Raw genomic sequence first — 81449 nt, forward strand, 5'->3', positions numbered from 1 at the left:
AGAGCTGCGCACGAACCTATCAGAGAAATGTATGGGCCGAATTATAGCGGGTTCGCTTTTCACCCGAATGCCGTCCGAATGGTAGGGTCTGTGCATTTCGTCGTTTTTTGGGCTGTGAACCCGGGAATCCAGGGTGCAGAGCCTGCTCCAGCAATGCTTGCGGACGGTTTGCCGCACATCGCGGTGTCTGTGCAAAAACTTGGCGACGAGGAACACACGACCCGATCGATGCCTGTGATCTACGAGGCAGAACGGACGCGACACGCTGTGCCCAGCCCCCTCTTCACAGCATTTCTGTCGGTTGCCCCAGCACTTGTCCACCGACGTTCCACACATCATCGGCCTATGCCACGCCCCGCCGCACAGACTTTCCGGCTATTCCCTCGCCACTTATCCCCATGCCTCGCACCATCGAAACCTCACCCACAAACAAAAACGGCGTGTTTCACGTGAAACACGCCGCCCGTTTCCCGCCAACTTGCCACAACCATCAAGCCGTCTTCTTCGCCAGCCCAAGGTACGTTTCGATCACACGCGGATTCTGCGCGAGTTCGGCAGCCGGCCCTTCCAGTGCAAACTCACCGGTCTCCAGCACATAGCCGTAGTCCGAGATCTGCAACGCAGCCCGTGCGTTCTGCTCGATCAGCAACGTCGCCACGCCCGTACCGCGCAACGCGCTGATGATATGAAAGATCTCCTTCACGATCAGCGGCGCGAGCCCGAGGCTTGGCTCGTCGAGCATCAGCAGGTCGGGCTTGCCCATCAGCGCGCGGCCGACCGCGAGCATCTGCCGCTCGCCGCCTGACAGCGTGCCGGCCGCCTGCTTGCGGCGCTCCTTCAGCCGCGGAAACAGTGCAAACACGTGATCGAGCTGGTCGAGGAAGTTCGATTCGCCCGCCAGCTTGCGCCGATACGCCCCCAACACGAGGTTGTCTTCAACCGTCATCGTGCTGAACAGCTCGCGCTTTTCCGGTACGAGGCACATCCCGCGCGCGACACGCTGCTCGACCGGCAACGCGCCGACATCGTTGCCGCGATACACGACCGCACCCGACGCATGCCCCGTCACCGGCAACGCACCCATGATCGCGTTCAGCAGCGTCGACTTGCCGGCGCCGTTCGGGCCGATCACGCTGACGATCTGCCCGGCGCCGACCTTGATCGCCGCGCCGTGCAGTGCTTCCACCTTCCCGTACCGGACCGCCAGCCCGCGCACTTCGAGAATCGGCATTGTCGTGCCCGTCATCACTCCACCCCGCCCAGATACGCTTCGAGCACGGCCGGGTCCTGCTGCACATCTTGAGGCAGCCCTTCCGCGATCCGCGTGCCGAACTCCATCACCACCAGCCGGTCGGTGAGATTCATCACGAAATCCATGTCATGTTCCACGAGCAACACGCTCATGCCTTCGGCCTTCAGCCGTCGCAGCAGGTCGGCGAGTTGCTGCTTCTCCTGGTAACGCAGCCCCGCCGCCGGCTCGTCGAGCAGCAGCAGCGTCGGATCGCAGCACAGCGCGCGTGCGATTTCGAGAATCCGCTGCTGGCCGAGCGCGAGGCTGCCCGCTTCGTCGTACATGTGCTTTTCAAGCCCTACGCGGCGGATCTGGCGTGCGGCCTCGGCCAGCAGCTGCGCCTCCTCGTGCGCGTTGAGCCGCGCGATGCTGCGCCAGACGCCCGTATGGCCACGCAGATGCGCACCGATCGCGACGTTCTCGAGCACCGTCATCGCCGGCAGCAGCTTCACGTGCTGGAACGTGCGGCCGATGCCGCGGCGGACGATCTGGCGCGACGTGAGCCCGTCGATGCGCTCGCCACGGAACGTAATCGTGCCGCCCGTCGGCTTCAGCACGCCCGTCACGAGGTTGAACGTAGTCGACTTGCCGGCGCCATTCGGGCCGATCAGCCCGATGATCTGCCCCGCTTTCACATCGAAGCTGACGTCGTTGACGGCCACGAGCCCGCCGAACTGCTTGCGCGCGTTGTCGACGACGAGCAGCGGCTCGCCGGCCACCGGCTTCGCACGCTGCGGCAGCGGATCGGCCTGCTCGGGCACGTGCGCGCGCGGCCCGCGCGGGAACAGCCTCGCAACGAACGGCCAGACGCCCTGGCGCGCGTACTGCAGCAGCAGCACCATCAGCACGCCGAACACAATGATCTCGAAGTTGCCTTCCGACCCGAGCAGCTTCGGCAGCAGCGTCTGCAGGTAGTCCTGCAGCACGGTGAGGATCGCCGCGCCGAGCACCGCGCCCCACACGTGCGACACACCGCCGACCACGGCCATGAACAGGAATTCGATCCCGTGGTTCAGGCCGAACGGGGTCGGGTTCACCGCACGCTGCAGATGCGCGTACAGGAAGCCCGACACGGCTGCCAGCACCGCTGCGTAGACGAAGATCACCACGCGCATCCACGCGGTGTTCACGCCCATCGCCTCGGCCATCACGCCGCCGCCGCGCAGCGCGCGGATCGCGCGTCCCGGGCGGCTGTTCAGCAGGTTCTGCACCGACACGATCGCGGCCAGCACGACGGCCCAGATCAGGAAGTACAGACTACGGCCGCTTTCGAGCGTGATGCCGAACAGGTTCAGCGCCGGAATCCCGTTGATCCCGTCGTACTTGCCGAGCAGTTCGAGGTTGCCGAACAGGTAGAACAGCGCGAGGCCCCACGCGATCGTGCCGAGCGGCAGGAAGTGGCCGGACAGCCGCATCGTGACCGCGCCCAGCACGAGCGCGACAATCGCCGTCAATACGACGCCGACGATCAACGCGAGCCACGGCGACACGCCGTAGCGCGTCGTCAGGAACGCGGTCGCATATGCACCGATGCCGACGAACGCGGCCTGGCCGAAGCTCGTCATCCCGCCGACGCCCGTCAGCAGCACAAGCCCGATCGCGACGATCGCATAGAGGCCGATATAGTTCAGCAGCGTGATCCAGTACTCGGGCACCTGCAGCGCGCCGGGCAGCACCGGCAACGCGAACAGCACCACGAGAAACACCCAGAAGGTCTTGTTGCGTACCATCGTCTTCATCGCGTCACTCCTCTTCCTCTTCCGCATGCGGCGTCACGAAGCTCCGCCACAGCAGCACCGGAATGATCAGCGTGAACACGATGACCTCCTTGTACGCGCTCGCCCAGAACGACGAATAGGATTCGAGTACGCCGACGAGCAGCGAACCGGCGGCCGCGAGCGGATAGCTGACGAGCCCGCCGATGATCGCGCCGACGAAACCCTTCAGGCCGATCAGGAAGCCCGAGTCGTAGTAGATCGTCGTCAGCGGGCCGACGAGGATCCCGGACAGCACGCCGAGCCCCGCCGCGAACGTGAACGCGAGCCGCCCCGCTTCGGTCGTGCCGATGCCGACCAGCCGCGCGCCGAGCCGGTTCACCGACGTCGCGCGCAGCGCCTTGCCGGCGATCGTGCGGCCGAAGTACACGTAGAGCGCACCGATCAGCACGAGCGCCGTGACGACGACCAGGACACTCTGCACCGACACCGTCATGCTGCCGATCGCGAGCGACGCATCCGAGAAACCGTTGGTGCGCGAGCCTTCCGCGCCGAACATCACGAGCCCGAGGCCGACCATCGCGAAGTGGACGGCAACCGACACGATCAGCAGCAGCAGCGTCGTGCCTTCGGCGATCGGCTGGTAGACGAGCCGGTAGACGAACGGCCCCATCGGCACGACGATCGCGAGCGTCAGTGCGATCTGCGCAAGCATCGGCATCGGCTGAGCGGCAAAGCTGCGCGTGATCGCGAACACCGCGAGCGGCAGCAGGATGTAGCGGCTACCGAGCGTCGCGAGCGTGCGGCCGAGTTGATGGCGGCGTTCGCGATGCCGGATCAGGCCGCCGACTTCGAGCAGGAAGCACGCGATGCCCATCACGAACAGCAGCCAGCAGGTGGCGGGAAATTTTTGCGCCTGTAACGCGGCAAGCGTCAGCGCACCGTAGGCGACGAATTCGCCCTGGGGAATGAAGATCACCCGCGTGACGGAAAACACCAGCACGAGCGCCAGAGACAGCAATGCATAAATGGCGCCGGTCGTGATGCCGTCTTGCGCGAGGATCGCCGCAATCGAGAGATCCATACGTTTCGTGTATCGAGAATGCTGCGGAGAAACGAAAGACGGATACGGCCGGGGCGCGGACGACACGCCAGGCGCGTCACGCGCCATGTGTCGGGCCCCGGACGTTCCAGGCGGCATGGGTGCGGGCCCGTCAGGCCCGGCGCCCTGCCGACGGCATGCGCAGCGCCGTTCGCGCCGCGCACGCCGGTTTCACGTGATGCTTACTCGGCCTGCAGCTTCCACTTGCCGTCGACGATCTGCACCATCACGCGCGCACGCGTGTCGAAGCCGTTGTGATCGGTCGCCGTCATGTTGATCACGCCGTGCGACACGGGCAGGTCCTTCACGTTTTCGAGCGACGCTCGCAGCGCTTCGCGGAATGCCTCGGTGCCCGGCTGGCCCTTCTTCAGCGCGTCCGGAATCGCCCGCTGCAGCAGCAGCCCCGCATCCCACGCATGGCCGCCGAACGTCGCCAGCGAGCCCGCGCCGTAGGCCTTCTCATACGCGGCCTTGTAGCCGAGCGCCGGCTTCTTCACCGGATTCGAATCGGGCAGCTGGTCGGTCACGAGCACCGGGCCGGCCGGCAGGATCTCGCCTTCGCAATCCTTGCCGCACACACGCAGGAAGTCGTTGTTCGCGACGCCGTGCGTCTGGTACACCTTGCCCTTGTAGCCGCGCTCCTTCAGCGTCTTCGCCGGCAGCGCCGCCGGCGTGCCCGAGCCGGCGATCAGCACTGCATCCGGGTTCGAGCCCATCAGCTTCAGCACCTGCCCCATCACCGACGCGTCGGTGCGGTTGAAGCGCTCGTTCGACACGACCTTCAGGCCGTTCTTCGCGGCCGCCGCGTTGAACGTGTTGTACCAGCTGTCGCCGTACGCATCGGCGAAGCCGATGAAGCCGACCGTCTTCACGCCGTGCTTCGCCATGTAGCCGGCGATCGCGTCGGCCATCAACTGGTCGTTCTGCGGCACCTTGAACATCCACGCGCGCTTCGCGTCCATCGGCGCAATGATCTGCGCGCTCGCCGCGAGCGAGATCGTCGGCGTCTTGCCCTGCGACACGGGATCGAGCATCGCGAGCGAGTTCGGCGTGACGGACGAGCCGATGATCGCGTCGACATGATCCTCGTCGATCAGCTTGCGCACGTTCTGCACCGCGCGGCTCGTATCGGAGGCGTCATCCAGCACGATGTACTGCACGCTCTTGCCCGCGATTTCCTTCGGCAGCAGCGCGATCGTGTTCTTTTCCGGAATCCCGAGCGATGCGGCCGGCCCGGTGGCCGACAGCGTCACGCCGATCTTCACCTGCGCCGACGCCGTTGCCGCCGCGCACACGAGGCCCGCGGCAAGCACGGCCTCCATCCATCGATTCATCTTCATTTACGTTGTCTCCAAACGCTGCTCGAAAAAGCCACGGGTCGCTCGGCGGCTCCCGGTCCCCAAACAAGTTAATATCTTAATTATCTCGCTCAGCCGCGCCCATGCTCGTTTTCCCGTGAAACGCCGCACCCATGCGCCCCACGCCGGCCGAAACGGTCGTTCGACCGTCACGATGCGCAGCAGCAGTGTCGTCAGGATGAAGACGGCGAAGAAATGCAGGATCGTGCGGGAGATCGATGCGGGCGCAACGATAGCGGGAAGGCATGCCGATCCGGCCGGATATGGCCGAGTACATGCGCGGTGAAACGTCGGAAAACCGGCGGGTCATGAGGATGCGGATACGGATGCGAGCGCAACGACCCGGGATGGCGTCGCAACGCGCATACAGGCCGCAGAACGGCTCGGGATAGCCGCGAAGACCTGTCCCCCACCCCGCGACGAACGAGCGGCGCCAGCCGCCCCTCCTGCCCCGAACCATCGTCCTGCGCTGCTCATCCAACCGTACTCCCTCTTCTGCATTCTGCTTGTAGGAGAACTGCCGACCGTTTTCCCGACCGCTCGGTCGGCGAAAGCTGAGTGTAACGGACGCGTTTCGCGCACGCCAACCGGGTAAGCCCGGACAGCGTGTGCGCAATGGCGCGCTGTCTGCGAACGAATCACGGAAACGGGAAAAACGAAGGGACGACGCGAAGCGCGGAAGAGAGGCGGTGCGAATGCAGGCGCGCGACAGGATGATCGCGCAGGCCGATGCACCATCGGGGGAAATCCGTGCACGCAAATGAAAAAGCGCTGTTGGATTCCGTCCAACAGCGCTTTGGGGTCCGGGCACTTTGTGCCTCGATTGTCTCCTCGTTCTCCACCTGCAAATTCGTTTCGCGGTGCATCAGAACTAGGGTGAATCTTAAAGAGGCTTAAGCACCGCGGCAACTTAGCATTTACCCCTATGGTGCATCGCCGCACGAAAATGGGGCATCAGCGTGCCGCGCGGCGCCGGCCCGAGCCCGCTGCAACGCCCTTCCGGAGCATGCCGGATGGTGCTTCGCATCAACGCCCCGGTGACGCGCGCCGCACGCACTCACGACGCCCTGAGCGGCTTGATCCGCGCGACCATCTCGCCGACGATGCCGCGCCGGAACGCAAGCACGCACGCGATGAAGATCAGCCCCGTGACGATCGTCGCCGATTCGCCGAGCGAGTGGAACCACGCGACGCCCGTCGTCGACGCGAGCCATTCGCCGATATCGCCGAGCCGGTCTTCCAGCGCGACGATCAGCGCCGCGCCCAGCAGCGGCCCGAACAGCGTGCCCATCCCGCCGACCAGCGTCATCAGCACGACGAGGCCCGACATCGTCCAGTACGCGTCCGACAGCGTCTCGAAGCCGAGCACGAGCACCTTCAGCGAGCCGGCCAGCCCCGCGAGCCCCGCCGACAGGATGAACGCGAGCAGCTTGAAGCGGTCGGTGTCGTAGCCGAGCGAGATCGCGCGCGCTTCGTTCTCCTTGATGGCGACGAGCACCTGGCCGAACGGCGAATGGACGACCCGCACGATGAACGCGCAAGCGGCGACGACCACCGCGAGCACGACGTAATACAGCGCGACGTCGTTCGACAGGTCGAGCAGCCCGAACAGGTGGCCGCGCGGCACGCCCTGCAGGCCGTCCTCGCCGTGCGTAAACGGCGCCTGCAGGTAGATGAAGTAGACCATCTGCGCGAACGCGAGCGTGATCATCGCGAAGTAGATGCCCTGCCGGCGAATCGCGAACAGCCCGACGACGAGCCCGAGCAGCGTCGCGGCAACGGTGCCGGTCAGCACGCCGAGTTCCGGCGTGAAGCCGAGCGTCTGCATCGAATAGCCGGTCGCGTAGCCGGCCGTCGCGAGAAACATCGCATGGCCGAACGACAGCAGCCCCGTATAGCCGATCAGCAGGTTGAACGCGGCCGCGAACAGCGCGAACGTGAGCACCTTCATCACGAACACCGGATACGCGCCGATGAACGGCGCGGCGAGCAGTGCGGCGAGCAGCAGGCCGTAGAGCACTTTTCTCTGCATCATTTTTCCTTGCCGAAGAGGCCCGCCGGGCGGAACAGCAGCACGATCGCCATGATCACGAACACGACGGTGGCCGACGCTTCGGGATAGAACACGCGCGTGAAGCCCTCGATCACGCCGAGCAGCAGTCCCGTGACGATCGAGCCGAGGATCGAGCCCATCCCGCCGATCACGACCACCGCGAACACGGTGATGATCATCGGCTGCCCCATCAGCGGCGACACCTGGATCACCGGCGCGGCCAGCACGCCCGCGAATGCGGCGAGCGCGACGCCGAAGCCGTAGGTGAGCGTGATCATCATCGGCACGTTCACGCCGAACGCCTCGACGAGCTTCGGGTTCTCGGTACCCGCGCGCAGGTACGCACCGAGACGCGTCTTCTCGATCACGAACCATGTCGCGAGACACACCGCGAGCGACGCGACGACGACCCACGCGCGATAGTTCGGCAGGAACATGAAGCCGAGGTTGGTGGCGCCGGACAGCTGCGACGGCACGTCGTACGGCTGGCCCGACGATCCGTAGATCGACCGGAACACGCCTTCGACGACCAGCGTGAGGCCGAACGTGAGCAACAGCCCGTACAGGTGATCGAGCTTGTACAGCCAGCGCAGCATCGAGCGTTCGATCGCGATCCCGAACGCGCCAACCACCAGCGGCGCCAGCACGAGCATCGCCCAGTACGGCAGCCCGAAGTACGACAGGCCCATCCACGCGAGCATCGCACCCAGCATGAACAGCGCGCCGTGCGCGAAGTTGATCACGTTGAGCAGCCCGAAGATCACCGCGAGCCCGAGGCTCAGGATCGCGTAGAACGAGCCGTTGACGAGCCCGAGCAGCAACTGGCTCAGCATCGCCGGCAACGGAATGCCAAAGATTTCCATCGACTTAGCCGTCAGAATGAGTTTCGTTGCGTGCGCAACCTTTCTGCACCATGCACGCGGGCGGCGCAGCGGGCACGTCGCTGCGGCCGCCGCCGAGCGGCGCGCCCGTGCGCGCCGCTACGCCCTGCTTACTTCCACAACGCGCAGCGCGTTTCCTGCTTGGTCCCGAACGCCTGTTCGCCCGGAATCGTCGCGAGCACCTTGTAGTAGTCCCACGGCTCCTTCGATTCCGACGGCTTCTTCACTTCCATCAGGTACATGTCGTGGATCATGCTGCCGTCCGTGCGGATGTAGCCCTTCGCGTAGAAGTCGTTGATCTTGATCTTCTTCAGCTCGGCCATCACCTTGTCGGAGTCGGTCGTGCCGGCGGCCTGGACTGCCTTCAGGTAGGTCGTCACCGACGAATAGTCGGCCGCCTGCAGGCTCGACGGCATCTTCTTCATCTTGCCGAAGTAGCGCTGCGCCCATTGGCGCGACGCCGCGTCGCGGTTCCAGTACCAGCTGTCGGTCAGCACGAGGCCCTGCGTCGTCTCGAGGCCGAGGCTGTGCACGTCGTCGATGAACATCAGCAGCGCGGCGAGCTTCATCGTCTTCGTGATGCCGAACTCCTTCGCGGCCTTGATCGAGTTGATCGTGTCGCCACCCGCGTTCGCGAGGCCGAGGATCTGCGCCTTCGACGCCTGCGCCTGCAGCAGGAACGACGAGAAATCCGACGCGGACAGCGGGTGACGCACCGTGCCGAGCACCTGGCCGCCGTTCGCCTTCACGACATCCGAGGTGTTCTTCTCGAGCGCCTTGCCGAACGCGTAGTCGGCCGTCAGGAAGAACCACGACTTGCCGCCCTGCTTCACCACCGCCGAACCGGTGCCCTTCGCGAGCGCCATCGTGTCGTACGCGTAGTGGACCGTGTACGGCGTGCACTGCTCGTTGGTCAGCGTGTCGGCGCCCGCGCCGATGTTGATGTAGACCTTCTTCTTCTCGCCCGCGACCTGGTTCATCGACAGCGCGGTGGCCGAGTTCGTGCCGCCGACCAGCAGGTCGAGCCCGCCGCGGTCCATCCATTCGCGCGCCTTCGACGCGGCGATGTCAGCCTTGTTCTGGTGGTCGGCGTAGACGACCTCGATCGGCTTGCCGAGCACCTTGCCGCCGAAGTCGGCGACCGCCATGCGGATCGCTTCGAGGCCGCCCTGCCCGTCGATATCCGCGTAAAGCCCCGACATGTCGGTGATGAAGCCGATCTTCACGGTATCCGCCGCGTGTGCGGCGCCGGCGGTGAACGCGGCGGTCGCGAGCGCGAGACAGGCCTGTGCGAGGGTCTTCATTTTCATTGACGTCTCCTGTTGTTCTGATGCGTTGTGGTTATTCGAGGGCCGCCACGGCTAGCGGCAAGGGAAACGGGGCGGCGTCACACCCCGAGCAGGTCGTGCAGGGTCGGCATCTTGCTTTCCAGTTCGGCCGCCTGGAAATGCTCGACGATGCTGCCGTGCTCCATCACGTAGAAACGGTCGGCAAGCGGCGCGGCGAAGCGGAAGTTCTGTTCGACCATCACGATCGTGTAGCCGCGCGCCTTCAGCGCGACGATCATCCGTGCGAGCGCTTGCACGATCACCGGTGCGAGGCCTTCGGAAATTTCGTCGAGCAGCAGCAGGTTCGCGCCGGTGCGCAAGATCCGCGCGACCGCGAGCATCTGCTGTTCGCCGCCGGACAGACGCGTGCCCTGGCTCTGCCGGCGCGACGCGAGGTTCGGGAACATCGCGTAGATCTCGTCGAGCGACATCGCGTGCTCGCGCGGCCCGATCAGCGGCGGCAGCATCAGGTTCTCCTCGCACGACAGGCTCGAGAAGATCCCGCGCTCCTCCGGGCAGTAACCGATGCCGAAATGCGCGATGCGGTGCGTCGCGAGGCCGATCGTCTCGTTGCCCGCGACCTTGATCGACCCGCTGCGGCGGCCCGTGAGGCCCATGATCGCGCGCAGCGTCGTCGTGCGGCCCGCGCCGTTGCGGCCGAGCAGCGTGACGACTTCGCCGCGATGCACCGTCAGGTCGACACCGTGCAATATGTGGGATTCCCCGTACCAGGCCTCCAGGCCCGTGATCTCCAGCGCGGGCGTACCGCTCTCGACGCCGCTCAATTCGCGTTCCTCCCGTTCGCTGTGCTTCATGCGTGCGCCCCCGCGAGCGCCGCGTCGGCACTGCCCATGTAAGCCTCGATGACGAGCGGATTCTTCGATACCTCCGCATACGAGCCTTCGGCCAGCACCTCGCCGCGTTGCAGGACGGTGATCGTGTCGGAGATGCCCGCAATCACGTTCATGTTGTGCTCCACCATCAGGATCGTGCGGCCGTTCGCGACCTTCTTGATCAGCGCGGTCACGCGGTCGACGTCCTCGTGGCCCATCCCCTGCGTGGGCTCGTCGAGCAGCATCAGTTCGGGCTCCATCGCGAGCGTCGTCGCGATCTCGAGCGCGCGCTTGCGGCCGTACGCGAGCTCGACGGTCGGCACGTGCGCGAAATCGGTGAGGCCGACCTGCGTGAGCAGATCCATCGCGCGATCGTCGAGCCGTTTCAGCGTGCGTTCGCTGCGCCAGAAATGGAATTCGGTGCCGAGTGCGCGCTGCAGGCCGATGCGCACGTTCTGCAGCGCGGTCAGGTGCGGGAACACGGCCGAGATCTGGAACGAGCGGATGATGCCGCGCCGCGCAACCTGCGCGGGCCGCTCGTTGGTGATGTCGATGCCGTTGAAGACGATCTGGCCGGCCGTCGGCGTCAGGAACTTGGTGAGGAGGTTGAAACAGGTGGTCTTGCCCGCGCCGTTCGGCCCGATCAGTGCGTGGATCGCGCCGCGACGCACACGCAGGTTGACGCCGTTCACGGCGGTGAAGCCCCTGAATTCTTTTGTCAGTCCGCGTGTTTCCAGAATCGTGTCGCCGAGAATCATGTTCCCTTCCGTACGAAGTCAGGCGAAGCACCGGGATGCCTGGCGCAAGCGGCCGCGAACAGGTCAGCGGATCAGCGGGCTGCCCCCGGGCGCCGTGGTACGCCTCGAGGGTTGGTCTCCCGCGCCGACGCGTATGCACATTGCGCAACATTGTCGCGCCGTTGGTGCAGTGCAATCATCGGGATTTGCACTTATAGGGCTGGCCGCCCTGTCGCGCGCGGCTGTGCGTGATTTTTCGCCATGCTTTTTTGACACGGGCATCATCGCGCGTTGACCTTCCGACATGCACGGTACGCATGCGATGAAAAAAGCCGCGCGATTGCGCGGCTTGCATGGCTCGTGCCGTTCGAGCAAACGCAACGGCAGCTTGTTTCGCATAGCGAATCAGCGGGCGCTTTCATGACGGCCCGCTGTCGCGCGTGTCAGCGCGCCGTCACGCGGCTGTCACCGCAGGCTCGGTTCGCACCGGAGTCGCATCGCGCGCCGCGCGGCGATCGGCGCGGATCATGTCGCTCGCGCGCTCGGCAATCATCAGCGTCGGCGAATTGGTGTTGCCCGAGGTAATGAACGGCATCACCGACGCATCGACGATCCGCAGCCCGGCGATGCCGCGCACGCGCAGCCGGCTGTCGACCACCGCGCGCTCATCGTCGGCACGCCCCATCCGGCAGGTTCCGACCGGATGGAAGATCGTCGTGCCGACCGCGCCGGCCGCCTCGATCAGCTCGGCTTCGCTCCGGTATTGCGTGCCCGGCAGGATTTCCGCGGGACGATAGCGCGCGAGCGCCGGCGCGGACGCGATCCGGCGCGTCAGGCGCAGCGCGTTCGCGGCGACATGCCGATCGTGGTCGGTCGACAGATAGTTCGGCGCGATCGCCGGCGCGATGTCCGGATCGGCGCTCGTGACATGCACGCTGCCGCGCGATGTCGGCCGCAGATGGCAGACCGACGCCGTAAATGCATTGAAGCTGTGCAGCGGCTCACCGAAGCGTTCGAGCGACAGCGGTTGAACGTGGTATTCGAGGTCGGGGCGCGTGAGCGCAGGATCATCCGGATCGGATTTCGCGAACGCGCCGAGCTGCGACGGCGCCATCGACATCGGCCCGCGCTGCAGCAACGCATATTCGGCGCCGATCATCAGCTTGCCCCACCAGTGCGCCGACAGCGTATTGAGCGTGCGCACGCCCTCGACGCGAAACGCCATCCGCAACTGCAGGTGATCCTGCAGGTTTTCGCCGACGCCCGGCAAATCCTGCACGACGTCGATGCCGAGCGCCTGCAGCCGACGGCCGTCGCCGATCCCCGACAGTTCGAGCAGTTGCGGCGAATTCACCGCGCCGGACGTCAGCAGCACTTCCGAGCGCGCCCGCGCGACGTAATCGGTGCCGCCGCCGCGATACTCGACGCCGACCGCGCGCCGCCCGTCGAAGATCACGCGCTGCGCCTGTGCGCCGGTGATCACGGTCAGGTTCGGCCGGGCCATCGCGGGACGCAGGAATGCCTTCGACGTATTCCAGCGAACGCCGCGCTTCTGGTTCACCTCGAAATAGCCGACCCCGGTATTGTCGCCGCGGTTGAAATCGTCGGTGGCGGGGATGCCCGTCTGCTGCGCGGCCTGCGCGAACGATTCGAGGATTTCCCAGCGCAGCCGCTGCTTCTCGACGCGCCAGTAGCCGCCCGCGCCATGCGCATCGCTCGCGCCCGCATGGTGGTCCTCGCTGCGCTTGAAGATCGGCAGCACGCTGTCCCACGACCAGCCGGCGTCGCCGGTGGCCTCCGCCCAGCTGTCGTAATCTTCGCGCTGGCCGCGCATGTAGATCATTCCGTTGATCGACGAGCAGCCGCCGAGCACGCGGCCGCGCGGATACGACAGCGCGCGGCCGTTGAGCGCCGCTTCGGGTTGCGTCTTGTACAGCCAGTCGGTGCGCGGGTTGCCGATGCAATACAGATAGCCGACCGGGATATGGATCCAGTGATAGTCGTCCTTGCCGCCTGCCTCGAGCAGCAGCACGTGGATGTCGGGATCCTCGGTCAGGCGGTTCGCGAGCACGCAGCCCGCAGTGCCCGCGCCGACGATCACGTAATCGAATTCGCCTTCGAGCGTGCGTGGAGTACTCACGGCGTGTCCCCTTCTTCCTTGTTGTGCGCCGCGCGGCGCGGTGCCGCGCGCATTTTCAGCATAGTGCGTCGCGGGCCGCGCTGGCGGCCGCGCGCCACGACCCGAGGAAGCGTACTCCCGCCGCCGGCCGCCGATCCAATGAGTTATGCTGAACTGCGTTATAAGCTGCGCTCATATCACGACGATGGATCTCACCTTGCTCCGCGCGTTCGCGACGGTCGCACGCGAAGGCAACCTGACGCGCGCCGCCGCGCAGCTGCACCTGACGCAGCCGGCCGTCAGCCTGCAGATCAAGCATCTGCAGGAACTGCTCGGCGTCACGCTGTTCACGCGCACGTCGCGCGGGCTCGCGCTCACGCGCGACGGCCAGACGCTGCTGCCGCACGCGGAACGCGCGCTCGCCGCGGCCGCGGACGTGCAGCGCGCCGCTGCTGCGCTGCGGCACGAGGTGCGCGGCCGGCTGCGGGTCGGCACGATCCTCGACCCGGGCTTCCTGAGGCTCGGCGGCTTCCTGCGCGCGCTGGTCGAAACCCATCCGCAGATCGAGACGGCGCTGCGGCACGGGATGTCGGGCTGGGTGATCGAACAGGTGCGCGCACGCGCGCTCGACGTCGGCTACTACATCGGCCGGCCCGGCGAGGACGATTCGCTCGACGGCGCACTGTTCCACACCGTCACGCTCACGCATTTCCAGTACCGGGTACTCGCGCCGGCCGGCTGGAAGGAGCGCGTGCAGCGCGCGCACGACTGGCGCGCGCTGGCCACGCTGCCGTGGATCTGGACGCCGCCGGCGTCCGCGCACCACCGGCTGCTGTCGCGGCGCTTCGCGGATGCCGGCGCGCAACCGGTGAAGGTCGCCGAGGTCGACCAGGAGCAGTCGATGCTCGACCTCGTCAAATCGGGGATCGGATTGACGCTCGCGCGCGACTCGACCGCACTGGCCGAAGCGCACGCGCACGCACTGACGATCGTCGAGCGCGTGACGGTGCCGACCGAGCTGACGTTCGTGACGCTCGCCGAGCGGCGCGACGAACCGGCGATCGCGGCCGCGCTGCGGCTGATCGAGGCCCAGTGGGCGATATGAGCGACGCTGATGACGCGGCATCCGCGCGCGGACGCGTCATCGCGCCACACCGGCCGTCACGCCAGCGTCTCCGCGTTTTTGCTAGATTGTGCGTTCGCACACCGCGAGACCCCGATTGAAGGAGACCCGCATGGCCCGCAACATCGAGATCAAAGCCCGCGCCCGCGAATTCGACCGGCTGCGCGAACAGGCTGCCAAGCTCGCGACCGAAGCGCCGCTGTTCTACCGCCAGCAGGATTTCTTCTATGACGTGCCGCGCGGCCGGCTGAAGCTGCGCCGCTTCGAGGACGGCACGCCGGCCGAACTGATCTTCTATCAGCGCGACGACCGCGACGGCCCGAAGGCGTCGTACTACACGCGCAGCCCCGTGACGAACCCCGACGCGATGCATTCGCTGCTTGCGACCGCGCTGACCACGCGCGGAATCGTGACGAAGGAACGGCACGTGTACCTGGCGGGCCGCACGCGCATCCACCTCGACCGCGTCGACGGTCTCGGCGATTTCATCGAACTGGAAGTCGTGCTCGGCCCGGACGACGATGAAGCCGGCGGCGAAGCCGAAGCGCACGACGTGTTCGCGAAGCTCGGCGTGGCGCAGGACGATCTCGTCGCGGTCGCATACGTCGACCTGCTGAACGCCGATACGCAGCACGAACCGGCCTGATCCGGCCCCGCGACGGGTGGTGCAGCACGGCCGCCTTCAGCCCTGCTGCCGCCGCCTCACTGCTTCAAGCGGCGCCGGGCGCCAGGTGCGCGAGCGGCAGCGCGCCGTTGCGCTTGAAGGTCGTCAGCACGATGTTCGAGCGCACGCTGTCGACACCCGGCACGCGCATCAGCTTCTTCATCACGAACTGCGACAGCGCGTTCAGGTCGGGCGCGACGATCCGCAGCAGGTAGTCGGCATCGCCCACCACCGCATGGCATTCGAGCACTTCGGGCAGCACGTCGATCTGCTGCTGGAACTGCTCGATGATCGAATCGCCGTGGTGCTTGAGCTTCAGGCTCGTGAACGCGGTGACGCCGAGCCCGAGCTTTTCGGGCCGCAGCATCACGCGGTAGCCTTCGATCACGCCGGCCGCCTCGAGCCGCTGCAGCCGCCGGCCGATCTGCGACGGCGACAGCGGCACCTCCTCGCCGAGCTGCTGATGCGTCGCGCGACCGAAGCGCTGCAGCACGTCCAGCAGCGCGAGATCGAAGTGATCGAGTTCCAGCATGAGCATTCTCCGCATTGATTCGTGATTTGATGCGCGATTATCGCATCAACAGGCAAATCAACGCCAACTATGCGCCCATTCCGCGCACGGCCCGCTCTACACTTGCATGGTTACCCACCACAGCGTGCAGAGCCTGATCATGTCCACCGTCGTCACCGCCAAACTGCAGGAGCAGTTCGACGCGGGCCTCGAAACCCGCGCAGATTTCACCATCGACCAGCCGTTGCAGCGCTATGGCCAGGTCGACCACGCGGTGTGGAAGCAGCTCTATGCGCGCCAGTCGGCGCTGCTGCGCGGTCGCGCGTGCGACGCATTCGTCGCGGGGCTGGGCAAGATCGACCTGCCGGCCGACCGCGTGCCGTCGTTCGCCGACGTGAACCGCCAGCTGAAGCCCGCGACCGGCTGGGAGATCGTCGCGGTGCCCGGCCTCGTGCCCGATCGCGTGTTCTTCGAGCACCTCGCGAACCGGCGCTTCCCGGTCACCTGGTGGATGCGACGCCCCGACCAGCTCGACTACCTGCAGGAACCCGACTGCTTCCACGACCTGTTCGGCCACGTGCCGCTGCTGATCGACCCGGTGTTCGCCGACTACATGCAGGCGTACGGCCGCACCGCGCTCGCGGTCGCCGACGACGAAGCGGCGCTGGCGCGGCTCGCGCGGCTCTACTGGTATACGGTGGAATTCGGGCTGATCCGCGACCCGCGCGGTACCAACGGGCTGTCGATCTACGGCGCCGGGATCGTGTCGAGCAAGGGCGAAAGCCTGTACAGCCTCGAAAGCGCGGCGCCGAACCGGCTCGGTTTCGACCTCGAGCGCGTGATGCGCACGAAGTACCGGATCGACACGTTCCAGAAGACCTACTTCGTGATCGACGATTTCGCGCAGCTGTTCGCGCTCGCCGACGTCGACGGCCGCGCGCTGGCCGACCGGCTCGCGGCGCTGCCCGAGTTCGCGGCCGGCGCGGTGCTCGATACCGATCGCGTGCTGCACCGCGGCACGGGCGAAGGCTGGCCCGACGACGCCGACGCGTGACGCTTCAGGGCGCCGGGGCCGGCGCCCGTCGCCCTTCCCGCAACTATGAAACAATGAACGGTGCCGGCTTTGCCGCGCGGCGCAGCCGTGCGCGGGCGCCGCTACCGAACGAGAGGTGCAAGATGATCCACAAGCTCACATCAGAAGAACGCAAGACGCGGCTCGAGGGCCTGCCGCTCTGGACGGCCGTGCCGGGCCGCGACGCGATCCAGCGCAGCCTGCGCTTCGCCGATTTCAACGAAGCCTTCGGCTTCATGACGCGCGTCGCGATCAAGGCGCAGGAAATGAACCACCATCCGGAATGGTTCAACGTGTACAACCGCGTCGACGTCACGCTGTCGACCCACGACGCCGACGGCCTGACCGAACGCGATATCGAACTGGCGCTGTTCATCGATCGTGCCGGCGCGCATGCGAAACCGGCCGCCTGAGGCTTTCCTCTACCGCCGCGCGTCTTTCGATGCGCGGCGCGTCAACTTTTCATTTCGATGAACGTTTTCTAGGATGTAGTCAGCGAAAGCCTTCAGCTTTCCAAGCCATCCTTAAGGCGCACGTAAGTCTCGTATGCTTTCCGTGCCTTGGGGTCCAAACCTTCCAGTTGCAGCGCGCTTTCGCGCTGTACAATCAGCAGCGCATACGGCTTGGAGAGCGCGCTGGCCTCTTCGCAGAGTTTGAGTTCGTCGCCGCTCGACGGCGAGCGGGCGCGCCAGAAATTGATCGCGGCTTCAAGGTCGTTGATCGAAATATCGGACATGATTGGATTTAATCGTTCGCTGGCCGCCATGCTTGATGTCACGCGATGCGGCGCCCCTGTGGAAACGGCTTCGTGCTGTCCGCGTGCCTGAACCGCCAACCCATTGTACTTGAGCGAACTTCATGCGACTCCTTCTGATCGAAGACGACCGCCCCATCGCACGCGGTATCCAGAGCAGCCTCGAGCAGGCTGGCTTCACCGTCGACATGGTGCATGACGGCATCTTTGCCGAACAGGCGCTGGCACAAAACCGCCACGAACTCGTGATCCTCGACCTCGGCCTGCCGGGCATCGACGGGATGACGCTGCTCACGCGCTTCCGCCAGACCAACCGCCACACGCCCGTCATCGTGCTGACCGCACGCGACGAGCTGAACGACCGGATCCAGGGCCTGAATTCGGGCGCCGACGACTACATGCTCAAGCCGTTCGAGCCGGCCGAGCTCGAAGCGCGCATCCGCGCGGTGATGCGCCGCAGCGGCCCGCACAGCGACATGCCGCGTCCGGAAGTGTCGCTCGGCGGCGTCCGCCTGTCGGGCGTCGACCGCCGCATCTTCAACGACGACAAGCCGCTCGAACTGTCGCCGCGCGAATTCGCGGTGCTCGAGATGCTGCTGCTGCGTCACGGCCGCGTCGTCAGCAAGGCCCAGCTGCAGGATCACCTCACGCACTTCGGCGGCGATCTCGGCGACACCGCGATCGAAGTCTACGTGCACCGCGTACGCAAGAAACTCGAGCAGTGCCGTGTCGAAATCGTCACGGTGCGCGGCTTCGGCTACCTGCTGCAGGAAATCCGCCAGACGGCGAGCGTCTGAGCGGCGCAGCGCGCCGGCCGGCCGCGTGCCGCCGGCGTGTGTGCGCCCTGCTCCGCGTCGCCGCCCGGCGCACGACCGCGCCGCTCCCCGTGAGCGGCGCTTATCCATTTGCCCGTCGAAATGTCTCCTGATCCGGCTGTGACCACCAGCCTGCGCCGCTCGCTGCTCCGGCGCCTCGCCGCCCCGCTGTCGATGCTCGCGCTGATGAGCGGCCTGATCGCCTACTGGCTCGCGTGGCAATACACGCAGCACGTGATCGACCGCTCGCTCGCCGATCTCGCCACCGCCATCTCCAAACAGATCCAGATCGCCGGCCCCGATGCGCCGTTCACGGTGCCACCGCTCGCGCAGGCGATGTTCTCCGATCCCGCCGAAGCGCTGATCTACCGGATCAGCGATGGCGAGCAGGAACTCGCCGGCGATCCGAAGCTGCCGCTGCAGGGCATCAACGTGCGCCGCATGCATCACGCGTATGTGTTCGAGGCCGAGTACGACAACCGCGCGGTACGCGTCGCGCAGGTGCGCGTCGACGACGTCGAGGGCGGCAAGCCGATGGTCGTCGAAGTCGCGCAGCCGGTGCGGCACCGCTACCGGATCGCGGCCGAATTCCTCGTCGCGATCATGATGCCGCTGCTGCTGCTGCTGCTCGCGGGCTGGGGCATCGTGTGGCGCGTCGTGAACCAGCAGCTCGGCCCGCTCACGCATCTGGCCGATTCGCTGAACCGGCAGACCCACACGTCGCTGGAGCCGGTCGACGAAACCGAGGTGCCGCTGGAAATCCGGCCGCTGACGAGCGCGATGAACGCCCTGCTCGGCCGCCTGAAGACTGCGCTCGACGCGCAGCGCAAGTTCATCGCCGATGCCGCGCACCAGCTGCGCACGCCGCTCACGGCCGTGAAGCTGCATGCCGAGCAGGCCGCCGTCGCGCGCGATCCGCACCAGACCTTCGCCGCGGTGCGCGAGTTGCGCGCGGCCGCCGATCGTGCGGTGCGGCTGTCCAATCAGTTGCTGTCGCTCGCCCGTGCGGAACCCGGCGAACAGGCCGCGCGCTTCGTCGACGTCGACCTCGCGGCGATGGCGTTCGAGACCGGTGCCGAATGGGTACCGCGCGCGCTCGCGTCGCATGTCGATCTCGGCTTCCAGCGCACCGACGGCGCGGACGACGACGAAAAGCTGACCGTGCGCGGCAACCCCGTGCTGCTGCGCGAGGTGATCGCGAACCTGCTCGACAATGCGCTGAAATACGTGCCGCTCGCGCGGCCGGACGGTGCGCGGATCACGGTGAATGTCGCACGCGGCGCGCTCGAGGATGGCCAGCCGGCTGCCGAGATCGTCGTGGAAGACAACGGCCCCGGCGTGCCCGCGAACCAGCAGGCCGACCTGTTCAAGCGCTTCTTCCGCGGCGACGCGCAAAGCGGCAACGGCGTCGAGACGGGGGCCGGGCTTGGCCTGGCGATCGTGCACGACATCATCGCGATGCATGGCGGTACCGTGTCGTACGAGGATGCGTCGGAGGGTGGTTCGCGCTTCGTGGTGCGCGTGCCGCTCGCCGCGCAGACGGAGAAGCCGGCCAGCGAAACGCCCGCTGCGGCGTCGACGCACTGAGCTCGAGCTGAACGATTCGCGGCGGCAACCGCCGGATACGGGAAGCAGGACGGACGATTACGGCGCGGCAGCCGTCCGCCAAAACAACAACGGCGGCGCATGGTGCGCCGCCGCCTGTCTTACTTCTTGCTCTTCTTGTCTTTCGACCTGGACTCGGACTTGCCGTCCTTCTTGTCCTTCTTCTTTTTCTTCTTCCCGCCTTCATCCGACGTCGCGAGCAGCGTGCCGCGGCACGACGGCGCACCGCAATGGCACGCGTATTCGCGCTTGAGCGTCTTCGTCAGCTTCGCGTCGATCACGAGGCCGTAGTCGTAGAACAGCTCCTCTTCCGGCCCGATGTCGCGCAGCGCATGGATGAACACGCGGCCTTTGACTTCCTCGGCTTCACAGTTCGGCGCGCACGAATGGTTGATCCAGCGCGCGCTGTTGCCGTCGATCTTGCCGTCGATCACGCCGCCTTCGTCGAGTGCGAAGTAGAACGTATGGTTCGGTTCGCTCGGGTCGTGCGGATGGCGGCGCAGCGCTTCCTTCCACGAGATTCGCTCGCCCTTGTATTCCACTACGCGCTCGCCGGCCTTGATCGGCGCCACGGCGAACACGCCCTTGCCGTGTACTCCCGAGCGGCGCACCGCGATCCTGCGTGAACTCATCGAACGAATCCTTGTGAAGACGACTTGAATGGAAGCGGCCGCGATCGCGGCCTGGCGTCGCGCCAAACGAAAACGCGGCACCGGTTGGTGCCGCGTCGGGGCATGCGGCGAATCACCCGCATCCTACACGTTCACGATTGCTTCGTTCAACATCGCGCGCAATATTGCCCGCCGGACGCTCAACGCTGGCCGAATGCGATGTCGCCGAACAACGTCTTGTGCTCGCGCGGCTGCGAACGCCAGTATTGCGGCGGCGCCGTCACCTGCGCGCCGAGCTCGGCCGCCGCATGCCACGGCCAGCGCGGGTCGTACAGCATCGCGCGCGCCATCGCGACGAAGTCGGCATCGCCGGCTTCGATCAGCCGGTTCGCATGCTCGGGCTCGTTGATCAGCCCGACCGCCATCGTTGGCATGCCGACCGCGCGTTTCACCGCCTGCGCGAACGGCACCTGGTAGCCGGGCGACAGCGGAATCTTCTGCAGCGGCGACACGCCGCCGGACGACACGTCGATCCAGTCGCAGCCGCGCCGCTTCAGCTCGTGCGCGAACGCGATCGTATCGTCGAGCTCCCAGCCGCCTTCGACCCAGTCGGTCGCGGACACGCGCACACCAACCGGCCGGTCCTCCGGAAACGCCGCGCGCACGATCTCGTAGATTTCGAGCGGGAAACGCATCCGGTTTTCGAGCGAGCCGCCGTATTCGTCGGTACGCCGGTTGGCGAGCGGCGACAGGAACTGGTGCAGCAGATAGCCGTGCGCCGCATGCACTTCGAGCGCGTCGATGCCGAGCCGTGCCGCGCGCTTCGCCGACGCCGCGAACGCTTCGCGAATGCGGTTCAGGCCCGCGGCATCGAGCGCGAGCGGCGGCGTCTCGCCGTCCTTGTGCGGCACGGCCGACGGCCCGTGCGGCAGCCAGCCGCCGTCGGCGACCGATATCAGCTGGCCGCCCTCCCACGGCACGGCGCTCGACGCCTTGCGCCCCGCATGCGACAGCTGCATCGCGACGCGGACCGGCGAATGCTTGCGGATCGCGGCCAGCACGGGCTTCAGCGCGTCTTCGGTCACGTCGTCCCAGAGGCCGAGGTCGCCGTGCGTGATGCGCCCGTCGGGTTCCACGGCCGTCGCCTCGATGCACAGCAGCCCCGCGCCCGACAGCGCGAGATGGCCGAGGTGAATCATGTGCCAGTCGGTCGCTTCACCGCGTTCGGCCGAGTACTGGCACATCGGGGAGATCACGATCCGGTTCGGAAGGGTCACGCCGCGCAGCGTGAATGGAGAAAACAGCGCAGTCATGGAAGCCGCTCGCCTGGAAAGGGAATGAGCGGACGAGCGTAGCACGCAGCCCCAAAGCGTGCAGATGGCGCAACCGGCAGTAAGCGGATGGTCAGGCAGGGCCGGCGAAAGGTGGCCGGCGATGCGTCAAATGCGCGGCGTACAGCGAGGCGCCGGCCTGCAATCGATGCAGGCCGGGCTGAACCTTCGCGGCAAACGGCGCCGCGCGCGGCGTCAGAGCCCGACGCTGTCGAGCCACTCCCCGAACATGCGTCGCGCGGCCGTTTCGAGCACGGGGCCGTGCTGCGCGGTATCGGCACGCAACTGGCGCGCATCGATACCGGGCATCGCCGCGATTTCGCCGGCGTTCGCGATCAGCCAGGGTTCGAAGCGGTCGGTACGGATTTCCGGATGGCATTGCAGCGCCAGCACGTGCTGCCCCCACGCGAATGCCTGGTGGCGGCACGCCGGCGTCGACGCGAGATGGATCGCGCCGCCCGGCAGGTCGAACGTATCGCCGTGCCAGTGGAGCATCGACGTCGCCGCACCATCGAGATGATGCAGCGGCGACGCGCGGCCTGCATCGGTGAGCGCCAGCGGCGCCCAGCCGAGTTCGTGCTGCGCGGCCGGATAGACGCGTGCACCGAGTGCCCGCGCGATGAACTGCGCGCCGAGGCAGATGCCGAGGATCGGCAGCCCCGCGTCGATGCGCTGCCGGACGAGCGCCAGGAGCGGCGCGATCGTCGGATACTGCGCATCGTCGTAGACGCTGATCGGCCCGCCGAGCACGACGAACAGCGACGGCTCGAGCACGTCGAGCACCTCGACCCGCGACGATCCGACGTCGACATAGCGCACCCGCCTCCCCCGTTCTCCGAGCACCTGCTCGAAGCTCCCGAGATCCTCGAAATGCACATGGCGGATCGCCACGACTTCAGCGTTCATCATCGGCCTCCCGGTCGATCGACGGACGTCAGCCGGCGAAAATCTTCCAGGTCTTCTTCTGCGTCGCCGCGTCGGCTTCTTCCTGCACCGAGCAGTCGAGACGCAGATCGCTGTCCGACATCGAGATGTCGAGCGCCGCGCAGTGATGCACGGTCTTCTTCGACAGCTTGCCCGGCTGGAAGTGGGCGCACGTCACGCACATGCGTTGCGGCGGCGTCGCACCGGCCACCTGCAGCTCGCGCAGCGTCTTCAGCAGCGCGCGGTACAGCGCGCCCTGCTCGTCCGCGCCGAGCTTGCCGACCGCCTTCGTCAGGAATTCAGGCCATTGCAGCGCCTTCTTCGCGGCCGTCCGGCCACGCGCCGACAGACGCACGGCCAGTGCACGGCCGTCGTCCAGCGCACGGCGCTTCTCGACGAGCCCCTTCGTCTCGAGCGTGCTGACCGCATCGCTCGTGGTTGCCGCGGTGAGCTGAGTCTCGCGCGCGATCTCGCCGAGCCGCATCGGGCCCTTGCGCTGCAGCAGCAGCACGAGAATCTCGCCCTGCGTCGGCGTGAGGCCGGCGCCTTCCGCCCAATCCCATGCCTGGCTTCGCATGGCCGTACTCAACCGCAGCAGGCTGTGGGTCACACGTCCCGAAGCCTGGTTCCCGTAAACGCCTTCGCTCATAGTCTTTTCGCTTTGCCGCCGCCCGGGTTGCCGAGCGGCCGTAGTGTGGAGATCGAATGTCTATCTCAAAACAGACGCGCTCTCTCGAGTGCGTCAGCACGGCCGTCGCGAGGCACACGCGGCGGTCGCGTTCGCGGCGACCGGATAGACACGCGTCGTTCCGGTGTCCGCAAAGCCGACATTCTAAGCGAGAGCGGAAAATCGCACAGCTAAGTTATCCCCTGCATTCTGTGGAAAATCACTGGATAACTGAAATTTTTCGTTGTGCCTGTTATGCCGCGCGCCCGCGGAACGGGGCGCGCTAGCATTTTCCTGTTCGGATCGGCCATCGATCCGGGGGGGTTGATCCACCGGGTTATCCCGCGCACAGATCGTTGACTTTGCAGCGGAATATCGGGTTATCCACAGATTTTCAGGACGCCTGGCAACGATTTCGGCCTGAAATGGCGCCGACCGTCGTTCAGCGAATCGCGACACGGTCGAGCCTGCAATCTGCAAAACATTTTTTCACTCACGCCAACGTAAGCACTGCTGCCGGACCGTCTCGTTCAGCGATTTTTCCTGTTTGAAAACGGTTCTCAACCACGATGCGTCGTTCACGCGTGCTTTCGCGAGCGCGCCGATCTCGTCGAGCGCCGCGCGCGACCCGAGCGCGGCCGCATGCGGTGCGATCCGGTCGAGCGTGTCGAGGATGTCTTCCGCGATCGTGCGGCGCTCACCCGTCTGAGGATTCACGCAGGTGCCCTCGAGCCCGAAGCGGCACGCTTCGAAACGGTTGAACGTGTAGACGAGATAATCGTCCTCCGACAGCTTCAGGGGCCGGTCGGTCAGCAGGTAGCGTGCGAGCGTCTGGATGTAGCAGGCGATCGCCGCCGCACGGTCGACCGACAGCGGCGTATCCATCACGCGCACCTCGATCGTCCCGTAGCCGGGCTTCGGGCGGATGTCCCAGTAGAAGTCCTTCATCGAATTGACGACACCCGTGTTCACCATCTTCGTGAAGTACTCCTCGAAGCTGTCCCAGGTCAGCACGAACGGCGCGCGGCCCGACAGCGGGAACGCGAACACCGAATTCAGGCGCGCCGAATGGAAGCCCGTGTCGACGTTCTGCACGAACGGCGACGATGCGGACAGCGCGATGAAGTGCGGAATGAAGCGCGACATCGAGTGCAGCAGGAACAGCGCGCTGTCCGGATCGGGACAGCCGATGTGCACGTGCTGGCCGAACACGGTGAACTGCTTCGCGAGATAGCCGTACAGCTCGGAGATGTACTGGAAGCGCGGCGCATCGTAGATCTGCCGGTCGCTCCATTGCTGGAACGCGTGCGTGCCGCCGCCGGCCAGCCCGACGTTGAGCTGGTCGGCCGCCTTCACGAGCACGTCGCGGATCGCATGCAGCTCGCTGACGGCCTGCTCGTGCGAATGGCAGATGCCGGTCGACAGCTCGATCATGCTCTCGGTGATTTCCGGCGTGATGTTGCCCGGAAAGGTTTCGCCCTGGATCAGGCGCATCAGGTCGGATGCAGCCTTGGTCAGGTCGTAATTGTGCGTGTTGACGACCTGGATCTCCAGTTCGACGCCGAACGTGAACGGTTCGGAATTGACGAAGGTTTCGAGTGCCATGGCAGGTTCCGGAATCAGTTGCTGTCGCTGCGTTCACCGACCGCCGACAGGCAGCGGTAGACGACGAACGGGCTGACGAGCTGCAGGATCACGATCGAGCACATCACGATCGCGCGCAGGTGCGGGTCGAAATTCGGGTAGAGCTGGTACGTATCGTCGACGAGCAGGTACGACAGCGCGGACATCGGCGTCAGCGCGATGCCGAGCGCAATGCCCTGCTTCATCCCGAGGCCGCTCGGCTTCGCGAACGCGACGACGCCGGCCAGCTTCGCGGCAAGCCGCGTGACGATCAGCACGATCGCGAGCAGCCCGCCGAGCGCGATGTCGCCCCACGTGAACGACGTGAGCGTCAGCACGAACAGGACCACCGTCAGCAGCCAGCCGGCCGTGCCGAAATGCTCGGGCCACAGCTGCGGCCGCGCTTCGAGGTTCTTCACGATGATGCCGGCGAGCAGCAGCGTGAGCAGCGTCGACAGCTTCAATGCCTGTGCGACCGCGATCGCGAGCATCACGAGCCCGAACAGCGCGACGAACGAATGCTCGTCGCGCATCGTCGCGGTCATGTGGCGGAACAGGTAGTTGCACGAACGCGCGACGAGATACGCGACGATGAACGAACCGGCGATCAGGTAGAGCGGTTGCAGGATCGTCGCGAACACGTTGCCGTACGCTTCCTGGTGAAGCCAGCTCGTCACGAGCTTGGTCAGCACGATCGCGTACACGCTGTTGAGCGCGGTGAGCGTGATGAGACGTTGCGACACCTGCCCTTCCGCGCGCAGTTCGGTCTTGAGCTGGATCACCATCGACGGCGACGTGGCGATCGCGATCGCCGACAGCACGAGCGCGACCATCCCCGACACGCCGAGCGCGAGCATCACGAACAGCACGAGCACGAACGTCAGCGTGGCTTCCGCGAGACTCGACGCGACGAGCCACGGATTACGCCGGATCCAGCGCAGGTCGAGGCGGCTGCCGAGTTCGAACAGCAGCAGGCCGAGCGCCACATCCATCAGCAGACGTGACGTTTCGTCGGTGCTGGCGTCGATCACGCCGAATCCGAACGAACCGGCAATGAGACCGATCACCGCGTAACCGGTGATGCGCGGCAGACGCCATGCGCGGTAGCACAGCTCGCCACACAGGCCGGCCGCAAACAGCGCGAGCCCGGCCCAGAACACGGCATCCGGCGCAAGCGGCCAGTTGGGCAGGAATGAGAACGCCGACTTCATCGTGGTGACTTCTCCTTTGGAAGCAACCGCCAGCGACACGGGGTCAAGCGTCAGAAATGGATGCGCGCCGGCTGGGAATCGCCCCGAATGTGATTGTTGTGGTCGACGACGGCGGTACATGGGATCCGCCTGTTCCGCCATCGGGCGGAACGTCGTACAGGTTGCCGATCTGGATTGTCGGCCTGGTGTGTGAACGGACTGCGCAGTCTCGAAGATTCAGATTCGAAATCGTGCCGACCGTTCCATTGAAGCATGTCCGGCGCCTGGCCGAACGATCGCGAAGGAAACCGATTGTGCCACAGCTTTTTCGCTCTGGAACCGATTGAATCGACTCGCGGCGCTGTGCGGCACCGCAGGTCTTTGGTTTCAAAGGTTTACTTGTATATATACGTAGTAGAAGTTAACAAAGGGCGCACAGTTCTGTGGATAACTTCGGTTTACGCTGACGGATCAATGCCTTGGCGAAACCATAACCGGTTGTACAGGCTGTTCGTGCACAGACATTTGAGTTGAGCAACTTTCGGGCCGCGTCACAGCTGTGCCGAGTTGCCCAGTTTACGTCCACTGTGATTGCACACGAAGTGCGCGCGGATTCCGCGCGGTTATCCACAGCGTGACGTGGATAACCTTGCGCGAAAAAATCGGGAGACTGTGAGCGATTCGCGTGCCGGTCAGCCGGCGGAACCGGCGCGGCGCGCGCGCAGGGCGCGGATCAGGAAGCGTGCGGGGTCGACGGCGTCCGCAAGTTCGCGCTCGAGCGGCCACGGCTCGCCTTCGAGTTGCGACGCGATCAGTTCGGCGCCGAGTGCCGCCCATACGAGGCCGCGCGAGCCAAAGCCGAATGCACCGTAGAGGCCGGGTGTTCGTGGCAAATCGCGCGCCTGCGCACCGCCCAGCGCGCGTGCGTTCGCGAGGGCCTGCGCTTCGTCGGCGAGCGGGCCGAAGAGCGGCAGGCGGTCGCCGACGACCCAGCGGAACGCGACGCGGCCGCCCAGCGTGGCGGGATCCGGCAGGTCGCCGATCAGGCCCGGTAGCAGGTGTCGAACGCGATCGAGGTTTTCGACGTGGCCGGCCGTGCGCATCGCGGGATCGACGTCGTCAGGCTCGAACGTGGCGCCGATCAGCAGCGTGCCGTCGTCGAGCGGCACCGCGTAACCGTCGCCGATCGTCGGGCATGGCAGCGGCGCCGTGGTGCCCGGCGGCAGCAGCGTGAGCTGGCCGCGTACCGGTTGCAGCGCGACATGCTGCAACCCGGCAAGCCGCGCGGCGTCGCCCGCGTTCGCGAGCACGACGACGGGCGCTTCGGCCAGCGTGCCGCCCGCATCGTCGAGCGCGTGCCATGCATCGCCGCGCCGCTCGAGCCGCGCCACACCGGTGGAGGCAAGCAGGCGTACGCGCTCGCCGGCCGCCGCGTATTGCGCGGCACACAGCCCGGCCGGCCAGACGGCGCCACCGTGCGGAAACAGCAGGCCGCCATGCGCGACCGGCAGGTTCAGATGCGCACGCGCGGCGTCGGTATCGAGCAGCGTCACATAGTCGGGCGGTGCGCCGAACGTATCGAATGCGTCGCGCATCCGCGCGAAGTCGTCGGCCGATTCGGCGAGATGCACCATCCCGTGCGTGCTGCGCGCGAACGCATGGCCCGCGCGTTCGAGTGCGCGCCAGCGTGCGATCGCGTGCAGGAAGCCACTGCGCGTGAGCCGGCTCGCGACGTTGTCGTCGCGTGTCATCAACGGATGGAAGACGCCGGCAGGATTGCCGGATGCTTCGCTCGCGATCCGTTCGTGCCGCTCGATCAGCGTGACATCCCAGCCGCGCGCGGCCAGGCGCTCGACGACCGCGCAACCGGCCAGGCCCGCGCCGATCACGATCGCGCGACGCGTCGCAACAGGCAGTGCGCGCGGCGGTTCATGCCGGCGCGAACGCCAGCGCGGCGCATATTCGCCGACGAGACGATCGTCGACTTCGCGACACGTGAAGCCTGTTTCGCCAAATGCGTGCTTTATGTCGTTGGAACGTGCACGCGTGACAAACGTTGCATCGTCGCCGGCCATCTTCGCGAGCGCGCGGATCACGTCGGTCGATGACGTCGCGCCATCGAGATAGAACGCATCGGCGCGCACGACGAGCTTCTTCAGCAGGCCGAGCGCATCATCGCCGAACGCGAGCGTGAGCACCACGCGCCCTTCGTCGAATTCGAGCCGGTGCAGACCCGGCACGAGCATCGGCCATGCGTCGATCAATGCATCGGCATCTGCCGATATGGTTGTATGCGCAACCATATGGGAAACCGCGCGATGCAGGTCGTCGCGTGAGAACGGATGCGGCTCGACCGCGACGAAATGCAGCCGCTCGCAGCGCGCGGGGTCGTCGCGCCAGGCAGCCCAGGTCGCGAGGAAGCTGGCGCCCGCGCCGAATTCCGTCGCGACGATCGTGAACGTGCGACGCTGCTGCCAGCGCGCCGGCAGCCCGTTTTCCGCGACGAACGCGTGATGCGCGAGCGTGCCTGACGCACGGCGATGGAGCTCGCCGAACTCGGGCGAGACGAGCGTGCCGTCGTCGCGAAGCGCGAGCGTGGCGGGTACAAGTCGGTCGGGCATGCGAAACAAAAAACGTGGCAGCCAAGCCTGGCAAGGGATTGCGCGGAGCCGTCCGACCGGCCGTTGGAAAAGGGCAACGGGGCGGCGCATGGGCGGACGGCGCTGCGTATCCTGTCCGGTTGGCGCAGGTCAAAAAACGGGCAATCGACGATTCATTCGGCGAAATACCGATGAAAATCTTTGAAACCCTTGTCGTTATTGGGTTTGCGCTGCGCTATCATAGCAACGCCGTACCGCGGGGTGGCCGCCGGCAAGCCGGACGGCGCGTCGCGCGGGCCAGGATTCGGCGCTGTGCCGTCGGAGTCTGACTCTCGACGGCACGGTTCGCGCACGTATAATCGGCGCGTTCGCGCTGTTCGTGTCAACCTAACCTGATAAAGGAACCTTAATGAACAAACAGGAACTGATCGACGCCGTCGCCGCCCAAACGGGCGCCAGCAAGGCTCAAACCGGCGAAACGCTGGACACGCTGCTCGAAGTCATCAAGAAGGCCGTGTCGAAGGGTGATGCGGTTCAGCTGATCGGCTTCGGCAGCTTCGGTTCGGGCAAGCGCGCAGCACGTACGGGCCGCAACCCGAAGACCGGCGAAACCATCAAGATCCCGGCAGCCAAGACGGTCAAGTTCACGGCTGGCAAGGCGTTCAAGGACGCCGTCAACAAGCGTTAAACTAGCGCCTGTTCCAAGAAAAACCCGCCTTTCGGCGGGTTTTTTGTTGGGCGCGCGCGGCATTTTTGCCACAGTCCGCGCCACTCTTGCAAAAGTTAACGGTTACTTTTACAAGCCGTTACGACGCGCTCAAGCGTGCACGATCTGCGTGTCGCCGTGATCGTCGTCGTCGTGCGAATCGACATCCCACGCCGGGAACGGATCGTCGAACGCGATCCACTGCGCCGCGCCGAGTGCGAATTCCGCATCGGTCAGCAGGCATGCATCGAGCTTTGCGCGCCACGCATCGGCGTCGAGTGCGATGCCGATCAGCACGAGTTCCTGACGGCGATCGCCGACCGTGCGATCGTCGAGATCGCCCAGCCATTCGGCGCGGATTTCACCGAGCAGCTCGTCGTCGTCCGGCCATTCCGCGCGATCCTGCGCGGCCCACCACAGACCCGCCGGGCCATGCCGGCAGACACCGCCCGCCTGCGACAGCGAACCCGCGATGTCGTTGCGCGTCGCGAGCCAGAAGAAGCCCTTGCTGCGCAGCACGCCCGGCCACTCCTGATGCAGCAGCGCCCAGAGTCGTGCCGGGTGAAACGGCCGGCGCGCGCGGTAAACAAAATTGCCGATGCCGAATTCGTCGGCTTCGCCGTGCACGTGCGCATGATGTTCGTCATGGCAGTCGGGATCGTCGCAATGCGTGTGATCGTGATCGAGCGATGCGAGCCAGCCCGGCGCGTTCGCGGCTTCGTCGAAATCGAAGCGGCCGGTGTTCAGCACTTCGTCGAGCGGCACGTTGCCGAACGTCGACACGACCTGGTGCGCGCGCGGATTGAGTCGCGCGAGGATGTGCTGCAGGCGCGCGAGATCGTCGGCGCCGACGAGATCGGCCTTGTTGATCACCAGCACGTCGCAGAACTCGATCTGCTCGATCAGCAGCTCGACGAGCGTGCGGTCGTCGTCTTCCGACGCGGCGATGCCGCGCGTCGCGAGCGCGTCGTCGGAGCCGTAGTCGCGCAGGAAGTTGTACGCGTCGACCACGGTAACGAGCGTGTCGAGTCGCGCGATGGCCGACAGCGACGTGCCGTCGTCGTCGACGAACGTGAACGTTTCGGCGATCGGCATCGGCTCCGCGATACCGGTCGATTCGATCATGATCGCGTCGAAGCGGCCTTCGGATGCGAGGTTGCGGATCTCGACGAGCAGGTCGTCGCGCAGCGTGCAACAGATGCAGCCGTTCGACATTTCGACGAGGCGTTCCTCGACATGCGACAGCGCCTGCGCGTCGCGCACGAGCGACGCGTCGATGTTGACCGCCGCGAGATCGTTGACGATCACGGCGACCTTCAGGCCCGCGCGGTTCGCGAGGACGTGGTTGAGCAGCGTGGTCTTGCCGGCACCGAGGAAGCCGGACAGCACGGTGACGGGCAACGGCTGGTTCATTGCCGGATTCATGATGATATGCACCAACGGAAAAGATGAAAAAGCGGCCGCGGCGCCCTTCCGGGGCGCGATCGGCCCGCGGACGGGCGAAGTTGCGGCGCGAGATCCGCATTGTGCATCAAACGCGCGCCGGCCGGCCGGCGCCGCGTCAGGCCGCAATGCGGCGCAACGTCACTGCACGGGCGGCAGCAGCTTCCACTGCGACAGGATGCCGGCGATCTGCCGCGCATACTTGTCGCGCAACGACGGCGTTTCGGAATGATAGGCGCCGACGGCCTGCCACGTGTTGCCGTAGCGGTTCATCTTCTGCTTGAGATGCCACGCGGCGATGTAGACGTTCTTGCACGGCTCCATCAGCGTGTCGCGGCCGATGCCGTAGCGCGACAGCGCGGGCAGATGAATCGAATTGATCTGCATCAGGCCGTAGTCGACCGAGCCGTTCGTATTCTTGTTCAGCGCACCGGGCCGGTTGCGCGATTCCTGCCACGCGATGGCGCGCAGGATCAGCGGATTGACCTGCTGATATTTAGCGGCTTCGTCGAAACAATCCGCACGAGCGTTTGCGCTGGCGAACCACGCGCCAGCGGCGATCAACGCGATCGAAGCGAACCGTCGTCTGTTCATCGTGCGGAAACGAAAAGGAATTGCGCAAAGGTCGGGAAAACCCGTGCCTGTTATTAGTGCGACGAGAAACGTGCCGCCCGTATCATACCGGCAGACCGTCAGATTGCGACATGCAGGAATACGGCAGCCCGGTTATACCGCATTTCCATGTCGGTTCATCGCGAATCGGGGGCGATGGCCGGCATGCGAAGGGCCGCGCCTATTCTTACATATTGCATACGATTCGCCGGACACATGTCGTATGTGAGACAGTCCTCGGATCAATGTGATATTTCGGACATGAAAAACTGCTAATGTCGCCTCTTTCGGACTTGGATCCCAGCACTACCGCCGGAAGTGGCCTGAGCCGGCATCGACCCATTCATCCATGACAAGAAATCGCTTCGTTATGCGGCGCATTGCCACGACCCTCGTCGTCGCCGGCATCATCGTCTCGCAGGCCGCCTACGCTCAGGTCACGCTCAACTTCGTGAATGCGGATATCGACCAGGTCGCGAAAGCGATCGGCGCCGCAACCGGCAAGACCATCATCGTCGACCCCCGCGTGAAGGGGCAACTCAACCTCGTGGCCGAACGTCCGGTGCCGGAAGACCAGGCGCTGAAGACGCTGCAGTCGGCGCTGCGCATGCAGGGCTTCGCACTCGTGCAGGATCACGGTGTGCTGAAGGTCGTGCCGGAAGCGGACGCGAAGCTGCAGGGCGTGCCGACCTATGTCGGCAATGCGCCGCAGGCTCGCGGCGACCAGGTGATCACGCAGGTGTTCGAGCTGCACAACGAATCGGCGAACAACCTGCTGCCCGTGCTGCGGCCGCTGATCTCGCCGAACAACACGGTGACGGCCTACCCGGCGAACAACACGATCGTCGTGACCGACTATGCGGACAACGTGCGCCGCATCGCGCAGATCATCTCGGGCGTCGACAGCGCCGCCGGCGCGCAGGTGCAGGTCGTGACGCTGCGCAACGCGAACGCGATCGACCTCGCCGCGCAGCTGCAGAAAATGCTCGACCCGGGCGCGATCGGCAACAGCGACGCGACGCTGAAGGTGTCGGTCACGGCCGACCCGCGTACCAACTCGCTGATGCTGCGTGCGTCGAGCGCGTCGCGCCTCGCGGCCGCGAAGCGCCTCGTGCAGCAGCTCGACGCACCGAGCGGCGTGCCCGGCAACATGCACGTCGTGCCGCTGCGCAACGCCGATGCGGTGAAGCTCGCGAAGACCTTGCGCGGCATGCTCGGCAAGGGCGGCAACGACAGCGGCTCGTCGGCGTCGTCCAACGATGCGAACAGCTTCAACCAGAACGGCGGCTCGTCGTCGAGCGGCAACTTCTCGACCGGCTCGTCCGGCACCCCGCCGCTGCCGTCGGGCGGCCTCGGCGGCTCGTCGTCTTCTTCCTCGTACGGCGGCTCGTCCAGTAGCGGCGGCCTCGGCACGGGCGGCCTGCTCGGCGGCGACAAGGACAAGGGCGACGACAACCAGCCGGGCGGGATGATCCAGGCCGACGCGGCCACCAACTCGCTGATCATCACTGCGTCCGATCCGGTTTACCGCAACCTGCGCTCGGTGATCGACCAGCTCGACGCACGGCGTGCGCAGGTCTATATCGAAGCGCTGATCGTCGAACTGAACTCGACGACCTCCGGGAACCTCGGGATTCAATGGCAGGTGGCGAGCGGCCAGTTTCTCGGCGGCACGAACCTGGCGGCCACGGCCGGCACCGTCGCGGGCAACAGCATCATCAACCTGACGACGGGCACGGCGGGCACCACCGGGGCCGGCCTCGCGGCGAATCTCGCGAACCTGAACCAGGGCCTCAACGTCGGCTGGCTGCACAACATGTTCGGCGTGCAGGGCCTCGGCGCGCTGCTGCAGTATTTCGCGGGCGTGAGCGACGCGAACGTGCTGTCGACGCCGAACCTGATCACGCTCGACAACGAGGAAGCGAAGATCGTCGTCGGCCAGAACGTGCCGATCGCGACCGGCTCGTACTCGAACCTGACGAGCGGCACGACGAGCAACGCGTTCAATACCTACGACCGTCGCGACGTCGGCCTGACGCTGCACGTGAAGCCGCAGATCACCGACGGCGGGATCCTGAAGCTGCAGCTCTACACCGAGGATTCGGCAGTCGTCAGCAGCACCACGACCGCACAAACGGGCCCGACCTTCACGAAGCGCTCGATCCAGTCGACGATCCTGGCCGACAACGGCGAGATCATCGTGCTCGGCGGCTTGATGCAGGACAACTACCAGGTGTCGAACAGCAAGGTGCCGCTGCTCGGCGACATTCCGTGGATCGGCCAGCTGTTCCGTTCGGAATCGAAGCAGCGCCAGAAAACCAACCTGATGGTGTTCCTGCGCCCGGTGATCATCTCCGATCGCAGCACCGCGCAGCAGGTCACGGCCAACCGCTACGACTACATCCAGGGCGTGACGGGTGCGTACAAGTCGGACAACAACGTGATCCGCGACAAGGACGATCCGGTCGTTCCGCCGATGCCGCTGGGTCCGAGCCAGGGCGGCACGCCGGCCGGCAACCTGTTCGACCTCGAGAAGATGCGCCGCCAGCAGCTGCAGCGCCAGGTGGCACCCGTGCCCGCGCCGGCGCCGGTCCCCGCACCGGAACCGGTGCAGTCGCAGGGCGTGCCCCAGCAATCGGTACCGCAACAGCCGCTGACCGCCACGCCGGGAGCCTCGCAGTGAGCGACGTGCTCGCGTCTTCCGCCCACGACGGCGCGCCGGGCGAACGCCAGCCGCCGTCGCCGCTTGCCGCGCGGCTGTTGCCGTACGGCTTCGCGAAGAGCGGCCAGGTGCTGATCGCGCACCAGCTCGACGACACGCTCGAGGTGTGGATCAGCGAACGCACGAGCGATGCCGCGCTCGCGGAGATCGCGCGCAACTTCGGCTCGATCGCCGTGCACCACGTGCCGGCCGACGAACTCGCGCAGGCGATCAACCAGGCGTATGCGCGTCAGGACGGCAGCGCCGCGCAGGTGGTCGGCGAGGTCGAAGGCGAAGTCGACCTGTCGCGGCTGATGCAGGACATCCCCGAAGTCGAGGATCTGCTCGAGTCGGAAGACGACGCGCCGATCATCCGGATGATCAACGCGCTGCTCACGCAAGCGGCGCGAGAACACGCGTCGGACATCCACATCGAGCCGTTCGAGAATGCGTCGGTCGTGCGCTTTCGCGTCGACGGCACGCTGCGCGACGTCGTGCGTCCGAAGAAGGCGCTGCATGGCGCGCTGATCTCGCGGATCAAGATCATGGCGCAGCTCGACATCGCGGAGAAACGCCTGCCGCAGGACGGCCGTATCACGCTGCGCGTCGGCGGCCGGCCGGTCGACGTGCGCGTGTCGACGCTGCCGACCGGGCACGGCGAGCGCGCGGTGCTGCGTCTCCTGGAAAAGGATGCGCAGCGCCTGAACCTCGAAGCGCTGGGGATGGGCCGCGACACGCTTGTCCAGTTCGACAAGCTGATCGGCCGCCCGCACGGCATCGTGCTCGTCACCGGTCCGACCGGTTCGGGCAAGACGACGACGCTGTATGCGTCGATGTCGCGGCTCGAAACCGCGACGACCAACATCATGACCGTCGAGGACCCGATCGAATACGACCTCGGCGGCATCGGCCAGACGCAGGTGAACGAACGGATCGGGATGACCTTTGCCCGTGCGTTGCGTTCGATCCTGCGCCAGGATCCGGACGTGATCATGATCGGTGAAATCCGCGACCTCGAAACCGCGCAGATCGCGGTGCAGGCGTCGCTGACGGGCCACCTGGTGCTCGCGACGCTGCACACGAACGATGCGGCTTCCGCCGTCACGCGCCTGACCGACATGGGCGTCGAACCGTACCTGCTCGCGTCGTCGCTGCTCGGCGTGCTCGCGCAGCGCCTCGTGCGCCAGCTCTGCCCCGTCTGCAAGGAAGAGCGGCACGAGGACGGCCGCACCGTGTGGCATCCGGTCGGCTGCGACAAGTGCGGGCATTCGGGTTATTCGGGCCGGCGCGGTGTCTACGAATTGCTGCTGGTCGACGATTCGATCCGCTCGCTGATCCACCGCAACGCGGCCGATGCCGAGATTCTCGCCGCCGGCCGTGCGGAAGGCATGCGCACGCTGCGCGACGACGCCGAGCGCTGGCTCGCGTCCGGCGCGACGTCGCTCGAGGAAGTGCTGCGCGTGACGGGAGGCGCATAGCGCGATGCCGGCATTCCGTTTCGAAGCAATCGATTCGGCGGGACGCGCGCAGAAAGGCGTCATCGACGCCGACAGCGCGCGCGCCGCACGCGGCCAGCTGCGCACGCAGGGGCTCACGCCGCTCGTCGTCGAGCCGGCCGCCAGCGCGACGCGCGGGGCGCGTACGCAGCGGCTCGCGTTCGGCCGCAAGCTGTCGCAGCGCGAACAGGCGATCCTCACGCGCCAGCTCGCGAGCCTGCTGATCGCCGGCCTGCCGCTCGACGAGGCGCTCGGCGTGCTGACCGAGCAGGCCGAGCGCGACTACATCCGTGAACTGATGGCCGCGATCCGCGCGGAAGTGCTCGGCGGCCATTCGCTCGCGAATGCGCTGGGCCAGCATCCGCGCGATTTTCCGGAAATCTACCGCGCGCTCGTTGCGGCCGGCGAACACACCGGCAAGCTCGGCATCGTGCTGTCGCGTCTGGCCGACTACATCGAGCAGAGCAACGCGCTGAAGCAGAAGATCCTGCTGGCGTTCACCTATCCGGGGATCGTCACGCTGATCGCGTTCGGCATCGTCACGTTCCTGCTGAGTTACGTCGTCCCGCAGGTCGTCAACGTGTTCGCGAGTACGAAACAGCAGCTGCCGATCCTCACGGTCGTGATGATGGCGCTGTCGGATTTCGTGCGGCACTGGTGGTGGGCGATCCTGATCGCGTTCGCGCTGGTCGTGTGGTTCGTGAAGGCAACGCTGTCGCGCGACGGGCCGCGGCTCGCGTTCGACCGCTGGGTGCTGACCGCGCCGCTCGCGGGCAAGCTCGTGCGCGGCTACAACACGGTGCGCTTCGCGAGTACGCTCGGCATTCTCACCGCGGCCGGCGTGCCGATCCTGCGCGCGTTGCAGGCGGCCGGCGAAACGCTGTCGAACCGCGCGATGCGCGCGAACATCGACGACGCGATCGTGCGCGTGCGCGAAGGCTCCGCGCTGTCGCGCGCGCTGAACAACGTGAAGACGTTTCCGCCGGTGCTCGTGCACCTGATCCGTTCGGGCGAAGCGACGGGCGACGTGACGACGATGCTGGATCGCGCGGCCGAAGGTGAAGCGCGCGAGCTCGAGCGCCGCACGATGTTCCTGACGAGCCTGCTGGAGCCGCTGCTGATCCTGGCGATGGGCGGCATCGTGCTCGTGATCGTGCTGGCGGTGATGCTGCCGATCATCGAGCTGAACAACATGGTGCAGTGACGTGGCGGCCTGACGGTCAGGCCGCCGCCGCTCAACGCATGTAGATCGCGGGGGACGGCGTGTTCGCCGGGAGCTGGATTTCGGCGCGGGCGCCGTTGCGGTCGACGATGATCGAGCGCGGGCGGACTTCGGCGAGCTTCGCGCCGGGCGTGACGTCCGCGCCGAGCGACACGGCGCGCGGCGGTTCGCCGCCCACGCCGACGATCGCCGCACCGCCGTGGTCGAGCGCGAGAATGCCGAACAGGTGGATGTCCTGGACGGGATTCTTGTCGAGCTGACCGCCGAAGAGCGCGGCCGCGTCCTCGGTGCGGATCGGCAGCCGCGCGGCGGCGGCGGGCAGCGGCGCTTCGCGGGCCGACAGCGTGACGACCCAGTAGGTGGCCGTCGCGCACAAACCCGCGAAGAGGGCTAGGGAAAGGATCCGGATCGAGAGCGCGTTCATGCGCGCTATTGTACGGATGTATATGAAATTTGCGTTGGGTGAAAGCCCTCGACGATGCGCGCCTTACAATGCGTGCTCCGCGCCCGCGGGACCGGAAGCTTGCTGTCAGGCAATCGTCCGGTGCGCGGGGTGCGTCACTCAATCGACGACATTTTTTGGAAGAGGTAGTCAGTCATGCAAACGTGGATCACTCGCCGCAACGCGGCCGTGCGTCGTCAGCGCGGTTTCACGCTGATCGAGATCATGGTGGTGGTCGCGATCCTCGGGATCCTGGCGGCGCTGATCGTGCCGAAGATCATGAGCCGCCCGGACGAGGCGCGCCGCATCGCCGCGAAGCAGGACATCGGCACGATCATGCAGGCGCTCAAGCTGTACCGGCTCGACAACGGCCGTTATCCGACCCAGGAACAGGGCCTGAATTCGCTGATCCAGAAGCCGGCCACCGATCCGATCCCGAACAACTGGAAGGACGGCGGCTATCTTGAACGCCTGCCGAACGACCCGTGGGGCAACGGGTACAAGTACCTGAACCCGGGCGTGCACGGCGAGATCGACGTGTTCAGCTACGGCGCCGACGGCAAGGAAGGCGGCGAAGGCAACGATACCGATATCGGTTCGTGGCAGTAAGCCGGCACTGATCGGCCCGACGTTCCATTCCCGTTCTTCATGCCCGCCATTCGCACGACCTCCCGCTGCGGTCGCGATCGCCGTGTGCGTCGCGGCGCGGTGTCGTCCGTACCGTTGCGTGCCGACGGCGGGCCGATGAAGCACGGCGCGCCGCACCGTCGCGCGCGCGGCTTCACGCTGCTCGAAATGCTGGTCGTGCTGATGATCGCCGGGCTGCTCGTGTCGCTCGCGTCGCTGTCGCTGACGCGCAATCCGCGCACCGACCTGCGTGAAGAAGCGCAGCGCGTCGCGCTGCTGTTCGAGACGGCCGGCGACGAAGCGCAGGTGCGCGCGCGGCCGATCGCATGGCAGCCGACCGCGCACGGTTTCCGGTTCGACGTGAGCTCGCCCGACGGCTGGCGCACGCTGCGCGACGACCTGTTGCGCCCGCGCGACTGGGACGGCGGCGTCACCGGCGCCGATATCGACTATCCGGGTTCCGACACGCATGCGAATCGCGTCGTGTTCGGCACCGAGAGCATCGACACGCCGGTGCGCGTGACGCTGCATTCGGCCGTCGGCAGCGCGACGATCGTCGGCACCGGCAACGGCCGCTACGAGGTGCAATGACGATGCGTCGTCGCCTGCCCTCTTCCATGTCCTCATCGCGCGGTTTCACGATGATCGAGGTGCTCGTCGCACTCGCGATCATCGCGGTCGCGCTCGCCGCGTCGATCCGGGCGGTCGGCACGATGGCGACCAACGCGTCCGACCTGCATCGCCGGTTGCTGGCCGGCTGGAGCGCCGACAACGCGCTCGCGCAGTTGCGGCTCACGCACGCATGGCCGGAGGTCGGCGAGCAGAGCTTCGACTGCTCGCAGGGCAACGTGCAGCTCGTCTGCACGCAGCGCGTGAGCACGACGCCGAACCCGGTGTTCCGGCGCGTCCGGATTTCGGTGAGCACGCCCGGCCATTCCGGCGTGCTCGCACAGATGGTGACGGTGGTCGCGAATGAAACCAGCCGTCCGCTCTGACATGCCGATGCGACGCCCGTCCGCCCGCCGCGCCCGCGGCTTCACGCTGATCGAGCTGATGATCGCGATCGCGATCCTCGCGGTGGTCGCGATCCTCGCGTGGCGCGGGCTCGACCAGATCATGCGCGGCCGCGACAAGGTCGCGTCCGCGATGGAAGACGAGCGCGTGTTCGCGCAGATGTTCGACCAGATGCGCATCGACGCGCGGCTCGCCGCGACCGACGACGAAGCCGGCCAGCCGGCGATCGGCGTCGCCGGCAATACGCTGCAGATCGTGCGCGAACTCGAGGTGCCGGGCGCCGCGCCGCGGCTGCAGGTGGTCCGCTACCGGATCGCCGGCGGGCGCGTCGTGCGCTATGCATCGCCGCCGATCGACGACGCGAACCGGCTGCGCAGCACGCTGAAGGACAGCAGCGTCGAAGGCTGGAGCTGGGTCGCGCTGATGGGCGGCGTCGGCGCGATCGACGCGAAGCTGTACGTGCCGCGCGTGGGCTGGACCACCAACCTGCAGACGGCCGACGACGCGCTCGCGCAAAACAACGATGCGCTCAAGGTGCCGCAGATCGGCAACGCGCCGCCCACCCGCGCGGTGACGGGGCTGCAGGTCAGCATCGGCGCGACGTCGCTGCGCGTGCCGGTCACGCGCATCTTCCTCGTCGGGGAATGACGATGCGCGCGCGCCTTTCCCGTCCCCCCTTCTTCAACCGCGCCGCCGGTCGCGCGCGTGCCCGCCGCCAGCGCGGCGCGGCGATCATCACGGCACTGCTGGTCGTCGCGCTGTCCGCGATCCTCGTCTCGGGGATGCTGTGGCGCCAGCAGGTGCAGATCCGCCGCATCGAAAACCAGCGCGTGATCGCGCAGGCGCAGTGGGTCGCGCGCGGCGCGCTCGACTGGACGCGGATGATCCTGCGCTCCGAAGGCGACACGGCGCCCGGCATCACCTATCTCGGCGGAATCTGGGGCGTGCCGATCGCGAAGACGAAGCTGTCGGATTTCCTCGGCCGGATCGGCGCACCCAACGATGGCGGCGGCGAAGACACCTATATCTCCGGCTCGATCGAGGACGCGCAGGCGAAGTTCAACCTGCGCAACCTCGTGTCGTCGCCGGCGCCCGGCGTGCTGCAGCTGAACGTCACGCAGCTCCAGGCGTTCCAGCGCCTCCTGACGACGCTCGGCTACGACGGCGCGTTCGCGAAGCGCATCGCGCTGCAGGTGCGCGCGGGCCTGCTGCATTCGGCGACGCGCTTCCAGATGCCGAACCTGCCCGGCGGCGGCGGTACCGCGGCGAACGCCGCGACCGCGCCGGTGACGACCGACCAGCAGGGCGGCGGCGACTTCACCGACGACCCCGGCATGTCCGGCGGCGATCGCGGGCCCGCACCGCTGATGATGACGAGCGTCGACAGCCTGCTCGACGTCGATGGCGTGACGCCCGAGATGGTGGCGCGGCTGCGCCCGTTCGTCACCGTGCTGCCGACCACGACGCCGGTGAACATGAACACCGCGCCGGCCGAAGTGATCGCGTCGCTGGTGCCGGGGATGAGCGTGTCGTCCGCGCAGGCGCTCGTGTCGCGCCGCGAGACCGTGTTTTTCCGGAACGTCGGCGACGTGCAGCTTGCGCTGCGCGGCGCCGGTGCGCCGAACGTGACGATCGATTCGAGCCTCGTCGACGTCAATTCGAGTTATTTCATCGTGCATGGCCGGATCCAGCACGATCGCGCGGAGGTCGACCGCACCTCGCTCGTGTATCGTGATCCGACCACGCACTCGACGCGGGTCGTGCGTATCCGCGACCAGCTATAACGACGCCAATCGGGAGAGGAGCTCTTGTGAGCACGTTGATTGTTTCTTTGCCGCCGCGCGAGCCTGCCGTGCCGTTGCAGGAATGGCAGTGGCCCGAGCTGCCGTTCACGCTCGTCGACAAGGCCGGCCAGGTGCAGCGCGCCGGCCGCGCCGCGCTCGCGCTGCTGCCGCGCGCGAACGCGACGGTCCTGATCGTCGCCGCGCGCGACGTGCTGCTGCTGGCCGCGACCGTCCCGCCGCTGAAAGGGCCGAAGCTGCGCCAGGCGTTGCCGAACATCGTCGAGGATCAGCTGATCCAGGACCCGCTCGGCTGCCACATCGCGCTCGATCCGGCCGCGCTGCCCGACGGGCGCCGCGTGCTGGCCGTCGTCGATCGCGCGTGGTTCCGCACGATCTGCGAAGCGTTCACGGCGGCCGGCCACCGGCACCTGAGCGCGGTACCCGCAACGCGCTGCCTGCCGGCGCCGCGCGCGCCGGCGGAAACGGCATTGATTGCGCCGGCCGACGGCGAGCACGCCGACACGGCCGCGCTCGCCACGGATGCCGTCGAGCCGGCTGCCCGTCCGGCGACGGTCGCCGCGGTGCTCGGACTCGCGACGTCGGTCGAACCGGTGCTCGTCGAGGCTGGCGCGCAGCCGGCCGCGGCCGGTGCGCCGCGCCTGGAACTCGCCGTGGCGCGCGGCGCACTCGGCGAAGGCTTCGCGGCGCCCGCAGCGCGCGCGGCCGGCACGCTGACCGCGCTCGCACGCGGCGGCGATGTGGAGCTGTACGAACTCGGCGAACCGGGCGCGGAGCCGCGGCTCGCGTCGGTCGGCCGACCTGACGCGGTGCTGTTGCCGGGCGCCGCCCCGCTGCCGTTCGACACGTTTGCGCGCCGTGCGCTCGCCGAGAAGTTCGATCTGTGCCAGTTCGAATTCGAGTCGCAGCCGTGGCGCTTCGACCGCGCAACGGTGAAGCGCCTGCGCGTGCCGCTCGCGCTCGTCGCGGCGACGCTCGGCGTCGCGGTGATCGGGATGAACCTGCACTGGTGGAAGCTGTCTCGCGAGCGCGATGCGATGTCCGCGCAGATCACCGAGACGCTGCTGTCCGCCTTCCCGAAGACGACGACGGTGCTCGATCCGCCCGCGCAGATGCAGCGCCAGCTCGACCAGCTTCGGCTCGCGGCCGGCGAACTGTCGCCGAACGATTTCCTCTCGCTGTCGAGCGGGCTGTCGCGTTCGATGGGCGCGTTGCCGCTGAACGGCATCGCGTCCCTCGACTATCACGACCGGCGGCTCGACGTCGGCTTCAAGCCGGAAGTCAAGGTCGATCCCGATTTCACGCAGCGCCTCGCGCGTAACGGACTGTCCGGCGAAGTCGACAGCAACACGGGCAAATGGACGATCCGGAGCCGCTCATGAAAACCGAACAACTGAACCAGACGCTGGCCCAGTTCTGGGGTGAGCGCTCGCCGCGCGAGAGGACGCTGCTCGGCTGGGGTGGCGCCGTGCTGGCGGTCGCGATTGCGTATTCGGTGCTGTGGTCGCCCGCGCAGGAAGGCCGCGCCCGGATCCAGCGCGCGCTGCCGGCGATGCGTCAGGAACTCGCGCAGATGACCGCACAGGCTAACGAGGCGAAGTCGCTGGCGGCCGCCGCGCAAGGCGTCGCGCCGACCGGCCTCGCGCTGAAGGACGCGCTGACCGCATCGTTGTCCGATCACGGGCTGCAGGGTGCGCAGGTGCAGATTGTCGGCAACGGCGTGCAGGTGCAGATGAAGAACGTGTCGTTCCCGGCGTGGACGCAGTGGCTCGACGATGCGCGCCGGCAGTTCAAGGTGCAGGTCGGCGAGGCGCACGCGACCGCGCTGAAGGACGACGGCCAGGTCGACCTGACGGCCGTGATGCAACCTTCCGTACAGAAATAAATGACGCAGTGGATGACGCAAGCGGCGGTCGGCCGATGAGGCCGGGGATGAAGCGGCTCACCGCCGTATTGCCGTGGGTACTGGCGGGCGGATTGGCGACGGCGGTGACGCTCGTCGCGCTCGCACCGGCCGCGTGGATCGCGCCGCAGTTTGCGCGCGCGACCGGCGGACACGTGAATCTCGTCGACCCGGACGGGTCGCTGTGGCACGGCTCGGGCACGCTGATGCTCGCGCCGGGTGCCGACCAGAGCGCGGCGACGCTGCTGCCTGGCCGGGTCGAATGGACCACGCGCTTCTGGCCGCTGCTGACCGGGCGCGTGCAGATGCGCATGCGGCAGACCGAGGCGATGCCCGATGCCGTGACGCTCGATGCGACGTGGCGCGGCGCGGTGCTGTCGGCGGGCACGATGGCCGTGCCCGCGTCGTTGCTTGCCGGGCTTGGCACGCCGTTCAACACGCTCGACCTGCAGGGCGACGTGCGGGTCGGCTGGAGCGACTGGCGCCTGTTCGGCAACAACGCGTTCGGCCAGCTGACGGTGACGATCGACTCGATGAGTTCGCGCGTGTCGCGCGTGAAGCCGCTCGGTTCGTACCGCGCGGTGCTGCAGGCGAAGGGCGCGGGCGCCGATCTCGACGTGTCGACGACGCAGGGCCCGCTGTTCCTCGACGGGCACGGCAACTTCGGCGCCGGCCAGGGATCGTTTCGCGGCACCGCGCATGCGGCGCCCGAGCAGCAGGCGAACCTCGCCGGGCTGCTGAACCTGCTCGGCCACCCGATCGGGAACAACGAGGTATCGCTGATCTTCGGCGACGCGCAGCGCTGACGCGCGCGTCGCACGCTTCCCTTACTTCTGCGCGAGCGGCGTCGCGGCCGACGGTGCGGTGGCCGCGGGCGCAGCCGCACCGGACGCCGGCACGGCTGCCGGCGCCGCCATGCCGCCGTTCTCGCGTGCGATGTCCGACACATCCCAGCCGCCGCCGAGCGCCTTCACGAGCCCGACCGACGACGCCATCCGCTGGCCGGCGATCGTCGCGAGCTTCTGCTGCGCGGTGAACGCGGTGGTTTGCGCGGTCAGCACGTTCAGGTACGCGACCGTGCCGGCCTTGTACTGGTTCGTGACGATCGCGAGCGAGTGTTCGGCGCTGTCGACGGCCTGCCGCTGCACGTCGATTTCCTGCGCGAGGATGCGCTGCGACGCGAGGTTGTCCTCGACGTCCTGGAATGCGGTGAGCACCGCGAGGCGATACGCGGCGACGTCCTGGTCGTAGGTTGCGCGTGCGGCGTCGGTCTGCGCGGCGCGCAGCCCCGCATCGAACAGCGTGGCCGCGAGCTGCGGGCCAACCGTCCAGAAACGCGCCGGCAGCGTGAACAGTTGCGACCACACCGAGCTCTGGAAGCCGCCGGTGGCCGACAGCGTGAGTGTGGGAAAGAACGCGGCGATCGCCACGCCGATCTGCTCGTTCGCGGCCGCCGCACGCCGTTCGGCCGCCGCGATGTCGGGCCGGCGCTCGAGGATCGCGGACGGCACGTCGACCGGCGTGATCGGCGGCTCGGCCGCGAGCGGGTTCGGCGGCAGCGAGAAGGTCGACGCCGGTTCGCCGATCAGCGTCGCGATCGCGTGCTCGTACTGCGCGCGCGCGACGCCGTTATCGATCTGCGCGGCCTGCGCGCTCTGCAGCTGCGTCTGCGCCTGGATCACGTCCGCGCGGGCGGCAACACCCTGCGCGTACTGGTTCTGCGTGAGCTTCAGCGACTGTTCGTACGACTTCACGGTGTCGTCGAGCAGCTTTTGCAGCGCATCGGACGTGCGCAGCTGGAAATAGGTCTGCGCGAGCAGCGCCTGCTGCGACAGCCGCGCATTCGCGAGATCGGCCGCCGCCGCCGCTTCGCCGGCGCGCTGCGCGCTGACGGTGCGGCTCACCTTGCCCCACAGGTCGGGTTCCCAGCTTGCATCGAGGCCGACGCTGTAGCTGTTGTTGATCGACCCGGACGACCCGCTGCCGAAACTCGACGACGAGCCCGACGACACCGACGTGCGCGGCGTGCGGGCACGTGAGCCCGACGCGGTCAGCCCGACGGTCGGGAAATACGCGGCGCGCGCCTCGGTGACGAGCGCGCGTGCCTGCCGGTAGGCGGCCGCCGATTGCGCGATGGTCTGGTTCGATGCGTTGAGCTTGCCGATCAGCGCATCGAGCTGCGGATCGTTGTAGACCGTCCACCACGCGCCGCGGTCGGAGCGGTCGGCCGGTTGCGCGACTTTCCAGCCCGCCGGCGCTTCCTTGAAGGCTGCGGGGATCGACGTGTCGGGCCGGTGATAGTCGGGCCCGACGGCGCAGCCGGCGAGCAGCACGGCCGTCGCAACGGCGACGGCGGCGCTCAGCGGGCGAAGGGCGCGCGGGAGGGAGGCGTACGGCATCGTGGTTTTCCTGTCTGGGCGTGACGGCCGGCGAGCGGCGTCGCGCGATGCGGTCGTCATGCCGCTGGCGGACAAATGGTAACTGACGGCGGGGAAGCTGCGCAGCCCTAAGGGTACGGTGCGCGAAGGGCGGAATGTGTTACCGGCGCGGACGGCCGGTTTACCGGCCATTACGGATCGCTTGCGGGAACGCAGGCGTGTGGCGCCGGCCACGCATGGCGCGGCGGGCGCCCGGTCGGATCAGGCGGGAAAGCGGGGGCGGTGCGGCGTCAGTGGCAGCGCACCGGCACCGGGATGGGCTCGGCGGCGGACCGCCATGTCGACGGCTCCGTGGCGGCCGGCTGGCTCGTGCGGCGTGCGCCGCCCTTCGCGTTGCGTTGCCGGCGATGATCGAACCATGCGAACCCCAGCGCCGCGAGCGAGCCGCCCGGCACGACCAGCATCGTCACGTACAACGCGATCTTCCAGCCGCGGTGCGGCCCGGAAAATACATGATGAGCGGTATCGGTCAGGTTGCGGCGCAGCGCGCCGGCGGCATTTTTCAGGGACAGCATCGCGAACATCCTCGGGGTGCCCGGCAGCGCGGGCGAATCGGTCAGAACATCGTCTCCGGCAGTGCAACATGCACGTCGTAACTGGTTGCCTCAAATAATATTGACTAAGCAATCATTTTTCAAGATACTGGGCGCGTTTTAACCTGAAACGCACTATTGCTGCGCGCGCAATCGTATGACCGGCGGCCTTTACGATCCCGAGAACATCGCGCTGGAAACGAGCCTCGGCTATTACCTGTCGAAGGCGAAGCAGGCGCTCGTCGAGCGGATGGACCGTGCGCTCGAACCGCTCGACCTCACCGCGCAGCAGATCGGCGTGATCCTGCTGCTGTCGCGCGGCTATGCGCGCACGCCGTTCGAGTTGTCGCGCAAGATGTCGTACGACAGCGGTTCGATGACGCGGATGCTCGACCGGCTCGAACGCAAGGGGCTGATCGCGCGTTCGCGCAGCGAGCAGGATCGCCGGATGATCGAGCTGTCGCTGACCGAACGCGGTGCCGAAGCCGCCCGCGCGCTGCCGTCGCTCGTCGCGACCGCGCTCAACGCGCAGCTCGACGGCTTCTCGGCCGACGAACTCGCGACGCTCACCGGCCTGCTGCAACGCTTCATCGCCAACGGGCCCGGTTCGACCGGCTGCCCGAAGCCCGACGAAGACGCCTGATGCGCGCGGAGGCCCCATGTCTAGGTTAAGCATTCGCTTATTTCTCTGTCTGGGCAGAAGATGACAGGACACGCGCTCCGCTTTTTCCCTTTTTCGTTCCACCCGGCCGGGCTGCGCTGCGTCGCACGCCCGGCCGTTGTGCCGGCGCGTCGTGCGCGCCGCGTCTAGGAGATTCCGATGTCCGCCACCACGGCATCCGCCGCCTCCCCCGCCGCACCCGCGCCGCTGTCCGGCGGGACGCTCGCGCTGCTCACCATCGGGCTCGCGCTCGGTACCTTCATGGAAGTGCTCGACACGTCGATCGCGAACGTCGCGGTGCCGACCATCTCGGGCAGCCTCGGCGTCGCGACCAGCGAAGGCACGTGGGTGATCTCGTCGTATTCGGTCGCGTCCGCGATCGCGGTGCCGCTCACCGGCTGGCTCGCGCGGCGGGTCGGCGAGGTGCGGTTGTTCACGCTGTCGGTGCTCGCGTTCACGATCGCGTCGGCGCTGTGCGGCTTCGCGACCAATTTCGAGACGCTGATCGCGTTCCGGCTGCTGCAAGGCCTCGTGTCGGGGCCGATGGTGCCGCTGTCGCAGACGATCCTGATGCGCAGCTATCCGCCCGCGAAGCGCGGGCTCGCGCTCGGGCTATGGGCGATGACGGTGATCGTCGCGCCGATCTTCGGCCCGTTGCTGGGCGGCTGGATCAGCGACAACTACACGTGGCCGTGGATCTTCTACATCAATTTGCCGATCGGCGTCTTCTCCGCGGCCTGCGCGTATTTCCTGCTGCGCGGCCGCGAGACGAAGACGTCGAAGCAGCGGATCGACGCGATCGGCCTCGCGCTGCTCGTGATCGGCGTGTCGTGCCTGCAGATGATGCTCGACCTCGGCAAGGACCGCGACTGGTTCAACTCGTCGTTCATCGTCGCGCTCGCGCTGATCGCGGTCGTCTCGCTCGCGTTCATGCTCGTGTGGGAGGCGACCGAGAAGGAGCCCGTGGTCGACCTGTCGCTGTTCAAGGACCGCAACTTCGCGCTCGGCGCGATGATCATCTCGTTCGGCTTCATGGCGTTCTTCGGCTCGGTCGTGATCTTCCCGCTATGGCTGCAGACGGTGATGGGCTACACGGCCGGCAAGGCCGGCCTCGCGACCGCGCCGGTCGGGCTGCTCGCGCTCGTGCTGTCGCCGCTGATCGGCCGCAACATGCACCGGCTCGACCTGCGGATGGTCGCGAGCTTCGCGTTCATCGTGTTCGCGGGCGTGTCGATCTGGAACTCGACGTTTACGCTCGACGTGCCGTTCAACCACGTGATCCTGCCGCGGCTCGTGCAGGGGATCGGCGTCGCGTGCTTCTTCGTGCCGATGACGACGATCACGCTGTCGAGCATCTCCGACGAGCGGCTCGCGAGCGCATCGGGGCTGTCGAACTTCCTGCGCACGCTGTCCGGCGCGATCGGCACCGCGGCCAGCTCGACGTTCTGGGAGAACGACGCGATCTACCACCATGCGCGGCTGTCTGAATCGGTGAGCGTGTATGCGCAGAGCACGACCGACTACCAGGGTGCGCTGTCGCAGCTCGGCATCGTCGGCCAGACGGCCAACGCGCAACTCAACCAGCTCGTCACGCAGCAGGGCTTCATGATGGCGACCAACGACTTCTTCCTGCTGTCGGCGTTCATGTTCGGCGCGCTCGCGGTGCTCGTGTGGATCACGAAGCCGAAGAAGGGGGCGGGGCCCGCGATGGGGCATTGAAATCGGTGGGACGGTGGGCTGGCCCTCTCGGCGGAGGGGCTGGCCTTGATTGCTTTTCTCGATTGAACTAAGCTAGAAAAATATTTGAACTTAGTTCAATTGGAGAATGCGATGCATACCTACAACATGCATGACGCGAAGACGAACCTGTCGCGTTTGATCGATGAGGCCGTGCATGCCGGCGAGCCGTTCGTGATCGCGAAAGCAGGCAAGCCGCTCGTCAAGGTGGTTCCGATCAATACGCCGGATCCCGTCCGGCCGAGCCGGATCGGCTTCATGAAGGGGCAGATCCGCGTTCCGGACGATTTCGACACGATGGGGGGCGACGAAATCGGCAAGCTGTTCGAGGGTGACGCATGAAGTTGCTGCTCGACACACACCTGCTTCTTTGGGCGGCAGCCGGCGCGGCCGAACTGCCCGCTCGCGCCAGTGTGCTCATCGAGGATCCCGCCTGCACCCCGCTTTTCAGCGTTGCGAGCCTCTGGGAGATCGTCATCAAGCGTGGACTGGATCGCGACGATTTCCAGGTGGACCCAAACGTGCTTCGCCGCAATCTCCTCGATGTCGGCTATGTGGAACTGCCGATCACGAGCGCACACGCACTTGCGGTCGAACAACTGCCGTCGATCCACCGCGATCCGTTTGACCGTCTCCTGGTCGCGCAGGCGATCTCGGAAGGCATTACGCTGCTCACGCACGACCATACCGTCGCCCGCTATCCGGGGCCGATCCAGCACGTCTGATTGCGCCGGGCATCGCCCGGCCGTCACTCCCTCGCCCGCAACCCGCCGAACGCCAGATCGTCGCCGGGCGCGATGGGCAGCGTCGCCCGCGCGACGTCGAGCCACGCGCGCGCCGCGTGCGACAGATAGCCCTTCTTCAGCCAGCCGAGCGCGATCGCCCACGTGATCTCCGGCTCGACGATCGGCCGGCACGTGAACTGGCCGGCGTCGAGCCGCCGGCAGTACGGCTCGGGCAGCAGCGCGATGCCGACGCCCGCATGCACGAGCGCGGCCATGAAATCCCAGTGGCCGCTGCGGCTCACGATCGACGGCGTGAAGCCGACCTGCCGGCACGCATCGAGCACCGCGTCGTGCAGTGCGAGGCTTTCCGCATAGAACACGAACGATTCGCGCGCGAGATCGCCGAGCGGCACGGCCGCGTGGTCCTCCCAGCGCGACTCGCGCGGCGCGACGAGCCACAGCGGCGCGCGCACCATCGGCAGCCGCTCGAAGGTGCCGGGATCCACCGGCTCCAGCAGCCCGCCGAGTTCCAGTTCACCCGACGTCAGCGCGGCCTCGATCATCCGCGCGCCCTGCTCGAACAGCTTCAGCTCGATGTTCGGGTAGCGCTGCTTGTACGCGGCGATGATCGGCGTGAACAGCGAGCCGCCGAGCGGCGGGATGCCGATCGTCAGCTCGCCGCGGCCGAGCGTGCCGAGATCGTTCAGCTCCGACTGCAGCTGCGCCTGCGCGGCGAGCACGTCCTGGCCGCGCTGGAACACGATCCGCCCCGCATCGGTCAGCACCATCTGCCGGCCGTCGCGCAGCAGCAGCGGCGAACCGATCTCGTCCTCGAGCGCCTTTACCATCTTGCTGATGGTCGGCTGCGTCACGAACAGCTTGTCGGCGGCCGCCGTGAAGCTCTGCTGGCGAACCACCTCGACGAAGTACCGCAGCGCGCGCAATTCCATCGACGTCTCCCCAAATTGGTGCGGCAATCAAAAGATGAATTCCGAATTGGAATGATAAGGATAGAGACAAGTCATTTTATTTATGGTTAGGGGAAACCCTATACTCCCTCCATCGACGCACTATCTGTATGGAGCCCGCCATGACCAAGCCGACCACCGCTGCCGCCGCCCGCCCTGCCGCCTCGGGCAGCCTCGCGCATACGGGCCGGATCGTGCTGCAGGCCGCCGCGCTCGGCGCGCTGTGGATGGCGGTCGACTGGGCCGTGCGCAAGGTCGGGCTGCCGATTCCGTCCGGCGTGATCGGCCTCGCGGTGCTCCTCGTGCTGCTGTTCTCGGGCCGCGTCGCGCCCGCATGGGTGAAGGACGGCGCGAACTGGCTGCTGTCCGACATGCTGCTGTTCTTCGTGCCGGCCGCCGTCGCGGCCGTGCAGTACGGCGGGCTGTTCCGCGAGGACGGCTGGCGCATCGCGCTGGTGATGCTCGCGGGCACCGCGTTCGTGATGGTCGCGGTAGCCGTCGCGGTCGATCTCGCCGCGAAGCTCGAACGCCGGCTCGCCGTGCAGCGCGTGTTCGCCGAGCGCCGCCGCACGCGCCTGAGCGCCGTGTCCGCGCACTGAGCCGGAGCCGCCCATGCTAGCCGCGCTATCGAACCTGCCCGCCGACCGCGTGAACACCGCGATCTCCCTCGGCTGCTTCGTGCTGACGGTCGTGCTGTATTTCGCGTCGAAGCGCCTCTACGCCTACAAGAAGACACTGCTGTTCTCGCCGCTCGTGTTCGTGCCGGGCGTGCTGGTGCTGCTCGTGCTGCTGACCGGCATCCCTTATTCGGTCTACTTCCGCGACACGCGCTGGCTGATGTGGCTGCTCGGCCCGGCGACGATCGCGTTCGCGGTGCCGATCTATGAATATCGCGACCTGATCCGCCGCCACTGGCTGTCGCTGTCGGTCGGCGTCGCGGTTGGGATCGGCGCGGGCGTGTGCGGATCGCTGCTGCTCGCGAAGCTGCTGCACCTGTCGCCCGAGCTGCAGCGCTCGCTGATGACGCGCTCGGTGTCGACGCCGTTCGCGCTCGCCGTGTCGGACAAGATCCACGCTCCGAAGGACCTCACGGCGCTGTTCGTGATCGCGACCGGCATCTGCGGGATGCTGCTCGGCGAGCTCGTGCTCGCACTCGTGCCGATGCGCACGCGGCTCGCGCGCGGCGCGCTGTTCGGCGCGGCCGCCCACGGCGTGGGCACCGCGAAGGCGCGCGAGATCGGCAGCGAGGAAGGCGTCGTGTCGAGCCTGACGATGATGATCGCGGGCGTCGCGATGGTGCTGATCGCGCCGCTGCTGACGCTGCTGCCGATCTGACACCCCCGCGCCGGGCGGCCAACGCCCGCCCGGCATGCCGCACCGCCGCGTTCTGCCGGCCCCGATACCCTGCATCCGGCCGACACCCGGCCGACAATCGGCTGAGATAGCCGCAAATCCCCCCTCTTTTCCGCCCATCGGGCTCGGCCCGGATGCCGAACAATGCATGCTACGAGACATCACGCACGCATTCACATGGCCTCCACGACCGCAAACCCGACCGCCGACAAGCCGGCTTCGTCCGGCAAGTTCAAGCGCATCGCACTCATCGCCATCGTCGCGCTGGGCGCGGCCGCTGCCGCAGCCGGCGGCATGTACGTGTTCCTGAGCAAGGCAGGCGTCGGCCATGCGAGCGCGCCCGCCGAGCCGCCGCCGTTGGCCGCGCCGGTGTTCTTCCCGCTCGACCCGCTCACGGTGAACCTGCAGTCGGACGACGGCGCGCAGCACTACCTGCGCGTCGGCCTGTCGCTGAAGCTCACCGACCCGAAGGCACAGGAGCAACTGACCGCGCGGATGCCGGAGATCCGCAGCCGGATCCTGCTCGCGTTGTCGAACAAGCATCCCGAGGAACTCGCGACGCCGGACGGCAAACGTTCGCTCGCGAAGGAACTGCGGGACCTGATCGAGCAGCCGACCCAGCCGGGCAACCAGCGCGCGAAGGTCGACGACGTGCTGTTCACCGAGTTCGTCGTCCAGTAACGCGGCCGAGAAAGGAGCGCGTATGGGTCACCAGGAGTTCATGTCCCAGGAGGAGGTCGATGCCCTCCTCAAGGGCGTCACGGGCGAAACCGATGCAGTCGACGAGCAGCGCGACACATCGGGCGTCCGCCCCTACAACATCGCGACGCAGGAGCGGATCGTCCGCGGCCGGATGCCCGGCCTCGAGATCATCAACGACCGTTTCGCGCGCCTCTTGCGGATCGGCATCTTCAACTTCATGCGGCGTACGGCGGAAATCTCCGTCAGCCAGGTGAAGGTGCAGAAGTACAGCGAGTTCACCCGCAACCTGCCGATCCCGACGAACCTGAACCTGGTGCACGTGAAGCCGCTGCGCGGCACGTCGCTGTTCGTGTTCGACCCGAACCTCGTGTTCTTCGTCGTCGACAACCTGTTCGGCGGCGACGGGCGCTTTCACACGCGCGTCGAGGGCCGCGATTTCACGGCCACCGAGCAGCGGATCATCGGCAAGCTGCTGAACCTCGTGTTCGAGCACTACACGGCCGCATGGAAGAGCGTGCGGCCGCTGCAGTTCGAATTCGTGCGCTCGGAGATGCACACGCAGTTCGCGAACGTCGCGACGCCGAACGAGATCGTGATCGTCACGCAGTTCTCGATCGAGTTCGGGCCGACGGGCGGCACGCTGCACATCTGCATGCCGTACTCGATGATCGAGCCGATCCGCGACGTGCTCAGTTCGCCGATCCAGGGCGAGGCGCTCGAAGTCGACCGCCGCTGGGTGCGCGTGCTGTCGCAGCAGGTGCAGGCCGCCGAGGTCGAGCTGAGCGCGAATCTCGCCGAGATCTCGTCGACCTTCGAAAAGATCCTGAACCTGCGCGCGGGCGACGTGCTGCCGCTGGAGATCGAGGACACGATCACCGCGAAGGTCGACGGCGTGCCGGTGATGGAATGCGGTTACGGAATTTTCAATGGTCAATATGCGTTGCGCGTGCAGAAGATGATCAGCGCGGGCGATGCGATGAAGGAAGGTGGATATGAGTGAGCTGAACCAGACGCCCGACGACGACATCCAGGCGATGGCCGACGCGGCCCTCGCGGCTTCGGCTGCCGACGCGCAGGCGGCACCGGCCGCGGCGGAGGAAGATCCGGGCATGGACGACTGGGCGGCCGCGCTTGCCGAACAGAACCAGCAGCCGGTGCAGGCGGGCGCGACGGGCGCCGGCGTGTTCCAGCCGCTGTCGAAGGCCGCGGCGAGCTCGACGCACAACGACATCGAGATGATCCTCGACATCCCGGTCAAGATGACCGTGGAGCTCGGCCGCACGAAGATCGCGATCCGCAACCTGCTGCAGCTCGCGCAGGGTTCGGTCGTCGAGCTCGACGGCCTCGCCGGCGAGCCGATGGACGTGCTCGTGAACGGCTGCCTGATCGCGCAGGGCGAGGTCGTGGTCGTCAACGACAAGTTCGGCATCCGCCTGACCGACATCATCACGCCGGCCGAACGGATCCGGAAGCTGAACCGATGAATGTCGTGCAGCCCGGCCGCCGCGCGTACCACGCGATCGCAGCGACGGCGCTGGCCGTCGTCGCATCGCTCGCGTGCGCGCCGGCCGGCGCCGCCGACATGAACGCGGTGAACAACGCCGGCTCGATCGCGTCGAGCGTGATGGTCGGCTCGGCCGCGCCGTCGCTCGGCTTCGGCGCGGTGCTGCAGACGCTCGTCGGGCTCGCGGTCGTGATCGGCCTCGTGTTCGCGTGCGCGTGGCTCGCGCGCCGCTTCGGCTTCCAGCCCGCGCGGCGCGGCGGCCCGCTGAAGGTCGTGTCGAGCGTCGCGGTCGGCACGAAGGAAAGCGCGACGATCGTCGAGATCGGCGACACCTGGCTCGTGCTCGGCGTCGCGCCGGGCAACGTGCGCCTGCTGCATACGCTGCCGGCCGGCTCGGCGGCGGCCCCTGCAATGGCTTCAGCGTCGGCTTCGGCCGACGCGCCCGCCGGAGGCACCCCGTCCGACGGCGGCCTGCCCGGCACGTTCGGCTCGCGGTTTCGCGACGCGCTCGCGGGCGAAGCCGCCAAGCGCCTCGGTCGCGGCAAGGACCGCTGACATGGCGCCGCGCCCTCTTTCCGTCTCCGCATTCCGATGAAACACGCATTCCTGCATCGCGCGGCGCGCGTCGCGCCCGTGCTGATCCTCTGCCTCGCGCCCGCGTTCGCGTACGCGCAGGCGAACGGCCTGCCCGCGTTCAACGCGAGCCCGGGCCCGCATGGCGGCACCACCTATTCGCTGAGCGTGCAGACGATGCTGCTGCTCACGATGCTGTCGTTCCTGCCGGCGATGGTGCTGATGATGACGAGCTTCACGCGCATCATCATCGTGCTGTCGCTGCTGCGCCAGGCGCTCGGCACCGCGACGACGCCGCCGAACCAGGTGCTCGTCGGCCTCGCGATGTTCCTCACCTTCTTCGTGATGTCGCCGGTGCTCGACCGTGCGTACAACGACGGCTACAAGCCGTTCTCCGACGGCTCGATGCCGATGGAGCAGGCCGTGCAGCGCGGCCTCGCGCCGTTCAAGACCTTCATGCTGAAGCAGACCCGCGAGACCGATCTCGCGCTGTTCGCGAAGATCTCGAAGGCCGCGCCGATGCAGGGCCCCGAGGACGTGCCGCTGTCGCTGCTGGTGCCCGCGTTCGTCACGAGCGAGCTGAAGACCGGCTTCCAGATCGGCTTCACGGTCTTCATCCCGTTCCTGATCATCGACATGGTCGTCGCGAGCGTGCTGATGTCGATGGGGATGATGATGGTGTCGCCGTCCACCGTGTCGCTGCCGTTCAAGCTGATGCTGTTCGTGCTGGTCGACGGCTGGCAGCTGCTGATCGGCTCGCTCGCACAGAGCTTCACGTAAGCGGCGGAGGATTCGCGCGATGACGCCCGAACAAGTGATGACCCTCGCGCACCAGGCGATGATGATCGGCCTGCTGCTCGCGGCCCCGCTGCTGCTGGTCGCGCTCGCGGTCGGCCTCGTCGTGAGCCTGTTCCAGGCCGCGACGCAGATCAACGAATCGACGCTGTCGTTCATCCCGAAGCTGCTCGCGGTGGCCGCGACGCTCGTGATCGCCGGGCCGTGGATGTTGACGACGATGCTCGACTACCTGCGGCAGACGCTGCTGCACGTCGCGACGCTCGGCGTCGGCTGAGCCGCGCGCACGCGCACGATCGGGCCGGCATGTTCTCGGTTACCTACGCGCAGCTCAACGGCTGGCTCACCGCCTTCCTGTGGCCGTTCGTGCGGATGCTGGCGCTCGTCGCGACGGCGCCCGTCGTGGGCCATGCGTCGGTGCCCATGCGCGTGAAGATCGCCATCGCCGCGTTCATGGCGCTGGTCGTCGCGCCGACGCTCGGCGCGATGCCGGACGTCACCGTGTTCTCCGCGCAGGGCATCTGGATCGTCGTCACGCAGTTCCTGATCGGCATCGCGATGGGCTTCACGATGCAGCTCGTGTTCGCGGCCGTCGAGGCCGCCGGCGACTTCATCGGGCTGTCGATGGGGCTCGGTTTCGCGACCTTCTTCGATCCCCATTCGAACGGGGCGACACCGGTGCTCGGCCGCTTCCTGAACGCGATCGCGATGCTCGCGTTCCTCGCGGTGGATGGCCACCTGCAGGTGTTCGCGGCGCTCGCCGCGTCGTTCCAGTCGCTGCCGGTGTCCGCCGACCTGCTGCACGCGCCCGGCTGGCGCACGCTTGCCGCGTTCGGCGCGACCGTGTTCGAGATGGGGCTGCTGCTCGCGCTGCCGGTCGTCGCGGCGCTGCTGATCGCGAACCTCGCGCTCGGCATCCTGAACCGCGCGGCGCCGCAGATCGGCGTGTTCCAGGTCGGCTTCCCCGTCACGATGCTCGTCGGGATGTTGCTCGTGCAACTGATGATCCCGAACCTCGTGCCGTTCGTGTCGCACCTCTTCGATATGGGGCTCGACACGATGGGGCGCGTGCTGACCGGCTGGCGCTGAGCGCATCCCGCCCCCGTTGCCGGCCTGTTCCGGCCCCCCGTTGCTGGAAAACCCCTAAAGGAATCGCCCGCCCGCGAAAGGTAGCGGAAGGTTTCGTCTCCCTATACTCGTCGTGACGATGCAGCAAGCATCGCGCCAGACGAATACAACGAACGGAGACGACCCGATGCGACCCATCCTGCGCACCCTCGCCGTGGCAGCCAGCCTGAGCTGCGCGCTTGCCGCTCACCCCGCCTTCGCCGACGACGGCGGCAAGATCACGATCATGGTCGGCGGGATCGCGAAGCTGATCTACCTGCCCGCGCGGCTCACGCAGGAACTCGGCTACTTCAAGGCCGAAGGGCTCGACGTCGAGCTGCTGTCGCAGCCGGCCGGCGTCGACGCCGAGAACGAACTGCTCGCGGGCGCCGTGCAGGGCGTCGTCGGCTTCTACGACCACACGATCGACCTGCAGAGCAAGGGCAAGGACGTCAAGGCGATCGCCGTGTTCGGCCAGGTGCCGGGCGAAGTCGAGATGGTGTCGACCAAGGCCGCGCCGACCTTCAAGTCGATGGCCGACGCGAAGGGCAAGACGCTCGGCGTGACGGGCCTCGGCTCGTCGACGAGCTTCCTCACGCAATACCTCGCGCTCGCGCACGGCGTGCCGTCGACGCAGTACACGATGCTGCCGGTCGGCGCCGACGCGAGCTTCATCGCCGCGATCAAGCAGGGCCGTATCGACGCGGGCATGACGACCGAACCGACGGTGTCCGCGCTCGAGAAGATGGGCGACGCGAAGGTGCTGGTCGACATGCGCACCGTCGAGGGCACGCGCGCCGCGCTCGGCGGCACCTACCCGGCCGCGAGCCTGTACGTGCAGTCGGCCTGGGCCGATTCGCACAAGGCCGAAGCGACCAAGCTCGCGCACGCGTTCGCGAAGACGATGCAGTTCATCCATACGCACAGCGCCGACGAGATCGCCGCGAAGATGCCGGCCGACTACCAGAAGGACAAGGCGCTGTACGTCTCCGCGCTGAAGGCGTCGCTGCCGATGTATACGGCCGACGGCAAGATGCCGGCCGACGGCCCGGCGACCGTGCTGAAGGTGCTGTCGGCGTTCAACCCGTCGGTGAAGGGCAAGCACATCGACCTCGCGCGCACCTTCACGAACGATTTCGTGAACGCGAAGTAAGCAGCGGCGCCGGCGGCGGCGATCCCGCCGCCGTGCGTTCCCCGTTCCGGTCCGGCTGGCCGGCCCGGCGTCGCCACGATGCGATGCCCTTTTCACCCGCAGGATCCATGCGATGAACCAGGCAGTCTCCCCGAGCACACCGGCGATCGAGTTTCGCAACGTGTCGTGCCGCTTCATTTCGCCGGAAGGCAAGGCCACCGTCGCGTTGCGCGACTTCAGCATGAGCGTCGCGCGCGGCGAGTTCATCGCGATCGTCGGGCCGACCGGCTGCGGCAAGTCGACGACGCTGAACCTGATCACCGGGCTGCTCAAGCCCGTGTCGGGCGAAGTGCGCGTGATGGGCCGCCCGGTCGACGGGATCGATCCGCGCATCGGCTTCGTGTTCCAGGCCGACGCGGTGTTCCCGTGGCGCAACGTGATCGACAACGTCGCGGCGGGCCCGCTGTTTCGCGGCCGCTCGAAGGACGTCGCGTATGCGCAGGCCGAGGAGTGGATCCGCAAGGTCGGCCTCGACAAGTTCACGAAGCACTACCCGCACCAGCTGTCCGGCGGGATGAGGAAGCGCGTCGCGCTCGCGCAGACCTTCATCAACCAGCCGGAAATCCTGCTGATGGACGAGCCGTTCTCCGCGCTCGACATGCAGACGCGCACGCTGATGCAGGACGAGCTGCTGCAGCTCTGGTCCGCGAACAAGGGCTCGGTCGTGTTCGTCACGCACGATCTCGAAGAGGCGATCGCACTCGCCGACCGCGTGTTCGTGCTGACCGCGCGCCCCGCGACGCTCAAGCGCGTGTACGAGATCGACCTGCCGCGCCCGCGCGTCACGTCGGAGATCCGCTACGACGCGCGTTTCATCGAAATTTCCAAGGACATCTGGCACGACCTGCGCGAAGAAGTGCAGATCGGCTGACGCATACGCCGCACGGCAAGGACAGCAAGGACAGGAGCATGACCGACATGACGCTTCCCCCCACCGCCATTCCGGCGACGACGCTCGAGGACGACGAGCGCGCCGCACAACGCCGGCTGCGACGCCGACGCAACCTGATCGTCACGCTGCGGATCGCCGTGCTGGTCATCGTGCTGGGCGGGTGGGAACTCGCCGCACGGCTCAAGTGGATCGATCCGTTCTTCTTCTCGATGCCGTCGCTGATCTTCGAACAGATCCAGGACTGGTTCGTGAACGGCACGTCGCAGGGCCCGCTGCTCACGCAGGTGTGGGTCACGCTCGAGGAAACCGGGATCGGCTTCATCATCGGCTCGGTCGCCGGCGTGATCTGCGGGATCGTGCTCGGCCGCAACAAGCTGATGGCCGACGTGTTCGGCCTGTACATCCAGATCGCGAACTCGATTCCGCGCGTCGTGCTCGGCTCGATCTTCGTGATCGCGCTCGGCCTCGGGATGGCGTCGAAGATCGCGCTGGCCGTCGTGATGGTGTTCTTCGTCGTGTTCGGCAACGCGTTCCAGGGTGTGCGCGAAGCCGACCGCTACCTGATCGCGAACGCGCAGATCCTCGGCGCGTCGCGCCGGCAGATCACCACGGCCGTCGTGATCCCGTCCGCGCTGAGCTGGATTCTCGCCAGCCTGCACGTGAGCTTCGGCTTCGCGCTGGTCGGTGCGGTCGTCGGCGAATTCCTGGGTTCCAAGCAGGGCATCGGGCTGCTAATCTCCACCGCCCAGGGCGCGTTCAACGCGAGCGGCGTGTTCGCGGCGATGATCGTGCTGGCCGTGGTCGCGCTGGCCGCCGACTATCTGCTGACCTGGCTCGAGAAGCGGCTGCTGAAGTGGCGACCCGCGGCGTTCTGAACGCTGCCGACGGACGCCTGACATGACACTTCCGACCGCGCCGGCGACCCCGGCGCGGTTCGGCATTTCGGAGAAGGAGCGCAACAGGATGGCGCACAGCCTGCGCGGACGGCTGCTGTGGTGGCTGCTGCTGCCGCTCGCGGTGTTCGTGCTGATCGCGGGCGCGATGTCGTACGACACCGCGCGGACCACGGCCGGGCTCGTGCAGGACAGCGCGCTCGTCGCGTCCGCGCGCACGATCGGCGAGGACATCGAATGGCGCAACGGCCTGCCGGTCGCCGACGTGCCGCCGGCCGCGCTGGAGATCTTCGAGTCGCCGTCGGGCGATTCTGTGTTCTACAAGGTGATCGACAGCCACGCCCGCCTGCTTGCCGGCAATCCGGCGCTCGACCTGCCCGCGCGGCACGGCATCGAGCCGACGCTGTACGACACGTCGCTCGACAGCGTGCCGCTGCGCGCGGTGGCCTACGACCGCCAGCTGTACGACGAGGGCCAGGTCGAAACCGTCACGGTGGTCGTCGCGAAGACGACGCGCTCGCATGGCGCGATGGTCGCGACGATCTGGCGGCCGCAGCTCGTGCGCCTGTCGCTGATGCTGGTGCTCGCGGTGGTGCTCGTCTATCTCGGCCTGACGCTGGAGCTGCGCCCGCTGATGAAGCTGAAGGACGACGTCGCCGACCGCGGGCCGATGGAACTCGAGCCGATCCGCCCGGAGCGGCTGCAGCACGAACTGCGGCCGATCGTCGATGCGATCAACCAGTGCATCGCGCGGCTCAATACGCACACGACCACCCAGCGCCGTTTCATTGCGGACGCCGCACACCAGTTGCGCACGCCGATCGCGGTGCTCGATACGCAGATCCAGTACGCGCAGCGGCGCGGGCACGACGATCCGGAACTCGCGACGGTACTCGACAGCATGCAGCGCAGCAGCCGCAAGATGGCCGACGTGACCGACAAGCTGCTGCTGCTCGCGCATGCGGAGGCGACGCCGTCGACGCTGCTGACCCATCGCGTCGATCTCGCGGCCGTGGTGTCGAGCGTGCTGGAGGAGACGATCGTGCTCGCGCAGCGGCGCGACATCGATCTCGGCGCCGATCTCGGCGAGCGGCTCGACGTCGCGGGCAGCGACAGCCCGCTGACCGCGCTGGTGATGAACCTCGTCGACAACGCGGTGCGCTACACGCAGCCGGGCGGCTGCGTGACCGTCTGCGCGCGGCGCGACGGCGACACGATCGTGCTCGACGTGGTCGACAACGGGCCCGGCATCCCGGCCGAAGCGCGGCCGCACGTGTTCAAGCGGTTCTACCGCGTGTCGGCCGACACCGAAGGCTCGGGCCTCGGGCTGGCGATCGTCCGCGAGATCGCGCAGGCGCACGGCGGCAGCGCGTCGCTCGCGCCGGGGCCCGGCAATCGCGGTATCGTCGTGACCGTACGGCTGCCCGCCTACGATTGAAGAGAAAGCCGTCATGAAACTCCTGCTGGTCGAAGACAACGCCGAACTCGCGCACTGGATCGTGAACCTGCTGCGCGGCGAGGATTTCGCGGTCGACTGCGTCGGCGACGGCGAACGCGCGGACACCGTACTGAAGACCGAACGCTACGACGCCGTGCTGCTCGACATGCGCCTGCCCGGCATCAGCGGCAAGGAAGTGCTCGCGCGGCTGCGGCGCCGCAACGACAACGTGCCGGTGCTGATGCTGACCGCGCACGGCTCGGTCGACGACAAGGTCGACTGCTTCGGCGCGGGCGCCGACGATTACGTCGTGAAGCCGTTCGAGTCGCGCGAACTCGTCGCAAGAATCCGCGCGCTGATCCGCCGGCAGGCCGGCGTCGGCACGACGCAGCTCGTGTGCGGCGACCTCGTCTATGCATTCGGCACGCGCGAATTCCGCTGCGGCGAAACGGTGCTGGCGCTGCGGCGGCGCGAGCACGCGATCCTCGAAACGCTGATGCTGCAGCAGAACAAGACGGTATCGAAGTCAAGGCTGATGGACAGCGTGTTCGCGCTCGACGACGAGCCGAGCGCCGACGCGATCGACATCTACATTCACCGGCTGCGCAAGCATCTCGCGGGCAGCACGGCCGAAATCATCACGCTGCGCGGACTCGGTTACATCCTGCGCATGAAGAGCACGCAGGACTGACGGGCACGCTCCCGTCGCACGGAACGTCGATTCGTAGCACGAAAGGTCGCTCTGGCCAGCCGGATGCCCGGCAGGCCCGCTTGCGCATGCCTGCCCGATCCGTGATTGTTGCGCGTTCGGTGTTTTCACCGATCCGATTCTTGCGTCCGGGAAAGCGTCGTGAAGGATTGCACGCTCTACGATGCTATGCGTCGGCCCTCTCGCTGTGGCCGGCAAGAGTCGGCATACATTACGTACTGCCAACGACCAGATTTCAATGCGGCAGCTCGGAGGAGACGATCTTGAAACGAAAAACCCTTGCCCTTTCCATCGCGGCGGCTGGCCTGTGCGCCGGCACCCAGGCGCATGCGCAATCGAGCGTGCAGCTCTACGGCCTGATGGACCTGAGCTTTCCGACCTACCGGACCCACGCCGACGCGAACGGCAATCACGTGATCGGCATGGGCAACGAAGGCGAGCCGTGGTTCAGCGGCAGCCGCTGGGGCCTGCGCGGTGCCGAAGACATCGGCGGCGGCACGAAAATCATCTTCCGCCTCGAAAGTGAATTCGTGGTCGCGAACGGCCAGATGGAAGACAGCGGCCAGATCTTCGACCGCGACGCGTGGGTCGGCGTCGAGGACGAGCGCTTCGGCAAGCTGACGGCCGGCTTCCAGAACACGATCGCGCGCGACGCGGCCGCGATCTACGGCGACCCGTACGGTTCCGCGAAGCTGTCGACCGAGGAAGGCGGCTGGACCAACTCGAACAACTTCAAGCAGATGATCTTCTACGCGGCCGGCCCGACCGGCACGCGCTACAACAACGGCATCGCGTGGAAGAAGCTGTTCAGCAACGGCATCTTCGCGAGCGCCGGCTACCAGTTCAGCAATTCGACGCAGTTCGCGACCGGCTCCGCGTACCAGGTCGCGCTCGGCTACAACGGCGGCCCGTTCAACGTGTCGGGCTTCTACAACCACGTGAACAACGGCGGCTTCACGAACCAGACGTTCTCGGTCGGCGGCAACTACACGTTCGACATCGTGCGCCTGAATGCCGGCTACTTCCGCTACAACGGCGACCAGGGCTCGCTCGGCCAGCGTCACGACGATTCGTGGACGGTGTCGATGAAGATCGCGCCGAAGGGCGCGCTCGACTACGAGCTCGGCTACCAGCAGATGCGCGTCAAGAACGCCGCGAACAACTCGGACGGCTTCACGCCGAACGCGAACCTCGGCGCGTTCAGCCTGACCAACGGCGTCAGCAACGGCTTCAAGGAGACGATCTACGGTTCGGTGTTCTATCACCTGAGCAAGCGCACCGAGGTGTACCTCGCCGGCGACTACATGAAGCTGCACGGTGGCTACACGGTGTCGTCGACGTTCGGCGCGAAGAACCAGCTCGAACTGACGTCGGGTATCCGTACCCGCTTCTGATCCAGCGCGGGGCCCGGCGGGCCCCGCCGCACCCTCCATCCGGGATTCTCCATGCGGGCACGCCGGCGCTTGACGCCGACCGTGCCCTTTTTTTCGTCCTTTTCCCGGCGCCGCCGGCCGGCCCGTGCGACAACCGGCCCGAACCCGCTTGCGGCCCGTGGGGCGGGCGATCGCGGCCGATGCCCGCACGATCGGCTCACATCGGCGCTTGACCTGCGCCGACCGACTCGATAGCGTTTCGGGTTTGCCCGGGCGGCCGTTGCCGCCGGTGCCGTGAGCACGCCCGACGTCCTGGCGCGCGCGGCCGGGCTCCGATGGAAAAGACGATGCAGAAACTCGATGCGGCCAGCCCGCAGGCGATGTCGACGGATTTCACCGCCGACAACGTCGCGCGCCTGAAGGCGCTGTTCCCCGAACTCGTGACCGAAGGCCCGGACGGCGCGTCGGTCGACGTCGACGTGCTGAAGGCGCTGATCGGCGAACGCACGGTCGGCGATGCCGACGAGCGCTACGGCTTCCACTGGCACGGCAAGCGCGGCGCGCGCCAGGCCGCGCTCACGCCGTCGACGGGCACGCTGCGGCCCTGCCCCGACGACAGCGTCGCGTGGGACGACACGCGCCATCTCGTGATCGAGGGCGACAACCTCGACGTGATGAAGCTGCTGCACAAGAGTTACGCAGGCAAGGTGAAGCTCGTCTACATCGATCCGCCGTACAACACCGGCAGCGATTTCGTCTATCCGGACGACTTCAGCGACAGCATCCGCCACTACCTGGCGATGACCGGGCAGACCCAGGGCGGCGTGAAGCGCAGCACCAATACCGAGGCGAACGGCCGGTTCCACACCGACTGGCTGAACATGATGTATCCGCGCCTGAAGCTCGCGCACGCGCTGCTGTCCGACGAAGGGCTGATCGCGGTGCACATCGACGAGCACGAAGTGCATGCGCTCGTGCTGATGCTGCGCGAGATCTTCGGCGAGGAGAACGAGCTCGGCGTGGCCGTGTGGGACAAGCGCAACCCGAAGGGTGACGCGCGCGGCGTCGCGTACCAGCACGAATCGCTGGTGCTGTTCGCGCGCAACGCCGAGACGCTCCTCGAGCAGGCGCCGCTCAAGCGCCCAAAGCGCAATGCGCAGCGCATGCTCGACGCCGCGCACGACGCCGTGTACCGCAGCGGCAACGCGAAGGACGCACAGAAGGCGTACCGCGCATGGATGAAGGCGCAGACCAACCTGTCCGGCGGCGAGGTGATGTACGACCGGCTGTCGGAAGAGGGCCGCGTGTACCGCCTCGTGTCGATGGCCTGGCCGAACAAGAAGAAGGCGCCGGAAGAATATTTCACGCCGCTGATCCACCCGGTCACCGGCAAGCCGTGCGCGATGCCGGCGCGCGGCTGGCGCAACCCGCCCGCGACGATGCAGGCGCTGATCGAGCGCGGCCAGATCGAATTCGGCGCGGATGAAAGCACGCAGCCGCAGCGGATCTATTACCTCGACGAGAACATGTACGAGAACGTGCCGTCGGTGCTGCCGTTCGCCGGCTCCGACGACGCGCTGCTGAAGACGCTCGGGATCCCGTTCGACCTGCCGAAGCCGGTCGACTTCGCGGCGGCCGTGATCGGCTGGTGTACGCGCGGCGACGACATCGTGCTCGACTGCTTCGCGGGCTCCGGCTCGACCGGCCACGCGGTGATGCAGGTGAACGCGACCGACGGCGGCGCGCGCCGCTACGTGCTCGTGCAGCTGCCCGAAGCGCTCGACCGCCGCGACAAGACGCAACTGGCGGCCGCCGATTTCTGCGCGAAGCTGAAGAAGCCGCTGACGCTCGCCGAAATCACCAAGGAACGCCTGCGCCGCGCCGCGCAGCAGGTCGCGCGCGACTATCCGGAAAGCTATGGCGACCTCGGCTTCCGCGTGTACCGGCTCGACACGACCAACGTGATCGAGTGGGACCCGCGCCGCGACGATTTCGACCATGCCCTCTTCGCCTCCGTCGAGCACGTGAAGACCGGCCGCACCGAGGACGACCTGCTGGCCGAGCTGACGCTGAAGCTCGGCCTCGATCTGTGCACGCCGGTCGAGCATCACCAGGTGGCGGGCAAGACCGTCCACCTGATCGGCCGCTCGATCGTCGCGTGCTTCGATGCGCGCATCGCGCGCGACGATGCGGGTCCGCTCGCCGACGGCATCGTCGACCTGCTCGACGCGACCGGCACGACGCACGACGTCATGTGCCTGTTCCGCGACAGCGGCTTCGTCGACGACGTCGCGAAGCTCAATCTCGCCGCGCTGCTCGAACAGCACGGCGTGAAGCGCGTGCGGAGCCTGTGATGCGGCTGCATTTCGAAGCGGATCTCGACTACCAGCGCGAGGCGATCGACGCCGTCTGCGACCTGTTTCGCGGCCAGGAGTCGTATCGCGGCGACTTCAGCGTGCTCGCGAACGCCGCGCCCGGCACGACGGCCGCCGCGCAAGGCTCGCTCGGCTTCGCGGTGTCGGAACAGGGCGTCGGCAACCGGCTGTCGCTGACCGACGACGCGCTCGCGCGCAATCTCGCCGACGTGCAGCTGCGCGGCGGGCTGCCGCCGTCCGGCCTGCCCGGCTCGCGCGACTTCACCGTCGAGATGGAGACCGGCACCGGCAAGACCTACGTGTACCTGCGCACGGTCTTCGAGCTGAACCGTCGTTACGGTTTCACGAAGTTCGTGATCGTCGTGCCGTCGATCGCGATCAAGGAAGGCGTGCACAAGACGCTTTCCATCACCGAGGATCACTTCCGCGCGCTGTACGCGGGCGTGCCGTACGACTACTTCCTGTACGACTCCGCGAAGCTCGGCCAGGTGCGCCACTTCGCGGCGAGCGCGGCGATCCAGATCATGGTGATGACGGTGGCCGCGATCAACAAGAAGGAAATCAACAACCTCTACAAGGACAGCGAGAAGACCGGCGGCGAGAAGCCGATCGACCTGATCCGCGCGACGCGGCCGATCGTGATCGTCGACGAGCCGCAAAGCGTCGACGGCGGCCTCGAAGGCCGCGGGCGCGAAGCGCTCGCCGCGATGGCGCCGCTCTGCACGCTGCGCTATTCGGCCACGCACGTCGACCGTCACCACATGGTGTACCGGCTCGACGCGGTCGATGCGTACGAGCGCAAGCTCGTCAAGCAGATCGAGATCGCATCGGCGATCGTCGAGGATGCCCACAACAAGCCGTACGTGCGGCTCGTGGGCGTGTCGAACCGGCGCGGCGCGATCAGCGCGCGCGTCGAGCTCGACGTCGCGACGGCGGCCGGCGTGAAGCGCCAGATCGTGACGGCCACCGACGGCGACGATCTCGAACGCCTGACCAGGCGCGCGCTGTACGCGGGGCTGCGGATCGGCGAGGTGCACGCGGTGAAGGGCGCCGAGTACGTCGAGCTGCGCCATCCGGAAGGCGAGGCGTTCCTGTCGCTCGGCGAGGCATTCGGCGACATCGACACGCTCGCGGTGCAGCGCGAGATGATCCGCCGCACGATCCGCGAGCATCTCGACAAGGAGCTGCGCCTCGCGGAGCGCGGCGTGAAGGTGCTGTCGCTGTTCTTCGTCGATTCGGTCGAGCGCTATCGCCGCTACGACGAGAACGGCATGCCCGTGAAGGGCGATTACGCGCTGATCTTCGAAGAGGAATATGCGCGTGCAGCGCGCGTGCCGGCCTACCGTGCATTGTTCGACGGCGTCGATGTCGCGCTCGAGGTCGGGCGCGCGCACAACGGCTACTTCTCGATCGACCGCAAGGGCGGCTGGACCGACACGAGCGAAAGCAGCGCGGCGGCGCGCGAGAACGCGGAGCGCGCGTACGGCCTGATCATGCGCGAGAAGGAAGCGCTGCTGTCGTTCGACACGCCGCTGAAGTTCATCTTCTCGCACTCGGCGCTGAAGGAAGGCTGGGACAACCCGAACGTGTTCCAGATCTGCACGCTGCGCGACATCCAGACCGAGCGCGAGCGCCGCCAGACGCTCGGCCGCGGGCTGCGCCTCGCGGTCGACCAGGACGGCGAACGCGTGCGCGACGCGGGCGTGAACACGCTCACCGTGATCGCGACCGAGCGCTACGAGTCGTTCGCGGAGAACCTGCAGAAGGAAATCGAGGCCGATACGGGCATCCGTTTCGGCATCGTCGAGGAGCACCAGTTCGCGGCGCTGCCCGTGCAGGAAGGCGACGGGCCCGCGCATGCGCTCGGCATCGAGCTGTCGCGCGTGCTGTGGAACCACCTGCACGAGCAGGGCTATGTCGACGCGCAGGGCAAGGTGCTCGACCGGCTGAAGGATGCGCTGCGCCAGAGCGCGCTGGTGCTGCCCGAGGCGTTCGAGATGCTGCGCGCGCCGATCGTCGCGACGCTGCGCAAGCTGTCGGGCCGCTTCGCGGTGCGCAACGCCGACGAGCGCCGCGCGATCGCGTTGCGACGCGACGCGTCGGGCAAGGCCGTCGTGTTCGGAGAGGATTTCCGCGCGCTGTGGGACCGGATCCGCCATCGCACCGTGTACCGCGTCGAGTTCGACAACGCGAAGCTCGTGCGCGACTGCACGGCCGCGCTGCACGACGCGCCGGACATCGCGCGTGCCCGGCTGCAGTGGCGCAAGGCCGAGATCGACATCGGCAAGGCCGGTATCGAGGCGATCGAGGTGGCCGGCGCCGGCACGGTGTTGCTCGACGAAGGCGAGCTGCCGCTGCCCGACCTGCTCACCGAACTGCAGGACCGTACGCAGCTCACGCGCCGTTCGCTGGCGACGATCCTGGCCGACAGCGGCCGGCTCGACGATTTCCGTGTGAATCCGCAGCAGTTCATCACGGTCGCGGCCGATGCGATCAACCGCTGCAAGCGCCACGCGCTGGTCGCGGGCATCGCGTATCGCAAGCTCGGCGAGCGCCACGTGCATGCGCTCGAATCGTTCGAGAGCGAGGCGCTGACGGGTTACCTGCGCAACCTGCGGCCCGACGCGCAGAAGTCGATCCACGAAGCGGTCGTGTGCGAGACGGACGCTGAGCGCGCCTTCGCCGATGCGCTCGAGGCGCACGACGGCGTGAAGCTGTACGCGAAGCTGCCCGCGTGGTTCCGCGTGCAGACACCGCTCGGCAGCTATCACCCCGACTGGGCCGTGCTCGCGGAACAGGACGGCGGCGAGCGGCTGTACTTCGTCGTCGATACGCCGAATACGGACGGCCATGTGCCGAGCGAGCACGAGCGTGCGAAGCTCGTGTGCGGCGAAGCGCATTTCCGTGCGCTGGTGGATGGCGACGGCGCGGCGCGCTTCGTGCGCGTCCGGCAGGCCGATGCGTTGTTCGAGCCTGCGGTGCCGCTGGCGGGCGCCGGACGGTGATACGAAGGGCGGCGATGAGCCGCCCTTTTTTTCAGCCTTGATCGAGCGTGCCGGACGCCCTCGCGGCGCTCTATTCATGCGCCGATTTTCGTTCTGTCATCCGCGTGAAAGCGATCCGTATTGCTGCGTGAGCACGACGCGGTTACGGCTGGTTGCAAATCGGGTCGGCACGACGTTTCCGCGCGACAGCGGCGTTGCGTTTCCGCCATGAAAAAAGGGCGCCGAAGCGCCCTTTCATCGCATGCGTGCGCCGTGCTTACAGCGTGCGGCCGAATGCGTTGTGATGCGAATGATGCGTGGACGTCGACGCATGCGCGGTATGGCCATGCGCATGCCCGTGCGTGTGACCGTGACCCGGCTGCACGCCGGCGCGATCGGCGATCGTATCCGAGCGGTCCGCGGCGCGCGACAGGCCCTTGTCGCGGTCGCCCGCGCGCATGCCGTTCGAGTTGCTCAGCGCCTCGCCGCTCATGTGACCGCCGGACATGCCACCGGCGTTGCCGCCCGAGCCGCCTGCGCCATGACCGCCACCGTTGCCACCGCCATTGCCGCCGGCCGCCGCGTAGGCGGACACCGAGCCGAGCGCGAGCAGCGCGGCCGTCAATACGGACAGATATCGTTGCTGTTTCATCTTGTGCTCCCTGGAGCGCGTTCGTATGACTGCATTCTATGAACGCGCAAAATTCGCGCCACACGACGTTGTAAATGATCGTAACGTTGTGCGCGACGCACATTCGTCAGATCAATCCGGGTGCTGCATGAACGGGGAACGAAGCAGGCGGTGGCGACGCCTCGGCGCCGCCCCGGTGGTGAAGTGCTTACTGCGCCGGCTGCATGCCCTGCGCGGCGGCCTTGTGCTGCGCGGCCTGCTCCTGCGCCTGCTTCTTCGCCATGTGGTGGCCGACGATACAGCCGCCGACCGCACCGACGACCGCGTGGTGCCCCGCGTAGTGGCCGGCGACCCCGCCCACCACCGCACCCTTCATGCAGCCCGCCGCGTGCGCGCTGCCGATCGTTGCGAGCGCAACGACAGCGGCGGCGGCGCACAGCCTGATGTGTCGAATCGGCATCATGTTGTCACTCTCCTCTCGTGGTGATCAGTCGGGCCGCTTAGTCCCAGCGGCCGCCGCGCCAGCCGCCGCGGTCGCGCCACTCGTGCTCGCGCCATTCACGGCGGCGCCACTCGTGTTCGCGCCATTCGCGCTGACGCCAGCCATCGCCGCGCCAGCCGTCATCGCGGTAGCCGACCGGCGCGTACATCACGGGCGGCGGCGGCGCGACGTAGACCGGTGCGGGCGCCGCGTAGACGCCCGGCACGCCGATGCCGACCGACAGGTCGACGTGGGCCGATGCGACGCCCGAAGCTGCCAGCGCCGCTACACCGAGAACTGCACCGAGAATAAGTTTCTTGCTCATCTCGCGACTCCCTGCACGTGTCGTGCGTCATGTGAATACGGTTCGGAGTCTAGGCACCGGACACAGACACAGGTGAAACGGGTATGCGAGACAGGTAACGGACGATTACGGATGCCCGCAAAGCCTTACGGGACAAGGGAGAGGCCGCACTCGAAGCACCGTTGCAGCGGTGCATCGGGCCGGTAAAAAGGGCGTTTCGGCACGAAACCGGGCGATTCGATCGGGCTCGCCGGCATGCGCGGGAAGTGAACCGCTCGCGCCGTGCGGCACGAGCGGTTCGCAACAGCAGGCGTTACGCGCGGATATCGTCGACGCTGCGCAGCCAGTGCACGCTGAACAGGTTGTCCGCATCGGTCCACACGGTGTCGGGCTCGAATCCCGCGCGACGCGCGATCGCGTGGAAACCGTCGATCGTGAACTTGTGCGAGTTCTCCGTGTGGATGCGCTCGCCGGCTTCGAAGCGGAATGCGTGGCCGCGCACGTGCACCGTCTGCGCGATGTCGCTGACGAGATGCATTTCGATGCGCTGCCGCTCGCGATCGTAGAACGCGCAATGCGAGAACGCGTCGATGTCGAAGTCCGCGCCGAGCGCCGCGTTCGCGCGCACCAGCAGGTTCAGGTTGAACTGCGCGGTGACGCCCTGCGCATCGTTGTACGCGTGATGCAGCGTGCGCTCGTCCTTCACGAGGTCGGCGCCGACCAGCAGGCCGCCACCGCGCAGCAGCCGTGCGGCATCGCGCAGGAATGCGTCGGCTTCTTCCGGCGAGAAATTGCCGATCGTCGAGCCGGGAAAGAAGCCGATGCGCCGCGCCGGTGTCGCGGTCAGCTCGGCCAGTTGCTCGGCCTTCGTGTAGTCGGCCGCGAGCGGCGCGACGTCGAGCCACGGATAGGCCGACCGCAGTCGCGCGGCCGCGCCGTGCAGGTAGTCCGCCGAGATGTCGACCGGCACGTAGCGCGCCGGCGCATTCGCGTAATTGCCCGCGAACGCGTCGAGCAGCACGCGGATCTTCTCGAGCGAGCCTGCGCCGAATTCGACGAGTTCCGCATGCGGGCCGACGCGCCGCACGATCTCGGCCGCGCGGTCGCGCAGGATGCCGAGCTCGGTGCGCGTCGGGTAATACTCCGGCAGTTCGCAGATGCGGTCGAACAGCGCGGAGCCGGCTGCATCGTAGAAGTATTTCGGCGAAATGCTGCGCGGCGTGCGCGACAGTCCGTCGATCAGGTCGCGCTCGAACGCGCTCGGCCGCGAATCGCGGGCGGGTTGCTGGCCACCGCTCGTGGCCGTCCGGTCAGACGTCTCGCGCAAGTCGCACTCCCGTGAATTGCCAGCGCGCGGCCGGCGGAAAGAAATTGCGGTACGTCGGCCGTTCGTGCCCGGGCGGCGTCGCGATGCTGCTGCCGCGCAGAACCTGCTGGCCGACCATGAACTTGCCGTTGTATTCGGCCGCGACACCCGCGAGCGGCCGAAAGCCCGGATACGGCTCGTAGGACGAACGCGTCCACTGCCATACGTGCCCGAGCATCTGCTGGATGCCTTCAGCAGGGAACGCGGTTTCCCATTCGAATTCGGTCGGCAGCCGCGCGCCGGCCCATTCCGCATACGCGGCCGCTTCGTAGAAGCTCACGTGGCACACCGGTGCGTCCGGCGCGAGCGGTTCGACGCCGTGCAGGCCGAACGTGCGCCGCACGCGCGTGGCGGCCGCATCGTCGTCGTCGGGCATCCAGTACGCGGGCCCTTGCCACCCTTCCCGCTGCACCGTGGCCCAGCCGTCCGACAGCCAGAACTCGGGGCGCACATAACCGCCGTCCGCGACGAACGCCGCAAATTCCGCATTCGTCACGAGACGGTTCGCGATCTCGTACGGCCGCACGAGCGCCGTGTGACGCGGCCGTTCGTTGTCGAACGAGAACGCATCGCCGTCGTGGCCGATCTCGACGAGCCCGCCCGGCTGATGCAGCCAGCGCTGCGCGCCGGCATCGCCCGCGGCCATCGCGTCGCCGTCCATCCCGTTGCGCGGCCGGAACGCAGGCTTCAGCGGGTTGCACGAGAACGCGTGCAGCATGTCGGTGACGATCAATTCCTGGTGCTGCTGCTCGTGATGCAGGCCGAGCACGACCTCGGGCGCGATCGCGTCGAGCAGCGCCGCATCGGCGCCGGCCAGCGCGCGCAGCATCGCGTCGTCGACGTATTGCCGGTACGCATGCACCTCGTCGAGCGACGGGCGCGTGAGCAGCCCGCGCTGCGGCCGCGGATGGCGCGGGCCGAGCGCTTCGTAATAGGAATTGAAGAGGAACTGGAAGGCGTCGTCGAACGGCGCGTAGCCGGGCACGCGGCGCATCAGCACGACGGTTTCGAAGAACCAGGTCGTATGCGCGAGGTGCCATTTCGTCGGACTCGCGTCGGGCATCGACTGCACGGCCTGGTCTTCGGCGGACAGCGTCGCGGTCAACGCGACGCTGTGGGAGCGCACGTCCTGGTAACGGCGCTGAAGCTGTGATGCAAGGAGGCTCATCGGTTTACCGTCCACGTCGCGATTCGCTGCGTTGCGTTGCCGGAAAAAGGAAAGCCTTGCGCGTGATGCGCGCGGCTGACGTGCGACCTGCTGCTGCGTCGTCGGGCAGCCGGCGCGCGCGCCGTGCCGCGGATGCGGCGTCACTTCATCTGCCCGTGCAGAACAGTATGGGCCAGAAATGTGAATGCTGCGAATCCGGATGCCGGCGAAACGCGATCGAAAGAAAAATGAAAGTGTTGGCTTCGCACGTGTCGAATGCGTGACGGCGCGGGGATCCCTGTCCGGATGGGCTTTGCCGCATGCCGGCCCGCATGGGCGGCTACTGACGACCCATGACATCCGCGCGGCGCGCGAGTTTGTCTGATGAACGCTGTCGCGCGCGGCCATCGGCACTGCGCCGAACCGCTCTGCCCTTCACTTGCGATCCGTATCCGCGCCCGCTTCGAAAAATCTTTTGCGTCGATGTCACACGCGCGGGGGGCTCGCTCGTCATATCACCGGAACCCACACGAAAGGAGAAGGAACCATGACTGCGAAACTCAATCCGTTTGCCGCCGCCCCCGCGCTGATGAAGAACTGGATGACCGTGTCGGTCGCCGCTGCGGGGAGCCTCGAGCCGACCTTGATCGAGCTGGTCAAGATCCGCGCATCGCAGATCAACGCGTGCGCGAACTGCATTAACATGCACACCGCCGAGGCACGCGGGCAAGGCGAGACCGAGCAGCGCATCTACCTGCTCGCCGCGTGGCGCGAAGCGCCCTGCTACACCGACCGCGAACGCGCGGCGCTTGGCTGGACCGAAGCGCTCACGCGGCTGTCGGAAGGCCACGCGGCGCACGAAGCGGCCTATGCGGCGCTGAACGACCATTTCAGCCAGGAGGAACAGGTGAAACTCACGCTGATGATCAACGTGATCAACGGCTGGAACCGGCTCGCCGTCGGCTTCGGGCTGTGGATCGAGCCGGCCGATGCGAAGGCCGCCGCCGCGAAGATGGTGGCCTGATGACGAACCTCGACCCGGCCAAGGGCAGCGCCGAAGCGCGGGCCGACGCGGCGGCGAGCTTCGACCCGCTGCGTCGCACGCTGATCCGCGTCGCGTACCGGATGCTCGGTTCCGTCGCGGATGCCGAGGACATGGTGCAGGAGGCGTTCATCCGCTGGATGGACGTCGACCGTACCGAGGTGCGCGTACCCGAGGCGTTCCTGCGCCGCATGGTGATGCGCATGTGCCTCGATCAGCTGAAGTCCGCGCGACACCAGCGCGAGACCTATATCGGCCCGTGGCTGCCCGAGCCGGTCGTCGAGGAAGACGAACAGGAAGACGTCACGCTGCCGCTGCTGCTCGCGCTCGAACGGCTCTCGCCGCTCGAACGCGCGGCGTTCCTGCTGCACGACGTGTTCGGTCTCGAGTTCGACGAAGTGGCCACGACGATCCAGCGCGACCCGGCAGCGTGCCGGCAGCTCGCCGCGCGGGCGCGTACGCATGTGCGCGAGGCGCGGCCGCGGTTTCATGTCGAGAAGCAGCGCGGGATCGAACTGGCCGAAGCATTCTTCGCGGCATCACGCAGCGGCGACATGCGTGCGCTCGGCGCGATGCTCGCCGAGGACGTGAGCCTGCATTCCGATGGTGGCGGCAAGCGCACGGCCGCAGGCAAGCCGGTGTTGGGTTTCGAACTCGTGATGAAGGTGCACGAGTACCTGGCCGGGTTGTTCGCGACGCATGCGTCGAAGCTCGTGCGGGCCGGGTTCATCAACGGGCTGCCGGGGTTCGTCACGCTGGAAGCGGACGGCGAGCTGCAGACGACGGCGCTCGAGATCGACGACGGGAAGATCGTCGCGATCTATGTCGTGCGGAATCCTGACAAGTTGAAGCATCTGCATTGAAGGTAGCGCGAGCCGGCGCCGCATGCCATGCGGATGCATGGCGACGGCGCCGTCCGCCCTCTTCTTCCTGCCCTGCCGATCGCCGGCTACCGCGATCAGTACGTCGCGCCTCCGGCGTTGCCGAGCATGAATAACAGTACGCCGAGCAGCGGCGTCGCGACGGCGAAACCGGCCGCCGCCAGCCAGTTCGTGCCGCCTTGCGCCTCGAGCAGCGCGAGAAACGATTCGCGAGACGTCGCGTTCGGGCGCAATTTTTCGATCCTGCGTTCGACGTACCGCTTGTAGAGGCTGTTCCCGCACCAGCCGAGCGAGACCGCGATCCCGATGGTGACCGGGTCGAGCGTGCTCGATTCGAAGTATGTCGGGAAGTACAGCAGCTCGACCAGCGTGATGCCGAGCGTGACGGCGAGCACGGCGGCCGCCTGCCAGTACATGCATCGATAGGCCATCCAGACCGGGCCCAGGAAGCACGCGGCCCAGTTCCACGACTGCCGGCTCTTGCGCGATTCGGCGATCGCCCATTTGCGCTCGAACCAGGCGGCTTTCTTGCCGACGTAAGCGGCGATTTCGTCGGTGCTTGCGGACGATGCGGCGGTCGTGACCTCGGACATGGTCGTGTGCTCTCAGTCGCGCGGATCGCGCGTTGTTGTTTCGATGCGGTTTGGAGATGCTTGAAATCGGGTGGCACGCGGCGCAGCCGCTTCGATGTGCACACGATTCTACTCGCCGTGCAGAGGCGCTTGAATGACGGGTCGGGATGCCGGCGACGATGTGATGCCGGGCCGTGTATCGCGCCACGCATCGGGGCACTCTGCGCTGTTTCGGACCGGAAAAGAAAAACGCCACGCGAGGTTGCCGCGTGGCGTTTGTATGTTTGGCGAGCCGCGTTGCCTGTAGGCAAGTTGTGCTGCCGGACCCCTTCATTTTGTTCGTTGGTAGGCTCGATTGGATTCGAACCAACGACCCCCACCATGTCAAGGTGGTGCTCTAACCAACTGAGCTACGAGCCTAAGAAGCCGCGAATTATAGAGAGGGTTTTGGAGAGGCGCAAGCCCCTTCGTGAAAATTTTTTGAATCGCGGCGCACGAACGCTGACGATCGATGTTGCCTGGCGATGCCGCGAACGTCGGCTTCACCTGTTCGCTTCACAGCAAAACGCGTCGATGCGCTGTGGTGTTATCCACATTGCCCTCTGGATAACCGTCCGGCAAGCCTCTGGATTCACAGTGGAACGATTGAGGATATGTCGGCGAGTCCGTGAATCGACGAAAAGTTGTTCTGTGCTGCGCGGAGCTGTTCACGTGACACACCCATGGTTATGCATCCCGCTTCGTGCTGAAAATTCAGTGCGTTACGGAGGTTATCCACTGTGGGGCACAGCGCTTGTTAACTATCACTACGTATGTATACGAACCCTGTTAACACCTTTGGATAAGCACAGTCCGTCGACTGTGATCCGCTCGGGATATGCACTGCGTGCGGCGAACAGAGGAACGAATCGGGAAGCTGTGAAGCACGTGGGTGATACGTAAGCCGTCATGTCTGTAGAATCGCCGGCATCCAGGATGCAAAGGGCCGACGGACAGGCTCACGGCACATGACTGATCTTTCGTTGACCCGGCTCGACGCGCTCGATATCGACACAGTCATGCATCGGATGCAGCAACATCCGGGCGACATCGTGTTCGAGCAACGCGTGTCGATCCCGGAAGCCGACGTTCTGTGTTGCCGCTACAAGGGCGAGCGATTCAACGTGAAGTTCGATCTCGACTACGGGGTGTTTGTCGATCGCGTCGGGAAGGTCTCCGACGAAGACGTCGCGAAAATCGTTAGATGGCTCACGAAGGAGGCAGGGTGATCACAGCGGAAGACACTGGACGATGCGATCGATGAAGGCACCTGTCGACGAGATGCTGGTGACGGATATTGCCGGCCATGTTGCGGTTGTCGTCACGGACGTGGTGGCTGCGGCCGATGGACTAATCCGGTTGGGCTTCGCTCGGCATTCCGATCGCTGGGAACGTGCAATCGCAGACGACAACGACCGGCAGACGCTCGTAGCCGCGCTCATCGAACTCGATGTGCTGTTTTCCGCTGGCCGCGACTGGAGTCCGCAGGCACTCGTCGAGTATTACCGGGAGATCGGCGTCGTTCGAAGCGCGTACCGTTCGGTTGCATGGCACGGACCAGCGCAATACGTCATCGAACGGCATGACTGAATTACGCGAGATAACGCGATGACGTACAAGGTCCTGATGGTGTCACGCGGCGAGATCGTGCTGTCCGACGGAGAGCGTACCGTGCGGGCGCCTGGCGAGGCGTTGCTGCCTGGCGTGGACAACGGTCCCGGATTCGTCGTCTACGTCGATTCAATGAAGTACGTCGAGCCGATAAACGATAGCGGGACGATCGATGCCGTCACGCGCCAGGCCGTGATTTCGGCGATCACCGAGTATTTCTCGTCACGACGCGCGACGGTCGATTTCGAACCCTGAGCCATCGATGATGATGACCGGCACGATGAAAACAAAGAAAGACCCGGGCGACATGAGCGCTGCCCGCAACCGGAGCCGGTAATGGGGCCGATCGTCTGCCGCCGGCATGGATACGACAACGGGATCACGACATCGAAGGGCATTTCCGCGCGCATCCAGCGGCGCGGACAGTTCGTGTCCGGCGAACTCGTGAAGGTTTCGCTCGATCGCCCGAAATACAGCAGGGAAATGTGGATGCTGCGTGCGGAACTCGACGAGCACGAGGTCGATGCCACCTTTGTCGACAACGTTGCACACGTGAAGGCGTTTCCGAAGATTGCGGCGCTGGAGCGTTTGCGGGAGCATCTGTGTTCGGCATGCCTGGACGAACTGCTCGTGCGCTCCGGCGAAACGCCCTATAAACCGACGACGATAGAGCACGCGTTCGACACGTCCGTTGTCGCGGCGAATGCGAAATGGCCTTCGAATCACGCGCGATGCGAGCTTCACGGCTTGATCTTGCCGACCCGGACCTCGCCGGATATCGAAACGGCGATCCTGACGATCGATGTGATTCGCGATCGTCACGTCGTGCAGGTGACGGATGGCAGCGCGAAGCACGAACCGAAGCACTGGTTCGACGAGGCGTTTTTGCGCAAGGTGCTCGGGCCGGATATCGATATCGTCGAGTCGACATTCAGGATCGACGATCGGGCCACGTTCGTGAGGCTGTGGGATGCAGGTGAGCTCGTGTGTCCGGTGTGCCTGCGGGAGGTGCTGAAGCGCAGCGATGTGATCGAAGGGGAGCCGCCGCAGTGATTGTGGACAACCGGCGTCCATAACAACTCCGGATGCTGTGCATCCCGATGGTGAGCGGACCGCTCAGCGTGCGGCAATGCGGGGAAAACGACGTCACGACTGTCAATGCGGTCTTCCTGATCGAGAAGATCTATACAAGCGGTTCCAAACAAATCGCAAACGCTGTGCCGCGGCATCGAGTATGCTTGCGCCCCCGGAGACGGGACTCCGGAAGGCCGGCGGGTCGAACGAAGGCGAGGGCGTGCCGGTCGGCCCGCGTTGTATTCGATGTGGAAAACTTCGCCGCAAGTCAGTCAAAACGCTGTGCAACGAAATGGTGAGCACTTCGCGTGACGTCTGTTTCGGCGCGTGGTGACGCCCGAAACGAGGCCGCATGCGCAGCGGTGGCAGGATCGAATCGATCGGAGCAGCGCAGTTTGCTCGAGGCATCGAGCATTGTGGATATCCGGTCGCCAAGCGACTCGGAATGCTGTGAAGCCAGACGGTGAGGGTGATGCAAGACGACTGAATCGTCCGCCTTGCGCGGAGGGCGATGTGGATAACGGCTCTCGAAACGAATCCGGGCGCTGTGCCCTTCAAGGGTGAGCGCATCGTGCGCAGGGCAGATTTGCCACTGCGCGCCGGCCATGTGGATAAGCGACTCCCGGACGAGTCGGAACGCTGTGCATCCATATGGTGAGCATGACCTCATCAAGCCGGCAAAGCCGCACCAGGCGGGTGTCGGCGGCTATCGGGGACCACCAGTGTGGCGCGAATCGAGCCACTCAAGTCTGCTGATCGAGCGCCTGCACGACCGCTTTCTCCCCGAGACTCCCCGCCGGCCCGACAACCGCATAATTGAGCCCGTTCACCGACCCGTACCGCGCGAGCAACGCACCATCCACGCGTTGTCCGGCCGGCAGCAGCCGATGTTTCGATTCCGCCGGCCGCAGATAGAAGCTCAGTGTCCGCCCGGCCTCGTCTTCATAGAGCACCATCGCAGCCGTTGCGCCGCTGTCCGTCGTGAACAACCGCCCACCAACTGGCCTGAACCCCGCCGCGCTCAAATCCGGCAGCCGCGCCGATGCGCCCACGCGTTTGGTGAGCCACCCCTGCAAATCGCCCGCACCCGTCGGCCGGTAATCGACCTTGGCCGTCTGATCGACCACCATCATCCGGTAAGCCTCGATAGCATCGCTCATCGGTGCGATGGGCGGCGCTGCATTCCAGCCACGCGCCTGCCATCCTCCGAACGTCCCCAGCCCGACGCAGAACACGAACGAAGCCGCTATCGCAAACCGCATCCGCGAGCGTTCCGCCCGCCGGCCGCGAATGGCCGCAGGATCGAGCGCAGGGTTATCGGCCGGCATCCGCACGCTCTCCAGTGCGGCCCGCAAACGCTGCGCATCCTGTTGCCATTGCTTCACCTGTTCCGCGCGCTCCGGATGCAGCGCGAGATAGCGCTCGACCGCGGCGCGCGCATCGTCGTCGAGCTGGCCGTCGACGTAGGCCTGAAGGTCGTGTTCGTTCGGAGGCGTGTTCATTTCTTCATCAACCGGAGAGAAGGAGCAGGTAGCTCGCCGTCGCTGAGCTGGCGCAGCGCCTGGCGCGCGCGGGATAGCCGCGACATCACGGTGCCGATCGGCACCTCGAGCAGGTCGGCGACTTCCTGATAGGTGAAGCCCTCGACCGCGACGAGCAGCAGCAGGCTGCGCTGCTCGTCCGACAGCCGGCCGAACGCTTCGAGCGTCGCGCGCGCCGTGAATTCGCGTTCGGCGGACGGCCAGTGCGCTTCGTCGTCGTCACGGATCCGGCCGAGCAGCCAGTTGTAGCGCTTCGCGCTGCGTTTCCCGTCGAGAAACTGCCGGTACAGGATCGTGAAGAGCCAGCTGCGCAGCGACGCGTCGTCGCGACGGCTCGTCCAGCGCGACAGCGCGCGCTCGAGCGTCGACTGGACGAGATCGTCGGCCGCATGGACGTCGCGTGCCAGCCAGAGCGCGAAGCGTCGCAGCCTGGGGATGAGTTCGCGTAATGCGTCGTCGTCGAGGGCGGTGGAGGGCATGGCCGGGCCGGTTGCCGAAAGGGTCAAGATGCCGCGTAGGACGCCGGCCGGCATCGATTATTCCCTCCAGCATAGGAAAAAAATTTTCGTGGAATAAAGCGGCGCGGGTGGCGTCCTACGCGCGTTCGACAATGATCTGACGATCGGGAGCGCATTCATGAAGCAATCTTCCTCTTCTTCGCCGCAGCGCGAGCCTGGGCGCGGGTGGTGGCGCTGGGCCGTGATCGGCGGCGCGGTGGCCGGCGTGGCCGTCGCGTTCGGCTACGCGGGTGGCTGGCTTGCGCCGGCGCGTCTGACCCCGCAGCGGCTCGTCGACGCGCTGCAGACCAACAGCGGCATCCATCCGGGCTTCCGGCGCAATCACGCGAAGGGCGTGTGCGTGACCGGTTACTTCGAAGGCAACGGCGCCGCGAGCGCGTATTCGGTCGCGCCGTTCTTCAAGGCGGTGCGCACGCCGGTGGTCGGGCGCTTCGCGTTGCCGGGCGGGAATCCGTACGCGCCCGACAGCAGCGTGCCGATCCGCAGTCTTGCGCTGAAACTCACTGCGCCGGACGGCGAACAATGGCGGACCGGGATGAACGCGATGCCGGTGTTTCCGGTGGCGACGCCGCAGGCGTTCTACCAGCAGACGCTGGCGACCCGGCCCGATCCGAAGACGGGCAAGCCCGATCCGGCGAAGGTGAAGGCGTTTTTCGGCGCGCACCCGGAGACGGCGGCGTTCCTCCAGTGGATCAAAGGTGCGAAGCCGAGCGCGAGCTACGTCACCGAAAGCTATTACGGGTTGAACGCGTTCTACTTCGTCGACGCGGCCGGCAAGCGCCAGGCGGTGCGGTGGCGTGTCGTGCCGGAGCAGACGGCCGGCGCCGGCGACGTCGCGACGGCCGGGGATCCGAACGTGCTGCAGCAGGACGTGACGCAGCGCATCGCGGCCGGTGCGCAGAAGTGGAAGCTGCTGGTCACGCTGGCGGAGCCTGGCGATCCGGTGGACGACGCGACGAAGGTCTGGCCCGCCCAGCGGACGACGATCGATGCGGGCACGCTCGTGCTCGATCGCGTGGAGGCGCAGGACAGCGGGCCGTGCCGCGACGTGAATTACGACCCGACGGTGTTGCCGCAGGGGATTCAGGTGTCGGGTGATCCGTTGCTGGCGGCGCGTTCGGCGGCGTATGCGGATTCGTATCTGCGACGCACGAGCGAAGAGGCCGGGGTGGCTGGCGTGGCGCGATTGAGTGGGGAGGGACGATGATGAAGGCTTCGACGACGTTTAGCTTGCCGGCACGCGTGCTGCATTGGGTGATGGCCGCGATGATCCTCGCGATGCTGTTCATCGGGGTGGGGATGGTGGCGTCCGTTTCCGGGCGGCACGAGATCCTGGTGGCGATTCACAAGCCGCTGGGTGTGGCCGTGCTGGTGCTGGTGTGCGTGCGGATCGTGGTGCGGGTGCTGTCGAAGTCGCCGGCGTTGCCCGAGGACCTGCCGTGGTGGCAGAAGGTGGCCGCGCACGGGTCGCATCTCGTGCTGTATGCGCTGATGGTGGCGATGCCGCTGATCGGGTGGGCGATGCTGTCGGCGGGCGGGTACCCGGTGACGCTGGGCGGTGGCGTGCAGTTGCCGGCGCTGGTTTCGGCTGATCCGGTGACGTTCGCCTGGCTCAGGGTCGCGCATCGCGTGCTGGCGTATCTGTTCTTCGCGACCTTCCTCGCGCACTTTGCCGCGGCGCTGTATCACGGGTTGATTCGGCGGGACGGCGTGGTGAGGGCGATGGTGGGGCGGTAACCGACGGTAGCTTGCGTTCGCGGCGGCGGGGCGGTTCACGGGCGACCGAGGCTGCTCTTGCCGTGCCCCTTATATATGAACACTGGGTCGGCTCAACGGCCCCCGACCTAGCATGTCAAAAATATTTCACAAAGGGGGTTGCGGAGACCGGAGTAGGTGCTTAGAATCACGCCTCTTTCGCGCTAACGGAAACGCAGCGCGGGGGAAAGAAGGGAAGCGGTACTGTTGAAGTCGGTTTTATCGACTCCAGTGCACACGAAATTAAACCGCAGTCGTCGCAACGAAGTAGTTAAAAAAGTTGTTGACGAGTTTTAAAAAACGGTTGATAATCTCGCTTCTCTGCTGCTGAAAACGCAGCGCTGCTGAGAAACGCGAAGTTTCTCGCAGAAACGTTCTTTAAAAATTAACAGCCGATAAGTGTGGGCGCTTGATGGAAGCGAGCTGATCCTCGGATCAGATAGCGAAAGTATCAAGAGTCTCACACTAAAGTAAGTCAGGTTTATGAAGTGATTCATATTCCTGTCAGCTTTGAGTGAGCGACCGGTTCTTAACCGAACCGAAAACAGTAACAGGTTTAAACTGAAGAGTTTGATCCTGGCTCAGATTGAACGCTGGCGGCATGCCTTACACATGCAAGTCGAACGGCAGCACGGGTGCTTGCACCTGGTGGCGAGTGGC

General features: G+C 66.6%; 80 protein-coding genes, 1 tRNA gene and 1 rRNA gene. 48 read left to right on the plus strand and 34 right to left on the minus strand.

The genetic code is table 11. The annotated features are described in order from the left end of the window. Positions 1–490 precede the first annotated feature (490 nt). The 10 genes from HWX87_RS21500 to HWX87_RS21545 form a co-directional block, all read right to left on the minus strand. Positions 491–1246 (minus strand): ABC transporter ATP-binding protein, encoded by a 756-nt coding sequence (locus HWX87_RS21500; protein ID WP_176049126.1) that lies wholly within the window; start codon positions 1244–1246, stop codon positions 491–493. After that, entirely contained in the window at positions 1246–3030 is a 1785-nt protein-coding gene (locus HWX87_RS21505) for a branched-chain amino acid ABC transporter ATP-binding protein/permease (protein WP_176049127.1), read from the minus strand. The genes HWX87_RS21500 and HWX87_RS21505 overlap by 1 nt, the downstream gene beginning before the upstream one ends. A 4-nt stretch (positions 3031–3034) precedes the next feature. Beyond that, positions 3035–4090 carry a branched-chain amino acid ABC transporter permease gene (locus HWX87_RS21510; RefSeq protein WP_006477272.1) on the minus strand — a complete coding sequence of 352 codons (1056 nt, stop codon included), beginning with the start codon at positions 4088–4090 and terminating at the stop codon, positions 3035–3037. Positions 4091–4290: 200 nt separating this feature from the next. Then, the gene (locus HWX87_RS21515; protein ID WP_176049129.1) at positions 4291–5448 is read right to left on the minus strand and encodes an ABC transporter substrate-binding protein; all 1158 of its coding nucleotides are present in this window, start codon (positions 5446–5448) and stop codon (positions 4291–4293) included. A 1075-nt stretch (positions 5449–6523) separates the two neighbouring features. Then, positions 6524–7498 (minus strand): branched-chain amino acid ABC transporter permease, encoded by a 975-nt coding sequence (locus HWX87_RS21520; protein WP_176049131.1) that lies wholly within the window; start codon positions 7496–7498, stop codon positions 6524–6526. Continuing rightward, the gene (locus HWX87_RS21525) at positions 7498–8382 is read right to left on the minus strand and encodes a branched-chain amino acid ABC transporter permease (RefSeq protein ID WP_034188182.1); all 885 of its coding nucleotides are present in this window, start codon (positions 8380–8382) and stop codon (positions 7498–7500) included. The genes HWX87_RS21520 and HWX87_RS21525 overlap by 1 nt, the downstream gene beginning before the upstream one ends. A gap of 128 nt (positions 8383–8510) precedes the next feature. Further along, positions 8511–9710, minus strand: a complete 1200-nt coding sequence (locus HWX87_RS21530) for an ABC transporter substrate-binding protein (RefSeq protein WP_176049133.1) — start codon at positions 9708–9710, stop codon at positions 8511–8513. Between the two features lie 77 nt (positions 9711–9787). Continuing rightward, positions 9788–10543 carry an ABC transporter ATP-binding protein gene (locus HWX87_RS21535; RefSeq protein ID WP_175904900.1) on the minus strand — a complete coding sequence of 252 codons (756 nt, stop codon included), beginning with the start codon at positions 10541–10543 and terminating at the stop codon, positions 9788–9790. Beyond that, complete coding sequence (locus HWX87_RS21540; RefSeq protein ID WP_176049135.1) at positions 10540–11319, minus strand: ABC transporter ATP-binding protein; 780 nt, start codon at positions 11317–11319, stop codon at positions 10540–10542. The genes HWX87_RS21535 and HWX87_RS21540 overlap by 4 nt, the downstream gene beginning before the upstream one ends. Positions 11320–11752: 433 nt before the next feature. Further along, a complete protein-coding gene (locus HWX87_RS21545) occupies positions 11753–13438 on the minus strand; it encodes a GMC family oxidoreductase N-terminal domain-containing protein (RefSeq protein ID WP_176049137.1) in 1686 nt (561 codons plus the stop codon). 184 nt (positions 13439–13622) lie between these two features. On the opposite strand from HWX87_RS21545, the gene HWX87_RS21550 reads away from it, so the two are divergent. Both HWX87_RS21550 and HWX87_RS21555 read left to right on the plus strand, forming a co-directional pair. Further along, complete coding sequence (locus HWX87_RS21550) at positions 13623–14522, plus strand: LysR family transcriptional regulator (protein WP_176049139.1); 900 nt, start codon at positions 13623–13625, stop codon at positions 14520–14522. 130 nt (positions 14523–14652) lie between these two features. Next, complete coding sequence (locus HWX87_RS21555) at positions 14653–15186, plus strand: class IV adenylate cyclase (RefSeq protein WP_176049141.1); 534 nt, start codon at positions 14653–14655, stop codon at positions 15184–15186. A 64-nt stretch (positions 15187–15250) separates the two neighbouring features. Here the strand turns inward: HWX87_RS21555 and HWX87_RS21560 are convergent, their stop codons facing one another. Continuing rightward, positions 15251–15736, minus strand: coding sequence for an Lrp/AsnC family transcriptional regulator (locus tag HWX87_RS21560; RefSeq protein WP_006408082.1), 486 nt, complete (start codon positions 15734–15736; stop codon positions 15251–15253). A gap of 139 nt (positions 15737–15875) precedes the next feature. On the opposite strand from HWX87_RS21560, the gene phhA reads away from it, so the two are divergent. Further along, positions 15876–16769: a phenylalanine 4-monooxygenase gene (gene phhA / locus HWX87_RS21565; protein ID WP_244137725.1), complete on the plus strand. Its 894-nt coding sequence runs from the start codon at positions 15876–15878 to the stop codon at positions 16767–16769. Between the two features lie 53 nt (positions 16770–16822). Next, positions 16823–17200: a 4a-hydroxytetrahydrobiopterin dehydratase gene (locus HWX87_RS21570; RefSeq protein WP_279612973.1), complete on the plus strand. Its 378-nt coding sequence runs from the start codon at positions 16823–16825 to the stop codon at positions 17198–17200. Positions 17201–17292: 92 nt separating this feature from the next. Here the strand turns inward: HWX87_RS21570 and HWX87_RS21575 are convergent, their stop codons facing one another. Next, positions 17293–17523: a DUF3717 domain-containing protein gene (locus HWX87_RS21575; protein WP_034183818.1), complete on the minus strand. Its 231-nt coding sequence runs from the start codon at positions 17521–17523 to the stop codon at positions 17293–17295. Positions 17524–17645: 122 nt separating this feature from the next. Between HWX87_RS21575 and HWX87_RS21580 the strand changes: the two genes are divergently transcribed. Next, a complete protein-coding gene (locus HWX87_RS21580; protein ID WP_006401494.1) occupies positions 17646–18338 on the plus strand; it encodes a response regulator transcription factor in 693 nt (230 codons plus the stop codon). 120 nt (positions 18339–18458) lie between these two features. Continuing rightward, a complete protein-coding gene (locus HWX87_RS21585; RefSeq protein WP_176049145.1) occupies positions 18459–19943 on the plus strand; it encodes a sensor histidine kinase in 1485 nt (494 codons plus the stop codon). 119 nt (positions 19944–20062) lie between these two features. Here HWX87_RS21585 and HWX87_RS21590 read toward each other — a convergent pair whose 3' ends face one another. The 7 genes from HWX87_RS21590 to mnmC form a co-directional block, all read right to left on the minus strand. Continuing rightward, positions 20063–20593, minus strand: coding sequence for an SET domain-containing protein-lysine N-methyltransferase (locus HWX87_RS21590; RefSeq protein ID WP_124454593.1), 531 nt, complete (start codon positions 20591–20593; stop codon positions 20063–20065). A 179-nt stretch (positions 20594–20772) separates the two neighbouring features. Further along, on the minus strand, positions 20773–21885 hold the full coding sequence (locus HWX87_RS21595) for an NADH:flavin oxidoreductase/NADH oxidase (protein ID WP_176049147.1): 1113 nt from the start codon (positions 21883–21885) through the stop codon (positions 20773–20775). A gap of 213 nt (positions 21886–22098) precedes the next feature. Next, positions 22099–22809, minus strand: coding sequence for a glutamine amidotransferase (locus HWX87_RS21600; protein WP_176049149.1), 711 nt, complete (start codon positions 22807–22809; stop codon positions 22099–22101). A gap of 28 nt (positions 22810–22837) precedes the next feature. After that, entirely contained in the window at positions 22838–23476 is a 639-nt protein-coding gene (locus tag HWX87_RS21605) for a MarR family winged helix-turn-helix transcriptional regulator (RefSeq protein ID WP_043184842.1), read from the minus strand. Between the two features lie 507 nt (positions 23477–23983). Then, positions 23984–25099, minus strand: a complete 1116-nt coding sequence (locus HWX87_RS21610) for a YbdK family carboxylate-amine ligase (RefSeq protein ID WP_006490006.1) — start codon at positions 25097–25099, stop codon at positions 23984–23986. A 14-nt stretch (positions 25100–25113) separates the two neighbouring features. Continuing rightward, positions 25114–26328, minus strand: a complete 1215-nt coding sequence (locus HWX87_RS21615) for a cation:proton antiporter (RefSeq protein WP_176049151.1) — start codon at positions 26326–26328, stop codon at positions 25114–25116. A 671-nt stretch (positions 26329–26999) separates the two neighbouring features. Then, on the minus strand, positions 27000–28928 hold the full coding sequence (gene mnmC, locus HWX87_RS21620; RefSeq protein ID WP_176049153.1) for a bifunctional tRNA (5-methylaminomethyl-2-thiouridine)(34)-methyltransferase MnmD/FAD-dependent 5-carboxymethylaminomethyl-2-thiouridine(34) oxidoreductase MnmC: 1929 nt from the start codon (positions 28926–28928) through the stop codon (positions 27000–27002). A gap of 388 nt (positions 28929–29316) precedes the next feature. Here mnmC and HWX87_RS21625 point away from each other — a divergent pair, with 388 nt between their 5' ends. Next, on the plus strand, positions 29317–29595 hold the full coding sequence (locus tag HWX87_RS21625) for an HU family DNA-binding protein (protein WP_006401505.1): 279 nt from the start codon (positions 29317–29319) through the stop codon (positions 29593–29595). Positions 29596–29724: 129 nt separating this feature from the next. Here the strand turns inward: HWX87_RS21625 and HWX87_RS21630 are convergent, their stop codons facing one another. Next, positions 29725–31038, minus strand: a complete 1314-nt coding sequence (locus HWX87_RS21630; RefSeq protein ID WP_176049155.1) for a GTP-binding protein — start codon at positions 31036–31038, stop codon at positions 29725–29727. Positions 31039–31197: 159 nt separating this feature from the next. Continuing rightward, complete coding sequence (locus tag HWX87_RS21635; RefSeq protein ID WP_176049158.1) at positions 31198–31650, minus strand: lytic transglycosylase domain-containing protein; 453 nt, start codon at positions 31648–31650, stop codon at positions 31198–31200. Between the two features lie 367 nt (positions 31651–32017). On the opposite strand from HWX87_RS21635, the gene gspD reads away from it, so the two are divergent. The 3 genes from gspD to gspF are packed head-to-tail and all read left to right on the plus strand — an operon-like array spanning position 32018 to position 37069. Beyond that, entirely contained in the window at positions 32018–34351 is a 2334-nt protein-coding gene (gene gspD, locus HWX87_RS21640; protein WP_176049160.1) for a type II secretion system secretin GspD, read from the plus strand. Further along, a complete protein-coding gene (gene gspE / locus HWX87_RS21645) occupies positions 34348–35847 on the plus strand; it encodes a type II secretion system ATPase GspE (protein ID WP_176049163.1) in 1500 nt (499 codons plus the stop codon). Before gspD ends, gspE begins: the two co-directional genes overlap by 4 nt. Positions 35848–35851: 4 nt before the next feature. After that, positions 35852–37069, plus strand: coding sequence for a type II secretion system inner membrane protein GspF (gene gspF / locus HWX87_RS21650; RefSeq protein ID WP_176049164.1), 1218 nt, complete (start codon positions 35852–35854; stop codon positions 37067–37069). A gap of 31 nt (positions 37070–37100) precedes the next feature. Here the strand turns inward: gspF and HWX87_RS21655 are convergent, their stop codons facing one another. Next, positions 37101–37511 (minus strand): type II secretion system protein N, encoded by a 411-nt coding sequence (locus HWX87_RS21655; RefSeq protein ID WP_034188199.1) that lies wholly within the window; start codon positions 37509–37511, stop codon positions 37101–37103. Positions 37512–37685: 174 nt separating this feature from the next. On the opposite strand from HWX87_RS21655, the gene gspG reads away from it, so the two are divergent. From gspG to HWX87_RS21695, 8 genes are read left to right on the plus strand one after another with little or no spacing between them, the layout of a single operon-like run. Continuing rightward, positions 37686–38138, plus strand: coding sequence for a type II secretion system major pseudopilin GspG (gene gspG, locus HWX87_RS21660; protein WP_176049166.1), 453 nt, complete (start codon positions 37686–37688; stop codon positions 38136–38138). A 39-nt stretch (positions 38139–38177) separates the two neighbouring features. Continuing rightward, positions 38178–38747, plus strand: coding sequence for a GspH/FimT family pseudopilin (locus tag HWX87_RS21665; protein WP_176049168.1), 570 nt, complete (start codon positions 38178–38180; stop codon positions 38745–38747). Positions 38748–38749: 2 nt separating this feature from the next. Further along, positions 38750–39151 (plus strand): type II secretion system minor pseudopilin GspI, encoded by a 402-nt coding sequence (gspI, locus tag HWX87_RS21670; RefSeq protein ID WP_176049251.1) that lies wholly within the window; start codon positions 38750–38752, stop codon positions 39149–39151. A gap of 7 nt (positions 39152–39158) precedes the next feature. Further along, positions 39159–39818, plus strand: a complete 660-nt coding sequence (locus tag HWX87_RS21675) for a prepilin-type N-terminal cleavage/methylation domain-containing protein (protein ID WP_176049170.1) — start codon at positions 39159–39161, stop codon at positions 39816–39818. Between the two features lie 2 nt (positions 39819–39820). After that, on the plus strand, positions 39821–40954 hold the full coding sequence (gspK, locus tag HWX87_RS21680) for a type II secretion system minor pseudopilin GspK (protein WP_176049172.1): 1134 nt from the start codon (positions 39821–39823) through the stop codon (positions 40952–40954). A gap of 26 nt (positions 40955–40980) precedes the next feature. Then, on the plus strand, positions 40981–42354 hold the full coding sequence (gspL, locus tag HWX87_RS21685) for a type II secretion system protein GspL (RefSeq protein ID WP_176049175.1): 1374 nt from the start codon (positions 40981–40983) through the stop codon (positions 42352–42354). Next, entirely contained in the window at positions 42351–42857 is a 507-nt protein-coding gene (locus HWX87_RS21690) for a type II secretion system protein M (protein WP_176049177.1), read from the plus strand. The genes gspL and HWX87_RS21690 overlap by 4 nt, the downstream gene beginning before the upstream one ends. A 35-nt stretch (positions 42858–42892) precedes the next feature. Next, entirely contained in the window at positions 42893–43681 is a 789-nt protein-coding gene (locus HWX87_RS21695) for a type II secretion system protein N (RefSeq protein WP_176049179.1), read from the plus strand. A 21-nt stretch (positions 43682–43702) separates the two neighbouring features. Here HWX87_RS21695 and HWX87_RS21700 read toward each other — a convergent pair whose 3' ends face one another. Together HWX87_RS21700 and HWX87_RS21705 are read right to left on the minus strand one after the other, a co-directional pair. Continuing rightward, on the minus strand, positions 43703–45274 hold the full coding sequence (locus tag HWX87_RS21700; protein WP_176049181.1) for an efflux transporter outer membrane subunit: 1572 nt from the start codon (positions 45272–45274) through the stop codon (positions 43703–43705). A gap of 269 nt (positions 45275–45543) precedes the next feature. Continuing rightward, a complete protein-coding gene (locus HWX87_RS21705; RefSeq protein WP_176049182.1) occupies positions 45544–45828 on the minus strand; it encodes a multidrug ABC transporter ATPase in 285 nt (94 codons plus the stop codon). Between the two features lie 175 nt (positions 45829–46003). On the opposite strand from HWX87_RS21705, the gene HWX87_RS21710 reads away from it, so the two are divergent. The 4 genes from HWX87_RS21710 (at position 46004) to HWX87_RS21725 (ending at position 48969) form a co-directional block, all read left to right on the plus strand. Then, the gene (locus HWX87_RS21710) at positions 46004–46489 is read left to right on the plus strand and encodes a MarR family transcriptional regulator (RefSeq protein ID WP_176049184.1); all 486 of its coding nucleotides are present in this window, start codon (positions 46004–46006) and stop codon (positions 46487–46489) included. 177 nt (positions 46490–46666) lie between these two features. After that, the gene (locus tag HWX87_RS21715) at positions 46667–48226 is read left to right on the plus strand and encodes a DHA2 family efflux MFS transporter permease subunit (protein WP_176049187.1); all 1560 of its coding nucleotides are present in this window, start codon (positions 46667–46669) and stop codon (positions 48224–48226) included. A gap of 111 nt (positions 48227–48337) precedes the next feature. Next, positions 48338–48586, plus strand: coding sequence for a type II toxin-antitoxin system prevent-host-death family antitoxin (locus HWX87_RS21720; RefSeq protein ID WP_176049188.1), 249 nt, complete (start codon positions 48338–48340; stop codon positions 48584–48586). After that, a complete protein-coding gene (locus HWX87_RS21725; protein WP_176049190.1) occupies positions 48583–48969 on the plus strand; it encodes a type II toxin-antitoxin system VapC family toxin in 387 nt (128 codons plus the stop codon). Before HWX87_RS21720 ends, HWX87_RS21725 begins: the two co-directional genes overlap by 4 nt. 23 nt (positions 48970–48992) lie before the next feature. Here HWX87_RS21725 and HWX87_RS21730 read toward each other — a convergent pair whose 3' ends face one another. After that, complete coding sequence (locus tag HWX87_RS21730; RefSeq protein ID WP_174940291.1) at positions 48993–49919, minus strand: LysR family transcriptional regulator; 927 nt, start codon at positions 49917–49919, stop codon at positions 48993–48995. Positions 49920–50059: 140 nt separating this feature from the next. Between HWX87_RS21730 and HWX87_RS21735 the strand changes: the two genes are divergently transcribed. The 17 genes from HWX87_RS21735 (at position 50060) to HWX87_RS21815 (ending at position 67848) form a co-directional block, all read left to right on the plus strand. After that, entirely contained in the window at positions 50060–50536 is a 477-nt protein-coding gene (locus HWX87_RS21735; RefSeq protein ID WP_176049192.1) for a CidA/LrgA family protein, read from the plus strand. Between the two features lie 13 nt (positions 50537–50549). Beyond that, positions 50550–51272: an LrgB family protein gene (locus HWX87_RS21740; RefSeq protein ID WP_176049193.1), complete on the plus strand. Its 723-nt coding sequence runs from the start codon at positions 50550–50552 to the stop codon at positions 51270–51272. Between the two features lie 162 nt (positions 51273–51434). After that, positions 51435–51971, plus strand: a complete 537-nt coding sequence (gene fliL, locus HWX87_RS21745; RefSeq protein ID WP_176049195.1) for a flagellar basal body-associated protein FliL — start codon at positions 51435–51437, stop codon at positions 51969–51971. 22 nt (positions 51972–51993) lie between these two features. Continuing rightward, a complete protein-coding gene (fliM, locus tag HWX87_RS21750; protein WP_176049197.1) occupies positions 51994–52992 on the plus strand; it encodes a flagellar motor switch protein FliM in 999 nt (332 codons plus the stop codon). Continuing rightward, entirely contained in the window at positions 52985–53476 is a 492-nt protein-coding gene (gene fliN / locus HWX87_RS21755; RefSeq protein WP_176049199.1) for a flagellar motor switch protein FliN, read from the plus strand. The genes fliM and fliN overlap by 8 nt, the downstream gene beginning before the upstream one ends. Next, a complete protein-coding gene (fliO, locus tag HWX87_RS21760) occupies positions 53473–54051 on the plus strand; it encodes a flagellar biosynthetic protein FliO (RefSeq protein ID WP_176049210.1) in 579 nt (192 codons plus the stop codon). The genes fliN and fliO overlap by 4 nt, the downstream gene beginning before the upstream one ends. A gap of 36 nt (positions 54052–54087) precedes the next feature. Next, positions 54088–54849, plus strand: a complete 762-nt coding sequence (gene fliP, locus HWX87_RS21765) for a flagellar type III secretion system pore protein FliP (RefSeq protein ID WP_176049212.1) — start codon at positions 54088–54090, stop codon at positions 54847–54849. 19 nt (positions 54850–54868) lie between these two features. Further along, entirely contained in the window at positions 54869–55141 is a 273-nt protein-coding gene (gene fliQ, locus HWX87_RS21770) for a flagellar biosynthesis protein FliQ (RefSeq protein ID WP_176049214.1), read from the plus strand. Positions 55142–55170: 29 nt separating this feature from the next. Further along, positions 55171–55953: a flagellar biosynthetic protein FliR gene (gene fliR / locus HWX87_RS21775; RefSeq protein ID WP_176049216.1), complete on the plus strand. Its 783-nt coding sequence runs from the start codon at positions 55171–55173 to the stop codon at positions 55951–55953. A gap of 166 nt (positions 55954–56119) precedes the next feature. Continuing rightward, positions 56120–57124 carry an ABC transporter substrate-binding protein gene (locus tag HWX87_RS21780; protein WP_176049218.1) on the plus strand — a complete coding sequence of 335 codons (1005 nt, stop codon included), beginning with the start codon at positions 56120–56122 and terminating at the stop codon, positions 57122–57124. 112 nt (positions 57125–57236) lie between these two features. Beyond that, positions 57237–58034, plus strand: coding sequence for an ABC transporter ATP-binding protein (locus HWX87_RS21785; RefSeq protein WP_040142661.1), 798 nt, complete (start codon positions 57237–57239; stop codon positions 58032–58034). A gap of 38 nt (positions 58035–58072) precedes the next feature. Continuing rightward, on the plus strand, positions 58073–58930 hold the full coding sequence (locus HWX87_RS21790; RefSeq protein WP_122167969.1) for an ABC transporter permease: 858 nt from the start codon (positions 58073–58075) through the stop codon (positions 58928–58930). Positions 58931–59018: 88 nt separating this feature from the next. Beyond that, the gene (locus tag HWX87_RS21795; protein WP_176049252.1) at positions 59019–60386 is read left to right on the plus strand and encodes a sensor histidine kinase; all 1368 of its coding nucleotides are present in this window, start codon (positions 59019–59021) and stop codon (positions 60384–60386) included. A gap of 13 nt (positions 60387–60399) precedes the next feature. Continuing rightward, entirely contained in the window at positions 60400–61077 is a 678-nt protein-coding gene (locus HWX87_RS21800) for a response regulator (RefSeq protein ID WP_176049220.1), read from the plus strand. Between the two features lie 281 nt (positions 61078–61358). Continuing rightward, complete coding sequence (locus HWX87_RS21805; protein ID WP_176049222.1) at positions 61359–62489, plus strand: porin; 1131 nt, start codon at positions 61359–61361, stop codon at positions 62487–62489. A 314-nt stretch (positions 62490–62803) separates the two neighbouring features. Continuing rightward, complete coding sequence (locus HWX87_RS21810) at positions 62804–64822, plus strand: site-specific DNA-methyltransferase (protein ID WP_176049223.1); 2019 nt, start codon at positions 62804–62806, stop codon at positions 64820–64822. Beyond that, entirely contained in the window at positions 64822–67848 is a 3027-nt protein-coding gene (locus HWX87_RS21815) for a DEAD/DEAH box helicase family protein (RefSeq protein ID WP_176049225.1), read from the plus strand. Before HWX87_RS21810 ends, HWX87_RS21815 begins: the two co-directional genes overlap by 1 nt. Before the next feature lie 256 nt (positions 67849–68104). Here HWX87_RS21815 and HWX87_RS21820 read toward each other — a convergent pair whose 3' ends face one another. The 5 genes from HWX87_RS21820 to egtB form a co-directional block, all read right to left on the minus strand. Further along, positions 68105–68479: a hypothetical protein gene (locus HWX87_RS21820; protein WP_176049227.1), complete on the minus strand. Its 375-nt coding sequence runs from the start codon at positions 68477–68479 to the stop codon at positions 68105–68107. 187 nt (positions 68480–68666) lie between these two features. After that, positions 68667–68921, minus strand: a complete 255-nt coding sequence (locus HWX87_RS21825; RefSeq protein ID WP_021162262.1) for a hypothetical protein — start codon at positions 68919–68921, stop codon at positions 68667–68669. Positions 68922–68958: 37 nt separating this feature from the next. Continuing rightward, on the minus strand, positions 68959–69264 hold the full coding sequence (locus HWX87_RS21830) for a hypothetical protein (RefSeq protein WP_021162263.1): 306 nt from the start codon (positions 69262–69264) through the stop codon (positions 68959–68961). A 292-nt stretch (positions 69265–69556) separates the two neighbouring features. Continuing rightward, complete coding sequence (gene egtD, locus HWX87_RS21835; protein ID WP_176049229.1) at positions 69557–70570, minus strand: L-histidine N(alpha)-methyltransferase; 1014 nt, start codon at positions 70568–70570, stop codon at positions 69557–69559. Further along, positions 70554–71777, minus strand: a complete 1224-nt coding sequence (gene egtB / locus HWX87_RS21840; protein ID WP_176049231.1) for an ergothioneine biosynthesis protein EgtB — start codon at positions 71775–71777, stop codon at positions 70554–70556. The genes egtD and egtB overlap by 17 nt, the downstream gene beginning before the upstream one ends. Before the next feature lie 526 nt (positions 71778–72303). On the opposite strand from egtB, the gene HWX87_RS21845 reads away from it, so the two are divergent. Together HWX87_RS21845 and HWX87_RS21850 are read left to right on the plus strand one after the other, a co-directional pair. Then, positions 72304–72780, plus strand: coding sequence for a carboxymuconolactone decarboxylase family protein (locus tag HWX87_RS21845; protein ID WP_176049233.1), 477 nt, complete (start codon positions 72304–72306; stop codon positions 72778–72780). After that, a complete protein-coding gene (locus HWX87_RS21850) occupies positions 72780–73661 on the plus strand; it encodes a sigma-70 family RNA polymerase sigma factor (RefSeq protein WP_176049235.1) in 882 nt (293 codons plus the stop codon). The genes HWX87_RS21845 and HWX87_RS21850 overlap by 1 nt, the downstream gene beginning before the upstream one ends. Before the next feature lie 95 nt (positions 73662–73756). Here HWX87_RS21850 and HWX87_RS21855 read toward each other — a convergent pair whose 3' ends face one another. Both HWX87_RS21855 and HWX87_RS21860 read right to left on the minus strand, forming a co-directional pair. Continuing rightward, on the minus strand, positions 73757–74272 hold the full coding sequence (locus HWX87_RS21855) for a DUF2628 domain-containing protein (RefSeq protein ID WP_176049237.1): 516 nt from the start codon (positions 74270–74272) through the stop codon (positions 73757–73759). A gap of 322 nt (positions 74273–74594) precedes the next feature. Then, a tRNA-Val gene (locus HWX87_RS21860) sits at positions 74595–74671 on the minus strand. A 587-nt stretch (positions 74672–75258) separates the two neighbouring features. Between HWX87_RS21860 and HWX87_RS21865 the strand changes: the two genes are divergently transcribed. From HWX87_RS21865 to HWX87_RS21880, 4 genes are all read left to right on the plus strand, one after another. After that, on the plus strand, positions 75259–75519 hold the full coding sequence (locus tag HWX87_RS21865) for a hypothetical protein (RefSeq protein WP_244137726.1): 261 nt from the start codon (positions 75259–75261) through the stop codon (positions 75517–75519). A gap of 31 nt (positions 75520–75550) precedes the next feature. Next, positions 75551–75880 carry a hypothetical protein gene (locus tag HWX87_RS21870; RefSeq protein ID WP_176049239.1) on the plus strand — a complete coding sequence of 110 codons (330 nt, stop codon included), beginning with the start codon at positions 75551–75553 and terminating at the stop codon, positions 75878–75880. 18 nt (positions 75881–75898) lie between these two features. Next, positions 75899–76156 carry an Imm74 family immunity protein gene (locus tag HWX87_RS21875; protein ID WP_176049240.1) on the plus strand — a complete coding sequence of 86 codons (258 nt, stop codon included), beginning with the start codon at positions 75899–75901 and terminating at the stop codon, positions 76154–76156. 174 nt (positions 76157–76330) lie between these two features. Continuing rightward, the gene (locus HWX87_RS21880; RefSeq protein WP_176049241.1) at positions 76331–76954 is read left to right on the plus strand and encodes a hypothetical protein; all 624 of its coding nucleotides are present in this window, start codon (positions 76331–76333) and stop codon (positions 76952–76954) included. Positions 76955–77718: 764 nt separating this feature from the next. Here the strand turns inward: HWX87_RS21880 and HWX87_RS21885 are convergent. Together HWX87_RS21885 and HWX87_RS21890 are read right to left on the minus strand one after the other, a co-directional pair. After that, positions 77719–78477, minus strand: coding sequence for an anti-sigma factor (locus HWX87_RS21885; protein ID WP_176049242.1), 759 nt, complete (start codon positions 78475–78477; stop codon positions 77719–77721). After that, entirely contained in the window at positions 78474–78995 is a 522-nt protein-coding gene (locus HWX87_RS21890; protein ID WP_059527789.1) for a sigma-70 family RNA polymerase sigma factor, read from the minus strand. The genes HWX87_RS21885 and HWX87_RS21890 overlap by 4 nt, the downstream gene beginning before the upstream one ends. A 157-nt stretch (positions 78996–79152) precedes the next feature. On the opposite strand from HWX87_RS21890, the gene HWX87_RS21895 reads away from it, so the two are divergent. The 3 genes from HWX87_RS21895 to HWX87_RS21905 all read left to right on the plus strand — a co-directional run. Beyond that, positions 79153–80241, plus strand: a complete 1089-nt coding sequence (locus HWX87_RS21895) for a catalase family peroxidase (RefSeq protein ID WP_176049243.1) — start codon at positions 79153–79155, stop codon at positions 80239–80241. Continuing rightward, the gene (locus HWX87_RS21900; protein ID WP_176049244.1) at positions 80238–80771 is read left to right on the plus strand and encodes a cytochrome b; all 534 of its coding nucleotides are present in this window, start codon (positions 80238–80240) and stop codon (positions 80769–80771) included. The genes HWX87_RS21895 and HWX87_RS21900 overlap by 4 nt, the downstream gene beginning before the upstream one ends. A gap of 576 nt (positions 80772–81347) precedes the next feature. Next, positions 81348–81449, plus strand: a 16S ribosomal RNA gene (locus HWX87_RS21905); the annotation flags it as partial.

This window comes from Burkholderia sp. BCC1644 (assembly GCF_902833225.1).
Classification (GTDB): Bacteria; Pseudomonadota; Gammaproteobacteria; order Burkholderiales; family Burkholderiaceae; genus Burkholderia.

Excerpts from the sequence above, each read along its gene's own strand:
- HWX87_RS21500 (WP_176049126.1), bottom strand. The coding sequence starts at position 1,246 with ATGACGGGCACGACAATGCCGATTCTCGAAGTGCGCGGGCTGGCGGTC.
- HWX87_RS21505 (WP_176049127.1), bottom strand. The coding sequence starts at position 3,030 with ATGAAGACGATGGTACGCAACAAGACCTTCTGGGTGTTTCTCGTGGTG.
- HWX87_RS21510 (WP_006477272.1), bottom strand. The coding sequence starts at position 4,090 with ATGGATCTCTCGATTGCGGCGATCCTCGCGCAAGACGGCATCACGACC.
- HWX87_RS21515 (WP_176049129.1), bottom strand. The coding sequence starts at position 5,448 with ATGAAGATGAATCGATGGATGGAGGCCGTGCTTGCCGCGGGCCTCGTG.
- HWX87_RS21520 (WP_176049131.1), bottom strand. The coding sequence starts at position 7,498 with ATGCAGAGAAAAGTGCTCTACGGCCTGCTGCTCGCCGCACTGCTCGCC.
- HWX87_RS21525 (WP_034188182.1), bottom strand. The coding sequence starts at position 8,382 with ATGGAAATCTTTGGCATTCCGTTGCCGGCGATGCTGAGCCAGTTGCTG.
- HWX87_RS21530 (WP_176049133.1), bottom strand. The coding sequence starts at position 9,710 with ATGAAAATGAAGACCCTCGCACAGGCCTGTCTCGCGCTCGCGACCGCC.
- HWX87_RS21535 (WP_175904900.1), bottom strand. The coding sequence starts at position 10,543 with ATGAAGCACAGCGAACGGGAGGAACGCGAATTGAGCGGCGTCGAGAGC.
- HWX87_RS21540 (WP_176049135.1), bottom strand. The coding sequence starts at position 11,319 with ATGATTCTCGGCGACACGATTCTGGAAACACGCGGACTGACAAAAGAA.
- HWX87_RS21550 (WP_176049139.1), top strand. The coding sequence starts at position 13,623 with ATGGATCTCACCTTGCTCCGCGCGTTCGCGACGGTCGCACGCGAAGGC.
- HWX87_RS21555 (WP_176049141.1), top strand. The coding sequence starts at position 14,653 with ATGGCCCGCAACATCGAGATCAAAGCCCGCGCCCGCGAATTCGACCGG.
- HWX87_RS21560 (WP_006408082.1), bottom strand. The coding sequence starts at position 15,736 with ATGCTGGAACTCGATCACTTCGATCTCGCGCTGCTGGACGTGCTGCAG.
- phhA (WP_244137725.1), top strand. The coding sequence starts at position 15,876 with ATGTCCACCGTCGTCACCGCCAAACTGCAGGAGCAGTTCGACGCGGGC.
- HWX87_RS21570 (WP_279612973.1), top strand. The coding sequence starts at position 16,823 with ATGAACGGTGCCGGCTTTGCCGCGCGGCGCAGCCGTGCGCGGGCGCCG.
- HWX87_RS21575 (WP_034183818.1), bottom strand. The coding sequence starts at position 17,523 with ATGTCCGATATTTCGATCAACGACCTTGAAGCCGCGATCAATTTCTGG.
- HWX87_RS21580 (WP_006401494.1), top strand. The coding sequence starts at position 17,646 with ATGCGACTCCTTCTGATCGAAGACGACCGCCCCATCGCACGCGGTATC.
- HWX87_RS21585 (WP_176049145.1), top strand. The coding sequence starts at position 18,459 with ATGTCTCCTGATCCGGCTGTGACCACCAGCCTGCGCCGCTCGCTGCTC.
- HWX87_RS21590 (WP_124454593.1), bottom strand. The coding sequence starts at position 20,593 with ATGAGTTCACGCAGGATCGCGGTGCGCCGCTCGGGAGTACACGGCAAG.
- HWX87_RS21595 (WP_176049147.1), bottom strand. The coding sequence starts at position 21,885 with ATGACTGCGCTGTTTTCTCCATTCACGCTGCGCGGCGTGACCCTTCCG.
- HWX87_RS21600 (WP_176049149.1), bottom strand. The coding sequence starts at position 22,809 with ATGAACGCTGAAGTCGTGGCGATCCGCCATGTGCATTTCGAGGATCTC.
- HWX87_RS21605 (WP_043184842.1), bottom strand. The coding sequence starts at position 23,476 with ATGAGCGAAGGCGTTTACGGGAACCAGGCTTCGGGACGTGTGACCCAC.
- HWX87_RS21610 (WP_006490006.1), bottom strand. The coding sequence starts at position 25,099 with ATGGCACTCGAAACCTTCGTCAATTCCGAACCGTTCACGTTCGGCGTC.
- HWX87_RS21615 (WP_176049151.1), bottom strand. The coding sequence starts at position 26,328 with ATGAAGTCGGCGTTCTCATTCCTGCCCAACTGGCCGCTTGCGCCGGAT.
- mnmC (WP_176049153.1), bottom strand. The coding sequence starts at position 28,928 with ATGCCCGACCGACTTGTACCCGCCACGCTCGCGCTTCGCGACGACGGC.
- HWX87_RS21625 (WP_006401505.1), top strand. The coding sequence starts at position 29,317 with ATGAACAAACAGGAACTGATCGACGCCGTCGCCGCCCAAACGGGCGCC.
- HWX87_RS21630 (WP_176049155.1), bottom strand. The coding sequence starts at position 31,038 with ATGAATCCGGCAATGAACCAGCCGTTGCCCGTCACCGTGCTGTCCGGC.
- HWX87_RS21635 (WP_176049158.1), bottom strand. The coding sequence starts at position 31,650 with ATGAACAGACGACGGTTCGCTTCGATCGCGTTGATCGCCGCTGGCGCG.
- gspD (WP_176049160.1), top strand. The coding sequence starts at position 32,018 with ATGACAAGAAATCGCTTCGTTATGCGGCGCATTGCCACGACCCTCGTC.
- gspF (WP_176049164.1), top strand. The coding sequence starts at position 35,852 with ATGCCGGCATTCCGTTTCGAAGCAATCGATTCGGCGGGACGCGCGCAG.
- HWX87_RS21655 (WP_034188199.1), bottom strand. The coding sequence starts at position 37,511 with ATGAACGCGCTCTCGATCCGGATCCTTTCCCTAGCCCTCTTCGCGGGT.
- gspG (WP_176049166.1), top strand. The coding sequence starts at position 37,686 with ATGCAAACGTGGATCACTCGCCGCAACGCGGCCGTGCGTCGTCAGCGC.
- HWX87_RS21665 (WP_176049168.1), top strand. The coding sequence starts at position 38,178 with ATGCCCGCCATTCGCACGACCTCCCGCTGCGGTCGCGATCGCCGTGTG.
- gspI (WP_176049251.1), top strand. The coding sequence starts at position 38,750 with ATGCGTCGTCGCCTGCCCTCTTCCATGTCCTCATCGCGCGGTTTCACG.
- HWX87_RS21675 (WP_176049170.1), top strand. The coding sequence starts at position 39,159 with ATGCGACGCCCGTCCGCCCGCCGCGCCCGCGGCTTCACGCTGATCGAG.
- gspK (WP_176049172.1), top strand. The coding sequence starts at position 39,821 with ATGCGCGCGCGCCTTTCCCGTCCCCCCTTCTTCAACCGCGCCGCCGGT.
- HWX87_RS21690 (WP_176049177.1), top strand. The coding sequence starts at position 42,351 with ATGAAAACCGAACAACTGAACCAGACGCTGGCCCAGTTCTGGGGTGAG.
- HWX87_RS21695 (WP_176049179.1), top strand. The coding sequence starts at position 42,893 with ATGAGGCCGGGGATGAAGCGGCTCACCGCCGTATTGCCGTGGGTACTG.
- HWX87_RS21700 (WP_176049181.1), bottom strand. The coding sequence starts at position 45,274 with ATGCCGTACGCCTCCCTCCCGCGCGCCCTTCGCCCGCTGAGCGCCGCC.
- HWX87_RS21705 (WP_176049182.1), bottom strand. The coding sequence starts at position 45,828 with ATGCTGTCCCTGAAAAATGCCGCCGGCGCGCTGCGCCGCAACCTGACC.
- HWX87_RS21710 (WP_176049184.1), top strand. The coding sequence starts at position 46,004 with ATGACCGGCGGCCTTTACGATCCCGAGAACATCGCGCTGGAAACGAGC.
- HWX87_RS21715 (WP_176049187.1), top strand. The coding sequence starts at position 46,667 with ATGTCCGCCACCACGGCATCCGCCGCCTCCCCCGCCGCACCCGCGCCG.
- HWX87_RS21720 (WP_176049188.1), top strand. The coding sequence starts at position 48,338 with ATGCATACCTACAACATGCATGACGCGAAGACGAACCTGTCGCGTTTG.
- HWX87_RS21725 (WP_176049190.1), top strand. The coding sequence starts at position 48,583 with ATGAAGTTGCTGCTCGACACACACCTGCTTCTTTGGGCGGCAGCCGGC.
- HWX87_RS21730 (WP_174940291.1), bottom strand. The coding sequence starts at position 49,919 with ATGGAATTGCGCGCGCTGCGGTACTTCGTCGAGGTGGTTCGCCAGCAG.
- HWX87_RS21735 (WP_176049192.1), top strand. The coding sequence starts at position 50,060 with ATGACCAAGCCGACCACCGCTGCCGCCGCCCGCCCTGCCGCCTCGGGC.
- HWX87_RS21740 (WP_176049193.1), top strand. The coding sequence starts at position 50,550 with ATGCTAGCCGCGCTATCGAACCTGCCCGCCGACCGCGTGAACACCGCG.
- fliL (WP_176049195.1), top strand. The coding sequence starts at position 51,435 with ATGCATGCTACGAGACATCACGCACGCATTCACATGGCCTCCACGACC.
- fliM (WP_176049197.1), top strand. The coding sequence starts at position 51,994 with ATGGGTCACCAGGAGTTCATGTCCCAGGAGGAGGTCGATGCCCTCCTC.
- fliN (WP_176049199.1), top strand. The coding sequence starts at position 52,985 with ATGAGTGAGCTGAACCAGACGCCCGACGACGACATCCAGGCGATGGCC.
- fliO (WP_176049210.1), top strand. The coding sequence starts at position 53,473 with ATGAATGTCGTGCAGCCCGGCCGCCGCGCGTACCACGCGATCGCAGCG.
- fliP (WP_176049212.1), top strand. The coding sequence starts at position 54,088 with ATGAAACACGCATTCCTGCATCGCGCGGCGCGCGTCGCGCCCGTGCTG.
- fliQ (WP_176049214.1), top strand. The coding sequence starts at position 54,869 with ATGACGCCCGAACAAGTGATGACCCTCGCGCACCAGGCGATGATGATC.
- fliR (WP_176049216.1), top strand. The coding sequence starts at position 55,171 with ATGTTCTCGGTTACCTACGCGCAGCTCAACGGCTGGCTCACCGCCTTC.
- HWX87_RS21780 (WP_176049218.1), top strand. The coding sequence starts at position 56,120 with ATGCGACCCATCCTGCGCACCCTCGCCGTGGCAGCCAGCCTGAGCTGC.
- HWX87_RS21785 (WP_040142661.1), top strand. The coding sequence starts at position 57,237 with ATGAACCAGGCAGTCTCCCCGAGCACACCGGCGATCGAGTTTCGCAAC.
- HWX87_RS21790 (WP_122167969.1), top strand. The coding sequence starts at position 58,073 with ATGACCGACATGACGCTTCCCCCCACCGCCATTCCGGCGACGACGCTC.
- HWX87_RS21795 (WP_176049252.1), top strand. The coding sequence starts at position 59,019 with ATGGCGCACAGCCTGCGCGGACGGCTGCTGTGGTGGCTGCTGCTGCCG.
- HWX87_RS21800 (WP_176049220.1), top strand. The coding sequence starts at position 60,400 with ATGAAACTCCTGCTGGTCGAAGACAACGCCGAACTCGCGCACTGGATC.
- HWX87_RS21810 (WP_176049223.1), top strand. The coding sequence starts at position 62,804 with ATGGAAAAGACGATGCAGAAACTCGATGCGGCCAGCCCGCAGGCGATG.
- HWX87_RS21815 (WP_176049225.1), top strand. The coding sequence starts at position 64,822 with ATGCGGCTGCATTTCGAAGCGGATCTCGACTACCAGCGCGAGGCGATC.
- HWX87_RS21820 (WP_176049227.1), bottom strand. The coding sequence starts at position 68,479 with ATGAAACAGCAACGATATCTGTCCGTATTGACGGCCGCGCTGCTCGCG.
- HWX87_RS21825 (WP_021162262.1), bottom strand. The coding sequence starts at position 68,921 with ATGATGCCGATTCGACACATCAGGCTGTGCGCCGCCGCCGCTGTCGTT.
- HWX87_RS21830 (WP_021162263.1), bottom strand. The coding sequence starts at position 69,264 with ATGAGCAAGAAACTTATTCTCGGTGCAGTTCTCGGTGTAGCGGCGCTG.
- egtB (WP_176049231.1), bottom strand. The coding sequence starts at position 71,777 with ATGAGCCTCCTTGCATCACAGCTTCAGCGCCGTTACCAGGACGTGCGC.
- HWX87_RS21845 (WP_176049233.1), top strand. The coding sequence starts at position 72,304 with ATGACTGCGAAACTCAATCCGTTTGCCGCCGCCCCCGCGCTGATGAAG.
- HWX87_RS21850 (WP_176049235.1), top strand. The coding sequence starts at position 72,780 with ATGACGAACCTCGACCCGGCCAAGGGCAGCGCCGAAGCGCGGGCCGAC.
- HWX87_RS21855 (WP_176049237.1), bottom strand. The coding sequence starts at position 74,272 with ATGTCCGAGGTCACGACCGCCGCATCGTCCGCAAGCACCGACGAAATC.
- HWX87_RS21865 (WP_244137726.1), top strand. The coding sequence starts at position 75,259 with ATGACTGATCTTTCGTTGACCCGGCTCGACGCGCTCGATATCGACACA.
- HWX87_RS21870 (WP_176049239.1), top strand. The coding sequence starts at position 75,551 with ATGAAGGCACCTGTCGACGAGATGCTGGTGACGGATATTGCCGGCCAT.
- HWX87_RS21875 (WP_176049240.1), top strand. The coding sequence starts at position 75,899 with ATGACGTACAAGGTCCTGATGGTGTCACGCGGCGAGATCGTGCTGTCC.
- HWX87_RS21885 (WP_176049242.1), bottom strand. The coding sequence starts at position 78,477 with ATGAACACGCCTCCGAACGAACACGACCTTCAGGCCTACGTCGACGGC.
- HWX87_RS21890 (WP_059527789.1), bottom strand. The coding sequence starts at position 78,995 with ATGCCCTCCACCGCCCTCGACGACGACGCATTACGCGAACTCATCCCC.
- HWX87_RS21895 (WP_176049243.1), top strand. The coding sequence starts at position 79,153 with ATGAAGCAATCTTCCTCTTCTTCGCCGCAGCGCGAGCCTGGGCGCGGG.
- HWX87_RS21900 (WP_176049244.1), top strand. The coding sequence starts at position 80,238 with ATGATGAAGGCTTCGACGACGTTTAGCTTGCCGGCACGCGTGCTGCAT.